Origin of the sequence: Citrobacter sp. On2M (genome assembly GCF_018035235.1) — a bacterium.
In the GTDB taxonomy this organism is placed as follows: domain Bacteria; phylum Pseudomonadota; class Gammaproteobacteria; order Enterobacterales; family Enterobacteriaceae; genus Citrobacter; species Citrobacter meridianamericanus.
This window is the reverse complement of sequence record NZ_WPCV01000002.1, coordinates 807,402-922,744: the sequence shown is the minus strand read 5'-3', so window position 1 is coordinate 922,744 and position 115,343 is coordinate 807,402. Positions and strand designations below refer to the sequence as shown.

At 48.2% G+C, this 115,343-nt stretch carries 113 protein-coding genes and 7 tRNA genes (1 of these 120 only partly in view); 53 read left to right on the top strand and 67 right to left on the bottom strand.

The genetic code is table 11. From position 1 onward, the window contains the following. The 3 genes from truA to pdxB form a co-directional block, all read right to left on the bottom strand. Positions 1-734, bottom strand: partial view of a tRNA pseudouridine(38-40) synthase TruA gene (gene truA, locus On2M_RS06550; protein ID WP_151219941.1) — the 5' portion only. The gene continues 79 nt to the left of window position 1, outside the view; the window shows 734 of its 813 coding nt (coding positions 1-734); its start codon is at positions 732-734; its stop codon lies beyond the left edge, outside the window. Further along, positions 734-1,747, bottom strand: a complete 1,014-nt coding sequence (locus On2M_RS06545) for an aspartate-semialdehyde dehydrogenase (protein ID WP_003028144.1) — start codon at positions 1,745-1,747, stop codon at positions 734-736. The genes truA and On2M_RS06545 overlap by 1 nt, the downstream gene beginning before the upstream one ends. Positions 1,748-1,815: 68 nt before the next feature. Continuing rightward, positions 1,816-2,952, bottom strand: coding sequence for a 4-phosphoerythronate dehydrogenase PdxB (gene pdxB / locus On2M_RS06540; protein ID WP_210904526.1), 1,137 nt, complete (start codon positions 2,950-2,952; stop codon positions 1,816-1,818). A gap of 108 nt (positions 2,953-3,060) precedes the next feature. Between pdxB and flk the strand changes: the two genes are divergently transcribed. After that, a complete protein-coding gene (gene flk / locus On2M_RS06535) occupies positions 3,061-4,062 on the top strand; it encodes a flagella biosynthesis regulator Flk (protein WP_210904660.1) in 1,002 nt (333 codons plus the stop codon). Here the strand turns inward: flk and On2M_RS06530 are convergent. Together On2M_RS06530 and fabB are read right to left on the bottom strand one after the other, a co-directional pair. After that, positions 4,059-5,237: an MFS transporter gene (locus On2M_RS06530; protein WP_210904525.1), complete on the bottom strand. Its 1,179-nt coding sequence runs from the start codon at positions 5,235-5,237 to the stop codon at positions 4,059-4,061. The genes flk and On2M_RS06530 overlap by 4 nt on opposite strands. A 207-nt stretch (positions 5,238-5,444) precedes the next feature. Then, complete coding sequence (gene fabB, locus On2M_RS06525; protein ID WP_210904524.1) at positions 5,445-6,665, bottom strand: beta-ketoacyl-ACP synthase I; 1,221 nt, start codon at positions 6,663-6,665, stop codon at positions 5,445-5,447. Between the two features lie 159 nt (positions 6,666-6,824). On the opposite strand from fabB, the gene mnmC reads away from it, so the two are divergent. Then, a complete protein-coding gene (gene mnmC / locus On2M_RS06520; protein WP_187258655.1) occupies positions 6,825-8,825 on the top strand; it encodes a bifunctional tRNA (5-methylaminomethyl-2-thiouridine)(34)-methyltransferase MnmD/FAD-dependent 5-carboxymethylaminomethyl-2-thiouridine(34) oxidoreductase MnmC in 2,001 nt (666 codons plus the stop codon). A gap of 110 nt (positions 8,826-8,935) precedes the next feature. Here mnmC and On2M_RS06515 read toward each other — a convergent pair whose 3' ends face one another. From On2M_RS06515 to prmB, 6 genes are read right to left on the bottom strand one after another with little or no spacing between them, the layout of a single operon-like run. Then, the gene (locus On2M_RS06515; RefSeq protein WP_151219946.1) at positions 8,936-9,214 is read right to left on the bottom strand and encodes a YfcL family protein; all 279 of its coding nucleotides are present in this window, start codon (positions 9,212-9,214) and stop codon (positions 8,936-8,938) included. 32 nt (positions 9,215-9,246) lie between these two features. Further along, positions 9,247-9,795 carry an elongation factor P hydroxylase gene (locus On2M_RS06510; protein WP_151219947.1) on the bottom strand — a complete coding sequence of 183 codons (549 nt, stop codon included), beginning with the start codon at positions 9,793-9,795 and terminating at the stop codon, positions 9,247-9,249. Next, the gene (locus On2M_RS06505) at positions 9,795-10,604 is read right to left on the bottom strand and encodes a sulfite exporter TauE/SafE family protein (protein ID WP_187253475.1); all 810 of its coding nucleotides are present in this window, start codon (positions 10,602-10,604) and stop codon (positions 9,795-9,797) included. Before On2M_RS06505 ends, On2M_RS06510 begins: the two co-directional genes overlap by 1 nt. Next, positions 10,604-11,428 carry a penicillin-insensitive murein endopeptidase gene (mepA, locus tag On2M_RS06500; RefSeq protein ID WP_151219948.1) on the bottom strand — a complete coding sequence of 275 codons (825 nt, stop codon included), beginning with the start codon at positions 11,426-11,428 and terminating at the stop codon, positions 10,604-10,606. Before mepA ends, On2M_RS06505 begins: the two co-directional genes overlap by 1 nt. Before the next feature lie 2 nt (positions 11,429-11,430). Further along, on the bottom strand, positions 11,431-12,516 hold the full coding sequence (aroC, locus tag On2M_RS06495; RefSeq protein ID WP_043017081.1) for a chorismate synthase: 1,086 nt from the start codon (positions 12,514-12,516) through the stop codon (positions 11,431-11,433). 43 nt (positions 12,517-12,559) lie between these two features. Continuing rightward, the gene (prmB, locus tag On2M_RS06490; protein ID WP_151219949.1) at positions 12,560-13,492 is read right to left on the bottom strand and encodes a 50S ribosomal protein L3 N(5)-glutamine methyltransferase; all 933 of its coding nucleotides are present in this window, start codon (positions 13,490-13,492) and stop codon (positions 12,560-12,562) included. A 166-nt stretch (positions 13,493-13,658) separates the two neighbouring features. Between prmB and smrB the strand changes: the two genes are divergently transcribed. Beyond that, entirely contained in the window at positions 13,659-14,210 is a 552-nt protein-coding gene (gene smrB / locus On2M_RS06485) for an endonuclease SmrB (RefSeq protein WP_151219950.1), read from the top strand. A gap of 83 nt (positions 14,211-14,293) precedes the next feature. Here smrB and sixA read toward each other — a convergent pair whose 3' ends face one another. The 4 genes from sixA to On2M_RS06465 all read right to left on the bottom strand — a co-directional run bounded on the left by sixA (position 14,294) and on the right by On2M_RS06465 (position 18,906). Next, a complete protein-coding gene (gene sixA, locus On2M_RS06480; RefSeq protein WP_151219951.1) occupies positions 14,294-14,779 on the bottom strand; it encodes a phosphohistidine phosphatase SixA in 486 nt (161 codons plus the stop codon). A 208-nt stretch (positions 14,780-14,987) separates the two neighbouring features. Beyond that, entirely contained in the window at positions 14,988-17,135 is a 2,148-nt protein-coding gene (gene fadJ / locus On2M_RS06475; protein WP_210904523.1) for a fatty acid oxidation complex subunit alpha FadJ, read from the bottom strand. Further along, complete coding sequence (gene fadI, locus On2M_RS06470; protein WP_151219952.1) at positions 17,135-18,445, bottom strand: acetyl-CoA C-acyltransferase FadI; 1,311 nt, start codon at positions 18,443-18,445, stop codon at positions 17,135-17,137. The genes fadJ and fadI overlap by 1 nt, the downstream gene beginning before the upstream one ends. 176 nt (positions 18,446-18,621) lie before the next feature. Next, a complete protein-coding gene (locus On2M_RS06465; RefSeq protein ID WP_003834838.1) occupies positions 18,622-18,906 on the bottom strand; it encodes a YfcZ/YiiS family protein in 285 nt (94 codons plus the stop codon). Positions 18,907-19,277: 371 nt separating this feature from the next. Here On2M_RS06465 and fadL point away from each other — a divergent pair, with 371 nt between their 5' ends. After that, positions 19,278-20,558, top strand: a complete 1,281-nt coding sequence (fadL, locus tag On2M_RS06460; protein ID WP_151219953.1) for a long-chain fatty acid transporter FadL — start codon at positions 19,278-19,280, stop codon at positions 20,556-20,558. Positions 20,559-20,617: 59 nt separating this feature from the next. On the opposite strand, the gene mlaA is transcribed toward fadL, so the two are convergent. Further along, entirely contained in the window at positions 20,618-21,373 is a 756-nt protein-coding gene (mlaA, locus tag On2M_RS06455) for a phospholipid-binding lipoprotein MlaA (protein WP_151219954.1), read from the bottom strand. 288 nt (positions 21,374-21,661) lie between these two features. On the opposite strand from mlaA, the gene On2M_RS06450 reads away from it, so the two are divergent. Beyond that, entirely contained in the window at positions 21,662-22,603 is a 942-nt protein-coding gene (locus On2M_RS06450) for a formate/nitrite transporter family protein (RefSeq protein ID WP_151219955.1), read from the top strand. 75 nt (positions 22,604-22,678) lie between these two features. Then, a tRNA-Arg gene (locus tag On2M_RS06445) sits at positions 22,679-22,750 on the top strand. Between the two features lie 44 nt (positions 22,751-22,794). Here the strand turns inward: On2M_RS06445 and On2M_RS06440 are convergent. From On2M_RS06440 to On2M_RS06335, 22 genes are all read right to left on the bottom strand, one after another. Then, a complete protein-coding gene (locus On2M_RS06440) occupies positions 22,795-23,244 on the bottom strand; it encodes a transglycosylase SLT domain-containing protein (protein ID WP_187253582.1) in 450 nt (149 codons plus the stop codon). 189 nt (positions 23,245-23,433) lie between these two features. Beyond that, the gene (locus On2M_RS06435) at positions 23,434-24,132 is read right to left on the bottom strand and encodes a CZB domain-containing protein (RefSeq protein ID WP_187258651.1); all 699 of its coding nucleotides are present in this window, start codon (positions 24,130-24,132) and stop codon (positions 23,434-23,436) included. Between the two features lie 195 nt (positions 24,133-24,327). Further along, positions 24,328-25,065 carry a CZB domain-containing protein gene (locus On2M_RS06430; RefSeq protein WP_187253479.1) on the bottom strand — a complete coding sequence of 246 codons (738 nt, stop codon included), beginning with the start codon at positions 25,063-25,065 and terminating at the stop codon, positions 24,328-24,330. Positions 25,066-25,208: 143 nt separating this feature from the next. Next, positions 25,209-27,047: a pilus assembly protein gene (locus On2M_RS06425; protein WP_210904522.1), complete on the bottom strand. Its 1,839-nt coding sequence runs from the start codon at positions 27,045-27,047 to the stop codon at positions 25,209-25,211. A gap of 17 nt (positions 27,048-27,064) precedes the next feature. After that, the gene (gene tadF / locus On2M_RS06420) at positions 27,065-27,694 is read right to left on the bottom strand and encodes a tight adherence pilus pseudopilin TadF (protein WP_187253481.1); all 630 of its coding nucleotides are present in this window, start codon (positions 27,692-27,694) and stop codon (positions 27,065-27,067) included. Then, positions 27,669-28,151: a TadE/TadG family type IV pilus assembly protein gene (locus tag On2M_RS06415; RefSeq protein WP_187253482.1), complete on the bottom strand. Its 483-nt coding sequence runs from the start codon at positions 28,149-28,151 to the stop codon at positions 27,669-27,671. Before On2M_RS06415 ends, tadF begins: the two co-directional genes overlap by 26 nt. Positions 28,152-28,161: 10 nt before the next feature. Beyond that, on the bottom strand, positions 28,162-28,587 hold the full coding sequence (locus On2M_RS06410; RefSeq protein ID WP_151219962.1) for a prepilin peptidase: 426 nt from the start codon (positions 28,585-28,587) through the stop codon (positions 28,162-28,164). Further along, positions 28,584-29,042, bottom strand: a complete 459-nt coding sequence (locus On2M_RS06405; RefSeq protein WP_151219963.1) for a hypothetical protein — start codon at positions 29,040-29,042, stop codon at positions 28,584-28,586. Before On2M_RS06405 ends, On2M_RS06410 begins: the two co-directional genes overlap by 4 nt. 22 nt (positions 29,043-29,064) lie before the next feature. Then, on the bottom strand, positions 29,065-29,616 hold the full coding sequence (locus tag On2M_RS06400; protein ID WP_151224781.1) for a hypothetical protein: 552 nt from the start codon (positions 29,614-29,616) through the stop codon (positions 29,065-29,067). 2 nt (positions 29,617-29,618) lie between these two features. Continuing rightward, positions 29,619-30,158, bottom strand: coding sequence for an ATP/GTP-binding protein (locus On2M_RS06395; protein WP_151224782.1), 540 nt, complete (start codon positions 30,156-30,158; stop codon positions 29,619-29,621). Between the two features lie 37 nt (positions 30,159-30,195). Then, positions 30,196-30,558, bottom strand: a complete 363-nt coding sequence (locus tag On2M_RS06390; protein WP_151217495.1) for a hypothetical protein — start codon at positions 30,556-30,558, stop codon at positions 30,196-30,198. Positions 30,559-30,598: 40 nt separating this feature from the next. Further along, positions 30,599-31,810, bottom strand: coding sequence for a hypothetical protein (locus On2M_RS06385; RefSeq protein WP_210904521.1), 1,212 nt, complete (start codon positions 31,808-31,810; stop codon positions 30,599-30,601). Continuing rightward, the gene (locus On2M_RS06380) at positions 31,798-32,640 is read right to left on the bottom strand and encodes a type II secretion system F family protein (protein ID WP_210904520.1); all 843 of its coding nucleotides are present in this window, start codon (positions 32,638-32,640) and stop codon (positions 31,798-31,800) included. Before On2M_RS06380 ends, On2M_RS06385 begins: the two co-directional genes overlap by 13 nt. 19 nt (positions 32,641-32,659) lie before the next feature. Continuing rightward, positions 32,660-33,565 carry a type II secretion system F family protein gene (locus On2M_RS06375; RefSeq protein WP_210904519.1) on the bottom strand — a complete coding sequence of 302 codons (906 nt, stop codon included), beginning with the start codon at positions 33,563-33,565 and terminating at the stop codon, positions 32,660-32,662. After that, the gene (locus tag On2M_RS06370) at positions 33,562-34,851 is read right to left on the bottom strand and encodes a CpaF family protein (RefSeq protein ID WP_151224787.1); all 1,290 of its coding nucleotides are present in this window, start codon (positions 34,849-34,851) and stop codon (positions 33,562-33,564) included. Before On2M_RS06370 ends, On2M_RS06375 begins: the two co-directional genes overlap by 4 nt. Before the next feature lie 16 nt (positions 34,852-34,867). After that, complete coding sequence (locus On2M_RS06365; protein ID WP_210904518.1) at positions 34,868-36,016, bottom strand: hypothetical protein; 1,149 nt, start codon at positions 36,014-36,016, stop codon at positions 34,868-34,870. An 11-nt stretch (positions 36,017-36,027) separates the two neighbouring features. Then, the gene (locus On2M_RS06360) at positions 36,028-37,458 is read right to left on the bottom strand and encodes a pilus assembly protein N-terminal domain-containing protein (protein ID WP_210904517.1); all 1,431 of its coding nucleotides are present in this window, start codon (positions 37,456-37,458) and stop codon (positions 36,028-36,030) included. A 47-nt stretch (positions 37,459-37,505) separates the two neighbouring features. After that, positions 37,506-38,390, bottom strand: coding sequence for a hypothetical protein (locus On2M_RS06355; RefSeq protein ID WP_210904516.1), 885 nt, complete (start codon positions 38,388-38,390; stop codon positions 37,506-37,508). A 96-nt stretch (positions 38,391-38,486) separates the two neighbouring features. Next, entirely contained in the window at positions 38,487-38,738 is a 252-nt protein-coding gene (locus tag On2M_RS06350) for a Flp family type IVb pilin (RefSeq protein WP_151217512.1), read from the bottom strand. Between the two features lie 421 nt (positions 38,739-39,159). After that, entirely contained in the window at positions 39,160-39,456 is a 297-nt protein-coding gene (locus On2M_RS06345) for a PapB/FocB family fimbrial expression transcriptional regulator (RefSeq protein ID WP_187253491.1), read from the bottom strand. A 56-nt stretch (positions 39,457-39,512) separates the two neighbouring features. Beyond that, on the bottom strand, positions 39,513-40,274 hold the full coding sequence (locus tag On2M_RS06340) for a response regulator transcription factor (RefSeq protein ID WP_151217515.1): 762 nt from the start codon (positions 40,272-40,274) through the stop codon (positions 39,513-39,515). A 909-nt stretch (positions 40,275-41,183) separates the two neighbouring features. Continuing rightward, positions 41,184-41,813 carry a DNA-binding protein gene (locus tag On2M_RS06335; protein ID WP_187258641.1) on the bottom strand — a complete coding sequence of 210 codons (630 nt, stop codon included), beginning with the start codon at positions 41,811-41,813 and terminating at the stop codon, positions 41,184-41,186. A 138-nt stretch (positions 41,814-41,951) separates the two neighbouring features. Between On2M_RS06335 and On2M_RS06330 the strand changes: the two genes are divergently transcribed. Then, positions 41,952-42,392: a DUF1062 domain-containing protein gene (locus On2M_RS06330; RefSeq protein ID WP_247604924.1), complete on the top strand. Its 441-nt coding sequence runs from the start codon at positions 41,952-41,954 to the stop codon at positions 42,390-42,392. 76 nt (positions 42,393-42,468) lie between these two features. Here the strand turns inward: On2M_RS06330 and On2M_RS06325 are convergent, their stop codons facing one another. Continuing rightward, positions 42,469-44,367 carry a methyl-accepting chemotaxis protein gene (locus tag On2M_RS06325; protein WP_210904515.1) on the bottom strand — a complete coding sequence of 633 codons (1,899 nt, stop codon included), beginning with the start codon at positions 44,365-44,367 and terminating at the stop codon, positions 42,469-42,471. Positions 44,368-44,886: 519 nt separating this feature from the next. On the opposite strand from On2M_RS06325, the gene On2M_RS06320 reads away from it, so the two are divergent. From On2M_RS06320 to On2M_RS06295, 6 genes are all read left to right on the top strand, one after another. Continuing rightward, positions 44,887-45,141, top strand: a complete 255-nt coding sequence (locus On2M_RS06320; RefSeq protein WP_151217521.1) for a DUF1471 domain-containing protein — start codon at positions 44,887-44,889, stop codon at positions 45,139-45,141. Between the two features lie 123 nt (positions 45,142-45,264). After that, positions 45,265-45,858, top strand: coding sequence for a Slp family lipoprotein (locus tag On2M_RS06315; protein WP_151217523.1), 594 nt, complete (start codon positions 45,265-45,267; stop codon positions 45,856-45,858). 530 nt (positions 45,859-46,388) lie between these two features. Further along, positions 46,389-46,919, top strand: a complete 531-nt coding sequence (locus tag On2M_RS06310) for a LuxR family transcriptional regulator (protein ID WP_187253495.1) — start codon at positions 46,389-46,391, stop codon at positions 46,917-46,919. Positions 46,920-46,967: 48 nt separating this feature from the next. Further along, positions 46,968-47,357, top strand: a complete 390-nt coding sequence (crcB, locus tag On2M_RS06305) for a fluoride efflux transporter CrcB (protein ID WP_088903225.1) — start codon at positions 46,968-46,970, stop codon at positions 47,355-47,357. Between the two features lie 36 nt (positions 47,358-47,393). After that, complete coding sequence (locus On2M_RS06300; protein ID WP_080975634.1) at positions 47,394-48,548, top strand: efflux RND transporter periplasmic adaptor subunit; 1,155 nt, start codon at positions 47,394-47,396, stop codon at positions 48,546-48,548. Positions 48,549-48,572: 24 nt separating this feature from the next. Next, positions 48,573-51,692, top strand: a complete 3,120-nt coding sequence (locus On2M_RS06295; RefSeq protein WP_210904514.1) for an efflux RND transporter permease subunit — start codon at positions 48,573-48,575, stop codon at positions 51,690-51,692. Positions 51,693-51,907: 215 nt separating this feature from the next. Here On2M_RS06295 and On2M_RS06290 read toward each other — a convergent pair whose 3' ends face one another. After that, positions 51,908-52,477, bottom strand: coding sequence for an HdeD family acid-resistance protein (locus On2M_RS06290; protein ID WP_187253498.1), 570 nt, complete (start codon positions 52,475-52,477; stop codon positions 51,908-51,910). 262 nt (positions 52,478-52,739) lie between these two features. Between On2M_RS06290 and hdeA the strand changes: the two genes are divergently transcribed. The 14 genes from hdeA (at position 52,740) to On2M_RS06215 (ending at position 64,260) form a co-directional block, all read left to right on the top strand. Beyond that, on the top strand, positions 52,740-53,054 hold the full coding sequence (gene hdeA, locus On2M_RS06285) for an acid-activated periplasmic chaperone HdeA (RefSeq protein ID WP_057102354.1): 315 nt from the start codon (positions 52,740-52,742) through the stop codon (positions 53,052-53,054). Between the two features lie 97 nt (positions 53,055-53,151). Continuing rightward, on the top strand, positions 53,152-53,454 hold the full coding sequence (gene hdeB / locus On2M_RS06280) for an acid-activated periplasmic chaperone HdeB (protein ID WP_210904513.1): 303 nt from the start codon (positions 53,152-53,154) through the stop codon (positions 53,452-53,454). A 95-nt stretch (positions 53,455-53,549) separates the two neighbouring features. Further along, entirely contained in the window at positions 53,550-54,809 is a 1,260-nt protein-coding gene (locus On2M_RS06275; RefSeq protein ID WP_151217531.1) for an ammonium transporter, read from the top strand. Positions 54,810-54,812: 3 nt separating this feature from the next. Beyond that, complete coding sequence (locus On2M_RS06270) at positions 54,813-55,115, top strand: urease subunit gamma (protein ID WP_151217532.1); 303 nt, start codon at positions 54,813-54,815, stop codon at positions 55,113-55,115. A gap of 18 nt (positions 55,116-55,133) precedes the next feature. Further along, positions 55,134-55,562 carry an urease subunit beta gene (locus tag On2M_RS06265; protein ID WP_151224796.1) on the top strand — a complete coding sequence of 143 codons (429 nt, stop codon included), beginning with the start codon at positions 55,134-55,136 and terminating at the stop codon, positions 55,560-55,562. 9 nt (positions 55,563-55,571) lie between these two features. Further along, positions 55,572-57,290, top strand: a complete 1,719-nt coding sequence (locus On2M_RS06260; RefSeq protein WP_187253500.1) for an urease subunit alpha — start codon at positions 55,572-55,574, stop codon at positions 57,288-57,290. A gap of 13 nt (positions 57,291-57,303) precedes the next feature. Continuing rightward, positions 57,304-57,867, top strand: a complete 564-nt coding sequence (gene ureE / locus On2M_RS06255) for an urease accessory protein UreE (protein WP_151217538.1) — start codon at positions 57,304-57,306, stop codon at positions 57,865-57,867. Positions 57,868-57,886: 19 nt separating this feature from the next. Next, positions 57,887-58,588, top strand: coding sequence for an urease accessory protein UreF (locus On2M_RS06250; protein WP_210904512.1), 702 nt, complete (start codon positions 57,887-57,889; stop codon positions 58,586-58,588). Positions 58,589-58,600: 12 nt separating this feature from the next. After that, positions 58,601-59,260, top strand: coding sequence for an urease accessory protein UreG (gene ureG / locus On2M_RS06245; protein ID WP_151217540.1), 660 nt, complete (start codon positions 58,601-58,603; stop codon positions 59,258-59,260). Continuing rightward, positions 59,235-60,185, top strand: a complete 951-nt coding sequence (locus tag On2M_RS06240) for an urease accessory protein UreD (protein WP_210904511.1) — start codon at positions 59,235-59,237, stop codon at positions 60,183-60,185. The genes ureG and On2M_RS06240 overlap by 26 nt, the downstream gene beginning before the upstream one ends. A gap of 34 nt (positions 60,186-60,219) precedes the next feature. Continuing rightward, on the top strand, positions 60,220-61,212 hold the full coding sequence (gene yut / locus On2M_RS06235) for an urea transporter (RefSeq protein WP_151217698.1): 993 nt from the start codon (positions 60,220-60,222) through the stop codon (positions 61,210-61,212). 18 nt (positions 61,213-61,230) lie between these two features. After that, positions 61,231-61,881 (top strand): MgtC/SapB family protein, encoded by a 651-nt coding sequence (locus On2M_RS06230; protein WP_151217543.1) that lies wholly within the window; start codon positions 61,231-61,233, stop codon positions 61,879-61,881. A gap of 835 nt (positions 61,882-62,716) precedes the next feature. Beyond that, the gene (locus tag On2M_RS06220; RefSeq protein WP_187253505.1) at positions 62,717-63,607 is read left to right on the top strand and encodes an AraC family transcriptional regulator; all 891 of its coding nucleotides are present in this window, start codon (positions 62,717-62,719) and stop codon (positions 63,605-63,607) included. 113 nt (positions 63,608-63,720) lie between these two features. Further along, positions 63,721-64,260 (top strand): DUF2058 domain-containing protein, encoded by a 540-nt coding sequence (locus tag On2M_RS06215; RefSeq protein ID WP_187253506.1) that lies wholly within the window; start codon positions 63,721-63,723, stop codon positions 64,258-64,260. Positions 64,261-64,350: 90 nt separating this feature from the next. On the opposite strand, the gene pgtA is transcribed toward On2M_RS06215, so the two are convergent. Genes pgtA through pgtC form a run of 3 tightly spaced genes read right to left on the bottom strand, consistent with a single transcriptional unit; the run spans position 64,351 to position 68,793 of the window. Next, positions 64,351-65,598 (bottom strand): two-component system response regulator PgtA, encoded by a 1,248-nt coding sequence (gene pgtA, locus On2M_RS06210; RefSeq protein ID WP_151224058.1) that lies wholly within the window; start codon positions 65,596-65,598, stop codon positions 64,351-64,353. Then, entirely contained in the window at positions 65,588-67,582 is a 1,995-nt protein-coding gene (pgtB, locus tag On2M_RS06205; protein WP_210904659.1) for an ATP-binding protein, read from the bottom strand. The genes pgtA and pgtB overlap by 11 nt, the downstream gene beginning before the upstream one ends. A gap of 11 nt (positions 67,583-67,593) precedes the next feature. Then, the gene (pgtC, locus tag On2M_RS06200; protein ID WP_187253507.1) at positions 67,594-68,793 is read right to left on the bottom strand and encodes a phosphoglycerate transport regulator PgtC; all 1,200 of its coding nucleotides are present in this window, start codon (positions 68,791-68,793) and stop codon (positions 67,594-67,596) included. Positions 68,794-69,206: 413 nt separating this feature from the next. Here pgtC and pgtP point away from each other — a divergent pair, with 413 nt between their 5' ends. Then, positions 69,207-70,598, top strand: coding sequence for a phosphoglycerate transporter PgtP (gene pgtP, locus On2M_RS06195; protein ID WP_187253508.1), 1,392 nt, complete (start codon positions 69,207-69,209; stop codon positions 70,596-70,598). 108 nt (positions 70,599-70,706) lie between these two features. Here pgtP and On2M_RS06190 read toward each other — a convergent pair whose 3' ends face one another. Beyond that, positions 70,707-70,949, bottom strand: a complete 243-nt coding sequence (locus On2M_RS06190; RefSeq protein WP_187258636.1) for a DUF2545 family protein — start codon at positions 70,947-70,949, stop codon at positions 70,707-70,709. 437 nt (positions 70,950-71,386) lie between these two features. Here On2M_RS06190 and lpxP point away from each other — a divergent pair, with 437 nt between their 5' ends. Beyond that, complete coding sequence (gene lpxP, locus On2M_RS06185) at positions 71,387-72,307, top strand: kdo(2)-lipid IV(A) palmitoleoyltransferase (protein ID WP_187253509.1); 921 nt, start codon at positions 71,387-71,389, stop codon at positions 72,305-72,307. Between the two features lie 41 nt (positions 72,308-72,348). Here the strand turns inward: lpxP and On2M_RS06180 are convergent, their stop codons facing one another. Continuing rightward, on the bottom strand, positions 72,349-72,966 hold the full coding sequence (locus tag On2M_RS06180; RefSeq protein ID WP_151217558.1) for a lysozyme inhibitor LprI family protein: 618 nt from the start codon (positions 72,964-72,966) through the stop codon (positions 72,349-72,351). A 343-nt stretch (positions 72,967-73,309) separates the two neighbouring features. Between On2M_RS06180 and ypdK the strand changes: the two genes are divergently transcribed. Continuing rightward, entirely contained in the window at positions 73,310-73,381 is a 72-nt protein-coding gene (gene ypdK, locus On2M_RS06175) for a membrane protein YpdK (RefSeq protein ID WP_010723117.1), read from the top strand. Between the two features lie 65 nt (positions 73,382-73,446). Here the strand turns inward: ypdK and alaC are convergent, their stop codons facing one another. Continuing rightward, positions 73,447-74,685 (bottom strand): alanine transaminase, encoded by a 1,239-nt coding sequence (gene alaC, locus On2M_RS06170; protein WP_151217560.1) that lies wholly within the window; start codon positions 74,683-74,685, stop codon positions 73,447-73,449. Positions 74,686-75,072: 387 nt separating this feature from the next. On the opposite strand from alaC, the gene On2M_RS06165 reads away from it, so the two are divergent. Genes On2M_RS06165 through On2M_RS06150 form a run of 4 tightly spaced genes read left to right on the top strand, consistent with a single transcriptional unit; the run spans position 75,073 to position 78,637 of the window. Next, complete coding sequence (locus On2M_RS06165; RefSeq protein ID WP_210904510.1) at positions 75,073-76,770, top strand: sensor histidine kinase; 1,698 nt, start codon at positions 75,073-75,075, stop codon at positions 76,768-76,770. Between the two features lie 14 nt (positions 76,771-76,784). Continuing rightward, entirely contained in the window at positions 76,785-77,519 is a 735-nt protein-coding gene (gene ypdB, locus On2M_RS06160; RefSeq protein ID WP_210904509.1) for a LytTR family DNA-binding domain-containing protein, read from the top strand. Between the two features lie 15 nt (positions 77,520-77,534). Next, a complete protein-coding gene (locus tag On2M_RS06155; RefSeq protein ID WP_187253512.1) occupies positions 77,535-78,398 on the top strand; it encodes an AraC family transcriptional regulator in 864 nt (287 codons plus the stop codon). 59 nt (positions 78,399-78,457) lie between these two features. Next, a complete protein-coding gene (locus tag On2M_RS06150) occupies positions 78,458-78,637 on the top strand; it encodes a hypothetical protein (protein ID WP_151217566.1) in 180 nt (59 codons plus the stop codon). 43 nt (positions 78,638-78,680) lie between these two features. Here the strand turns inward: On2M_RS06150 and ptsP are convergent, their stop codons facing one another. The 6 genes from ptsP to glk form a co-directional block, all read right to left on the bottom strand. Then, positions 78,681-81,176, bottom strand: a complete 2,496-nt coding sequence (gene ptsP / locus On2M_RS06145) for a phosphoenolpyruvate--protein phosphotransferase (RefSeq protein ID WP_210904508.1) — start codon at positions 81,174-81,176, stop codon at positions 78,681-78,683. A gap of 23 nt (positions 81,177-81,199) precedes the next feature. Continuing rightward, entirely contained in the window at positions 81,200-82,240 is a 1,041-nt protein-coding gene (ypdE, locus tag On2M_RS06140; protein WP_151224060.1) for an aminopeptidase, read from the bottom strand. Beyond that, a complete protein-coding gene (ypdF, locus tag On2M_RS06135; protein ID WP_210904507.1) occupies positions 82,240-83,325 on the bottom strand; it encodes an aminopeptidase in 1,086 nt (361 codons plus the stop codon). The genes ypdE and ypdF overlap by 1 nt, the downstream gene beginning before the upstream one ends. Positions 83,326-83,342: 17 nt before the next feature. Beyond that, positions 83,343-84,590, bottom strand: coding sequence for a PTS fructose transporter subunit IIC (locus On2M_RS06130; protein WP_151217572.1), 1,248 nt, complete (start codon positions 84,588-84,590; stop codon positions 83,343-83,345). A 20-nt stretch (positions 84,591-84,610) separates the two neighbouring features. Then, on the bottom strand, positions 84,611-84,937 hold the full coding sequence (locus On2M_RS06125; RefSeq protein WP_003028254.1) for a fructose PTS transporter subunit IIB: 327 nt from the start codon (positions 84,935-84,937) through the stop codon (positions 84,611-84,613). A 191-nt stretch (positions 84,938-85,128) separates the two neighbouring features. Next, positions 85,129-86,094, bottom strand: coding sequence for a glucokinase (glk, locus tag On2M_RS06120; RefSeq protein ID WP_151217573.1), 966 nt, complete (start codon positions 86,092-86,094; stop codon positions 85,129-85,131). A gap of 204 nt (positions 86,095-86,298) precedes the next feature. Here glk and On2M_RS06115 point away from each other — a divergent pair, with 204 nt between their 5' ends. Then, on the top strand, positions 86,299-87,534 hold the full coding sequence (locus On2M_RS06115) for an ion channel protein (RefSeq protein WP_210904506.1): 1,236 nt from the start codon (positions 86,299-86,301) through the stop codon (positions 87,532-87,534). Here On2M_RS06115 and On2M_RS06110 read toward each other — a convergent pair whose 3' ends face one another. Then, positions 87,535-89,187, bottom strand: coding sequence for a thiamine pyrophosphate-binding protein (locus On2M_RS06110; protein ID WP_210904505.1), 1,653 nt, complete (start codon positions 89,185-89,187; stop codon positions 87,535-87,537). 181 nt (positions 89,188-89,368) lie between these two features. Between On2M_RS06110 and mgrA the strand changes: the two genes are divergently transcribed. Both mgrA and ypeC read left to right on the top strand, forming a co-directional pair. After that, positions 89,369-90,358, top strand: a complete 990-nt coding sequence (gene mgrA / locus On2M_RS06105; RefSeq protein WP_210904504.1) for an L-glyceraldehyde 3-phosphate reductase — start codon at positions 89,369-89,371, stop codon at positions 90,356-90,358. Between the two features lie 137 nt (positions 90,359-90,495). After that, positions 90,496-90,822 (top strand): DUF2502 domain-containing protein YpeC, encoded by a 327-nt coding sequence (ypeC, locus tag On2M_RS06100; RefSeq protein ID WP_137384261.1) that lies wholly within the window; start codon positions 90,496-90,498, stop codon positions 90,820-90,822. 32 nt (positions 90,823-90,854) lie between these two features. Here ypeC and On2M_RS06095 read toward each other — a convergent pair whose 3' ends face one another. Beyond that, positions 90,855-92,165, bottom strand: a complete 1,311-nt coding sequence (locus On2M_RS06095) for an Nramp family divalent metal transporter (RefSeq protein ID WP_255587896.1) — start codon at positions 92,163-92,165, stop codon at positions 90,855-90,857. A gap of 272 nt (positions 92,166-92,437) precedes the next feature. Between On2M_RS06095 and nupC the strand changes: the two genes are divergently transcribed. Continuing rightward, positions 92,438-93,640: a nucleoside permease NupC gene (nupC, locus tag On2M_RS06090; RefSeq protein WP_151217579.1), complete on the top strand. Its 1,203-nt coding sequence runs from the start codon at positions 92,438-92,440 to the stop codon at positions 93,638-93,640. A gap of 143 nt (positions 93,641-93,783) precedes the next feature. Here nupC and On2M_RS06085 read toward each other — a convergent pair. After that, positions 93,784-93,859 (bottom strand) — tRNA-Ala (locus On2M_RS06085). A 42-nt stretch (positions 93,860-93,901) separates the two neighbouring features. Next, positions 93,902-93,977: transfer RNA gene (locus On2M_RS06080), tRNA-Ala, on the bottom strand. A 221-nt stretch (positions 93,978-94,198) separates the two neighbouring features. Here On2M_RS06080 and On2M_RS06075 point away from each other — a divergent pair. Continuing rightward, the gene (locus On2M_RS06075) at positions 94,199-94,561 is read left to right on the top strand and encodes a YfeC-like transcriptional regulator (protein ID WP_006683575.1); all 363 of its coding nucleotides are present in this window, start codon (positions 94,199-94,201) and stop codon (positions 94,559-94,561) included. Position 94,562: 1 nt separating this feature from the next. Next, on the top strand, positions 94,563-94,955 hold the full coding sequence (locus On2M_RS06070; RefSeq protein WP_151217581.1) for a YfeC-like transcriptional regulator: 393 nt from the start codon (positions 94,563-94,565) through the stop codon (positions 94,953-94,955). A gap of 58 nt (positions 94,956-95,013) precedes the next feature. Here On2M_RS06070 and gltX read toward each other — a convergent pair whose 3' ends face one another. Beyond that, the gene (gene gltX / locus On2M_RS06065; RefSeq protein WP_187253517.1) at positions 95,014-96,429 is read right to left on the bottom strand and encodes a glutamate--tRNA ligase; all 1,416 of its coding nucleotides are present in this window, start codon (positions 96,427-96,429) and stop codon (positions 95,014-95,016) included. A 258-nt stretch (positions 96,430-96,687) separates the two neighbouring features. Between gltX and On2M_RS06060 the strand changes: the two genes are divergently transcribed. The 4 genes from On2M_RS06060 (at position 96,688) to On2M_RS06045 (ending at position 97,088) form a co-directional block, all read left to right on the top strand. Further along, positions 96,688-96,763, top strand: a tRNA-Val gene (locus On2M_RS06060). Between the two features lie 46 nt (positions 96,764-96,809). Continuing rightward, positions 96,810-96,885: transfer RNA gene (locus On2M_RS06055), tRNA-Val, on the top strand. Positions 96,886-96,932: 47 nt separating this feature from the next. Further along, positions 96,933-97,008, top strand: a tRNA-Val gene (locus tag On2M_RS06050). Positions 97,009-97,012: 4 nt separating this feature from the next. Then, positions 97,013-97,088: transfer RNA gene (locus On2M_RS06045), tRNA-Lys, on the top strand. A 149-nt stretch (positions 97,089-97,237) separates the two neighbouring features. Here the strand turns inward: On2M_RS06045 and On2M_RS06040 are convergent. From On2M_RS06040 to xapA, 4 genes are read right to left on the bottom strand one after another with little or no spacing between them, the layout of a single operon-like run. Continuing rightward, complete coding sequence (locus tag On2M_RS06040; RefSeq protein ID WP_187258863.1) at positions 97,238-98,122, bottom strand: LysR family transcriptional regulator; 885 nt, start codon at positions 98,120-98,122, stop codon at positions 97,238-97,240. 51 nt (positions 98,123-98,173) lie between these two features. Beyond that, complete coding sequence (locus On2M_RS06035; RefSeq protein ID WP_003847305.1) at positions 98,174-98,332, bottom strand: DUF1427 family protein; 159 nt, start codon at positions 98,330-98,332, stop codon at positions 98,174-98,176. Between the two features lie 57 nt (positions 98,333-98,389). Next, positions 98,390-99,646, bottom strand: a complete 1,257-nt coding sequence (locus On2M_RS06030) for a nucleoside permease (protein ID WP_151217586.1) — start codon at positions 99,644-99,646, stop codon at positions 98,390-98,392. A 56-nt stretch (positions 99,647-99,702) separates the two neighbouring features. After that, complete coding sequence (gene xapA, locus On2M_RS06025) at positions 99,703-100,536, bottom strand: xanthosine phosphorylase (protein ID WP_210904503.1); 834 nt, start codon at positions 100,534-100,536, stop codon at positions 99,703-99,705. A gap of 253 nt (positions 100,537-100,789) precedes the next feature. Between xapA and On2M_RS06020 the strand changes: the two genes are divergently transcribed. Continuing rightward, entirely contained in the window at positions 100,790-101,551 is a 762-nt protein-coding gene (locus On2M_RS06020) for an outer membrane protein OmpK (protein WP_003847297.1), read from the top strand. A gap of 25 nt (positions 101,552-101,576) precedes the next feature. Here On2M_RS06020 and On2M_RS06015 read toward each other — a convergent pair whose 3' ends face one another. Further along, entirely contained in the window at positions 101,577-102,503 is a 927-nt protein-coding gene (locus tag On2M_RS06015) for a LysR family transcriptional regulator (RefSeq protein ID WP_151217589.1), read from the bottom strand. An 89-nt stretch (positions 102,504-102,592) separates the two neighbouring features. Here On2M_RS06015 and On2M_RS06010 point away from each other — a divergent pair, with 89 nt between their 5' ends. After that, complete coding sequence (locus On2M_RS06010) at positions 102,593-103,591, top strand: bile acid:sodium symporter family protein (protein WP_210904502.1); 999 nt, start codon at positions 102,593-102,595, stop codon at positions 103,589-103,591. Here On2M_RS06010 and On2M_RS06005 read toward each other — a convergent pair. The 3 genes from On2M_RS06005 to zipA all read right to left on the bottom strand — a co-directional run bounded on the left by On2M_RS06005 (position 103,588) and on the right by zipA (position 106,893). Then, positions 103,588-103,806: a DUF3820 family protein gene (locus On2M_RS06005; protein WP_003038102.1), complete on the bottom strand. Its 219-nt coding sequence runs from the start codon at positions 103,804-103,806 to the stop codon at positions 103,588-103,590. The genes On2M_RS06010 and On2M_RS06005 overlap by 4 nt on opposite strands. Position 103,807: 1 nt before the next feature. Continuing rightward, positions 103,808-105,823, bottom strand: a complete 2,016-nt coding sequence (gene ligA / locus On2M_RS06000; RefSeq protein WP_187253520.1) for an NAD-dependent DNA ligase LigA — start codon at positions 105,821-105,823, stop codon at positions 103,808-103,810. A gap of 71 nt (positions 105,824-105,894) precedes the next feature. After that, positions 105,895-106,893, bottom strand: coding sequence for a cell division protein ZipA (gene zipA / locus On2M_RS05995; protein ID WP_151217595.1), 999 nt, complete (start codon positions 106,891-106,893; stop codon positions 105,895-105,897). 230 nt (positions 106,894-107,123) lie between these two features. Between zipA and cysZ the strand changes: the two genes are divergently transcribed. The 5 genes from cysZ (at position 107,124) to crr (ending at position 111,984) form a co-directional block, all read left to right on the top strand. Then, positions 107,124-107,885 carry a sulfate transporter CysZ gene (gene cysZ / locus On2M_RS05990; RefSeq protein ID WP_187253521.1) on the top strand — a complete coding sequence of 254 codons (762 nt, stop codon included), beginning with the start codon at positions 107,124-107,126 and terminating at the stop codon, positions 107,883-107,885. 163 nt (positions 107,886-108,048) lie between these two features. Continuing rightward, positions 108,049-109,020 (top strand): cysteine synthase A, encoded by a 972-nt coding sequence (cysK, locus tag On2M_RS05985; RefSeq protein WP_151217599.1) that lies wholly within the window; start codon positions 108,049-108,051, stop codon positions 109,018-109,020. A gap of 383 nt (positions 109,021-109,403) precedes the next feature. After that, positions 109,404-109,661 (top strand): phosphocarrier protein Hpr, encoded by a 258-nt coding sequence (gene ptsH / locus On2M_RS05980; protein ID WP_210904501.1) that lies wholly within the window; start codon positions 109,404-109,406, stop codon positions 109,659-109,661. 45 nt (positions 109,662-109,706) lie between these two features. Next, entirely contained in the window at positions 109,707-111,434 is a 1,728-nt protein-coding gene (gene ptsI / locus On2M_RS05975) for a phosphoenolpyruvate-protein phosphotransferase PtsI (protein ID WP_003038080.1), read from the top strand. A 40-nt stretch (positions 111,435-111,474) separates the two neighbouring features. Then, positions 111,475-111,984: a PTS glucose transporter subunit IIA gene (gene crr, locus On2M_RS05970; protein ID WP_135723469.1), complete on the top strand. Its 510-nt coding sequence runs from the start codon at positions 111,475-111,477 to the stop codon at positions 111,982-111,984. A 61-nt stretch (positions 111,985-112,045) separates the two neighbouring features. Here the strand turns inward: crr and On2M_RS05965 are convergent, their stop codons facing one another. Then, positions 112,046-112,285 (bottom strand): cytoplasmic protein, encoded by a 240-nt coding sequence (locus tag On2M_RS05965; protein WP_151217601.1) that lies wholly within the window; start codon positions 112,283-112,285, stop codon positions 112,046-112,048. Then, positions 112,282-113,148 carry a pyridoxine/pyridoxal/pyridoxamine kinase gene (gene pdxK, locus On2M_RS05960; RefSeq protein WP_210904500.1) on the bottom strand — a complete coding sequence of 289 codons (867 nt, stop codon included), beginning with the start codon at positions 113,146-113,148 and terminating at the stop codon, positions 112,282-112,284. Before pdxK ends, On2M_RS05965 begins: the two co-directional genes overlap by 4 nt. 82 nt (positions 113,149-113,230) lie before the next feature. Here pdxK and ptsJ point away from each other — a divergent pair, with 82 nt between their 5' ends. After that, positions 113,231-114,523, top strand: a complete 1,293-nt coding sequence (ptsJ, locus tag On2M_RS05955) for a transcriptional regulator PtsJ (RefSeq protein WP_210904499.1) — start codon at positions 113,231-113,233, stop codon at positions 114,521-114,523. Positions 114,524-114,536: 13 nt separating this feature from the next. Continuing rightward, positions 114,537-115,271: a type 1 glutamine amidotransferase gene (locus On2M_RS05950; RefSeq protein WP_210904498.1), complete on the top strand. Its 735-nt coding sequence runs from the start codon at positions 114,537-114,539 to the stop codon at positions 115,269-115,271. Positions 115,272-115,343 lie beyond the last annotated feature (72 nt).

The following is a 115,343-nucleotide window of genomic DNA, read 5'->3' as shown; positions in this document are numbered from 1 at the left end:
AGTCCTTCCGCTTTCGCCGTTGCCGCTGCCAGCGTTCTGTCCTTCGCCGCTAACAGTTCTGCTATCCAGCTCTCCGGCTGGTTGTGGGCACCTACTTCCATCAGGCTGCCGACAATATTCCTGACCATATGATGTACAAAGGCATTCGCTTTAATATCCACCACCACATATGCACCGAAACGTTCGACGTTAATGTGCATCACGTTACGCCACGGTGTGCGCGACTGGCACTGTACCGCACGGAACGAGGTAAAATCATTTTCGCCAATCAGACACTGGGCTGCACGATGCATACGCTCAGCGTCCAGCGGTTCATAATAATGGGTTACCCCTTTACCCAAAACCGCAGGGCGCAACCGATGATTGTAGATGATGTAGCGATAACGGCGAGCCGTAGCGCTAAATCTGGCATGAAAATCATCAGGTACAGCTTTCACCCAGCGCACGGCGATGTCACCAGGTAAATTCGCATTTACCCCCAGTGTCCAGGCCGCATCTTTACGCTGAGCAGTGGTTTCAAAATGCACGACCTGCCCAGTGCCATGAACGCCCGCATCCGTGCGACCTGCACAAAAAACATTAATACGTTCATTCGCCACCTGAGAGAGCGCTTTTTCCAGTTTTTCCTGAACACTACGCACTTCGTTCTGGCGCTGCCAGCCATAATATTTGCTGCCGTCGTACTCAATGCCCAGCGCAATTTTATGGGTTGACGGCTGTTGCAGGTCAGACATTAGTACAGGTACTCCTGCACCAGTTTTTCCGCAATTTTCACCGCCATCAACGCACCGCCAAAGCGTACGTTGTCTGCCACAGACCAAAACTGAACCTGCTCCGGCATGCCGTAATCGTTATGCACGCAACCAATGGAAAGGTGCGGAGTACCTGACGCGTCGCCAACCTGAGTCGGGAAGTCGGTCTCTTCCGACAACACCACATCTTCGCCGCGTGAAAACGCATCACGTGCTTCTTCCGCCGCCAACGGGCGCAGGGCTTCAAAATTCACCATCTGCGCATGGCCATAAAACACCGGGGACTGCACGATGCTGGCTGAGATAAGCAGACCGTCATCCTGCATAATTTTGCGCACTTCATCAACGATACGACGCTCTTCCCGCACGCTGCCTTCGCGATCGGGCAGCAGCGGCAGCATATTGAACGCCAGCTGGCGACCAAAGAAATCATCTTCGTCAATCGGGATGCCGTTAAGCAATTTCGCGCTTTGTCCGGCCAGTGCGTCTACGGCTTTTTTGCCGTGAGCGGAAGCCGAAATAATATTGGTCACCGTAATCCGTGACAGCCCGCCGTCATCAATCAATGGTTTCAGCGCTGACAGCAACTGGCTTGTCAGGCTGTTTGGTACCGCAATCACATTGCGGTTACGGTAATCCGCCAGCACGAACGGGTTAACGTCCGGAACCACCAGCGGAACGTCTGGCTCAAGCGCGAACAGACCGCTGCTGTCAATCACCAGGCAACCCGCATTTGTTGCTTCTTCTACCCATGCGGCGGTGGCTTCAGTGCCCGCAACAAAAAATGCCAACTGTGCCTGCGTCCAGTCAAAGTCGGCAACATCCTGAACAATGACCGATTTACCGTTAAAACGCAGATGCTCACCGGCGCTTTCATTACGCGCCAGCGCATAAATTTCACCGACCGGGAACTGGCGTTCAGCCAGCGTATCGAGCAGGGCTTCGCCTACGGCGCCCGTTGCGCCCAGAATGGCAATATTCCAGCCTTCAGACATGGTGATTTACTCCAAGAAATACGTAAGCGTCCCTGTCGCATTATTCGACAGGGAGCATTAAGAAGACATTAATGTGCCGGATGATGAACAGCGTTAAAACCCAGCTTACACAATAAGGCAGCAGCCGTTGCGTCGTCACACATCACATATAAAGACGACCACTCACGACGCTCAAGGTAATTTTTACGCAGTTTATCAAACTCACCCGGAATTCCAGCGACTTTACGCAGCGGCGCATCATCGCGGCGCACATCATACACTAAATGCACCAGCCTTTTCAGCGTTGGCTGATCTAACGGACCATGCAGGGTGATACGACCAAACTCCGGCGCAGGTAACAGGGTATTAAGCGCAATGTGCTGTTCGTGTCCAATAAACTTGCTATAGGCCTCAAAGACCTGCGTGGTGCCTCGCGCTTTTCCTTCCAGGGTATATCCGGCAATGTGCGCGGTGCCGATATCAGCTTTTTCAAGCAATGCCACGTTGAGATCCGGCTCCCCTTCCCAAACATCAAGCACGACACTTAACAACTGCCCGGCATTCAATCGGTTCAGCAATGCCGTATTGTCGATCACCGGCCCACGACAGGCATTGATCAGGATGGTACCCGGCTTCAGTCGGCTAATCAGTGCGTCATCAGCGAGATGCAGCGTTTTGTAGGGTCCGTCTTTGAACAGCGGCGTATGGAAAGTCAGCACATCGGCCTGCTCTACCAGTTCGTCCAGCGAGCGGAAATCGCCCTCGTCACCGCGATCGGCCCGCGGCGGATCGCACAGCAACGTGCGGATCCCCAGCGCTTCCAGGCGCGCCTGCAAACGCCCGCCCACGTTGCCCACACCCACAATACCCACGGTACGATCGCGTAACACGAAGCCGTCGCGCTCCGCCAGCATCAGCAACGCTGAAAAAACATATTCTACGACCGCTATCGCGTTACAACCGGGCGCGGCGGAAAAACCGATCCCAGCCTGCGCAAGCCAGGCGTCATCCACATGATCTGTGCCTGCGGTTGCTGTGCCGACAAATTTAATCGGTTTTCCGCTAAGCAGTGATTCATTTACTTTCGTCACCGAGCGCACCATTAAGGCATCCGCATCATCCAGTTCGGCAACGGGAATCGGACGGCCAGGAACCGCTTTGACCTCCCCCAAACGACTGAACAGTTCGCGGGCATAGGGCATATTTTCATCAACGAGAATTTTCACGTCTTTCGCACCTGTTTGAGAACGAGAGTTAACCGGGCAAGTGTGCCATAATCTCGCCGCCAGGCATACTGCGAGACCTGGTCAGGACAGATTTAAGGAACAGAGATGATGCAGCCCATTTCAGGTACGCCCGCCCGTCCTCCCGGCGAAGGTCAAAATGCCCCTTCCGCTGCGGGTGAACAACCGTTATCCACGCAACAACGTACCGTGCTGGAACGATTAATCACCCGTTTGATTTCGCTCACCCAGCAGCAAAACGCCGAGGTGTGGGCCGGAATGAAGCACGATCTGGGCGTTAAAAGTGACACGCCATTGCAGTCACGCCACTTTCCTGCCGCGGAGCAAAACCTGAACCAGCGACTGGAGGTTGCTCAGCAAAATCATGCCAATCGTCAGGCGCTGTCACAGCTCACGGAATTACTTGGTCAGGGAAATAACCGCCAGGCGGTGAGTGATTTTATCCGTCAGCAGTTTGGGCAAACGGCGCTCAGCCAGCTCACGCCAGAGCAGTTAAAGAACGTGCTCACGCTATTGCAGCAGGGGCAGCTTTCAATACCGCAGCCGCAGCAGCGCCCGGCCACCGACCGACCGCTATTACCCGCAGAGCACAATACCCTGAACCAGTTGGTGACTAAACTGGCGGCGGCTACCGGGGAATCCGGCAAGATGATCTGGCAGTCGATGCTGGAGTTGTCTGGCGTAAAAAGCGGTGAGCTGATCCCCGCCAAACAATTTACGCATCTGGTGACCTGGTTACAGGCGCGCCAGACGCTCAGCCTGCAAAGTGCCCCGACGCTACAAACGCTCCAGGCGGCGCTGAAGCTGCCATTAGAGCCGAATGAGCTGACAGCAATAAAAGAGTACGCGCAGCAGACGTACCAGATCCAACCACAATCGATTCTGACCACGGTGCAGGTGCAGGACTTGCTCAATCAAATCTTCCTGCGCCGCGTGGAACGCGAACGCGAGCTCAGCGATCCGCGTTATCCGCAGCCCATTTACAGCCCGTTCGCGCCGATGATTGAAACAGTTAAATCACTGTCGGCGCGACCGGGACTGCTATTTGTTGCGCTGATGCTCGCATTAGCTATTTTCTGGCTGGTCGCTTAACTTTTGCGCAGCGTCAGCAGCGTCACCATAATCCCCACCACGGCAGATATCGCCCCGGCAAGGAATACCGAAGGATAACCGTACGCGGTAGCCAGAACCCCGGCGACCGGGCCGCTTACGCCGTAGGAGATATCCTGAAACGCGGCGTAACCGCCCAGCGCCGTACCGCGAACCTGTGCGGGCACTCGCTTCACCACCTCGACGCCCAATGCCGGGAAAATAAGCGAACATCCGGCCCCGGTTAATGCTGCTCCAAGTAGTGCAACCCCGGCTGTTGGGGCCTGCCACAGCAGAATCAGTCCTGCGGTTTCCACCAGCAAAGAGACAACGGCAACCTTCACGCCGCCGAACCGGTCCGGCATCCAACCAAACAGAATGCGCATCAGCACAAACGCCCCGCCAAACGCGGTCAGGGTAAATCCCGCCATCGTCCAGCCGTTGCTGACAAAATAGAGTGAAATAAATGTACCGATCACCGCAAAGCCCACGCCCTGCAGCGCCAGGCCCAGGCCCGGTTTCCAGATAAGCCCTACCACGCTCCATAGCGAAGGACGCTCTCCTGCATGTGCAGGGACTTTACGCACGGTGCCATTGAATGCCCATGCCAGCAGTGGTAATAGCATCGTGGTTCCTGCCAGCGCCGCAAAGCCAAAGTGGCTGTGGATCAGAAGTCCCAGCGGCGCACCTGCGGCCAACGCGCCGTAAATCGCCATCCCGTTCCAGGACATCACCTTACCCGAACGCGTTGGCCCAACCAGCCCCAGCCCCCAGGTCAGGGTTCCGGTGAGCAACTGGCTTTCGCCAAAACCCAGGATCAAGCGCCCGACAATCAACAATGCAAATTTAACGGGAACAGAGACAGGCAGGAGCGCAGCTAAAAACCACGCCGCACCTGCCAGCGCACAGGCGAACATCCCCTGTAGCGCCGAACGTTTTGCGCCATATTGATCGGCTAAGCGCCCGGCATAGCCGCGCGTTAATACCGTTGCCAGAAACTGTACGCCGACGGCGATGCCGACCATGGTATTGCCATAGCCCAGTTCCTGGTGCACAAACAGAGGAATGACGGGCAAAGGTAAACCGACCGTCATATAGGTCAGGAAAACCGCAAAAGCGATGCGAAACAGCGAAAAGTTCGCCGAAGGTGTTTTTTCTTGTTGGGTTACAGCAGTCATGCGTTACTCCAAAATGCAGAGTAAGGCGAGGAATGTCCACGCCCCCTCTACCTGACTATCAGGATTAAGGTGCGTTGGATAACGTTAAACGCTTACGCATTATCAAGAGGATAATGTTGAAGCTGGAGTCTGCCTGTAAACCAGAGCGGTTGTCAACGATATAAAAAAGGGAGCCATCAGGCTCCCCTTTTGCATAATCTTTCAGTCTTACGCTTTCAGTTTACGCATAACCAGCGTAGCGTTGGTGCCGCCAAAGCCGAAGCTGTTGGACATCACGGTGGTCAGCGCCTGCTCGGTCGGTTTGGTCACGATGTTCAGACCTGCCGCCTGCTCGTCCAGCTCTTCAATGTTGATGCTTGGCGCAATAAAGCCGTGTTCCAGCATCAGCAGAGAGTAGATAGCTTCCTGTACACCAGCCGCGCCCAGTGAGTGACCGGTCATCGCTTTGGTCGCAGAAATTGCCGGGCTGTTGTCGCCAAACACTTCACGAATTGCGCCCAGCTCTTTCACGTCGCCTACCGGAGTAGAGGTACCGTGGGAGTTCAGGTAGTCGATCGGCGTATCTACGCCGTGCATCGCCATCTGCATGCAACGTACTGCGCCTTCGCCAGACGGAGCAACCATGTCTGCGCCATCGGACGTTGCGCCGTAACCGACGATTTCCGCATAGATGTGCGCGCCACGAGCCAGAGCGTGTTCCAGCTCTTCGACCACGACCATACCGCCGCCGCCTGCAATAACGAAACCATCACGGTGTGCGTCATAGGTACGGGAAGCTTTAGATGGGGCGTCGTTATATTTGGTAGACAGCGCGCCCATTGCGTCGAATTCACACGCCATTTCCCAGCACAGCTCTTCGCCGCCGCCAGCAAAAACGATGTCCTGTTTGCCCAGCTGAATTTGTTCTACTGCGTTGCCGATGCAGTGCGCAGATGTCGCACAGGCAGAGCTGATGGAGTAGTTAACACCGTGGATTTTGAACGGTGTAGCGAGGCAGGCAGAAACGCCTGAAGCCATCGCTTTAGTGACCACATACGGGCCAACCGCTTTCAGGCCACGCGGGCTACGCATTGCGTCAGCGCCGAACACCTGGAAACGCGGGGAACCGCCGCCGGAACCTGCAATCAGGCCAACGCGCGGATTGTTCTGGTAATCTTCTGCAGCCAGGCCGGCATCAGCCACTGCCTGCTCCATTGAAAGGAATGCATAGATGGATGCGTCGCTCATGAAGCGCACTACTTTGCGGTCAATGAGGCCAGTGGTATCCAGTTTTACGTTGCCCCAAACGTGGCTACGCATGCCGGAGTCCTTCAGCTCCTGAGAGAAAGTGATCCCTGAACGTCCTTCACGCAGAGATGCCAGGACTTCCTGCTGGTTATTACCGATGCTGGAAACGATGCCCAAGCCAGTAATCACTGCACGTTTCATTCAATACCTCTGTAAGTCGCACTATTTTAAAGTTTCGAGTGGCACAATAGCGTACACTTGTACGCCGAACAAGTCCGATCAGCCATTTTATGTGGAAATTTGCGCAGCCAGGCACTCATCGCTAAGATCGGGACACAGCCTGCCAGACGAGTAACTTACGTGAAACAATACGCTATACAACCTGCCAACCTTGAATTCAACGCTGAGGGTACACCTGTTTCCCGAGATTTTGACGATGTCTATTTTTCTAATGACAACGGGCTGGAAGAGACACGTTACGTCTTTCTCGGCGGTAACCATCTCGCCCAGCGATTCCCTGTGCATTCACGTCCCCTCTTCGTGGTGGCCGAAAGCGGGTTTGGCACCGGACTTAACTTCCTCACGCTCTGGCAGGCATTTGCCGAATTCCGTGATACCCACCCTGACGCTACCCTGGAAAGATTACATTTCATCAGTTTTGAAAAATTTCCGCTGACCCGTGAAGATCTCACCACAGCCCACCAGCACTGGCCAGAACTTGCCCCATGGGCCACGGCGCTGCAAGAACAATGGCCGCTACCGCTGGCGGGGTGTCATCGTCTGCTACTTGATGATGGGCGCGTCACGCTGGATCTGTGGTTTGGCGATATTAACGAATTAACCAGCAAGCTGGATGACTCTCTGAATCAAAAAGTGGACGCCTGGTTTCTGGACGGTTTCGCACCGGCAAAAAATCCGGATATGTGGACGCCGACGCTGTTTAACGCGATGGCCCGACTGGCGCGTCCCGGCGGCACGCTGGCGACTTTCACCTCGGCAGGATTCGTACGTCGCGGGTTACAGGAAGCCGGATTTACGATGCAAAAATGCAAAGGTTTTGGTCGCAAACGTGAAATGCTTTGTGGCGTAATGGAACAAACTCAGGCGCGGCCTTCTTCAGCCCCCTGGTTTGCACGTACGGGAACAGAGAAGCGCGAAGCCGCCATTATTGGCGGAGGAATAGCCAGTGCATTGCTGTCGCTGGCCTTATTGCGTCGCGGTTGGCAGGTCACGCTCTATTGCGCGGACGATAAACCTGCCGGGGGCGCATCCGGTAATCGCCAGGGCGCACTCTATCCGTTACTCAGCAAGCAAGACGCGGCTATTAATCTCTTTTTCCCCACCGCGTTTACCTTCGCCCGTCGACTGTATGACACCCTTCCCGTTGAGTTTGCGCATGACTGGTGCGGCGTAACGCAACTCGCATGGGATGAGAAAAGTCAGCAAAAAATCGCTCAGATGCTGTCCCTTGAACTGCCCGAACCGCTCGCCGTCGGCGTGAACGCGAAGCAGGTGTTGCAAACTACGGGCGTGGAAACCGAATGCGGTGGGATTCAGTATCCAGCCGGAGGATGGCTGTGCCCGGCGCAGTTGACCACCGCCGTACTGGACTACGCTTCAACTCTGGGATTACGCGCCCGTTATCAACACACGTTGACCTCTCTGACACGCCAGACGTCAGGCTGGCAACTACAGTTTTCTAACGGTGAAATCACCACTCACGCAGCGGTCGTTCTGGCTAACGGTCACCGCATTAACAGCGTTGAGCAGACGCAAGCTCTACCCGTGTACTCCGTAGGCGGTCAGGTGAGTCATATTCCCACCACGCCAGCACTTTCAGCGCTACGCCAGGTGTTGTGCTATGACGGCTACCTCACGCCGCACAACCCGCAAAACCAGCAGCACTGCATTGGCGCCAGCTATCATCGAGGAAGTGAAGAGACAGCCTTTCGCGAGGACGATCAGCAGCAAAACCGTCAACGCTTAGTCGACTGCTTCCCCAACGCTGCGTGGGCAAAAGAGGTAAACGTTAGTGATAATGCCGCCCGCTGTGGGGTGCGCTGCGCCACGCGCGATCACATACCGATGGTCGGCAACGTCGCGGACTATAACGCCACGCTCAGCCAGTACGCCACGCTTGCTGAAGATAAAGAGCATGCCGTAAGCGCACCGGTGTATTCCGATTTATTTATGCTGGGCGCGCTGGGCTCGCGCGGACTGTGTTCTGCGCCGTTGTGTGCGGAAATTCTGGCTTCGCAAATGAGCGATGAACCTATTCCCATGGATGCCAGCACCCTGGCGGCGCTGAATCCTAATCGTCTGTGGGTCAGGAAGTTATTGAAGGGAAAAGCGGTGAAATAAAACTCACTATTGCCTGATTGCGCTACGCTTATCAGGCCTAAAGACTATGCTTCACTCTGCCAGGCCGGATAAGACGCCTGAGCGTCGCCATCCGGCACACGCAACTGCAATTATTGTTTTGTCGCTTTCTGGAACAGAGTGTCCCACATTTCTTTCACTAACGCCTGGTCACGCGGCGAGAGTTCACCTGCGCTGATGGCTTTTTCCAGGCTGCTGGTCACATTGGCGTACAATGCCTCAGCGGAATGGTCCTCGCCAGCGTCCAGTTCGGCCACGGCCAGCGTCAGGTGTCCACGCAAATAACCACTGGCAAACAACTCATCATCGCTGGCGTGCTCTACCATATCGTCGATTAATACCAGAATGCGTGATTCAAACTCCGCGATCATCTTCTTTCCTCATTGTAAACGTGGCAGCGGCTTCAGTTTAGCGCTTCGGGCCACGGGAATTGTTCCGCCTTAAGTTCAGGCGTGTGATAATAATTCTGTAACGCGTTGATGAAGCGCGCCGGGCGTTCAGGGATCCCCTTCTCCAGGTACTCCATCACCTGAGCATGAACACGGCGCTGGAACAGGACGCGATCCGGTTCAAAGTCCCCTTCCAGGTTGTCGCAACTGACGTTAAACGGGTAGCCCGCCGCCACGCAAAACAACCAGTCAAACGCCTGCGGCTTCACTTCCACATCTTCAAACTGACATTGCGTCTTCGCGTCGCGTCCGTCAGGGCAGTACCAGTAACCGAAGTCAACCAGCTCACGACGCGCCTTTCCCGCGATGCACCAGTGTGAAATTTCGTGTAACGCACTGGCATAATAACCATGCGCAAAAACGATACGGTGATACGGCAATTCCGCATCCGCAGGAAGATAGATCGGTTCATCGTCGCCTTTAATCAGACGGGTATTAAATTCATCGGCAAAGCAGCCGTTAAAAATCTCAATTAACTGTTCGTAGTGATGGGTATTATTCATTAGTTCATCCCCAGCCAGTGGAGAATCTCCTGTCCATGATTATCATAAAGTAGCTTGGCGCTCATCACGGCGGAGACAATGACGATCATCGGCCGAATGAGTTTTTGTCCTTTGCTGAGCACCAGTCGTGAGCCCATCCGTGCGCCAATAAACTGGCCAATAAGCATCACAAAGCCCGTCGCCCAAATCACTTTGCCGCCCAGGGCAAATAACAGCAGCCCACCGATATTCGAGGTGGCATTTAATACTTTGGCGTGGGCCGTCGATTTCGCAAGGTTGTAGCCGCACAGCATGACAAAGGCCAGCGCGTAGAACGACCCCGCCGCCGGACCAAAAAAGCCATCGTAAAAACCGACACAACCTCCGGCCACCAGCGCGAAAGGCAAACCATGCAATCGACGCTGTCGGTCCTCTTCCCCCACTTTCGGCATTAACAGAAAATAGAGGCCAATACAGATAACCAGAACCGGCAGGATCTGGCGCAGAATATCTGACTGCACGTGCTGAACCAATAGCGCGCCGCTCATTGATCCGACAAACGTCATGAAGATATTGAGTTTCTGATCCGCCAGGTTAACCACACCCCGGCGAATAAAATAAAGGGAAGAAGAGATAGACCCGCCACAGGCCTGCAATTTGTTGGTGGCCAGAGCTTGCGCGGGCGGCATCCCGGCCGCCATCAATGCCGGAATGGTGAGTAAACCACCGCCTCCGGCCAGAGAATCAATAAAACCTGCCAACATCGCCACAAAAAAAAGCACACCTAACAGCAGTGGCGACACCATAAACAGAGAGACAAAATGATCCATTAGAGTACATGCTCGTCCAGTAGCGCCTGGCAGGAAGGCGGCAACGGCGGCGGTGTCTTCTTCTCAGGCTTGGTGGTTCCAGGTTTCGGAGGTTCGAACCAGCTTTGCAGCTCCGCGCCGCAGCCGTCACCCGGTGGCGGTAACGGTTGATCTTCGCACTCAAGACTGTCGGCAGGACAACGTAACCGGACGTGCATATGCGCACGGTGCTGGAACCACGGTCGCACTTTACGCAACCAGTCCCTGTCGGTCCCTGCATCCAGACAAAGTTGCTGCTTAATCGCCGGATTCACGAAAATACGCGTAACTTCATTATCTCTTGCAGCCAGCCTGATCAGGCTGAAAATCTCCGGCTTCCACAGGGACGGCACAACGCGTTTACCATCCTGCGAGACCAGATCTAACGCCTGAGGCCGCAGCAGCTGTGACTGGGTCCAGCGCGTTTTCGGCAGTTGCAGGAAAATATCCACATCCAGTCCCGTCTGGTGGCTGGCGTGACCGCCATTGAATCGCCCACCGGCCGGCATGCCCATATCACCGATTAACACCGTGCCCAGCCCCAGATTATTGGCCTGATTACTCAAACGCTGGATAAACATCACCAGATCCGGATGACCAAAGTAACGGCGCTGATCGGTGCGCATCACCTGATAGTGTTCTGACTGTACAGGCAGCGTATCTGCGCCAACAATACAGCCATTGGAAAACGCGCCGATCGACTGCGCGCTGCCTGCAATCGGATGGGTAATTTTCTGCCAGGGCGTTGCCGCCAGACAGGCGGTACTGACAAACAGAGCCAGCGCCGCAAGTGCCGTTTTTTTCATTTTTACCAGCGTGGAATATCGGTCTTCACATCCGCATTTTGCGCCCTCTGACGCAACAAGTGATCCATCAACACGATCGCCAGCATTGCTTCAGCGATCGGCACTGCGCGGATCCCAACACACGGATCGTGACGACCTTTAGTGATCATGTCGACTTCTTCACCAAAGCGATTAATGGTGCGTCCAGGAACGGTAATACTGGACGTCGGTTTCAGTGCCATATGAGCAATGATTTGTTGCCCACTGCTGATCCCGCCCAGAATGCCGCCCGCATGGTTGCTCTGGAAACCCTCTTTGGTGATTTCATCGCGGTTCTGACTGCCGCGCAGTGCAACAACGTCAAATCCGTCGCCAATCTCAACGCCCTTAACGGCGTTAATACTCATCAGCGCATGGGCGATGTCCGCATCCAGACGGTCGAATACAGGTTCGCCAAGACCCGCTGGTACGCCGCTTGCAACAACGGTCACTTTCGCACCGATGGAGTCGCCCTCTTTCTTCAGTCCGCGCATCAGTTCGTCCAGCGCGTCGAGTTTATCCGGGTCCGGACAAAAGAACGGGTTAAGTTCCACCTGAGACCAGTCTTTGATCTCCAGCGGAATATCGCCCATCTGCGTCAGACAGCCGCGAATTTCAACGCCGAATTTTTCTGCCAGATACTTTTTGGCAATCGCTCCGGCCGCCACGCGCATCGCCGTTTCACGTGCGGATGAACGCCCACCACCACGGTAGTCGCGCAAACCATATTTCTGTTCATAGGTATAGTCGGCATGACCCGGACGGAAAACATCTTTGATCGCGCCGTAATCCTGTGAACGTTGATCGGTATTTTCAATCAGCAAGCCAATGCTGGTGCCGGTGGTAACGCCCTCGAACACGCCGGAGAGGATTTTCACCTGATCCGGCTCACGGCGCTGCGTAGTGTAACGCGAAGTACCTGGACGACGTCTGTCGAGATCGTGCTGCAGGTCAGCTTCTGTCAGAGAAATGCCCGGCGGAACACCATCGACAATACAACCGAGCGCCAGCCCGTGTGATTCGCCGAAGGTGGTTACGCGAAAGAGTTGCCCAATTGTGTTTCCTGCCATCACGGCTCCGTTATGCGTGTTGTGTATGTGCGTGCGCGTGTAATTAGTCTTTATAAATGCTGAAGTGCTCACGAGCAGCAACTAACTGCTCTTTGGTCAGCATGAATACGCCGTCACCGCCGTTGTCGAACTCCAGCCAGGTGAACGGTACATCCGGATATTGCTCTATCAGATGTACCATGCTGTTTCCGACTTCACAAATCAGAATACCGTTATCTGACAGGTAGTCCGGGGCGTTACCCAGAATGCGGCGGGTAAGTTTCAGCCCATCGCTACCGGACGCCAGTCCCAATTCAGGCTCATGGCGGTATTCGTTTGGCAGATCGGACATATCTTCTGCATCGACATACGGTGGATTGGTCACTATCAGGTCATACTGAACCTTCAGCAGATCGCGGAACAGATCGGAACGGATCGGCGTTACGTGATGGATCAGGCCGTGCTCTTCAATATTTTGCTCAGTCACCGCCAGCGCATCAGTGGAAATGTCCACGGCATCGACTTCGGCTTCCGGGAAGGCATAGGCGCAGGCAATGGCAATACAGCCGCTGCCGGTACACATATCGAGGATATGCTGGGGCTGCTCATTAATCAGGCCAGCAAAGCGGTTATTGATAAGCTCGCCGATCGGTGAACGTGGAACCAGCACACGTTCATCAACATAAAATTCATGCCCGCAGAACCAGGCTTTGTTGGTGAGATAAGCCACCGGAATGCGCTCGTTGACGCGGCGAATCACGCGCTCAACAATACGATGGCGCTCGCTGGAGGTCAGACGCGCAGTGCGCATATCTTCTGGAATATCCAGCGGCAAATAAAGCGACGGCAGCACCAGCTGTACGGCCTCGTCCCATGGGTTATCCGTGCCATGGCCATACCAGATATTCGCCGCGCTAAAACGGCTGACCGCCCAACGCAACATGTCCTGAATGGTATGCAGTTCACTCACGGCTTCATCGACGAAAATTTTATCCACGTATTTCTCCAGGGCATGCTCGTATTAATTTCGGCGGCTAGTTTGCCACGAAGGCGGCGATAAATCAGCATTCACGCGGAGCCTGAGCGCGAAAATTGCGTTTTAAGCGATCGGATGCCTGCCGAGTCGGGTTAAACTAAGGGAAAATAAAAGATGAGATGCTCGAATGAAAAAGAAAACATCGCTCAGCGAGGAGGATCAGACGCTGTTTCGCCAGCTGATGACCGGCACGCGTAAAATTAAACAGGACACCATTGTTCACCGGCCTCCACGTAAAAAAATGACCGAGGTTCCGGTTAAAAAGCTGCTGCAGGAGCAGGCGGATGCCAGCCACTATTTCTCAGACGAGTTTCAGCCACTGTTGAATACGGACGGCCCGGTAAGATATCTGCGTGCCGACGTCAGCCATTTCGAACTGAAGAAAATGCGCCGTGGCGATTACTCCCCGGAGCTGTTTCTCGATCTGCACGGGCTGACCCAGCAGCAGGCGAAACAGGAGTTAGGCGCGCTGATTGCCGCCTGCCGTCGTGAGCATGTGTTTTGCGCCTGCGTGATGCACGGCCACGGAAAGCATATTCTTAAGCAGCAAACGCCGCTCTGGCTGGCACAGCATCCGCATGTGATGGCCTTTCATCAGGCGCCAAAAGAGTACGGTGGTGATGCCGCGCTGTTGGTGCTGATTGAAGTGGAAGAGTGGCTGCCGCCCGAACTTCCCTGATGCAGGCAAACATAAAGAGCCGCGTTTGCGGCTCTTTAATTTTCCGGATAGCGGCTGTGCGCCTTGTCAGAATCCAATCTTTATTAAATTGCTTTTGCCATTTTCAGGTTACACGGGCTCATCTGCCAGTTGAATGTCCCCTTCCCGCTCTCGTCAAGCGTAACGCTGGCAATCGCTGATGTGGTAAACATCGGTGGAGTTTCGCCAGGGCACAGCTCAGACACCAGGTACCCCACTAAAGGCAAGTGAGAGATAACCAGCGCCGTGGCGATACCCTCATTGGCCAGAGCCTGTAAATAGGCGCTGACCAGACCGACATCGCCGCACGGAGTCAGCTCCGGCAAAACATCCACACCGGTTGGAAGGTTCATACATTCCCCCACCACATCCAGCGTTTGTTCGGCTCGCAGGAACGGGCTCACCAGAACACGTTCGATATCCACTTTTTGACCTTTCAGCCAGTTCGCCATCAGGCGAGATTCGTCACAACCACTGGAAGTTAAGGGACGAACCGAATCACTGGCGGCATCGAGGGCCGCGTCGCCGTGACGCATGATAAAAACTTGCATATTGCACCGCTTTTGTTAACCAGAATCACCAACACCTTTAATCACAGCCCCTATTGGCGGTGGTAACGATGTGGTGGCCGGCATTGTGCCTTATCCATTCACCGAATGAAACGCTGTTTTTTACCTCAACGGCGTAAGTATAGTCAATCTCTGTTTACATTTTGAGCTCAACCCTTACACTCAGTGCGGATTCATCCTACTTTTGACCTCATGAATTCAGGTCAGTTTCCCTAACGCTCCAGAATTTTTCACCACGTTCCGCCATCAGCAATAACTGCTCACAAGGTGTAAACCGCGAGCCGTACTGCGTGGTCAGTCGTTGCAGCGCCGCAACCACTTCACCCGCGCCCAGAGAATCCATATACCGGAACGGGCCACCGAGGAATGGCGGAAAACCAATGCCAAATACAGCGCCGATGTCGCCATCACGCGCGCTGCGAACAATTTTCTCGTCGAAACAGCGTGCTGCTTCGTTAAGCATTAACATGACGCACCGCTCTGCAATCTGCACGGCGGTCAGTCGGCCCTGGCTCTGGACGCCAATAAGCGTATAAATTGCAGGGTCGACCTGTTTTTTGCTTTTACGCCCTTTCGCACCATAAAGATAGAAACCTCGACCATTTTTTCTACCTTTGCGATCGTCATTCAAAATTGAAGCAACAACATTTGCAGGCGCGCTAAAGCGTTCTCCATAGGCGGCTTCAAGCACTGGTATAATTTTAGTGCCCGTATCAATTCCGACCTCATCCAAAAGTTGGATTGGCCCGACCGGAAAACCAAACTTAACCAGCGCGGCGTCGATGGTTTCAACCCGCTCACCTTCGGTCAACAGGCGAATCGCTTCGTTAATGTAAGGCGCTAAAATGCGGTTAACATAAAACCCGGCTTTATCTCTGACCACTATCGGCGTTTTACCCTGTTTTTTCGCCAATTTAACGGTGGTTGCAATCGTCTGATCAGACGTTGTGGCATGTGGGATCACCTCGACCAACGGCATTTTTTCCACTGGACTAAAAAAATGCAAACCAATCACTTGTTCAGGTCTGGCAGCGTTCGCCGCAATATCACCAATTGGTAAAGACGAGGTGTTAGACGCAAAAATGGTGTGAGACGCGCAATTTTGCTCAACTTCCGCCACCATCTGTTGTTTTAACGCCAGATCTTCAAACACGGCTTCAATAACCAGGTCACGATGCGCAAAGCCGCGGTAGACGGTCGATCCCGAAATCAGTGCCAGTTGTTTATCACGCTCGCTAGCTTTGATATGACGGCGACGAACCTTCGTTTCAAGCTGATCCCAGCTGTACTTCAGTGCGTGGTTGATTCCCTTAGCGTTTATATCTTTAATACGTACTGGCAAGCCCCCTTTACAGGCCGTCACATAGGCAATACCGCCCCCCATCAGACCGCCGCCCAAAATGCCAACGCTGTTCAGCGGACCAGGCTTCGCATCGCTTCCCGGATCCTTTTTCACGTCAGTGTTGGCAAAAAAGATGTGCCGCAATGCCTGCGACTGAGATGTCATCGCCAGTTCGCCAAATGCACGAGCTTCTGCGTCATAGCCGCTACTGCTACCTTGCGCCAAACCGGTTTCAATCACCTCAAGGATTCGCTCCGTCGCTGGGTAGTTGCCATGCGTTTTTTGCGCCGTCTTTTTACTGACCATACGGAACAAAAGCGCGCGCCCCAGCGGGCCCGCTAACACACGCTCACGCACTGGCAACGCTCGATGTGCGGGACTGTCTTTTTTGGCCAGTTCTACAGCCGCTTCCAGTAAAATAGTCTGCGGCACAACTTCGTCCACCAGCCCTACTTTCAGCGCCTGTTTAGCGCGTAATTGCTTTCCTGTGAGGATCATATCCAACGCGGTACTGACGCCAATCAGGCGCGGTAACCGCTGCGTACCACCGGAACCGGGTAGCAGACCAAGCTGTACTTCCGGTAACCCCAGAACGGTTTTAGTATCATCGGTACAAATACGGCTGTGGCACGCCAGCGCCATCTCCAGGCCACCGCCCAGGCAGGCTCCGTGAATAGCGGCGATAACCGGGATCGGCAACGCATTAATTTCCGCCATAATCTGCTGTCCCTGACGCGCCAGGGTTTCAGCTTCCTGCGCACTGCGGCAGTTGCCGATCATGTTAATATCCGCCCCGGCGATAAAATTATCCGGTTTCGCCGAAATAAACACCACGCCGCGCAATGCTTTGTTATCACGAATTTGTTTCAGAATAGCCCGCACCTGAGAGGCAAACTCCGCCTTCAGGGTATTCATCTTCTCGCCGGGTACATCAATGGTGACAACAGCAACGTTATCCAGACGTACGTTTAGTGTAAAAGCCGATGTCATTTCCATTATTCCGCCTCCAGAACCATTGCCGCGCCCAGACCACCTGCCGCACAGGCAGTCACTAAACCGAAACCACCGCCACGACGTCGTAACTCATGAAGGGTTTGGGTGATCATGCGCGCCCCGGTGGCGGCAAAGGGGTGTCCATAGGCAATAGAGCCGCCCAACACGTTAAATTTGCTGTCATCGACCTCGCCAGTGGCGTGCGCTCTGCCCAGCACTTCGCGGGCAAAACGTTCGCTGCCCAGCAGTTGAAGATTCGCCAGCGTTTGTGCGGCAAAGGCTTCATGCATATCGATCAGAGTTAAATCGGCCATCGTCAGACCCGCTCTCTCCAGGGCAAGCGGCGTTGACCACGCCGGTCCCAGCAGCATGTCCTGCCAGACATCGATGGCGGTGAAGGCAAAACTACGCAGGTATCCCAGCGGCACCAGCCCCAGTTCTTTCGCGCGTGACTCTGTCATCATAATCACGGCGGCGGCGCCATCCGTTAGTGGGGTGCTGTTCGCCGCAGTAACGGTGCCGTGTTTTCGGTCAAATGCCGGACGCAGTTTGGCGTAATCAGCCAACGTAGAGTTACCACGAATATTGTTATCTTCTGAAAAAGGATCTTTGAAAGGTGGCGCGTAGGTGGTCATCACCTCATCTGTCAGTTTACCTTCAGCCCATGCCTGAGCGGCGCGCTGATGAGAACGGTGCGCGAGGGCATCCTGTTGCTCTCGCGTAATACCATAAGTTTTGGCCATTTGCTCGGCCGTATCCCCCATGCGTAAACCGGTGGAATATTCGGCGACAGCTGGCGGTACGGGCATCAGGTCACGTAAGCGCAGTCGGGAGAAAAGTTTAAGACGCTGACCGGTAGTGCGCGCTTTATTGACATCCACCAGCACCCGCGCCAGCTTTTTACTGACACCAATAGGCAGAACTGACGAGGAGTCCGCACCACCGGCAATTCCTGCGCGAATAGTTCCTGCCATCAGGCTTTCCGCAACATTCGCCACCGCCTGGAAACTTGTAGCACAGGCCCGGCTTACACTGTAGGCATCCGTGTGCACATTCATCCCGGTTCCCAGTACGATTTCACGAGCGATATTCGGCGCTTCAGGCATTTGCACCACCTGACCAAAAACCAGTTGCTCAATCACATCTGCAGGAATTTCGCTACGCGCCAGCAGTTCGCCAACGACCATTTTCCCCAAATCTACGGCGGGAATGCCATGAAACGCAGTTGCCTGGCGGGCAAACGGCGTACGCAATCCGCTTACAATGGCGATGCGATCGCCCTGGCGGGTAACCAGCGGTAAAGCCTGACTCATAACACTCCCCTGTAAAAATAAAAAATAAGTGGTCTGACCTGATCACAGTCTTAACCAATTTTTTACATTTAGCCAAGCAGGGAGAAAAGAAAGTGGGAGCTAAGACACAGTGAATAATCACTGACAGTGACAAAAAAGCCCTTGCTACCGGGTAGCAAGGGCTTTTACAGAAGGGATTAACGCAGGCCCAGCTGGAAGATCAATGTTTCAGCTTCACAGGCAAAAACAAAGTCGATATCCAGACGCACACCTTCTGATTCTTCAGTAAAGGTCGAGGTGATTTGGCAAGGCTCAGATTCCACGCCACGTGCCTTCTCAGTCAGAGCGGCCAGCGTTTCTTCTGCCTCTGCGCGATTCGCGAACACACGGCTGTATGACGCGGTGCAATCGGAGTTGTCCATGATGGTACCAACATCCATACAGCAGCAAACCGGGGTTTCATCAGCACTGCATTTACTCATTGTAGATTTCCTCTGTATTCGCACCTGAGGTGCCAGATAAACGATGGGGATATTTTACGCTCCCATTATTCGCCTCTCCAGTCGTTAATTGTATGAAATGCGATAAGTGACCGAAATCACACTTAAAAATGATCTAAAACAAAAATCACCCAAACAGGTGAGTGCGTATACCCGCAATTTTGCCAGCTGGATCGCGTTTCAGAGATCAGAATTGAAAATATTTATAAACATACTTGCAACATTTCAGCTGGTCAGACCTATACTCTCGGCACTGGTCTGATTTCTAAGTCGTACCTCAGACCCTACACTTCGCGCTCCTGTTACGGTATGTAACATTGTTTGTATAAAAATAAATCTATGAGGTTATGGTCATGAGCCAGAAAACCCTGTTTACAAAGTCTGCTCTCGCAGTCGCAGTGGCAATTATCTCCACACAGGCCTGGTCTGCAGGCTTTCAGTTAAACGAATTTTCTTCCTCTGGCCTTGGCCGGGCATATTCGGGTGAAGGCGCTATTGCAGATGATGCAGGCAACGCCAGTCGCAACCCGGCGCTGATTATGATGTTCGATCGCCCTACTTTTTCTGCGGGTGCGGTGTATATCGATCCAGACGTTAATATTTCCGGTAAATCGCCATACACCGGACGCAGCACCGATGCGGACAACATCGCGCCTACGGCGTGGGTTCCCAATGCTCACTTCGTGATGCCTATCAACGAACAGTTTGGTTGGGGGGCGTCTGTCACGTCAAACTATGGCCTGGCAACTGAATTTAACGATAGTTACATCGTCGGCGAATACGGCGGGAAGACCGATCTTAAAACGGTCAACCTGAACCTGAGTGGTGCTTACCGTCTGAATGATAGCTGGAGCTTCGGTGTCGGTTTTAATGCCGTCTATGCCGATGCAAAAATTGAGCGTTATTCCGGCGAACAAACGGCTGCATTGCCGAAAGTCAGCCAGAAAATCGCCAGCCTGAAAGGTGATGAATGGGGTTATGGCTGGAACGCCGGTATTTTGTACGAGCTGGATAAAAATAACCGCTACGGTTTAACGTATCGTTCCGAAGTCAAAATCGACTTCGATGGCGATTACAAGAGCGGCATCCGCACCCAGGCAAACGTGTTACCTGGTGCAGGCACGGCGTTCCCTTGGGGAACAACCAATGCCACCGTCCCGGGTTCTTTGACGCTTAACCTGCCGGAAATGTGGGAACTGTCGGGTTACAACCGCATCGCTCCACAGTGGGCTATTCACTACAGCATGGCTTACACCAGCTGGAGTCAGTTCCAGGAGCTGAAAGCAACCGGCACCAACGGGAAGACGCTGTTCTATAAAGAAGAAGGCTTCAAAGATTCTTACCGCATCGCGCTGGGTACCACTTACTACATGGATAAAAGCTGGACCTTCCGTACCGGTATTGCCTATGACGATAGCCCGGTTCCTGCAAGCAAGCGTTCCATATCCATTCCGGACCAGGATCGTCTGTGGCTGAGTGCGGGTACGACTTACGCATTCAATGATGACGCGTCTATTGACGTTGGCGTTTCTTATATGCACGGCCAGAAAGTGACCGTAAAAGAAGGCCCATATACTTTCGATTCTGAAGGTAAAGCCTGGCTGTTCGGTACCAACTTCAACTACGCATTCTGATTTTCTTCAGATATAAAAAAGGTGAGCTTTTTAGCTCACCTTTTTCTTTTCATCTTTCCTTACTCGGAATCGATCTCTTTTAATTCATCCTGAATTGCTTGCGCGTTCGGATTTTCTTCTGGTTTGAGTTTCCCGCCGTTCGCAATAAAGTCATGACGCTGGAAGTAAGCTTCACGCACCATAATGTAAGGATCGGAAGACTGACGCAGCAGACCGTCGGAATCAAGCAACTGCGCGCGGGTTTCAATACCTTCAACCGTCCACTTACCTATCGACAACGGCCAGGTGAGCCAGGAGAGTACTGGATACAGCGTATCCACCATATCACCACCATCATCACGTAGCGTAAAGCTGCCGTAGAACGGAAGCTGCATATACGGTCCGTAACCCACGTCATAGTGGCCTAACGTACTACCAAAACGGTGTGGCTCAACGCGTTGCAACTTCGGATTTGCCATACCCGCCACATCGATAAATCCGCCCATACCTAACAGGGTGTTGAGGAAGAAACGGGTAAAATGGACCATCCCTTGATAAGGGTCACCTTGCAGGAAGTAGTTGACCATCACGGCCGGTTCTTCAAGGTTGCCAGTAAAGTTGCTCAAACCGTTACGTGCCGGCTGCGGAACATAATCACGCCATGCTACTGCTACCGGTCGAACAACATAGGGATCCAATACATTAAAGTTGAAGTTGTACATGGTGCGGTTGAACCCTTCAAATGGGTCCGAACGCCCTTGTTGTTCATTACCGGAGCTCGCACACCCCACCAACAGTGTGGTTCCCAGCGCAAGCGCCGACAGGCGAAGCTTCATAAGTGTCTCCCTGTGTATTATGGCTATCGCTGATTGCCATCCATGACGGAACAATGACGTATCCGCCTGTTTAGATGTGAGCGATTGTAACAGCACGTCAAACGATGTCTATATACCCGGTCTTACTGATTTGATCATAGCCTGGTAATGCACACCGCGCGGTGTTGCTATTTTAACTAAGCCGATAAAAACAAACGTTACCATTTTTGCTATCTCAGACTTTCTCCCGCTGATTTTCGCATAAAAGCCGCTACGCTTTAGCAATACGTGCTAATTCAGGATTCGGTTATGAATGACATTGAAAAAGAAAAAATTGATCGACACAGCGACGAACTTCAGGTCGAAAGTGATGAAAAGTTAGAAGGTAAAAAGATTGAGGTCGATGAGGACCGACTCCCCTCCCGCGCCATGGCGATCCATGAACATATCCGTCAGGATGGGGAGAAAGAGATGGAACGCGACGCAATGGCTCTACTGTGGTCAGCCATCGCTGCCGGACTGTCAATGGGAGCCTCGCTACTGGCTAAGGGGATTTTTCATGTGCAGCTTGAAGGTGTGCCTGGAGGATTTTTACTGGAAAATCTTGGTTATACCTTCGGCTTTATTATTGTCATCATGGCCCGCCAACAGCTCTTTACCGAAAATACCGTCACCGCCGTGCTCCCGGTTATGCAAAACCCTACCCTTGGAAATTTTGGTCTGTTGATGCGCCTGTGGAGCGTGGTGCTGCTGGGTAATATCATTGGCACCGGGGTCGCTGCATGGGCGTTTGAACATATGCCGATTTTTGATGAAGAGACTCGCGATGCTTTTGTCAAAATCGGCATGGATGTGATGAAAAATACGCCGATGGAGATGTTTTCCAACGCCATCATTTCTGGCTGGTTGATTGCCACGATGGTATGGATGTTTCCCGCCGCCGGTGCAGCAAAAATTGTGGTTATTATTCTAATGACCTGGCTGATTGCGCTGGGGGACACCACGCACATCGTCGTCGGCTCAGTGGAAATTCTCTATCTGGTCTTTAACGGCACGCTGCACTGGAGTGATTTCCTCTGGCCCTTTGCGCTACCCACACTCGCAGGGAATATCTGCGGCGGGACGTTTATCTTCGCGCTGATGAGCCACGCACAGATCCGTAATGATATGAGCAACAAGCGCAAGGAAGAAGCCAGATTGCAAGCAAAGCGGGATGAGCAAGAGCAGAAAAACCCAAAAAAACAGGCCTGAATGGTGACTGTTTGAGCAGTTGGGCGGCCCGAGGCTTACCGTCGTGGGTAAAAAACGCTATACTCGTGCCGCTTCGTCCCCTTAGTTAAATGGATATAACGAGCCCCTCCTAAGGGCTAGTTGCAGGTTCGATTCCTGCAGGGGACACTTATCACTAACTTGTCGGTTTCTATGACACAGCAAAGTATCCCTTAATGACGTCTTTGCTTAAGCTTTTTGTATATACTTTGCACGCTTAAAGCGTATTGTTTTCTCTTTAAGTTTTGTTGCTCATTAATTTTGAAGCCAGCATTATAAGCGCCTACAGCCTGCCATGAGTATCCCCAGCGTTTGAAAGCTATGGAAAGATAGTAAGCACCCGTATAAATATTTAAACAACTGTTATGATAGAGTTTTTGAGGTGTAATACCAAACGTTGCTAAATGAGAGAAATTTTGTGAGTGAATTTGCATCATTCCTACCGCATACTCGGTTGATGATACAATATTCATGGCTTTGCCCCGCCAGGAGGACTCCCTGAAAGCAATAGCACGTAATAAATCGGGATCTATTCGATAATACCTACCAGCACGATCAAAACAATCCCGAGACAAAGCAGGGAGAGAAATCAGCAGCGAACCTATAAAAAAAGTTATTATCATCCCTGAAAAACCACGGCTCATTTTTACTCCTTTTTACTAGCAAATTGACTTAGATTATAGCTGCTAAGCACGATAACTCCTTGAACATATTGACGTTACATATTGGGGGTCATAATAATTTATAATCGAACTCTGCGGTAAATTTATTAAACTCAGTTCAATTGGCCGAAAGTTAACGTAAGGCAAACGTTATGGCTGTGGATACAATAAACTTGTGCATTCATCAAGGCGATCCAGCGCAGTAATGAGTTGTTGGCTAGCCTCTTCTACATCATGCAATACTCGTTTCAGTTCTTCAGGGGTAAAAGTTTTAAGCTTGCGTCTGAAAAGATTATTACTGGTCTCATGAACAAGGTGATGACAGGCGTCGAGTTCCCGAAAACCAGGCAACGTACGAAAACGACGGAGACCTTCGCCATGTATCCATAGCCCTAAGGTGCACTCTCGCTCATCAGAAACAATATTATTATGTTGCTCTGTCAACAAAGCGATATACAACCTGTCACGCCATTGATAGTGCTGTACTTTAAGAAGTGCAAATAATAACTTGTCCGCCGCAAGAGCCAACCCCGACGCAACACGACTTAGATTCTCCTGAGTAAAACCCGTTTGTTGGTACTGCTCACGTGCCAGCTTTAATAACTGGCTATGTTCAGTTTTGTAATTATCTTGCTGGGTATCTTTAGCAAGATGATTAACAAGGCGATACTGACGGTTTAGGACAAGAGTAAGCGATTGAGACTCTTCCCTGCAGTGCGATGCCGAATGCAACATACTTTCACGTAAGCGAAAACTCTTCTCTGATGTATAATGTACATGGGCGAATTTTGTTACGGCACTGGAACGAATATGATCGAGGACAATGTCACGTAGTTCAGATGTAAACATGGAAAAATCCTTCATATACTTCACTGAAAGCCTTTTCACTACCAGAAACTGGATAATAAATCCCTTTAAAAAATTACAATAAATTTATTTGTATAGCATGTATCATGCCAGTAACAAATCGGAAGTTAAAATCTGATTACCATTTCAAAGAAATAACAGGCGCTGCGAACAACGCCCTTTACTCAATCAACAGTATTAAATACTGTCAAAGAAATGGACGATTTGTTCCTGTACAAGTGCAGACCTCTTCTGGAAATTCCCGGTCAACTCGCATTTCGCAGCGTCAACACCTTCTGCGATATACATATCAACAACTTCCTGCACACAACGATGGAAATCATGATGCAATTTCATTAGTTCCTGAAATTCAGACATACTGCCATATTGGTTTTGACCAACTGTATGCAGCCACTGTCCTAACTCACACCTATCATCCATCCCAAGTTCATTAAGATTGGTAACAGTATCAGTGCCATTGATTATTGCAATTAACTTATCACGCCAGCGACAATGCGCATCCAATGCCGACTTAACATTAAAACCGTGATTTTGAATGTCGCCATCTGTATACATTATGGAGATTAAGTTAGCCTCAACATCAGAGATATTACGTTTAAGCAAAGCAAGATTTGCACGCTCACGGCTTGCTACCAGGTAAATGAAGATATCTTTCATCCCTCGGCAAGGATACAACAGTTGATATTCGTCATCAGTCGTAATGAGTATATCCAGCACATCATCGTTAACTTCTAATAGTTTAATTGTCTTAAGCTCTGCTCGCATCACCCGTATAGAACAGTCGATAAGCGCATCACCATCTTTTAATAAACCGACAGAAGCCAGTTTCATCCCACTATTCATATCAACAAATGCAACATAACTAACTGAACTATCAGGGCGCAATTGTTCTAAAACATTGTCAAATTTGTTCATAAATTCAGGCTCCTTTATAACACTTTTTGATGATGCAATTTCTTGTTTGATAAATATTCGACTCAAAAATTTTAAAATCATTATAATTGCCGTAAGCAGCCCTCAATTTATATACCCATAAACAAAAGATGCCGCTTAAATTATTAAGGCACGATCATGTCTGATTTATTGATGAATTTTAAACCACCCGGTTCATTACTAAATATACTGGTTATCGCATCCTTAAGAGCAGAGTAGTCAGTAGCAACAAAGGCGCCATCTTCTCCAACACAGTTGTTCTTCCAATCCATTATTATTGAATTAGTTAGATAATTATTTACAATTGAGACAAAATAGATTTTAACTTCTTTAGTATTTTTTGAGTTGTTTTTTACACCATCCATAATTTTTTGGCATACTGCAGGCGTTCGAAATTTATAAGCAACATCTCGCTGCTCACCATATTCCTCACCATCTGTCACAACAATTATAATTTTCCGTGGATTTTCTCCCTTAGCCACCTCTCGGGCAGAATAAAGTAGTCCAGCAACTATATCTGTACCAGCACCATCCATTGGCCACATTGACTGAAACTTATCAATCTCTGATTTATCAGATGATAACCCTATAACATATGCATTTTGTCTCACTTCACTTAAGTATCTAGAATAATAATTATCCGGACGCCCATAGGGGTACCCTTGTGGGATACTTTTTTTTGGTCCCTCTGAAGGAATTACGCTTGCAAAATTAAATCCCGTCAAACATATTTGTTTAAAAGGATTACCCATGTCAAAACTGGCAAAAGGTCTCTCAAATTTATTATCCTTTTTCTCATCGAATAAAAAAGACTCATCTACAGTACCAGCGTAATCAATAGTTGTATCATTGGCAAAAGATTGACTATTCATATCATTTATCAAAGGATAGAAATAGTCTTGCATTATCTGACTATAATTTTGTATTTCAATATAATTAGATGATGAGACAGCACTTACTTCTTTAATAGCTTCACAAGATAATGGATTAGAGTGTAGGCTCCCTGAGGATAAAGAACTATCATATGATGTGTTAGATGTGCAAAATTTTTCGTAATTGACTCCTGCTGCATTGATATAATTAGAATAATAATCATAACGTTTAAGATCAAGATAGCTTCTGATAACGTCTTCTCGATCTGGACCAGATGTATTATTCCCAGAAGAAGTCCAGTCTATTTTTTTATTAGCCCAGAAAGCATGATCAATATCGTACTTATTTTTAAACTTATAGGGGGTAGCACATCCTATACGATCACCGCCAGCCTCATTTTTTTCTTCAAGTTTAACCGGTATCCCAATATCAAAGGGAACAATAGCAATTTTTGATTTTGACTTTTCATTAGCAATTTGGGATGACAAATCATTAACTACGTCCCGTAAAACCTGAATTCGTAACTTTCCATCGGGTGTCCGCTCAAGCATAGAGCCAGAAAAATCGACTGCGAAAGCGATATCGCTCTCAATATTTACCTCACCGATTGTTTTACGCACAATGCCATTGTTTTCATCAGCAATGATAGGTACATCTTTATTAAATCCAGGCAATGCCCTGCTGATTCCATCAATGATGGGGTGTGCAATTATTTTTGCAGTAGCCACATATTCAATAGAGTTAACTTTTGTTGAATCATCTGGATCAACATCAATATTAGCTGAGACAGCAAGCGTTGATTCGTCAAGTTCTTTGCTCGGAATATAATAATTAATATAACTTTTCACCAATTCTTTACCTTCAATTTTTTCAGGTTCAGTGGTGAGGTTGGAATTTGTGGAAGCTACCGCAAAACTTCCCTGAGATAAGGCATCTGCAAGACGTGCTCTTTTAATCAAAAAGCGTGAACCATCAATGCCTAAGGAAAAAGTTGCAATCAGCACAGGAAGAATGATAGCAAACATTATGGAGACACCTGCGTTACCACCCCGGATAAAGCGGCGAATATGAAACTTATTATACATTTTCATCACTATCACCTGTATGCTTATCTTGGAATAACAATGTTACTAACTGAAATAGTGTCTGCAATAATGCCAGTACTGGACAACGCATTCAAAAACAGACTATTTCTTCCTTTTGTACATAATGTGACCTGATATAGCGGGGCCCACTTTCCTTTATCTTCAGTTTCCTGCATCCACGGTGACATCTTGTAAACCTCAGCACTATTAATATCAAATGCCCCTTTACAATTTTGTTGCGCCACCGCGCCACTATTGGCAGCCTCATAAATATCTCTCGACTTCGTGGCATCTAAAATTTTGCCCGTTTTTGTGGAGGTATCAGAGAAATGAACCGTTTGCACCCTGACGTTGACAGTGCCCTTTAAAGCATCGGAACCAAGTAATAAGTCCACCGTTTTTTGAATATTTTTCACATCTTCAGACTCAACAACAAGGTTATTGGCATATAACGTACTGCGTTCTCTCAACATGGATGACATAGAATTACTTAATCTGGCAAGTTTACTTTCAGCTGAGAAATGAAAAGTAAAATCAATCAGCATAAGGCCCAGTAAAACGATGATGGGAAATACAAAAGCAAACTCAACCGTGGCGCTTGCCTGGCTCTTCTGCCAAAAAAAACGCTTATACTCTGTTGGGCTCTTGTACATAAACTATATTCCGTTCAAATATTGATGAAAAAAAACCAGTGCCAAAAAAAAAGAAAACGGGATGATAATTATATTTAAATGAATATACTGACAAAAAATGGTCTGTAGTAGTCGCCCCCGTAATACAACTATCACTTAACAAGTCAGGTATATTTTTACAATGCTTAACGGTTACGGATATTTCGCTCCCACTGTAGAGCAAAGGCCAATTGCGTGCACTTGTTTTTATGTTTTGTTCGAATGCTTCTGAATGATCAGTTACAGTACTATCCAACGAGATATATCGTCCAGATTCAGCAAGCACTACATCTAAAGCCGATGTCAAATACATAACACGACACAACTCTATGATAAATAATATAGACACAAGGAATGGAATAATGACTAATGACAGCTCAACGGCGATCGCGCCGTCTTCACCTTTAATTTTTTTTATCATGCGCATTAAGGTGTGCAATCAAGCCTCCTTAAAAGGTTAATAAGTTCATGAAGTAGCCACAACCTATTGCTATGCCATAAGGTAGCGTTTTATATTTTCCGTACAAGCGCGGAGTAATTAGCATCAGGATAGCCATCACTCCACCAATAACAGAGGTCAATAAGAGGAATGCAGGTAAATTCACCCCGGGAATTGATAGTGATAAAGCAAAACATAGTTTTGCATCACCTGCCCCCCATATATTAAACACACTTAAGACAAATCCAACTATCAGAATTAGAGATGCTGATACATAAGATACATTAATATCTGAAAACACATTCAAAAATAGACTAACAGCAATGATAATCAACGGCACGCTGTTATATATTTTCCTGACCTTGATATCAGTATAAATACCATACAGTATTGTGCATATAATGATTGAATATCCAATGCCTGTAATCACCATCATTTCCTACCTTTACGGGGAAATCTTTTAACATTTTTTCTCCCCATAACTTTTGGCTTTTCCATAATAATAGATACAGATTTTTCAGGAAGTTCATCAAACGAGGTCGACATCGGTATATTGAGTATATTCATGTATTTTATAACAGACTCAACAATCATAGTCATACGATCGCAAAGAACAGGCGAATGACCAATAAAGTTTGATGCAATATCAGACTTTACTAATAAAAATGCAAACTCAATCAATTGGTCAGTTTGTGCTGTAGTATATCCCTTTTGAGTTCCTATTTTCTGCCATGTGCTTAGATTATCAGAAACTAAAGAAATATAAGTCTGTATTTGGTCCTGAATTAATTCATTACGATTATCAAGCACAGGTTTTAACGGAATATATTCGGAGATAATATCTGCGGCGACTAATTCCATTGAGAGCCTGAAAACTAATACACTATTCATTTATTAAATCCTTAACTATCCGTTATTGAATCAACTCTTTAACTTCATCAACTAATTTTTGCATCATCCAAAGAGCCTGGCCCAAAGAATCAATCTCACCTGAAACGGCCATCAGAACAACATCCAGTTGATTACCAGAGATAAGATAGATAAATACTGAGCGTTTACCATTATTCAGATATAGATACTGATATCCTGGGGCACCAATCTCTCTTAATATTGCTGAACCTATAGATTGCAGAGAACTCGACATAGCTGAGACTTTTCGAATAATCTCTTCACCGCCCTGATCAAGCACAGAAGATATTTCAAAACCATCTACTGTTGAAAGCACGAGGTTCTGTATATCTGGGAATTTACTTACATAATTATTCAATGTCTTATCAATCTGTTCTTTAAGAGCAGAATCTACAAAACTTTTGTCGTTATCACTTATCTTCTCTTGCTTTTCATCAAGAGGTTGAAGAACGACCTCAGGCTCTATTATTTGCTCAGGATGGCCTTCTACACTTGCACTTTTATCCTTATCTGAGCTAACTGTAAACTTCAATGGAAAAGGAAGTCCATTCTTCATAACTACCTCCTGATTTGCTTTAATAACACACTTAATACTGATACAACGGCATCTTTATTTCTGGCATCTATCCAGAGTATTGGGGACAAAATATTTTCCTTTTGGATAGCCTCTTTTAATTTCGATAATGCCTCAAGATTCAGCAAATCACTTTTTACAACAGCAATAACTGTAGGAAGCATAATCCGCTCACAGTCAGAACTCGTAGCGGTTGTATAATAATGAATATCCTCAATAGCGAATTTATCAGTTGCATCTATCATTAAAATAAGACCAGAGCAACCTTGCTGTAGAATTTCCCATGAAAAGGAGAATCTGGATTGCCCAGGAACACCATATAAACGCAATCGGCACTGACCAGCACGATCTTCCACAAGTAGATCCCCATAATCCAGGCCCACTGTCGTTTCTTTTTTTTCGTCAGAGGCCATAAATGACATGGCCACATCCGTTGAAACGACATTAATCTGGCTTGCAGAATTTATGGCCGTTGTTTTTGCCGAACCACTACGGCCTATAAATAAAACTTTATAATCATCCATATCTTTTATATTCAGTATAGGGTACGTGAAGCGAGTATTAAATTGATTCTACAGAAGATTCAACATCCATAACCTTACGACGTGCTAATGCCAGGTTACTTTCGCGTTTGTCTAACACAAGATAAATAAATACAGATTCAACTTTCTGTAAAGGACGCAAAATGTGGTATTGTTTTTCCAGCGTAATAAGAATATCCTCAATCGTTTCATTCAAACCAAGGAGTTTGATTGTTTTGAGCTTCGCCTTCAACACATCGGTATTGCCTGCTGCTGCGATCTCAATATCAATACCTGTGCCCACATGACCTAAGATCATTCCATTACGCGTATCAACTACGGCAGCGCAAACTGCGCCATCAAGTTCCATTAGATTTTCAAGTGAATCACTTAACTTACTCATAAACAACTCCTACTTTGGTTTAACTACGCCTCAATAAGGCTTAGAAAATAATATCTAATACTAATCGATTACTAGATATGGATGATTTTGGTGAAATATAAGCCCTAACCTGTTTCACGACGCGCTTGGCATTAAATGTCAGATATAAGTCGTCACCGCGCTGCTGTATTGAAACATCATTTAATGACTTAGTGTATTTTTTAATATTACGAGTTAAATCGGCCATTTTTTTGTTTGTTCTTATATTTTTCAAAACAAACTCAACATGATTATCACGCCCACCAGTTACTTTCTCTCCCTTAATAAAGGAAGATGAAATAAACACCAGACGAACAAATTTACCATGTTCACCTATCACAATATTCTCCACCTGACCAGGGCCATCTGGTGATACGGCAACTTCTCGTGGAGCAATATTTTTATTTTCAGTTAGCGCCTTAGTGTTATCTTCGCTCGCATTCAACAAACTTGAATTATTCTTTTTTGGTTGTTCGATAACACCTTGAGCTGAAACTTTCACACCGACGTCTGGCGACTTGCGTTCAGGAATCGTAGTCATAATACCATCAAGATCGGCAATTAAGCGTTGAGATGAGCCCTCCAGATTATTTTGCCGGATTAGCATATCTGCTGTGCTATAGTCGTTAAGCTTAACAAGTGTAAAAATCAGATTATGAACAATTTTTGGCGAATTATAACCTCTGGAATATAGGGGCATTAAATAAGATCTCGCGAGATTGTAATCCTTTTCTACAATAGCGATCATTGCCAGGTTATTATTTACAATATCCTCAGCAACAAACAAATTTCTTGCTTTTTCAAAACTTTCCTTCGCGTTTTCTAAATCGCCTAAATGTGCAAGGATTACACCTTTGAGGTTATAAGCCTCTCCCATTTTAGGATTTATTTTTATCGCTTCATCTATTTGCCTTAATGCGATCTCATCATGGCCAAGAGTGCTATTATTTTGTGCCGACAATAGCAAAGACTCATCCGTAGGAGAAGAACTTACCAACTCTTTAAGACAATTCTGCGAGGATTCATAATCTTCAATTTTGTTATAAACTTCACAGAGTTTAAGTCGAACTTCAGGTGTGTCATTCTTGCTAAGCTGTTCGCGATAAAATGCGATAAGTCCTTTGTAGTTATTAACTTTTGTTAAGATAAATTCTCGTTCTTTATTATCAAGGTTGGTTTGTGAACTACACCCTACAAGTAACAAAGAAATTACTAAAGCGCTTAACTTCCCCATATTGCCATCATCCTGATAAATCCGGGACCTGCTACGATCGCAAGTATCGGAAACATAATAAATAAAATCATCGGAGCCGCCATTTTAGCGGATAAACTAGCAACCTTTTCTTCAACGGATAAAAGCTGCATCTCTCGCATCTCCTTAGATAACTCAACAAGCACGGTACTGATTGATGCCCCATAAGTGATACTTTGTTGCAACGTGGTACAAAACATTCGTACCTCGGCGCTGGGAACTTCCTCATACAATTGGTCAAGCGCACTAACTATGCCACTCACCTCAATTTTAATAGCAGTTCTTTCTAATAAACTTGCGATATCGCTATTAATAAATTGGATGTTTTTCGAAATGTAAATTAAAGCATTCTCTATGGTCATTCCAGATTGAACACAGATAGACATAATATCTATAACATAAGGTAAATCGACATTTATTTTCTTTGTCTTTTTTTTCATTACATAATTCTTTATTCTTGGAGGAATAAGAATCACTAATACTAATGCCACACCAATAATTATAGCCTGTGTTTGTTTATCATATTTAAGTATACCAAGCGCACCGAGAATAAAAATAAGTAACGAAAAAGCAATCACTATACCGAATTTCAAAAAAATATTAGAATCTAAAAAATCAAAAAAAGTCACTGTCTTACTTGTTTTACGATAAATTTTTTCAATATTTGAAACTAATTCTTCATTTTTGGCGACGATATTACCCTGTCTTCCCAGTACAGAGGAAATTTTCTTTGTTTTTTTGTTTTTAGTCAACAAATACAAAAAAGCAAAAAATAAAGATACCACAAAAAAATACAGGACATATAAGGACATTTGTTATGTCTCCATAGTTTTAAACAGCTTTATTCATCATATTCCATATGATCGCAAGTCCAAGACAAACGCTTCCAACAGCATAATACAAAATATATTTCCCTGACTCATGATTTATTAATATATCAAAATTCTCAGGACTTAAAAAATTCAGGACAAAGATAAAACCGACAGGGATCATAGCCAATACTTTTACTGACATTCTGGCTTCAGACGTCATCGTCAGCTTCTTGCGGTCGGTAATTTTTGCATCCGATATCTGTTTAGCTAAACGAGTCATTACTTCCCTGACCTGGCCTCCCCCATTAATGTTTATCATTACAGCGAGAATGAAGAAATAATACTCACGATAGGGTAAACGTTCATATGAATCCATTAACACAGTATTGACATCCTCACCAATACTAAGTCTGCGAGATACAATCTTAAGCTCAGGGCCGACTACTTCACCACTTAACTTATTACCACACTGGGTAATCCCTACCACTATTGAATTTCCAGAGCTAATAGAGCTATTGATGATATTCAGCGCCTCCGAAAATTCAATTTCAAATAATGCCCTTTGTTTTTTTTGACTTGATTTGTAATGAACATAATTCAGCATTATGAGTAAGAGTAAGGACGCGATGATGATATTAAACTTTAAATAAACAAAGTTAATATAAACACCTGCCAAAAACAACCCGATAAACAAGAAAGCATCTTTTGGCTTCATGTTACGGTACGTTGATTTCACGCTTCTGACGTCCCCCGTTATAGCTTGCTTTAAGCGTTCAAACAGCTGGCTATTCCAGCTATTTTTTTTGGTGGTAATATGGAAACGTTGTTGACCGCCATCCAGTTTTTTTACTTTTTTGTAATAAATGAGCACCGCCAGAAAATTCACAGTACCAAGAACTACAAGTATAATAAAAAAAAGTGTCATTGAATCTGACTCCCAAATAATTCGTTCAAGGCATCAGTCATACCATAGATAACACCCTGACGGTAAACGACAGATCGTTTCAAAAGACCATTAAACTTATAAACCCCCTGAATCCTACCGTTCGCATCTCTTTGAGATGAAGCTTCGAATGTGAATATATCCTGGATAATAATATTTTCCCCCTCCATCCCCATTACCTCAGATATATTCATAACCTTTCGCGAGCCATCCGGCATACGTGAAACCTGAATAATCAGATGTATCGCCGATGAAATATTTCTCCTGATAGCCATCAACGGCAAGGACGCACTTGCCATCATCACCATACTTTCCAGACGTGCTATGGCATCGCGCGGCGAGTTGGCGTGTAGAGTTGACATTGAACCATCGTGACCGGTGTTCATCGCCTGCAGCATCTCGAATGCCTCCTCACCACGACATTCGCCGACAATAATACGGTCGGGCCGCATACGGAGCGAGTTTATAACCAGTGAACGCATTGGGATCATCCCCTGCTGCTCCGCGCCGGCCATACGCGTTTCCATACGTACCACATGTGGTTTAATCAGACGGAGTTCAGCCGCATCTTCCAGAGTGATGATACGTTCTGTTTCACCAATATATTGCGATAATGCGTTCAGCAACGTTGTTTTTCCGGAACCGGTACCGCCGGATATAATAATATTGACTTTGCAACTGGCAGCAATAACCAGGAAGTTGGCCATCATTTCATCCATACTTCCATAGTTAATTAAGTCACCTAAAGTTTTTTTGCCTTTACCAAATTTACGAATTGAAATCGATGTGCCATCAAGAGTAATTGGCGCAATAACAACGTTTAAACGACTACCATCAGGTAAACGGGCATCAACCAGTGGCTGCGAGTCATCAACGCGACGCCCAACCTTAGAAACCAGGCGCCGGGCAATCTCTGTCAACTGCTGGTTACTGAGAAAAAACGTACCAACCTTTTCCAGTCGCCCGCTGCGTTCGACAAATATCTGTTCTGGTCCATTAACGAGAATATCGCTAACGGAATCATCTTCCATTAAATCTCGTAATGGTCCATAGCCAGAAATTTCATCAGCCACGAGTTTAATGAGTTCCAGCCGAAGTTGAGTAGATAAATATTGACCTATCTCAGCAGATACCCGCTGTAAAATATCACTTATCTCTGTTTCCAGTGCTGTTCTATCATCCTTTATCGCATCAATACGATCCAGGTCCAGTTTCTTAAGAATATTTTCCCTAAATATTCTTAATGATGATAGTTCATTAGGTCCCATTTAGCCTCTACAACCTCTATTTTTTACTAAATCGATTGATAATACTGGACAAATTAAATGTTTTTTTATTTTGTTTAATTTCTATTTTTTCACGTCCCAGGATCGCTGCCGATAATTGAAGCGCACGCTGCGAGAAAATATCATTCTCTTTCCGACTTTGATAATAGGGGAGTATTGTACAAATCTCTTTACCCAAATAATCCACAATATCTTCATTAGAGAATTTTTGCTTGTTATCAGCAACATTATACTCATTAATGCTAATGATGATTTTTCGTTTTATAACATCATTCTTTTGTCGCTCAAACCTTGCATACTCATCCAGCACTCTTTTGGCTGTTCTGAAAGATGAAAAATTTCGGCCAAGAACTAAAACGATAGTATTCGAATTTTTAAATATTAACTCTAAATTTTCTGCGGAAATTGCACAAGCGTTATGGTCAAACAAAGCGATATTAAAGTGATTAAATACTGGGTCGCTATAATTTAATGCCTCATTTACTGATTCCATTTTTATCGAGCGATTATCAGAGATTTTTTGCACTTTACTATCTGAAGCATCAATTTCATTACCTGAGATTAAGTCGAAATCTTTACTACCAGTAGCCCCCTGAATCAAAAGACAAGGCGCAGTTGTGAAATTATTAAGTGACATCAAAACTTCGTTGCTGATAGTAGAGGTACCGCATCCCCCTTTACATCCCAGAATACTTATACGTAGCGTCGACTTATCGGCGCTTTGTACCTGCGATTTTAAGATAACATTTGGTAATTCATTAACTTGCGTATTGATGTAAAGATATTTACTGCCACTTTTTTCTAAGGTTTTGGCAAATGCAATGGAATCAGTATTACCGATCAGTACATAATAAACATCATAAGGAACAATCAAAGACGTTACTTCATTAATCACATTAATGTCGTTTTCATCTTCAATATCCAGGATCATCCAACCTGCATCTTTGGTATCCTGATCGTCAAGATATTCATTAACTGCAACTTCCTTTTGCACAATGCTGCTTATATTGTGCATCATCAGCACATTTTTAACATCGAGCTGGATCTTTTGATTCCGTGAAACTAAAACCACCTTACTTCTGTCAAGAACTACCCGATTACTGTCTTCTTTAGTTTCTGTATCCGTTGTTGTGCTAAACAGTCTCATATTAAATCCCCTTATTTAGCAAAGCCAACTTGATCAAGAAACTGAGCGGTATCCGTATTTAATCGATCGCTGCGCGTTTTTTCATCAACACCAGTGTTAAAGAACAATCTGGTTGATGACGTTTTATTAAACTTAGGTAAAGCTATTTTTTCACCAGATGACATAGGCTTCACCAAATTAACCGTTGCGAATACGACTAATTCTGTCTTGCTGCGCTCACTTCCAGCACGACGACCTAATGCACCCAAAACCGGGATGTCACCAATGAAAGGTACTTTGGTTAAAGTTTCAAGATCGGATTCATTCAACAAACCACCAATTGCAAAACTATCACCGTCACCTAATTCAATCGTTGAATTCGATTTACGCGTTTTCAGCGTTGGAATTTGGTAGGTATTGTAAGCATATGTACCCGTTACGCTACTAACTTCGTTAGAGATAAAAAGTTTAATTTTATTTTTTCTCTCAACCTTAGCAGCAATGTTAAGACGAATACCGTATTCTTTGTAAGTGACTGTTGTTGCATCACGATCCTGCATCAGGATTGGAATTTCCCCACCGACGAGAAAGTTAGCTGATTCTCCTGATAATACAGTCAGGTTTGGTTGTGCAAGTACTCTGGCAATTTTATCATTATGCACTGCATTAATAAGAGTACTGATATTTCTGGCATCAAACCCGTTTTTGAAACCTAACAGATTGAACGTTCCTGCTGAGTTTGCCGTCGTCCCCCCGCCCATCATGCTGTCGAGAGTTAAACTACTCCATTCGATTCCCAGGTTATCGGTAAATTCTTTTGTCACCTCTACCACAGTCAATTTTACGTTGACCTGATTCGATGATGGCAGTTCGATACGATTAATAATATTGTCATAGGTTTTGTAGCTGGCAAAAGGAATCTTGTCACTTTTAACCATCATATTACTGCCACCAACACCGTTGCTACTGGTATCGTCTGCCTCAATTTTTTTCTCTTCTGCAGATGTCCCGACTAAACTTCCAACCAGTTGATATACACCATCTTTGATTTCTTCACTTGGTGCAGTACCTGATAAGATATAAGAAGCCTTGCCACCATTATCGTTAAAACGCTTAATGATAACATTACTACCCGGATATTCCTGTCTGATACGTTGGGAAAGCTCCGGTAATAACGGATCAACACCGAGACTGACGTTATAAATAACCTTGGAATTAGCGCCGTATACCGATATTTCAGCGGTACCTACCTTTTTACCATACAACACCACAGCCTTATTACTGATAACCTTATAGTCAGCAATCTCGGGCGATGAAATAAAAACAGTTTTAATAGGCTCACTGGTTTTAATCTGCTTTGACATGCCCGGCTTTATATACATTTGTTCTGCAAGGCTTATTGAACTTATAAAGACAGTTGAGAAAAGTACACTTACTTGCCATAAAAAAGTGGTCAGACGCATTAGATTATCCTTTTTCAATTTACAGAACTATCACATCGATTAAGCGCTTATCCGCGTAATTCAGTTACACCATCTCGGGCAGGACCATCGCTCAGGCCCGGTGCAGGATAATTGCCTTCAGGTAAGTAAGGAGCATCATCAGCCCAATTACTTTCTTGTAACAGCAACAAATTATCCAGTGTCAGTTCTTGTTGATCTTTATCACTCGCCGGGAATAAGACTAATTTAGTTCCTGTTTCTAACCCTTTCAGGATCTTCACATCATCGTTGTTCAGCTCAACGATTACCTGACTACCTTCGGCAATTGTATAAATGCCGTCTTTCTCTTTGCGTTTTGCTTTATTAATAGCAAGGACTCGTTTATTAGAAATAACTTTTTTTAAGCTACGACCAGTAACGGACGTGGGAGGTGAAACGATACTTTCCTTCATATCCCGACTAATTTCTCGACCATATATCAAATAGATATCTACGCCAGTTCCGGTTTTCACATTGTCGAGAAGATAATTTTCATTACTCTGTAAGGTAAATGTATAGACAACATTTCCAGGCAACAAGAAAAGCTCAAAGTATTCTGTCGTACCGGGTTTGGCAACATCATTAAGCGTAATCATCGTATCTTTACTGAGATCCGACTTCAACGCCCAACCAGTGATATTTTCCAGTCCTTCGATCGCTTTTTTCTCTGCAGCGGTGACTTCGCTTTCCTTTTTCCTTATCGCGTTAATGCGATAATCGTCAGTGGTTAAAATTTTACCACGAGTTAAATCTTTAATAACCTCGACGCGTTTAACTTCAATCGTTGGCTCTTCTGGCTTAGCTTGAGTTAATGGCTGGACCTCCGTGTCCGGCGCATTATTACTGAAAATAAAAATACCGACAATACCGACTAAAATCATCAAAATATAGATAATGACGAGTTTCCGCTTCATTCTAATCCCTTAATACTTAAATAATTAAAACCTTTCTAAAAAAGAAAGTTTAGTCAAATATTCTCAGTGTTCTTAAAATCTACTTATGCAAAAATTTTACGGAGTTGCTCCGCCACCATTTATCATTGATGTAATTTTTGTCTGAAGTGTAGTAAACGTAGTGTTTAACATCTCCCGCACAGGTCCACTTGAACCGAAGATAAACAGCACCACTGCAGCTACACCTGCCACCACAATTGCATACTCAACAGCGGTTACGCCTTCTTCTTTTTTGAAAAAGTCTTTTACGCTATTTTTTATGTATACTTCGGCACCACAATATGCCTTAAGTAAGGTATTATTTAACATATTTTTCTTCCTTTGAAAGAAATTTAAAAAACCAGTAAGAGCTTGCCCTTCTGACGTTTACTGTAATCAGTCTCAGGCAACTGAGACTCTTTCCTACATTACCGCTTTCCCCTACAACCTTTTTTTAACAACGAAGCGATTTGCCATCTGCTTTTGATTGATATTGGGTTAAGAAGTATCCTTTGCTCACTATTGCCGTGTAAGTTACCTGCTGAATTTTTATAACATTTTTTCTTTTCATAGCTACCGCACGGATTTTGTATTTCACAGAATCCAATAACTTACTTTCTGAATAAAAGGTACAATCGCCCCTGGCAAAAATGCCTTTTAAATACACTTAATAACTGAGGCTAAATAAAAATTTAACTTTACTAACAGTTTTAATACAGCCATCCCTATCAAATTAATGACTTCTGTCCTGTTATCCCGAACTGCATTCGAGTTCATCCTGTACATACGGGTAAATTCGTAACACAATCTGGTTTACGTCCTGCAGCCTGCGGTATTTCACCGACAAATGACTCTGAGATACACCGTTGCGTTCACATGCTTCCCGCCGCGACAGCCCATTAACCAGTACTTCTTCCAGCGCCAGCACCATTCGTGGATTACTGATGCTGCACAACACCATCAGCAATCGCAAATGACGAATATCCACCATCCCTGGCTGTAAATTACCTGGAATGGAATAACGCCTCTGATAATATTCATTACGCATCAGCATCCCCATAATCTTCTAACCCTGCTTCCCATTCTTTGATGAATTACTGGTGACTACGCGACAACTCTCATCTGGCATGTCATCGGGCGGTCTGAAGGTACCGGCCCCTCTTTCAAAGATAATGAGGCGATAAAGTCCCGCGGATGACCGGAAATTCTCAGTTCTTGTATAATACGACTGCGATAGTGATATACCAATTTGTCGCTGCGGTTCAGACGCTTCCCCACCTCTTGTGCGGAGATCCCTCGTGACAACCATTCAGTTGCAACCTGCGCGCAGAGCCCTGAACCAATTCTTTCTGTCAGACGCCCGCACAACCATCGTTCCACGTGATTAAGGAGTATTGCATCACTCATTCGTCCCGGACATTCTGTCGAACAGGCCGCGGAGCTATATGTGCCCGCAAATTGCAGATCTGTCATGCAAGAACCGATCAACGCCCCCGGATATCCCGCCAATAGGCTGTCGTATTCACGTAGCCAAATATTGCCAAACCAAGAGGCTACCGCCCGGTCAGAGAATAATATTCGTGACTGTGTGATAACCACCGGCAATGCCGGATGCAAGCGACGAATATGGCATAGCAGACCGACATAATCCCTGGCAGGGATATCCAGAACAATAATATCGGGAACTTCAGTGCTTTTCGTACTTAAACGAGAAAATAAAGTTCTAAGATCTCCTGTAGTCTCTACATAAATTTCTTTTCCGCAAGCAGAATGCCCGCACAAATATTTCAATGCGATTGTTTTTGCCCACTCCGTGGAATAAACAATTGCACGTTGCAGAGCTTTTGATGTTTTCTCAGCACACATCCCAGGCAACCTCCTGTTGTCATGTACAAAAATACTGACAGGCCAGTTCTTTGTTACAAATATTCTTAAACAAATACTTAATGGGTAAAAATCAATAAAATCGATCGATAAGATCTTGAAAACTAATCAATACTACAAAACATTAGTCATACACTCAAATACAAAACTTTAAATAAGTGATGTTTCTATTTTTTTGTTTTTTGTCAAAAGCCATACAATTCATGTAATTAAGAATAATAATTACAATTTTTATATAATTTATATAAAATAAATAAAAAACCATTATTACAGCAAGTTAAATTATGTACTTCCCCTTCCTGTAAATCGAAGCTTAAGATATTACGCTTAGGATTAATTAATCAAACTTATGTATTAGCAATCGCATACATTTCGTTAATGTCTTAACTTTGACTTTTTTCAGACAATTTCAAACAGCATGGCCGTTCAATGAAGTGAGATTTCATCCAGGTCATCCGATGAGATACTTAAAATTAAGGAAAAAATTGTTACAAGCTAGAGAAAATTGCAGAGATCCCTGCAAGGTTTGAGTTGATAGCGGACTCAGTACACTATAGATGTCGCCTGTTCGCACACCTCGACTCTTACATAGCGTGTAGCCAACCAACATCAGGGTGGGACGGTTTGATGAATTACGACATCGCCTATTACTATGTCCAAAAAGTAAAACGGTGCGTCATCGCAGGGTTAGCAGTAGTGCGTAGATCCAGTAAAGCAAGGCAATTTTGCCCTCAGATCACAATGACACTCATAGCCTGCATACATTAATATCATTATTTATCATATATTTAATATGCTTTTGAGATGAGCCATAACTTTTAATGTCTATACCTAAGTACTCTGCAGCCCCCCTGGAAAGGGTCTGTCAGACAAGTCGCTCATGTTCATTCATTAATTAGCCAGGCGATAAAACGGCACGTTTCTCACGGTTGCAGTCAGGTTATCGGACACACTCTTCTGTCCTGTAGCTATCCGCATCCCTGCTTTTCTTAGCCTCAGTACATCAGCAGCAATACGTTGGCTGCCAAACCAGAAGAGTCCATCCAGAGCAGTGACATCAAGACCCGATTCCAGCGCCAGCTTCAGACGTTCACGCGGTGCTTTCACTACTTTAGCAATCTGCTGATACGGCGCTTCGTTTAAGCCTGTGGGATCAATGCGCCGGATACGATGCGAGAGACGGTATTGGAATTCATCCGGTATTCCGCCAAGGCTCGCTTTCAGACTGTATACGCAGCCAAAGCGTTTGCCGTTAAAGAGGACGTTTTTCTGGCTAAGCTGTAGCTCATCACGCACGCTGGCGATCAGTTGCGGGGTGCGGAGTAGCAACAAGCGAAAGGGCAGCTCAAAGCTGGTCACATAGTCCACATTCAATAAAGCAATACGCAGACGCTCTTCTGAACCCGCCTTGATTTCCCGACATTCAGCAATAACATCAGCCCACTGACCGGTAAGACGAGAACTCTCAGCAGCCTCAGTAAAGCTGTACTTTTCAGTCTGATAATCAATACGTTCGGTCACACGGAATTCCTTTCTGGTCAAATATCGGTAAGGGTTGCTCACTTTACCAGCGACAGAATGCAACCGGAAGCCTGCTGGTAGAAGTCACCAGAGTGCCCGGCATCCGCAGTGACTTCAACCGTGACAACATAATGAATATTGATTGAACTCATATACTTAAAGGCTGCCACACTGGTAATCTCTCAAGATTCATTGTTTCATCGATTTATCACCAACGATGCCAGTACGGTTCACTATTTTGCCAATGATAAAGCGACCCTGAGCCGTAACAAGGCTGAACTTGCAGGTAAACCTGATTTTCGTATTCAGGAACAGTGGCAGGTCAGCATCAAAACCGGCCAGAAAGTCACCGTAACCATCAGACTTTCCCACTCTTTTCAGATTAGTGTGCTATCGATCTTGAAGCGCCAGCTTTTACTCAGCACCGCGGAGATAAAGAAACTGATAGATGAAGGCCATATTAGTGGTATTACGATGAAAGAACTCAAATCCCGAAAACGAATGACAGGATATTTGGATTTTCAGCTGTCAGCAGTCACATTATATGCTCGGCGAAAAGTTGTTCTGGGCCAACGTTAACAGTATGAAGCTCACAATAAGATTGTGAGATTTAACCGGCCCGGGATGTTGTCTGGGTCGGTTAAACGGTGTCATGTCAAACCACAAAACGGTTAACTAAATCCTTCATAGTCACCGACAGATTGTCCAGGCGCTGGCTGTCGCTCGCGGCCTGAGAAACCAACGCCGCGTTTTGCTGCGTGACCTGCTCCATAGGCCGTAATGCCAGGTTTATCTGGGATACTCCTTGCGACTGTTCCGTCGCCACGCGAGCAATATCCGCAATATATTGCTTCATACTGGTGGTATTGTCTGCAGCAGCTTCCAGTGCGGTAGCAGATGCCGTAACCCGCTCAACGCCCTCACTGATTTTGACCATATTTTGCGCAACGAGCTCGCGGATCTGGTTAGCTTCTTTGGCGCAACGCTGCGAAAGATTCCGCACCTCACTGGCCACGACCGCAAATCCCCTCCCCATCTCTCCTGCGCGAGCAGCTTCCACTGCGGCATTCAGCGCCAGCAAGTTAGTCTGAAACGAAATATCGTCAATTGACGTCACAATATTCGAGATTTTCTCACTGGAAGCGCGAATATCTCCCATACTTTGATTTGCCGCGCTGGCGACGTAACTGGCCTGCCGAACCTCTTTTTCCAACCTGACTGTCAGATACTCTGCGTCCCGGGCATTATCCGCCGTTTGCGTTATCGAGGTAGATAGTTGTTCCATGCTGGCTACAGCCTGTACGATTGATGCAGCCTGTTCATCTGTACGTTGGGCAAGATCCTGATTACCCGCCGTAATACTGCTGCTGGCATCAGACAAAACTACGGAGCCTTGTTTAATCTCCTGGACTATATGCTGAATACTTTCCAGCATCGTGTTGTAGGCACGATTAAGTGACGAAAGCTCATCTTTCCCCGGGGTCGACAGTCGTTGAGTCAGATCGCCGTTCATGCCCGCAATCTTGCGTAGCGTTTCACTGAATTGACGATGCATATTGATTGCGATTGCCCCAGCGAACGTCAGTGATGCCAGTAATGCTAACATGCTGACAACCATATACGTTTGCCAGTTTTTTCGTGCGTCCTGTGCAAGTTTTTCCGCATTCGCCAACAGAAGATTCGCCGTGACATTTTCTATCTGCCGCATCACTTCAATACGCTGGGTTTGTACCTTAAACCAGACGGTAGGATCGACATCAAATCCACCATTCACTGCATGGTTAAACGCGGTTTCGCGCAATGAGAGCGCTTTTGACGCTTCTGGTGACTGCAGGCGGCTTTGCAACATGGCCGCCTGTTCAGGTGTGCTCAGGCGTAACGATTGTGCCAACCAGACATTCTGTTTACTGACGACATCACTGAGTTGATGTAACTGCCCTACGGCAAAATGACCGGAAGAAAAGATATTTGACAACAACGCGCGTTCAATACCTGCTTGTTCTTTTAAATTCAGCAAGTTGTAGTAGGCGGCAAATGCGTTCGCCATCTCGCCTGAATCCGTCAACTGCCCCAGTCGGCCCACAAAACTCAACACATCAGCAATGACATTAGTATAAAACGTAACCACATCGGATGCCGGAAGACCTAATTGCGTGACGTTTTCCCGGATGGTGGCAAGGGATAGAATGTTTTTCTTAAACGTGGCAACAGAAGCAGCGACATCCCCTTCAGGCAAAGCAGTATCGGACAGTGTACGCACAAAGACCTCGATCTCGCGATCGGTTAAAGCCCGCTGTACGTTTAATTCATCTTTAAACGTCTTCCCTTTAGCCCCCAGAAATCCGACGCTCATTCCGCGTTCTTTTTGCAATTCATGCACCACATTTCCAGCACTTCGTGCAAGCGCTGTTAGCTGGGCAATATTCTCCATCTGTCGTTCTGTTTCTATACGCGCCAATATTCCCGAACCTGCAAACCAACATAACGCCAATAACAGTGGTTGTAGCGCGATAATTAACTTCATTTTCATCGGCATTCGATAAACCCACCACATGTCACATCCCTCCATTAACCATATTTTCATCATGGTTATCGGCATCAAACAGCCTCTCTTTAAAATTCCCTATGAGGCAAGTGATTGTTTTTAGGCCTAATATTCACTAACATACCTCTATTGGACTATATTGATCAGAATTAATGTTTGATTTATGTGGATAATGCAAAATTATATATCAGCATTGAGTGTAATATAGATTATTATTTTATTCTTGTTGCGCGGTTATCCTTTCGATACAGGCACAGACATCCGGTTTATCTCGTGTTCCCTTAACCAATGATCAAAAGAGCAGTAATTTAATTGATGCAATACACAATACACTTTGCAAAGTGCTATTATCATTCTGCATTAAGATTATTATATTAAATATTCAACAAGAGAAAAATACATTCAAATCAACTAATTATTAGCATAATGAATTACTATTGGCAAATCCGAACAACATTTATATTGAATTAAAAAATAAGTTATCTAACATAATTATTGCTTATCACTAATCTATAAGAGAATAAACTTATGAAAAAACTCAGTATTATTGCATTGTTAGGTTCAGCATTAGCATTTTCAGCATATGCCGCTGAACAAATCTCACCAGAGCAAGCCAGCAAATATACAAAAATAGGAGAACTTAGCGTAACTGAAGACGGCTTTACAATGACAGATGACGGGCTCAGCAAAAAGGTGGATGAAAAGGGTGGCAAATACTATGTAATTACCTCAATTGAAGGGCAATCGGAACACAAAACGATCAATGCTGATATTTATAAATAAACCATAATAGAAATAAGTCATTACCAATTTGCACCGCCATGATTACTTGACCCTCCCTAAACAGGAGAGTCAAGTAATTGCATGTAATTATTGTTTTTCGTTGAATTTATTTAAGGAGATAATATGCCCAGAATTTATATCTCTGGAAAACTGACGTATATCGCCTTCTGCGCGATGACACTCTTGCTATCAGGCTGTACCTCCATTCCTTCATCAATTAAAGGTAATGGCCAACCAGACCTGCAGAAAGATTTTCTAAAACTGAAGCAAACTCCCAATCTCTATGTAGGACAGCAAGCGCGACTGGGTGGACTGGTTATCAATGTCGTTAACCAACCGCATGAAACGTTGCTCGAAATAGCGGTACTACCGCTTAATTATAATGCGAAACCAGAAATCGGGACACCATATCAAGGACGATTATTAGCCCGGAGTTCAACTTTTCTCGACCCTGTTAATTTCCGCAATCACTATGTTACCGTTTTGGGTAACCTGACCGGGAGCCGTTCTGGTCGGGTCGGTAATTCCAGTTACCCATTTGTTACAATGAATATTCTTGGGTATCAGGTATGGCAGGAAGAAACACGTATTATGCCAGCACCGGGTTTTGATTACGGTATTGGACCCGTTTGGCCTGCCGACTGGAATGGTATGATGTATCCTGGCTGGGGATGGTACGATCCGCCGCTGCAAGTGGAAAAGACGCTATCTCCTTAAGTTTCGGTACCTCCCCCTTCATAACCTCGTCTCCATTCAATGCCTGGATGGCCCACGTTTCCGGGCATTATCAGTAATCATCCGTTAATTATCTTGTTAAAGATGAATAAAAAAAGCTGGCGAATCCATCGCCAGCAAAAGTCTGTAAAGGAGTCTCGAGTTTGTCACCAATACAAGTGACATAGTAATCCTAATACTCTGGCAGATACACAACAAGTTACTCTTATATAAATTAATCCTGGATAAGATAAAACATAATATCTCATAGTAATACCTAAGGAGTATTTGTAACACCAGGATTATTCTTATACTAAAAACAAAAAACTATATATTTTTCAGGATTAAGAATTTTACTTAGGATTATTATATAGGTACATCTCTGGATAAATCATAAAAATAGATTATGTTTATATTATTATCTAAGCATAACACGGGATAATTACCCCTACACATCAAACTCGATCACCAATGTTAAAACTCTGTTTTCTACAAACATTATAACTAGACATCTGCACCAAAGGAGCATTTTTATGATTTTCATTATCACAAAGGATTTTTTCCTTTTCCAGGGTGTTTTTAACCTACAGGAAAAGGAAAAAACCATCAAAATCAATCAACTTTCAGACATTAACTTTAATGATCTGGATCACGATGTAAAAATCATTATTGACACTTATCATAATAATATTATTGATGAAACTACGGTCAAGCTACTCAATGACATCAATGTTGAAAGGATCATCATCCTGGCCCCCTTTCACATTAGCAAATTAAAAAGCCAGTCGCCTTTACTGTTCGTAAGCAGAAAAGAGCAGATATTAAATTTACTCTCCCTCATCATAGATGAAAAAATTTCATATCAAAAACCTAACGTGGCACTCTCGCACAACCAACTTAAACTTGTCAACTCCATAATTAACCAACATAACATACATGAAATCACTCAGTCCCTGAACATTTCAGAGCAAACAATGCGCATTCAAAAATTTAATATCATGCTCAAGCTAAAACTTAGAAGAATAAGCGATCTTGTTACCCTGAAGATATCACCTTATTTTTAGCATACAAGTGATTGACATTCAAAAACATCCATTAGAAAAGAAGGTTTTATGCTCGCATCTTTAATTGCCATTATGGTTGGTGGTGGTGTCGGTAGTGCTTTACGTTGGGGCATTTCCCAGCGATTGAATGCACTATTCCCTTTATTACCCCCCGGAACGCTCGTTTCAAATATAATTGCCGGATTCATTATTGGATTTGCTACAGTTTTTTTTACCCGACTAACATCATTTTCTCCGGCAGTGAAGCTGATGGTCACCACAGGGCTATGTGGTGGTTTATCGACATTCTCTACTTTTTCAGAGGAGGTATTTTCGCATTTGCAAAATGAAGATTACATTTGGGCCGGTACTGAAATTGCGGTTCACGTGCTGTTCTCCTTACTCGCCGTGTATACCGGCTTCTTAATTGCGTCATTTATTACCTATTGGTACCGATGAACCGTAAACCTTCGTAACGTATATGTGAGGGATATAATGCAGATAAAAAGAAAATTTGCGGTAATTGGCCTGGTTAATATTCTATTCGTTGTGGGGTGTGATGATAGTAAGAATGCCCCGCCACATACCGTAATACCGGATGTCGGTATTATTACGCTTAAAGAAGAATCCGTGAATATCACCAGTAAATTACCCGGGCGAATTGTACCTTATGAAGTTGCTGAGATACGTCCGCAGGTTGGGGGGATTATTCTCAGCCGTCAGTTTAAAGAAGGCAGCACGGTTAATGCCGGAGAACCGCTGTACCAGATTGACCCTGCCCCTTTACTGGTAGAACTGGATCGGGCGAAGGGAAGTCTGGCTAAGGCTCAATCAGCAGCAGATAACAGCCGCTTAACGTTGAATCGTTTTACGTCACTGCTTAAATCACATTATGTCAGCCAACAAGACTACGACGAGGCCCAGACTAACGCGAAGGAAGCGCAGGCAAACCTGCAAGTGGCGAAAGCGGCGGTTGAAAGTGCCAGAATCAACCTGAACTATGCCAGCGTCACCTCGCCGCTGAGTGGATTAAGCGGCAAATCAACTGTCACCATCGGCGCACTTGTCACCGCCAATCAGGGGCAAGCACTGGTCACAGTTCAACGTCTTGATCCTATATACGTGGATGTTACCCAGTCCGCCAATGATTTTCTCCGGCTAAAAACAGACATGGAGCAAGGCATAATAGAGCAAAGCCAGGGCCAGGCAACGGCCATATTAGAGTTTGATAACGGTAAGCAATATGCTCACACAGGGAAATTACAGTTTTCCGACCTCACAGTGGATGAAACAACGGGGTCTGTTACGCTCAGAGCAATTTTTCCTAATCCAGATAACACGCTATTACCTGGCATGTACGTCACTGCCGTGCTCAGTGAGGGTATCCAGCGCAATGTATTGTTGGTTCCACAAGAAGCGGTAACTCGCAATGCCAGCGGCAAAGCCACAACGCTTATTCTTGATCCGGAAAACATCGTCCAGTCGCGTGAAATTATTGCCACTAAAGCAATAGGAGATAAGTGGCTGGTAACTTCCGGTTTGCACCCTGGCGATAGGGTCATTATTTCTGGGCTCCAACAGATTCGGCCTGGCATTAAAGCTCATGCTCTCCCCTCCCCTTTAGATTCAAATCCCCCTTTACCTCAGTAAGGCCGGGTAACAGGAGTTTTTTCTATGGCTAATTTTTTTATTGAGCGCCCGGTCTTCGCCTGGGTTCTTGCTATTATCATGATGTTAAGCGGCGTCATTGCTATTACTCAGTTGCCCATTGCTCAATACCCCAACATTGCCCCACCAGCGGTAACTATCAGCGCATCATACCCAGGAGCCGATGCACAGACTGTACAAAACTCGGTGACGCAGATTATTGAACAGAATATGAATGGTCTGGATGGATTAATGTATATGTCCTCAACCAGCGACGCCTCTGGCAATGCCGCCCTGACCCTCACGTTCGAGTCGGGGACCAACCCGGATATCGCTCAGGTACAGGTGCAGAATAAATTACAGTTGGCGATGCCGTCATTACCGCAGCAAGTACAACAGCAAGGCATTAGTGTTGATAAAGCCAGCAGCAATATTTTACTGGTTGCCGCATTTATTTCAGAGGATGGGGCGCTTAACCAGTACGATATTGCCGACTATGTTGCGTCCAATATCAAAGATCCGCTTAGCAGAATCGCAGGGGTGGGCAGCATTCAACTATTTGGTTCACAGCATGCCATGCGAATTTGGCTTGATCCGGTCAAACTCAACCAATATCAGCTTGTCCCTCAGGATGTCATTCAGAAAGTCAAAATACAGAATAATCAAATATCGGGAGGACAGTTAGGCGGCGCACCGCAGGCAAATAACCAGCAGTTGAATGCTTCAATTATCGTCCAGACCCGATTACAAAATACACAGGAGTTTGGAAATATTCTACTGAAAGTTCAACAAGATGGCTCACACGTTACATTGAACGACGTTGCTCACATTGAACTGGGTGCTGAAAGTTATGGCACTGTAGCAAAATACAATGGGAACCCTGCAGCAGGGATTGCGATTAAGTTGGCCACAGGTGCCAATGCCCTGGATACCGCAAAGTTAGTCAAAGAGGAAATAGCCCGGCTTTCGCCCTGGTTCCCGCCAGGTCTCAAAACCGTCTATCCCTATGACACAACGCCCTTCATTAAGATATCCATACAAGAAGTCGTTAAAACGCTGGTTGAGGCCATTGTTTTAGTTTTCATTGTTATGTATTTATTCTTACAAAATTTTCGGGCAACACTTATTCCAACAATAGCAGTCCCGGTTGTCATACTAGGCACATTTGCCGTTCTCTCCGTTGCTGGCTTTACCATCAATACTCTGACAATGTTTGGCCTTGTCCTGGCCATTGGTCTGCTCGTTGATGATGCTATTGTGGTGGTGGAAAATGTTGAGCGCGTGATTGCAGAGGAACACCTTTCCCCCAAAGAAGCTACGCATAAATCAATGTCACAAATACAAGGGGCGCTGTTGGGGATTGTGCTGGTCCTGTCGGCTGTATTTGTACCGATGGCGCTACTCGGCGGTTCTACCGGAGAGATATACCGGCAATTCTCAGTAACGATTGTCGCCGCCATGGCGCTTTCTTTATTAACCGCATTATCGTTAACGCCCGCATTATGTGCCACGCTGCTCAAACCAGCGCATCATGATACCTCCCATTCTGCACCTCGTTTTTTCACACTGTTTAACCAGCACTTTGAGCGTTTTACCCAGCATTACAGCGACAGTACGCGCAAGATTCTGCGAGTCACTTCTCGATATATGATTCTGTATTTACTGATCATTATTGCTATGGTGCTACTGTTTCTACGCATTCCGACCTCATTTTTACCTGAGGAGGATCAGGGCGTTTTGCTGACCATGGCCCAACTGCCGCCGGGTGCTACGCTGGTTAAAACTAATAAAGTACTTGAAGACGTCAGCCACTATTACCTGACACAAGAAAAAAGTAATGTGGAATCAGTCTTTACTGTCAGCGGTTTTGGATTTAGCGGGCAAGGTCAGAACAACGGGTTGGCCTTTGTAAGCCTGAAACCCTGGTCTGAACGCACGGCAAGTGCCGATGGTATTAATGCGATCATTCAACGTGCCACCAGAGGTCTGGCTACAATAAATCAGGCTATTGTTTATCCCTTCAATTTACCCGCCGTCCCGGAACTTGGCACGGCCTCAGGTTTTGATCTGGAACTTATAGATAAAGCCAACTTGGGTCACCAAAAGCTCACTCAGGCAAGAAATCAGCTCCTCGGTATGGCAAAACAGCATCCCGAACAGGTGGTCGGCGTTCGCCCCAATGGACTGGAAGATACGCCCATGTTTCGGGTGCATGTCAATGCGGCAAAAGCAGAATCTATGGGCGTATCTCTCAACGATATAAATCAGACGATCTCAACCGCTTTTGGTAGCAGCTACGTTAACGACTTCCTGGATAATGGACGCGTCAAAAAGGTCTTCGTACAGGCAGCCATTCCTTATCGCATGCTTCCGGAAAGTATTGATAGCTGGTATGTCCGTAACGCTTCTGGGGACATGGTACCGTTTAGCGCATTTGCCTATACAGATTGGACTTATGGTTCACCGCGTCTTGAACGCTATAACGGCTCTCCTTCAATGGAGATTCTTGGCGAAGCCGCACCGGGAAAAAGCACCGGAGATGCCATGGCATTTATGGTCTCACTCATCGAAAAACTGCCAGCTGGCATCGGATATGACTGGACAGGAATGTCGTACCAGGAGCGTTTATCCACCGACCAGGCCCCTATGCTGTACCTTATTTCAATCGTCGTTGTTTTTCTGTGTCTGGCAGCGCTCTATGAAAGCTGGTCAATTCCCTTTGCCGTAATGCTGGTTGTTCCACTTGGCGTTGTTGGCGCCTTATCAGCGACCTGGTTGCGTGGGTTATCCAACGATGTCTATTTTCAGGTCGGTCTACTGACAACAATTGGGTTATCGGCTAAAAACGCGATTTTGATTGTAGAATTTGCCGTTGAAATTATGCAAAAACAGGGTAAAAGCGATATTGAAGCGACATTAGACGCAGCCAGAATGCGCTTAAGACCGATTCTGATGACCTCTTTGGCATTCATTCTTGGTGTGCTTCCATTAGTCATTAGCAACGGCGCGGGTTCAGGCGCACAAAACGCAGTAGGCACAGGCGTGATGGGCGGAATGATTGCCGCAACGGTCCTGGCGATATTCTTTGTTCCCGTATTCTTTATTGTTGTACATCGCTTTTTTACAAAAATAGCGATAAGAAAATAAACAATGTTAGTTAGGATTTATTTATTAAAAATACGTACTGGAGGTTTTGCAACATATCGCAAGAGTGTTTACGATAATCCCGGTATCAGTGCAGACTGATCCCCTGAGAAAACATTTGGTATGCTTCCGATTTTAACTGCCCGCAAGGGCAGTTTTTTTTATGTAATGACCCCACTACCAGTGGCCAGATAATAGTAACAGCTAACTACTCAGTTTCAGGTTTTACGAAATTGATTAGCAATATATGCGCAACTAATACCGCTCAGCATAAGTTCAATTCCCGTCACCATTGATACCATATAAATTGATGCCTGTGGAGTGGCAGTAATAAAACACCATGCGATAAAGAGATCCAATATACCGATAACTCCCTGTAACCATACCTTTTTCTCTTTTCTGTGCTTAAAAAAGGTAGTCAGTCGGATAACCCCACCAAAACAAAATAAACATGCCAAAAAAGTTGCAATTGCAAAAACACCTAATTCGGGTGCAGTAATAAAAAAATACCCCATCAAAAAATATGCAATACTGACGACTACCCCAGAAACAACTGGCCAAAAATTATGCACCCTGTTTTTAAACATACCCACTGCTAACGCTACACCACTGCACATCAAAATCCCGCCGACAATGATACTGAGCACACCTCCAGACACATAAGGGAAAAGGATAAAAAGCACCCCACCCAAGAACATCAGGCATGCCAAGAACTTAAGAAACCGCCGCTGTTTGACCAGCACATCATCGTCAAGCTTAGATAGAATATCTCGTGTTACATTTAACATTTGCTTCTCCTGTAAGTCAGAGTACTACTGACAACATTAATTTATTCTAAATATCATCAATAAATACTACGTCATTAATAATATAGTCCGATGATTTCTTCTTAAACGCCTTACAACTATCTAATAACAAAAGAAAATATTGAACATATTAAAAACCCCATTCGATTCAAAATATGACATCCAGGCTGTTCCAGGATATATATTTAATGTCGCAATCAGACTTTTCACCCATAGATATTAATTGATACACGAGGTACGTTAGATGAATAAAACATTAAGCATGATCGTTGGGTCCCTACTCATGATCCCTGCTCTGGGTCAGGCGGCAGAAAATCACAAACCCGTCAGTCAATGGACGTGTGAAGATTTTCTTGCCACAGATACCACATTCCAACCCACAGTGGTTGGCTTTGCCGAAGCGTTGAATAAAAAGGACAAACCAGAAGACGCGGTATTGGATGTTAAAGGGGTTGAAACAGTGACCCCTGCACTGGTGCAGGCATGTATGCAGGATAAAAAAGCCAATTTTAAGAAAAAAGCTGACAGTGAGTGGGACAAAATCAAAAAAGATCTGTAATTAAACCAACACCAGTAATTTTTTTATTGATATCACTGAAGCGAGAACTGTACCCCAGCAGTTCCCGCTTCAGTAAATTAATTGTATTAAAGACACCATGAGGTTATATATGAAACGCGCACTTATCACACTTACTCCCCTGTTATCCTTATTTATGCTAAACGTCCCTATTACGCATGCGGCAGACAACAGTCCTGATAAAATGACCTGTCAGGAGTTTATCAATCTGAATCCTAAGGCCATGCTTCCAGTTGCATGGTGGATGCTCAATGAAGAAACGGTTTATAAGGGTGGTGATTCTGTTTCTCTGAATGAAACAGACCTTACCAGCATCCCGCAAGTCATTGAATATTGTAAACACAACCCACAATCAAAATTATATTCATTCAAAGACAAGTAATTATCCATTAATAAATTAAGTAGTAATTTATCTTTTGTATGGAAAATAGCCAAGTCACATCTTTTTATAAACCTTAAGCAAGGGGCACAGGGTATATGGGAATATTACCTGTACAATTTCAAATACTGGATCCAGCGAATACAGCATTTATGCTGTTATGCACCAGTCTGGTCATGTTAATGACACCGGGGCTTGCTTTTTTTTACGGTGGTTTAGTCCAGCGTAAAGGCATACTTACCATTATGTTTCAGAGTTTTGTCTCTATGAGCTGGGTAGCCATATTATGGTTTGCCGTGGGTTATTCCCTGGCCTTCGGTCCCAGCCTCAATGGCATTATTGGCAATCCGCTTCACTATGCGTTTTTACAAAATATCAATGCGAACACGCTGTTCACCGGCAATGATGCAGGGATCCCCATCCTGGTACATTTTGTTTACCAAATGATGTTTGCCATTATCACTCCGGCGCTAATCACTGGCGCATTTGTCGGACGGGTGAAATTCAAGGCGTACCTGATTTTTATTACCCTTTGGACATTATTCGTTTACTGCCCGTTTGTGCATATGGTCTGGAGTCCGCAGGGCGTGATGGCTAAATGGGGAGTGGTTGATTTTGCCGGTGGTATTGTCGTCCACGCGACAGCAGGTTTCGCTGCGCTTGCTTCCGCTTTATACGTCGGGCGTCGAGTCATTCAGCCTGATGGTAGCCACAACATTCCTTATATTGCTCTGGGTGCGGGGTTACTGTGGTTTGGCTGGTATGGCTTTAACGCAGGCTCTGAATTACAGGTTAACACAATTACTGTCTCTGCGTTTGTTACCACCGACATTGCTGCTGCTTTTGCCGGTGCGACATGGCTATTCATTGAGAAAATGCATACCGGTAAACCAAAGTTTGTTGGCTTCCTGACAGGAGCCGTCGCAGGCCTCGCCACCATAACTCCTGCTGCAGGGTATGTTTCAATTCAATCAGCCGCATTAATTGGTGTTGTTGCCGGTTTTGTCTGCTACTACTGCGCACTGTTCGTTAAAAAGTATGTCGATGATGCGTTGGACGTTTTTGGCGTACATGGTATGGGAGGAATTACTGGCTCAATCCTGCTTGGTGTTTTCGCATCACAGGCATGGAATAGCAAAGGACCTTCAGGTTTGCTTGAAGGTGGTGGCATTTTGCAAGTTGCAAAACAACTCGCCGCTGTACTTATTACCAGCATATGGTCTTTTATTTTTACCCTTCTGATTTTATGGATAATTAACAAATTTACCCCGGTACGAATTTCAACCAATGACGCCCGCCAATCTCCTGATTATTCAGCATTTGGCGAAGATGCCTATACCCCTTCAGGTAAGGAGTAATTTATGAAACTTAGCCCCAGAGAAATAGAGAAAATAATGATTTACTCACTTGCCAGCGTGGCTCAAAGTCGGAAAGAAAAAGGAATTAAACTTAATTATCCGGAAGCCGTTTCTATTATTGCGTCAACGGCCATGGAATGTGCCAGAGAAGGTAATGATCTGGAAACGGTCATGAATAAATCTAGAGATGTTTTGACTAAAGATGACGTCATGGAGGGCGTCGCTGACCTTATCCCACAAATACAGGTTGAAGCTATTTTCACCGATGGCAGCAGACTGGTAACCGTGCACGATCCTATTCGTTAAGAGCAGGAGAAATAGACTATGTCGCAGAACAAAGAAACAGAAAATGTACCCTATGGTGGCTACCTTTTAGATGCCTCCCCTATTTCATTTAATACAGAAAAACCTGTAACCAAAGTACGTGTCAAAAATACAGGGGATCGGCCGGTGCAGGTAGGATCACACTTCCATTTCTTCGAAGTTAATAAAGAACTGGAGTTTGATCGTGAAAGCGCACTGGGTAAACGCTTAAATATTACTGCCACAACAGCGATACGCTTTGAACCCGGTGATGAGATAGAAATAGAACTTATTCCCTATAGCGGTGATAACGATATTTTTGGTTTTAATAACCTTGTTGACATGACCGGTAAACAACTCGCTGAAGTGATCAACGATCCAATAAAGTTAAAAGCACTCATTGATAACGCCCGGCAAGCCGGTTTCAAAATGTCTAACAATCCTAGCTGAGGACCTTTTATGCCAACAATATCCAGAAAGGAATATGCCAGTCTGTTTGGTCCAACGACCGGTGATAAAATTCGTTTAGGTGAAACTGATTTATATATTGAAATCGAACAAGATCTACGTGGTTATGGTGATGAAGCGGTATATGGCGGTGGAAAATCGTTACGCGATGGTATGGGGGCTAATAATCAGTGTTCCCGCGACCAGGGCGTTCTCGATCTGGTCATTACCAATGTCACGATAGTGGATGCCAAACTTGGGGTTATTAAAGCAGATGTTGGTATTAAGGATGGATTAATATCGGGTATTGGTAAAAGCGGTAACCCTGCAATCATGTCTGGTATCACGCCAGGGATGACGGTCGGGCTTAGTACCGATGCCATTTCAGGTGAGCATTTGATTCTGACTGCGGCAGGTATCGACTCCCATATTCATCTGATCTCTCCCCAGCAAGCTTATGCCGCATTGTCTAACGGTATCACCACCTTTTTCGGCGGAGGAATTGGACCGACTGATGGCACTAATGGCACTACAGTGACCGCTGGGCCTAAGAATATGCGCGCCATGCTACGGGCATGGGAAGGTATTCCAGTCAATATTGGCCTGCTGGGCAAAGGCAATGCCTACAGTAAAGCCCCACTCGAAGAGCAAATTATTGCCGGTGCCGTTGGGCTAAAAGTGCATGAGGACTGGGGTGCCACGCCTAACTCGCTCCGCCACGCCTTGCGCACCGCAGATGATATGGATATTCAGGTCTCCGTACACACTGACAGCCTCAATGAAGCCGGATATGTTGAGAATACGATTGCAGCCTTTGAAGGAAGGACAATTCACACCTTTCATACAGAAGGCGCTGGCGGTGGTCATGCCCCGGATATTATCAAGGTCGCAAGCCAACCAAACGTCCTGCCGAGCTCGACCAATCCAACATTACCGTTTGGCATTAACAGCCAGGCAGAACTGTTCGATATGATTATGGTATGCCATAACCTGAATCCTAACGTTGCTGCCGATGTTTCATTTGCAGAAAGCCGTGTTCGTCCTGAGACGATTGCAGCAGAAAACATTCTTCATGATATGGGCGTTATATCCATGTTCTCCAGCGATTCTCAGGCAATGGGTCGCGTGGGAGAAAACTGGTTGCGCCTGGTGCAAACTGCGCATGCGATGAAAGTCGCACGCGGGAAATTACCGGAAGACAATCCGAACAATGACAATTTCCGCGTTCTACGATACGTTGCCAAAATTACGATTAACCCAGCTATTACACAAGGTGTTAGCCATATTCTTGGTTCTGTTGAAGTGGGTAAAATGGCTGACCTTGTACTCTGGGAACCTCAATTTTTTGGGGCCAAGCCGAAACTTATTATTAAAGGGGGAATGATTAACTGGTCTTTAATGGGTGATCCTAACGCTTCTCTGCCTACTCCTCAGCCCGTTTTTTATCGTCCAATGTTTGGTGCCATGGGAAAAACGTTGCAGGATACTTGCATTACCTTCGTATCGCAGGCTGCCCTTGAGGATGGCGTTAAAGAAAAGGCCGGACTTGAGAGACAGGTGGTTGCAGTTAATAACTGTCGTAGCATTAGCAAACATGACCTTATCAGAAATAATGCAACCCCACATATTGATGTGAACCCAGAAACATTTGCCGTAAAAGTTGATGGTGTGCATGCAACCTGCCAGCCTATTCAAACTGCCGTTATGAATCAAAAATATTTCTTTGGTTAAAAGGAAAGCTGTTATGTATTTAATCGAAAAAACCCTCGGAAATATAAATTCCTGCGGCGAACCTGATCTATCCACTGAAGGTATCAACCATGATGTGCTGATACTGGAGCAATGGGAAGCACAAAAAAGCCGTTGCCGTAAAAAAAGTCAACTCGGCTACGATATTGGTTTATCGCTTGATCGTCATATCCGTCTTAATGATGGTGATATTCTTTTATATGATAAAACCAATCGATATTTACTTACGGTAAAAATACAGCTACGACGCGTGATGGTTGTCGATCTTGGATTATTTGGCGTGGAGAAAATCACCGACCTTCTGACTCGAGCGTTTGAACTAGGTCACGCCTTAGGAAATCAGCACTGGAAAGCTGTTATAAAAGGATACTGTGTTTTTATTCCTATTGTTGTAGCCGACAAAATGTTGGCTTCAGTCATGAAATCTCATGGTTACATTGAAGGGCAATACTATTTTACGGAAGGTGAAAAAGTCATCCCGCTCTTAACGCCGTCTGAATCCCGACTTCTTTTTGGTGGCGCGGAAGAAGCACATACGCATGTACACATTGACCACTAACGTAATGAGGTTGCCGATCATGCAAGAGAGTTCACATAGGTTACCTAATATCGCTCGGATACTGCAATTTGGCGATTCAGTTCTTCCTGTTGGGGCATTTACCTTTTCCTGTGGAGTTGAATCTGCCATTTCTTGCGGTATTGTCTACGATCGGCAAACCCTCAAACAATATGTTTGTACCGCCTTATTGCAGGCCGCTAAGTGCGATGCTGTCGCGCAAATACAAACCCTGCGCGCCTGCCGCAGTAACAGGTTAAATGACCTTATCTCAATTGATAAGGATGTGATCAGTAGAAAACTATCACCAGAATCCCGAGTGATGACCCAAAGAATGGGGAAAAAATTAACTGAGCTTTCGACAGCTATTTACCATGATCCGGTATTTAACTGGTGGCTTGAGCAAATTCGCCAAGGAACGGTTATTGGCACCTACCCTGTTTCCCATGGGCTACTCATGAGCCATTTGGATCTTGATGAAGATGCGATGCTGGCCATGCATTTTTATGGCGTAGCAATGACTATTCTCAGTGCCGCGCAAAGACTGATGCGGATCACGCATCTGGATAGCCAAAAAATTCTGGCCGAAGTCACGTCACTTTTTCCTGATTACGCTGAAATGGCGCTCAACACCCGACCGGAAGAAATGTCTTCTTTTTCTCCGGTGATCGACATTCTGGCTGCTGTTCATGTCGATGCCCATGTACGTTTATTTATGAATTAACTGAGGTTAGAAATGAAAAAAATTACCCGAATTGGCATTGGTGGTCCCGTAGGTTCAGGAAAAACGGCCATTATTGAGGTTATTACTCCTGTTCTTATTCGTCGGGGATATAAACCTCTGATTGTGACCAATGATGTTGTCACAACGGAGGATGCAAAGCAGGTTAAAAGAACACTAAAAGGAATATTAGCAGAAGAAAAAATCATTGGCGTTGAAACTGGGGCATGTCCACACACTGCTGTGCGCGAAGATCCCAGTATGAATATTGCTGCTGTGGAAGAAATGGAAGATAAATTCCCGGATAGCGATTTAATTATGATTGAAAGCGGTGGCGATAACCTTACCCTCACTTTCAGTCCTGCATTGGCTGATTTTTATATTTATGTCATTGACGTAGCTGAAGGTGAAAAAATCCCACGTAAAAATGGCCCAGGTCTGGTTCAGGCTGATATTTTAATCATCAATAAAATTGATCTAGCGCCCTATGTAGGTGCCAGTCTGGAAGTAATGGAAGCGGATACCCGTTATGTCAGAAACAATCGCCCTTATATTTTAACTAACTGTAAAACAGGCGAAGGTATTGAGCAGCTTGTGGACATGATTGAACGCGATTTTTTATTTGGTCACACTATTGAAGGAAAACAAGATGACGCATTCACAGAATATAAATGACCAGGTAGAGAAGAGCCGGAAACGTTGGGACACGCAAATCCCCATAGAGTATCGTCAGGAGCCGGAGCAAATGCCCAGTGGGGCAATCGGTAAAGATGGTTTTTTGTACCTGGGTTTTACGCGTACCGGGAGAAAAAGCATTCTTCATCGTATGGAAAAGCGAACCCCATTATTTGCGCAAAAGGCATTGTATCATGATGAGGCACTGCCGGATCTTCCCTGCGTGACCATGATATCAACTTCAGGCTGTGTGCTGCAGGGGGATCGCATGGTGTTATCCATCAACGTGGGTGAAAATGCTTTCGCCAGCGTAAACACTCAATCAGCAACCAAAGTACACTCGATGGATAAAAACTATGGAGCGCAGATTCAATTCATCCAACTACACGATAATTCCTATCTGGAATACCTACCCGATCCTTTAATCCTACATCACAATGCAAGATTTGTTAACGATACCGTCATCGATTATAAAAGAAACGCAACACTTATTTATTCCGAAGTCATTATACCGGGACGTCGTTACCATCATGAAAATGAGCTAAATGGTTTTGATTATTATTCCTCAACAGTATCTGCAAAAGATGAGTCTGGAAATATTGTTTTCAAAGAACAGATTGTGCTGAAACCCAAGGAGCATCCCATGACTGAACTCGGGGTAATGGGAGGTTTTCAAATTATCGGCACTATTTTTATATTAACTCCAGTAGAAAACATATCATCCATTCAGGCGGCCTTCAAAGCTTATTATGGCAAAGATTGTTGCTACGGAATGTCAACACTTCCCGCCGAATCCGGCCTTATATTTAAGATATTAGCTAATGACAGTAGTATTATTAAAAAACATATCCGTAAAGTGTGGGCCATGACCAGAAAAGTCGTTCTGAATGCAGAGTTACCGCCCCCATTTATCTGGAAACAATAATACCTCCTTATTACTTTTACGCTGGTAAATAATGATGATAACACACTCAATCCCAGTATTATGGAAAAATAATATTGATAAGCACTACATTCTCAAAATTATTGATATATCATTACGTGGTTGTGCTCAGGTAATGTTTCAAAACAATCCCATCACTGGGTTATTGTTTTTTATTGCTATATTTATCGCTGCTTATAGCAATAATAATCCATTGGCTGCATGGGGGTGCGTAATTGGAACTGTCCTGGCTTCAATTACGGGAGCCATAACTCATGATGTAAAAGGTTGGCGGGATGGCCTCTATAGTTATAATGGCTGTCTGGTCGGCATTGCTATTCCTGTGTTTATCACTGCAACGCCGTTAATGTGGTTCTGCCTGATCGTTGGTAGTGTCGTATCAGTTATTGCTACGGTTTGCATCGCCGATATTTTAAAAACGTGGAAAGTTGCTGCGTTAACAGCGCCGTTTGTGCTAACAACATGGGTCATTCTACTGGCCAGCTATGCATTTCATAATATCTATGGTTCGGGTTTACCCTCCCCAGAGTTATCCCAACATTATATCCCAACAACGCCTGGCGATTACTCTCTTAGCTTTTTTATCGACGGCACCCTACATGGGATATCACAGGTATTTTTGTTTCCAGGGATTCTTGCTAGTTTATTCTTCATTGCAGGTCTGGCAGTAGAATCTGTTGTATGCGCCTGCTATGCCATCGTCGGCTCTCTAATCGCGACACTGCTTGCGTATTATCTGGGTGCTAATGCTCATGACATTTCTACAGGACTGTATGCCTTTAGTGCCGTGTTGACATCAGTTGCCCTAGGTACAGTATTTAATCAACCTGGCTGGCGAGTATTTATTTATACTATCTCAGGTATCATTTTTACAGTTTTTATTCAGGCTGCCATGAATGTGCTTTTAATGCCTTTTGGTATACCAACATTAACCATGCCATTTGTTATTTCATCATGGTTATTCCTGGTGCCGAATAAAGAATTTATGCCAGAGCATCGTCACTCCTGAATCAATGAGAGAATCATTATGACTGAAGAATTTCTTTTCCGACTTATATTAGCCAGTCTGCTCGGCGGCGTAATTGGTCTGGAGCGTCAAATTCGCGCTAAAGAAGCAGGTGTACGCACACATATCTTGATTGGTATTGGCAGTGCCATGTTCATGATCGTTTCTAAATACGGTTTCTATGATGTTATTGAACATACCCATATAGGATTAGATCCCAGCAGAATCGCAGCTCAGGTTGTCACTGGCGTAGGATTTCTCGGTGCGGGGAATATTCTGGTACAAAAACAAACCATCAGAGGATTAACAACAGCTGCGGATGTGTGGGTCACCGCAGCAATAGGTTTGGTTATCGGCAGTGGAATGTATGAAGTTGGCATCATAGGTACGATTATGGCGCTCATTGTGCTGGAGTTTTTCCGTCAGCTTACCTACCGCTTTTTAAATCGCCATCTACAACTACGTATGCGTATTGCAGCCGGGACTGCGCAAGTTGTTCTGACCTCGCTTAATGAACAGGGATATCGCATCCAACTGCGTTCACTGGCTAATGATACATCCGACTCTCATGTTCTCACGGCAAACATTGAGTATACGGACGCAACCTCGGTGAATCAGATTCTTTCTTCACTTAAAGAAAACCCTGCTATTAAAGAGGTTTCTGTCGTATAGCTACTATTCAGATATTAATTATATTAAATGCGATAGTAACATTATTTATCATTAATTATTTCTACATCGAAAATAGGATTTAACTATTAAACTAAGAGCTACATATTTTGAAGACTGTGTTATATAATATTTGCCCTCCTCTGCACTTTAACAACTTAATTCTGGTCTAGAACAATGACCTACGATACCTTTTCACAATAGATAACATGAAATCTTATGTCGTACTAAGTCACTCATTTTTCTGAGTTTAAGCAACAACATTATATTATACTTATGGCAATTATAGGTCTTCAATGAGATGTGCATTCGCTCAGCAATTGAAGAACATGACTTTTGCTGCAGAATATAAGTAAGAATCTGATGCTGTCGGCGAGAAAGCGATAATTCCGGAGTGATAGCATTATTTTCATTGCAATTTAGCAAAGTAATGAAGCCACTCAGCGAAACGTTTCGATTAACAAAAAAAACGGGGATATCACCGAAGCACCGTTTGATTCTAAACGGTGAAAGTATATAAATTTTTGAAGGCTTAATTTTCTCTAATTGATACGCTAATCGAGTATGGAAAATATTGTTATTTAATGTATCAATGATCACTTTCGCATTATGATTTTCTAAAGCGCATAGCTCATGTGCATGCTGGACATGAATGATCACATCATTTTTAAAAAGATGGTAAATAGCCTGTAACAACATAATATCTTTGGTAAAGATCAAAAACACTATCCTCTCCTGCAATGTGTATTTTAATTAACAAATATTATAGTCACCAATGGCAACTATCTATACGCCATCGTTTCAAAATCAGTCTATTAATGACAATATTGGGGAAAACATGAATACTTCTGGCTGGCTTCTTAAGGGTGGAGAAGCAAAAACATCCGTCTTCCACCTCGGCAGGTATTGTAGCGAATGGAAAGCATCAACATACTCCTATGGTGAACCGAGTTTTCATATCGTCCTGAGCGGGGAGTGCTGGCTGGATTTACTTAACCAACAACCACGTATCAAACTGGAAAAGGGAGATATTCTCTTCTTTTTTAATAATTTTCCTTTTTTTCTGGCCTCATCTCCTGATACAAGTCTTGATGATTTACCACGTAAACAGATGAGTAAGATTGAAGAATCATCTTCAGAATCCACCGATCTGCTTTGTGGTTTCATCCAACCCAGATCTATCGCTAGCCAATTGCTATTTGCCTTACTTCCGGACATTTTTGTGATCAAACAAAAAGACGACGTCAGCAATAAAATACACACTCTCTTTGAGTTACTACTGACTGAAGTAAACGCATCTGCCGATGAAAATAATTGCATTATTGCGCACCTGACCGATGCTATATTGCATTATGTCATTAGCGAATCCTCTTCCTTATATGATATTGACGTAAACCTCTTGAATGCGGCAAATGATGAAGCCTTAGCCAAATTAATCATTGCAATAATAGACAACCCACAGTATTCATGGTCGCTGGATGATATGGCTCGCTTCACCTATATGTCGCGTTCGACATTTATTCGCCGTATATTGAAAGCGACAAGCTACACACCGAACCAGGTATTAAGCAAATTAAGGATTTATGTATCATTAAACCTGCTCAGAAGAGGTATAAAAAATGAGGTCATTTACAGCAGAGTAGGATATGAATCATTATCTGGATTCTATCAGGCATTTAAACGTGTTATGGGGACAGCACCAGGAGACTATCTCTCATCTGGTAAATAAACTACCCACGGAGTGAATCCGTGGGCTATCTTGAGAACGCTTCCCCATTCTGGCATCCCGTCGAACGTTAAGGTTATAATCCTTACAACGATTTTATTGGATTAGAAGCGACAATGACAAAACTTACCCTACAAGAACAGATGCTTAAAGCAGGTCTGGTCAGCAGCAAAAAAATGGCCAAAGTGCAAAGAACGGCGAAGAAGTCACGCGTTCAGGCTCGTGAAGCCAGAGAAGCGGTTGAAGAGAATAAAAAAGCGCAAATTGAGCGCGACAAACAGCTCAGTGAGCAGCAGAAGCAAGCCGTTCAATCTAAAGAGTATAAAGCGCAGATCAAGCAACTGATTGAGATGAACAAAATCACCATTACCAGTGGCGATATTGGGTACAACTTCACTGATAATAATCTGATCAAAAAAGTCTATGTTGATAAAGTGACGCAGTCTCAGCTGATTAAAGGCCGTCTGGCCATAGCCCGACTGACGGCGGAAAACGGCAGCGAGAGCGAATACGCCATCATTCCGGCTGTCGTTGCCGACAAGATTGCACAGCGTGACGCAAGCTATATTGTTTTAAATTGCGAGCTGAGTCAGGAAGCGAAGGACGAAGACGATCCATATGCTGATTTCGTCATCCCTGATGATTTAATGTGGTAAGAAAAAAACAGATATTCGTTATGTATTTCGGTGAACGCCAACGCCGCCACCGAAATACTATCGACGTCACTTATCCCCTGACACTGTCGACTAAAACTTGTAGTGCTCTTTGCTCAGCCCGTATTTTCTCATGCGTAAATACAGTTTTTTACGCGGGATTTGTAAATACTCCGCTACTTCATTAATTCGCCCCTGGTGAATATTCAGCGCTTCAGTAATGATCTGTCGCTCGTACTCTTCAACCCGACGATCGAGCGGTGTCGGTTCCAGCAAATGCAATTGCGGATTCGCGGTTTCAGCCAGCGGAAGTAGCCCAACGGCAAAAAGTTCAGCGGCATTCGCCAGTTCCCGGACATTACTTAACCACACGCGACGCCGCATGCCTTTCAATAAATCGCCTTCAACGTCGGGCACGGGATGGTTCAGGCGCAGACAGGCTTTCTGCAGATAGTGACGAAACAGCGGCTCAATATCATCCGGTCGCTGAGACAGCGGCAGGCAACCAATCTGTGTCATCGCGAAACAGTAATAAAGTTCAGCCGCAATTTGATTGGTTGCTGCCAGTTCCACCAACGATGCGCCGCCAATGCCTATCAGACGAAACGGGCGCCGCTCCAGGCTTTGCAAGTGCACCAGATGGTGCTGCTGTTCGCTCGTCAGGCACTCAATATGGCTGAGAACCAGCGTTCCTCCTTGCGCCTGTGCAATAAGGTCATTGAGTTGTCCCGTATTCCCGGGCGTCAGTTCACCGCGGATGAACGGTCCCTCCGCGCTACGTCCAAACTGATGCAAATAACGGGCTCCGGTCATGCGCCCCGTTCCCGGCTCGCCATAAAACCAGACGGCGATATCCGTTTCCGCCAGTTGCTGCAGGCGCCGACGATACTGATTAACCCAGTCACTGTAACCGAGCAATTCCACCTGGAGCTTTTGTTGGCAATAATGGCGACGAGCAATCACGGATTTTCTCTGACGCAGCGCATCATCAACCAGCGACAGCAGTTTGCCGGGATCGACCGGCTTTTGCAGAAAGTCCCATGCGCCTTTCTTTACGGCTTCCACCGCCATCGGAACGTCGCCATGCCCGGTAATAAGCAGGATTGGCAGCTGATTATCATCCTGATGGAACAGCGTCATCAGATCGATCCCATTGCACCCGGGCATACATACATCACTCAGAACAATCCCCGGCCAGTCAGCCTGCAGCCAGTTTCGGGCATCAAAAGGATTACTGCATGCGTAGACACGATACCCCTCCTGTTCAAGCAACAGCGTGTAAGCGTCGAGAACATCGGCATCATCATCAATCAACAGAACAGAATATTCATCACTCAACATCGTTTACATCCGTCAGATTAAATTGCAGAACGACGCAGGCATTACGCCCCAGTGTCGACGCAAGGCGCAGCTCGCCATTCATTTGCCCCATTAACGATACACAAATCGATAAGCCGATACCGAGACCCACATCCTTACTGGTAGTAAACGGCTTTAACAGCGATGGCAATAATGCCTCAGGCCAGCCGGGACCGTTATCACTGACAAAGACGCACAATCGGCTACCCTCAGCCTGCCAGTAGACCTCTATTTGTGCGGCAGTTGGGCAGGCGTCCAGCGCATTTGCCAGTACGTTTACCAGCACCTGCTGAATACGCACTTCATCACCTGTCACCCATACGCTGTGGTCGGGAAGCGTCAGCGTACCCTGCTGCGGCTTATGTCGCATGGCCAACAGTTCCCAGGCAGCGCTGAATGTTTGTCGGAGATCGACCGGATGCAAAGGTGCGCCCGGTTCGGCCCGACGAGCAAACTGACGCAGTGAGCGGATAATGGCGTCAATACGGGTAACCAGCCCCTCAGCTTTGGTTAATGTACTTCTGGCCTGAACGGATTGCCCTTGTTCAATTGCCCTTCCCGCCGTAAACAGGTACATCGACAGCGCGTTCAGCGGTTGGTTAATCTCGTGTGCCAGCGTGGTCATGGTCTGGCCAACCACCGCCAATTTTGCCGTCTGGATCAGTTCATCCTGCGTTGCCCGGAGATCGGACTCAATCTCCTTGCGCTCTGCCACCTCCAGCTCAAGCTGATTTTTCTGCGAACTCAACTGACCCAGAGTATGGCGCAGCAATCTTGCGATACGCCCCAGCTCATCGCGCCCATAAACCGGGATAGTGGCATCCGTTCTGCCAAGGCCAATTTGCACCACAGCCTGGTTGAGCGCGGTAAAACGCTTCACCAGACGTGAACGAATAAAATAGTGGTTAAGCCCCCAGGCAAGAAGTAGCGCCAGCAGCGTCGCCAGTAGAATAAGTCCCCCGCTGACACGAACAATTTGTTCCAGCCGTTGGTTAAACATCTGCATTTGCTGATGGCTGCTTCCCAACTGCGCCTCAAGCAGCGTTCGAAAGCGCCCGAGCGTTGCTTCTCGGACACGGTTGGCATCAACGAGCGCTTTTTGTGCGGCGACATAATCACGCATCGTATCGGGCATTTTATTTTTCATCATCCCGATTTCCAGCAGCTCATCAATGGTTTGCCGCAAGGTGATTGTGCTGGGCCAGTCATCGAGGGTACGGATATTTTCATCCGCCGTTTTCTTCAGATTCTCCAGATAGCGGATGTGATTCTCCACCAACATGCCGTCGTCACTACCCGACTTCAGTTCATTGAGCCTGTCGCGTAAATCATCCACGATCTGATTTTCAATTCTTGCCAGGGTGTAGACCTGTTGCTGCTCGTTTTGCACCTCTCTGGCACGCTTGAGATACAGCGCCGCATCGCCGTTTTTGGCCTCGATTTGATCCAGCAACGTTCCCTGCTGCCAGGTAAAATCCTGCACCAGCGAATTCAGCTCGGTAGTAAAATCATCGTGGAGCCAGTCGATACGCGCAGAGAGTTCGCTGACTTTTTCGCGTACGAGAAACATGTTGTAGAGCACCCGGTCCAGCTCCGCCATCAGCGCCCGACTATCTTGCAACATCACCGCCAGCTGCTGCTGTTCTGTCGACTGAAGCCCGCGGCTCAACCCTTCAATTTTGTCCAGGTGTGCAATAATTTGATTGCGCAGTTGCAATCTCACCGTCGTGTTGGGGGCTAACAGAAACTCATTCAGTTGATCCACAACCAGGTTCAGATTCCCTTCAATCAAAAAAGCAGAATGCACTCGTGGGAAGTAATCATCGAGCGAATAGCGTATCTGCGAGCTCTGCTCATGCCAGGAGTACAAACTGACGCAACTTACGCTCAGCGTCAGTAGTGCGCCCATCAGAAACGCGCCTCGCAGGCTGCTGCTGATGCTGAGCTGACGCAGGCGCTGCAGTATCGAGCCACCTTTCATTTTAACTCTTCCAGTTTGGATATCGCCTGACGCTGATTGTTAAGAAACCAGAGCTGCCACTCCATCATCTGCTGTTCGGCCACGCTTTTATTGTCAAATTGCGCCAGCCAGGCCTCATCTTCACTACTTCTGGCGTCTATCGGGACGCTGGTCAGCAGTGCTCTTATTTCAGGTAGCGGCCGTTTCAGGCGCGCTTCCGCACTGTATAGCGCCCGCCAGGCATCCTTCAGCTGTGCGAGTCGAAAACTGATGGCAGTATCAAACATCCTCTGCACCAGTTGTTGCCGCTTCAGGATCAGTCGGTAATTAAGCGCAGGCTGGTTCATCAAAATAGCCTGCTGAGCGGCACGTGGATTATCTGGCGCGAGCTGCGTGACCGGATATTTACCCGTGTTAGCATCCGCAAGGATCCGTTGTCCTTCCGGGCTTAACAGATAGCGAATAAACCGACGCGCTTCATTGCCGTGCTGGCTATTCTTAAGAACGGCAACATAGGTCGGCGACACCGCCGAGCGAGGAAAATAGGTAAAAGCCAGGTGCGGATCGTTAAGCAACAGGTTGGCATAGTTATCAATGACCGGCCCCGCAACGCCTAAACCGCTCTTAATTTTATCGGCCACGCCAAAACTGCGTGATGAAATCGTTACAAGATTACCGGCGCTGGCCAACAACGTCGCCCAGCCCTCTTCCCACCCTTTTTGCTGCAACAACGACTCAACCATCAGATGATTGGTATCGGAACGCGACGGGCTACTCATCAGCAGCGCGTTCTGATATTTAGGCTGCGTTAAATCTCCCCAGTCGGCAGGAGGCGACAGATGCCTTGCCGCCAACGCAGAACGATTTATCAACAGGCCAAAACCAGATATCGCCACAGCCACGGAGGTCGAACGAATCGAATCAGGCACCAGCCGCTGACTTTCCGGCAACACATTATCGAAAGGTGCCAGCTTCTGATGCTCCTGAAGATGCTGCAACAGCATGGGCGATGAGGTCAAAATCAGATCGACGTTTTCCGCATTCGCATTATCCAGCAGTTGTTCCAGCGAACTGCTGGTCCGGTTTAGCGTGCGAATCATCACTGACCCCGGCTCCGTTTGCCAGCGCTGGATAATCCAGGCTGTTGCCCCTGGGGAAAAGGTTGTCGCCATCACCAGCTCTTTACTCTGGCCCAGACAGCTCGCTGACAGTGACATAAAACAAAGCGAGATCGCCCAAAAATGCCCCCATCCTAAAAGTCTGTTTGTGATCCCGTTCATAAATACCAACATGTGCAAAAAATAATATTGAGACAAAATTTACCCGTTTATCACGACAAGGGAAGAATAAGGTTATTCTCAGAATAACCAAACAGAAAGTAGCAACATGCGTAAAGATTACCCGAAAATGCAGCCTGAATTTGTTAATATCCGCACACACCGATGATAAAAACGACTATAAAAGAATGATCTTTAAAATTCATTATTAAAAAAGAGTCAAAATAAGCCATGCCGTGCATAAATTGTGTCAATAGTGACACATATCATCAACTTGAGTTTCTTTGCCGTCTATTCCACTCTTCCCAGCGAAAAACCCTGATATTCACATCAATAAAAATTTAGGTGATGATATGTTATCAATATTTAAGGCAGGGACAGCGGCAAATAAAGTCCCGGCGGAGAAAGTCCAGGAAACTTATGGCCGATACCGCATTCAGGCATTACTCAGCGTATTTCTTGGCTATCTTGCGTACTATATTGTGCGCAATAACTTTACCCTCTCGACTCCGTACCTGAAGGAACATCTGGATCTCAGCGCCACGCAGATCGGTTTACTCAGCAGCTGTATGCTGATTGCCTATGGGATCAGTAAAGGTGTTATGAGCAGTCTGGCGGACAAGGCCAGCCCGAAAGTGTTCATGGCATGCGGCCTGATACTGTGTGCTATCGTCAACGTAGGCCTGGGATTCAGTACCGGGTTCTGGATTTTTGCCGCCCTAGTCGTTTTCAACGGTTTGTTCCAGGGGATGGGCGTTGGCCCCTCATTTATTACCATCGCTAACTGGTTTCCACGTAAAGAGCGTGGACGTGTCGGCGCATTCTGGAATATCTCACACAACGTTGGCGGTGGTATTGTCGCCCCGATTGTGGGTGCTGCCTTTGCCATTTTAGGGAGTGAACACTGGCAAAGTGCCAGCTATATTGTCCCGGCCGGTGTTGCCGTACTGTTTGCTTTTATTGTGCTGATGCTGGGGAAAGGTTCACCGCGCCAGGAAGGCTTACCGGCTCTGGAACAAATGATGCCAGAAGAAAAAGTCGTATTAAATTCCCGACACGCTGACCAGGCGCCAGAAAATATGAGCGCCTTCCAGATCTTCTGTACTTATGTATTGCGGAATAAAAATGCCTGGTATGTTTCACTGGTAGACGTCTTTGTCTATATGGTGCGTTTTGGCATGATTAGCTGGCTGCCAATTTATTTATTAACCGAAAAACATTTCTCCAAAGAGCAAATGAGCATAGCGTTTCTGTTTTTCGAATGGGCGGCAATTCCTTCCACATTACTGGCGGGCTGGCTCACCGATAAACTGTTTAAAGGCCGTCGCATGCCGCTGGCTATGATTTGTATGGCGCTGATTTTTGTCTGCCTGATCGGCTACTGGAAAAGCGAGTCGCTGCTGATGGTCACAATTTTTGCCGCCATCGTGGGTTGCCTGATTTATGTTCCGCAGTTCCTCGCTTCCGTTCAGACGATGGAAATCGTGCCCAGCTTCGCAGTAGGTTCTGCGGTAGGACTACGCGGATTTATGAGCTACATTTTTGGCGCATCGCTGGGGACCAGCCTGTTTGGTGTCATGGTCGACAAAATGGGATGGCATGGTGGCTTCTATCTGCTGATGGGTGGGATTGTCTGCTGCATCCTGTTCTGCTACCTCTCTCATCGTGGCGCTCTGGAGCTCGAACAACAACGAAAAAATGCTCAGCAAGAGGAAGCATCACTGCAGTTGGCCGATGCCCGCTAATCAATTTCAGTCTCGCAAAAAAGTGCCAGCGATGCTGGCACTTCAATAAATTCAGATAAAGAATAAATATCTCAACGTGATATTTATTGCTAATCGTAACATTCAAAATTATTGCTTACCGTAACCCACCATGAAGCGAATAATCAAACCGCATGCAGGAGCAATAAAAAGAAATAATCCGGTTACCATTTCGTTACCATTGGTCAACCGCATAGTTAAAATGTAAATTAATGCCGCAAGGATGGCCATGCCGAAGAAAGCGCTGATCGACGCCGCAGCGCCCATAACCTGCCAGATATAACAACTGACGCCCAAAATGCTTAGTACAAGAAAGATCCAGAAATAGAGCATAGCGATACCTCCTGTCTGCCGTAAACTTAACGTAAGTCCTTACGCTTCCTTAACTTTATATTCTAAGACAAGTCCCATTTCTGCGCAATTTAAGCAACATCTTAGTTACAAAATCATTGACCTGCGCACTATTCAACTGTCTGAAAGATTTTTTTATCTGCATAAAAACAACGAATTATAAATAGGTTAATTTTTACGCTTAATCGCCGTAAAAACATTTACGAATCTTGAGTAATTATTTCTGGCTGACATTAATCTTCGGGTGTACATTGTGCGTCCGATCATTCATGCCCCCTCGTGGTTTTGTCCTGACTCAGTTTTACACTCTTTACAGGAACCAATGTCGTTCATGGCGGCCTAACGATCAGTATCAGAGAGTAACGCTGTAGACAAAGAATCTTCGCGATACATTTATTCCGTATCAACAACAGGTGCTTATGTTCCCCCAATGTAAATTTTCACGCGCGTTTTTGCATCCGCGCTATTGGCTCACGTGGTTTGGTGTCGGCGTGCTCTGGTTACTGGTGCAACTTCCTTATCCAATATTATGTTTTCTTGGTACTCGTACAGGAACGCTGGCGCGACCATTTTTAAAACGTCGCGAATCTATTGCCCATAAAAATCTTGAGCTCTGCTTTCCCAATTTGTCGCAGGAAGAGAGAGACAAACTGGTTGACGAAAATTTTCGCTCACTCGGCATGGCGCTTCTTGAAACGGGTATGGCCTGGTTCTGGTCAGACCGCAGGGTTCGCAAATGGTTTGATGTAGAAGGATTAGACAACCTGAAACGTGCGCAGAGGCACAACCGTGGCGTGATGGTGGTCGGCGTACACTTTATGTCGCTCGAGCTGGGCGGTCGTGTTATGGGGCTTTGCCAACCGATGATGGCAACCTATCGCCCGCACAACAATAAGTTGATGGAGTGGATCCAAACCCGCGGTCGTATGCGCTCGAACAAGGCCATGATCGGCAGAAATAATCTGCGCGGTATTGTCGGTGCATTGAAAAAAGGAGAAGCCGTATGGTTTGCTCCCGATCAGGACTACGGCCGTAAAGGAAGCTCATTTGCTCCCTTCTTTGCCGTCAAAGATGTGGCAACCACCAACGGTACCTACGTGCTGTCGCGTTTGTCGGGTGCAGCGATGCTGACCGTAACCATGGTGAGAAAAGCAGATAACTCTGGTTATCGCCTGTTCATCACGCCTGAAATGGAAGGTTACCCGGCTGATGAGTGCCAGGCAGCGGCCTATATGAACAAAATTATCGAAAAAGAGATCATGCGCGCCCCCGAACAGTATCTCTGGATCCACCGTCGCTTCAAAACGCGCCCGATGGGTGAAGCCTCGTTGTATATCTGAAAAGAAAGGCCGCAAGGCCTTTCTTTTTTTCTCCAGCTGAATTACTTCACGCCCCACTTATTGTGGAGTTCAGTCATTCGTTCGTTATAGCTTCGGGCAATGCAGGCTGGCTCATTATCCTTCTCCTTCCAGCACTCGTTGCGTCCTTTGATCCAACCGCGCTGCTCTGCTTTTAACATCGGATCATTGTTCGATTTAGCCAGTGCCTGTTTAAAAATTTCGTTCAATTTCAGGTCCATTGCAGAGAGCGATGGGCTCTGGCAAATAATATCTTCCGCACTTCCCTTTTGAACAGCAGAGCAGGAGTAAGACGGACCAGCGTTGGTCGATTTTTTCGCTGGAGAATAATCAATATTGTCCTCCGGCAGGCAAACCCCGTGCTGACGATTAGGTCCAGTCCATGATACATCCGGATTTCCGTCATCGTTGCGGGAGATAGAAACGGTATTCTTACCACTTGTCGCCTCCCAATAGTTTTCATTGAAAGCCTTCACCGTCGCCTTCGCGCCATCAATCCAGACATTACCTTTACCATCACTATTCACACCACCAATACTTGCGCAGCTGAAATTGAACGCCAGCGGCGAGGCCGCCATCGACGTCAACGGCGTAAGAGCAAGTGCTAACATCATTAACCTGGTCATTTTTAACCTTTTCATTATTAAATTCCGCGAAAAATTAACCGCATTAACATCATGGCGATATGAGAATTATCCGAGTAAGCATTCCGTCGCTCAATAGCAATTTATTACCGAAAGAAATTAAACTGTCGCCGAATCACGACACTTGTAAGTTATTAAAATTAAATAAAAAAATGCCTCTTGTCTCACCTCATTTTTAGGCGTACATTAGCGCCGTCTGGAGCATTAAAGCTCAGAATTCTGAGGTGATGCAGCCAAGCAAACGAGGGGAATTCTTCATTTCGTTTATGCGTGCATCAGCTCTCTGTCAGGTAAGCATATGTTCATTCAGACGTACCTCAGGTACGCGGAGAGATGAAAAGTGAAATATTTCTTTATGGGCATTTCTTTTATGGTCATCGTTTGGGCCGGTACTTTCGCCCTGATGATCTAAATATAAAGACGCAGCAAAAAAACAGGAGCCCTCAGGCTCCTGTTTGCTTTTGGAGAAACGTGTTGTTAGTCCGTACTTTCGGTGGTCGATTTCGCACTGGCAGGCAGCAAACCATCCGCGCGAAACATTGCTTTGATGCCACGAATGGCCTGGCGAGTACGGTCGCGGTTCTCAATAAGCGCAAAACGTACATGTGTATCGCCATAGTCACCAAACCCAATCCCCGGCGAAACGCATACCTTCGCTTCATTCAGCAGTTTCTTGGCAAATTCAAGTGACCCCATCCCGGCGTATTGCTCAGGAATTTTCGCCCACACGTACATTGAGGCCTTGGGCATCTCAACCATCCAGCCCGCTTCATGCAGCCCTTTGACCAGGACATCACGACGACGTTTATATTGCTCTGCAATATCTCGCACGCACTGCTGATCGCCTTCCAGCGCGGCGATGGCCGCAACTTGCAACGGTGTAAAGGTTCCGTAATCGTGATAGCTCTTAATTCGCGCCAGCGCGTTTACCAGCGTTTTGTTACCTACCATAAATCCGATACGCCAGCCCGCCATATTGTAGCTTTTCGACAGGGTAAAAAATTCAACAGCGACATCGCGAGCCCCCGGTACCTGCATAATTGAGGGTGCTTTCCAGCCGTCGTAGACGATATCGGCATAGGCCAGATCATGAACCACCAGCACGTCATAGCGTTTAGCCAGAGCCACAACTTTTTCGAAGAATTCCAGCTCGACGCACTGCGCAGTCGGGTTCGACGGGAAACCTAAGATCATCATCTTCGGTTTCGGATAGCTTTCGCGAATCGCGCGCTCCAGCTCATTAAAGAAATCGACGCCTTCGACCAGCGGCACAGATCGTACCTGCGCGCCAGCAATCACCGCGCCATAAATATGGATCGGATAGCTCGGGTTCGGGACAAGAACAGTATCGCCGTGATCCAGCGTGGCCAGCATCAGGTGCGCCAGCCCTTCTTTGGAACCAATCGTCACAATTGCTTCAGATTCAGGATCAATCTCAACGTCATAGCGTTCATGATACCAGCGGGAAATCGCCCGACGCAGACGCGGTATGCCTCGCGAGGTGGAATAACCGTGCGTATCCGGGCGCTGCGCCACGGTACAGAGTTTTTCGACAATGTGAGGAGGCGTGGCCCCATCCGGGTTCCCCATGCTGAAATCGATAATATCTTCGCCGCGCCGACGCGCAGCCATCTTCAGTTCAGCAGTAATGTTAAAAACGTAAGGGGGAAGGCGATCAATACGCGTAAAGCGACGTTCAGGGCGGGTGTCAGCCATAATATCCTCAGATTAACGTTAGCGCCCGGACCGTCCGAGCGACGCTGCCACAATGGTGGCACGTTTAGAAAATAGCCTGAATAATTTCCTTCTGTCGAGAGGCAAACCAAAATATTTTTAATTGACACAAAAGAGGAACAATCAGTAAAAATGAGGAAATAACCATTTTCACACCTCGCTTAAAATTACCTTCATTTAACATTTTGTTGTTAATTACATTACTTTGAGCGCAGCACTGACAGGACAGGTATTGTAAATACAACAATCACGCAACAATCCCCTTTTAATATTATGGTTTTTCCTCATTAGATACATGCTGCGTGGACGCTGGTCATCCTGGCCCAGGTTACCTATCATAGAGGTTTAACCCTTGCGCAAGAGTCATCCGTGCACGAAATATTCAATATGCTGCTGGCGGTATTTGACCGGGCAGCACTGATGCTGTTTTGTCTGTTTTTCCTGATTCGTATCCGCCTGTTTCGCGAACTGTTGCACAAATCAGCCCACTCTCCGAAAGAGCTACTCGCTGTTACCGCGATTTTCTCAATGTTTGCCCTGTTCAGTACCTGGTCCGGCGTACCGGTTGAAGGCTCGCTGGTTAACGTGCGTATTATCGCGGTCATGTCAGGGGGAATTCTGTTTGGTCCATGGGTCGGTATCATTACGGGCCTCATCGCGGGCACTCACCGCTACCTGATCGACATCGGCGGCGTCACCGCCCTGCCCTGTTTTATCACCAGTATTCTGGCTGGCTGTATTGCAGGGTGGATCAACCGTAAGATCCCCAAAACGCAGCACTGGCGCGCGGGCATTTTAGGCGGAATGCTGTGCGAATCCCTGACGATGATCCTCGTCGTCGCCTGGGCCCCCTCTACAGCACTGGGACTGGATATTGTCTCGAAAATCGGCATCCCAATGATCCTGGGCAGCGTCTGCATTGGCTTTATCGTCATGCTGGTGCAAAGCGTGGAAGGTGAGAAAGAAGCCAGCGCCGCGAAGCAGGCCAAACTGGCGTTGGATATTGCCAACAAAACCTTACCGCTTTTTCGGCAGGTTAACAGCGAGTCGCTCCGCCAGGTGTGCGAAATTATTCGCCATGACATCCATGCGGACGCCGTCGCAATTACCAATACCCAGCACGTTCTGGCCTACGTTGGCGTGGGGGAACTTAACTACCGCGATAACGATGATTTCGTCAGTCCGACCACGCAGCAGGCGATCAATTACGGAAAAATCATCATTAAAAACAATGATGAAGCGCATCGCACGCCGGAAATACACTCCATGCTGGTTATCCCGCTTTGGGAGAAAGGTGTTGTCACCGGTACGCTAAAAATCTACTACTGTCACGCCCACCAGATAACCTCCTCGCTGCAGGAAATGGCCATCGGCCTGTCGCAAATTATCTCGACGCAGCTTGAAGTTTCCCGGGCGGAACAGCTACGCGAAATGGCAAATAAGGCAGAGCTACGCGCACTACAAAGTAAAATAAATCCCCATTTCCTGTTTAACGCCCTGAACGCGATTTCATCCTCGGTACGGCTTAACCCAGACACCGCACGCCAGCTCATTTTTAATTTGTCGCGTTATCTTCGCTACAATATCGAATTAAAAGACGATGAGCAGATCGACATCAAAAAAGAGCTGTATCAAATCAAGGATTACATCGCCATCGAACAGGCACGTTTTGGCGACAAACTCACGGTTATTTATGATATCGATGAAGAGGTAAGCTGTTATATTCCCAGCCTGCTGATTCAGCCGCTGGTAGAAAACGCTATCGTCCATGGGATTCAGCCCTGCAAAGGGAAAGGCGTGGTTACCATCAGCGTTGCAGAGTGCGGCAATCGGGTTCGTATTGCTGTGCGGGATACCGGCCACGGTATCGATCCAAAAGTGATTGAACGGGTCGAATCCAATGAAATGCCGGGCAATAAAATTGGTCTGCTGAATGTGCATCATCGCGTTAAGCTACTCTACGGTGAAGGCTTACATATCCGCCGTCTGGAACCAGGCACTGAGATTGCCTTTTATGTGCCGAATCAGCATTCGCCCATAGCCGCACCGGCTACATTATTGCTTTAACCAGGAGTGAAGTCGTGAAAGTCATCATTGTCGAAGATGAATTCCTGGCCCAACAGGAACTGAGCTGGCTGATAAAAGAGCACAGCCAGATGGAGATTGTCGGCACATTTGACGACGGTCTGGACGTGCTGAAATATCTCCAGCACAACCGCGTGGACGCCATTTTTCTGGATATCAATATTCCCTCGCTGGATGGCGTACTGTTGGCGCAAAATATCAGTCAGTTCGCGCACAAGCCTTTTATTGTCTTTATTACCGCGTGGAAAGAGCACGCCGTCGAAGCCTTTGAACTGGAAGCCTTCGACTACATTCTGAAGCCGTATCAGGAATCACGCATCGTCGGGATGTTGCAAAAACTGCAAGCCGCCTGGCAGCAACAGCAAACGGGAACCTTGCCCGCCAGTCCGGTGGCCCGCGAGAACGACACGATCAATCTCATCAAAGATGAGCGGATCATCGTCACTCCGATCAACGACATCTACTACGCAGAAGCCCATGAAAAGATGACGTTTGTCTACTCCCGACGTGAATCATACGTAATGCCGATGAACATCACCGAATTTTGCAGTAAATTGCCCGCCTCGCATTTCTTTCGCTGCCACCGCTCGTTTTGCGTGAATCTGAATAAAATCCGCGAGATTGAACCCTGGTTTAACAACACCTACATTTTGCGCTTAAAAGATCTGGAATTTGAAATCCCGGTTAGTCGGAGTAAAGTTAAAGAGTTCAGACAGTTAATGCATTTATAGCGCAGAGAAAGAGCGATGAAAGAGCCAGGCCTACCCGCAGACCAACAGTTTTTCGCCGATCTGTTCAGTGGCCTGGTATTAAACCCGCAGCGCCTGGGGCGCGTATGGTTCGCGACCCATCCCACTACGCTACCAGGTGGTAGTTTATGTATTGATCTTCCGCGCCTCGATATCGTTTTACGTGGCGAATACAGCAACCGACTGGAAAAAAAGCAATACAGTCTGCCAGAAGGCGACATGCTGTTTATCCCGGCGAAAGCGGCGAATCAGCCTGGCAGCGATAAGCCCGTGATGCTGCTGAGCCTGGTTTTTTCTCCGGCCTGGCTGGGGCTCTCATTTTACGATAACCGAACCGCATCGCTGTTGCGCCCGCTACGCCGGATTGAGTTACCGCATCCGCAGCGCGGTGAAGGCGAGGCGATGCTAACTGCATTAACCCATTTAAGCCGCTCTCCTCAGGCTCAGGATATCATTCAACCGCTGGTGCTTAGCCTGCTGCATCTGTGTCGTAGCGTGGTGAATACGCGCCCTGAAACTGAGCGTCCACGCACTGAATTTCTCTATCACAGTATGTGTAATTGGGTACAGGATAACTACGCCCAACCGCTGACCCGGGAAAGTGTGGCCCAATTTTTCAATATCACTCCCAATCACCTGTCAAAAGTGTTTGCCCAGCACGGCACTATGGGATTTGTCGAGTATCTGCGGTGGGTCAGAATGGCGAAGGCACGCATCATATTACAGAAATACCATCTGTCGATTAGCGAAGTCGCACAACGGTGTGGATATCAGGACAGTGATTATTTCTGCCGCCTGTTCCGGCGTCAGTTTGGTCTGACGCCGGGTGAGTATGGCGCACGTTTTAAATCTGCACGTTGATTGAGACAGCATCAACGGGTTTAATACCCCGCAGACTTAATCAATAAAGTGAATATGCAATGAAAAACAGACGTGCACTCTCCCTGATGTGTTATCAGATGCTGGAATCAGGTACGGATCGTCGGACCGTGAAAAGAGCTCTCACCTCTCATCGTGTAAAGGGTCGCGAAGCGGTAGTGCTGCTCTGCAAACAAGAGATGACGTTGCTGAGGGCCGGGAAACTACCGTTCTCTGATTGATAATTTCCCTTTCTGACCCTCTTATCCACTCTTGCTGTCAAACTTAAAACGTCAGTTCCGCCTCCAGCAGCGCCAGAATACTGTCAGCATTTTCAGCGGCAAACAGCGACTGGCGGAACTGCTTGTTCACAAGCTTGCGCGCCAACTGTGAGAAGACCTTCACGTGATTAATGCCTTCATCGGCACCCAGCGTCAGCATGATCACCAGTTCCACGTCACCCATCTCAGACTGCCAGTCAACGGGTTGCAAAAGCCGGGCAATGCTGATGCTGGAGTGGCGGATCCACTGAGATTTTGTGTGCGGGATAGCCACGCCAAAACCGACGGCGGTGGTGACGATCTCTTCGCGCTGCCAGACATCCTCTTCCAGCTCAAACGGATGTTCAGTTCGCCCATTAACGCCAAGATTGCCGCACAGAAACTGAATCACCTGCTCTTTGTTGGTCAGTGGCTCACCAACGAAAATATTCTCCAGCGCCAGCAGCGGACGCACATCTTTCTGCGGTGCAAACTGGTTGAGCAGATCTTCTATCTCCTGAGCGCTACGGCGCTCACAGGCCTGCATGGCGAGTTCACGGCATGCGTGGCTGTCCAGTTGACGAAGCTGGCTTTTCACCGCCGGAATGCGTGGACTGCTCATGCTCAGCTCGTCGAGCCCTAAGCCCAGCAGCAGGGGTAAATAGCGTCCTTCCCCGCCCAGTTCCCCACAAATACCCACCCATTTACCGCGCTCGTGCGCCACGCGGATAATCTGCTGTAACATACGCAGGAACGAGGGCGTAATCGGGTTGTACAGCGGCGAAACGCGCGGGTTATTACGATCGACAGCGTACAGGTACTGGGTCATATCGTTTGAACCAATACTGAAGAAATCCACCTCATCGCAGAAATGGTCGATGATGTAACACACCGATGGCACTTCAACCATAATCCCCAGCGGGATGGTTGAGGCATGGCGTAAACCGTCGGTTTTCAGCTCAACCATCGCTTTCTGCAGTTCGTTTTTTACCCATAAAATCTGGTCGAGACTGTGTACCATCGGGATCATCAGTTGTGCATTACCGAAGGTCGCCGCACGTAAAATAGCGCGTAACTGCGTGCGAAACAGTCCAGCAAACTCCGGATAAATCCGCACCGCACGGTAGCCCAGGAACGGATTCTCTTCTTGCGGAATATTGAGATAGCGAATGTTCTTATCACCGCCAATATCCATGGTGCGAAAGATAACCGGCTTGTCGCCCGCGGCCAATAAGACCTGCTGGTAGGCTTCAAACTGTTCCTGCTCATCAGGCGCGCTGTCGCGGTCCATAAACAGCATTTCAGTCCGAAACAGACCAATCCCTTCCGCGCCATTGGCAAACGCTCCCGGCGCTTCCAACGCGGTACCAATATTCGCCGCAACGTCAATACGCTGATTATCTTTGGTCAGCGCGGATTGGGCAGCATCAAGCGCCTGGCGTCGCTGGCATTCATCAGCGAGCCTCTGCGCAATCGCGTAATAGCCGCGAACCGCCTCGTCCGGATTGATGGACATCACCCCACAACGCGCATCCAGTACTGCCTGCTGTCCTGCATAGCGGCTGATAGCCTCCAGCGGCAAGCCGCTAAGCACTGGAATAGCCGACGCACGGGCGAGGATCAGGGTATGCGAGGTGCGCCCTGTTTTCTCGAGGATCATGCCAGAAAGATGTTGCAAATCAAGGCTTAAAAACTGGCTGGGCGTCAAATCCTCAGCAACCAGAATTGTCGGTTTATTTAGCACCAGCGCATTACGCGGTCGTCTTTCAGGCCAGGTGATGTGCAGCAACTGTTCGCTGATATCACGGATATCGCTGACGCGCTCGCGCAGATAATCGCTACCGGAGGCCGACAGCCTGGCGCATACCTGCTCCATATTGACGATAATCGCCGCGCCTAGCCCCAGATGCTGCTCCAGCATTAAGCGGCGAATGTTCCCGGCAAACTCGTCGTCCTGAATCAGCGACAGATGCGCGCTAAGGATGGTTTTACTCTCACCATCGCGCTCGCGCAGCTGCTGATTGAGCTGTTCGGCTAGCGTCGCCAGACTGTGCTCAAGTCGGGTATTGTCTTCAGCACTCGCCGCTATCACGCGATAGCTTTCCAGATTATTGCTCTGCCAAAGCGTGAGCGTCCCCGCCCCCACGCCCCCTGCCAGCACGGTACCATAAAGAAGGTCTGGATTTAGGCGAATCAACGAACGCGGCAACGGATGCGCCGCCAGTTCCGCCTGCGTCGGCTGAACGCTGTCGCTGTCAATAAACCGATGCTGGAGATACTCCTCCAGCGCTCGCCGGGCCTGTTCTTCATCGCGACCAGTGATGGCCAGGCTACAGCTGTCGTTAAACAGCGTCCCGGTGCCAATCAGCGCCAGCGAACTTTTCGCATCCGCCCTCACATTCTGGCGATGGTTAATAAATATCACCTCACTTTGCCACTGGTTGCACTGCTCTTTCAGCTCCCATGCAGGGCGCGCATGCAGGCCGTTGGGTAACGGGCAAAGAAATTGAATCGTAAGCATAACAACTCCTGATTAGCGCGAAATCAGCATCTGAAATCCGTCAGATGAGCCACGGTTTCGCACGTAAGATGTGAAATAAGAGCCGATAACAATTGCTGCGTCTGAATGATGTCATGACAGTCGGCAATCGATGCAGCGCAGTGCCCATGCCGCGTGGCGGGTCCCATAACAACCGTTGGGATCCCCGTGCCGCTGACGTGCACCGCCCCGCCGTCAGTACCGCCGTTACTGAACATATCGATCTGCAGGGAAATGCCCGCGTCAGCGGCCACGCTTTCAACCCAAGCCGTCAGTTTTGGCGGTGCAATCAGCGATTTATCGCTTAACACCAGCATCGGACCTTTGCCGAGCTGCCGATGGTTGGCCGTACCATAATCAAAGTTTTTGCCCCAGCAGGCGGTATCCAACACGATCGCCACATCCGGTGCGACCGCGCGTGCTGCCGTTTGTCCGCCGCGCAATCCCACTTCTTCACTGGAACTGGCTACCAGCCAAACCTCACAAGGGAGAGTGGCGTGATGCCATTCACGCAGTAGCGCCACCAGCAAATAGCACCCAAGCCGGTCATCAAAGGCTTTGCCCATCACTCGTTGGTGCGGCAAAACCTGAAAGGTGGTGTCAAAGGTGACACGATCGCCCGGGCGGACGCCGGCCTGAAGCACCTCTTCATAAGAGTGCGCGCCAATGTCCACCCGCAGCGCGCTCACATCATTGCCGCTACGCTCGCCGTCAAGCAGACCGGGGATTTTGCTCTCTTCGCGGGTGGTGATCCGCACCGGCTGCAGTTGTCTGGCCGCCATGCGCACATTTCCCACCGGTAAGACATCAATCGCCCCTTCGCTGGAAATACTGCGCACGATAAATCCCACTTCATCCATGTGCGCGCAGATCATTACCTTCGGCCCCGCTGATTCATTCAGACGGATCAGTACCGATCCCAGACCATCAAAGCGCACTTCTTTGTGCAGGCGATCCGCCTCCTCAAGCAAGATCTGTCGCACTTCCTGTTCTGAAGAAGCGATCGCATCCGCCTCGCTCAGCGCTTTCAGTAGCGATAAGTCCATTACGCCTCTCCCGTGTGTAACAATGTTTTCGCCATGGTGTAGAGCGCCTCACCGCCGTCTGGCGTCACCAGCACGACATCCTCAATACGCACACCTCCCTGCCCCGGCAGATAAATACCCGGTTCAACTGTGAGCAGCATGCCAGCCGCCAGAGGGGTCATGTCAGAGGGAGAAAAGCGCGGGTTTTCATGCACCTCAATGCCGATAGCGTGTCCGGTATTGTGGCCGAAATTATCGCCGTAGCCTGCCTGAGCAATCACCTGACGGGCAGCTTCGTCCACTTCATGACAGCGCCGACCCGGTCGAATTGCCGCCACCGCCGCACGATGCGCCGCCAGTACAATCTGATAGACGGAAAACAAAGGACTCTCTTCCGCTGGCTGGCTGGCATCTGGGATGCGAAAGGTTCGCGTCATATCCGAACAATAGCCCTGACACTGCGCACCAAAATCCAGCGTGATGAACTCACCTGCCTCGACACGCTTATCACTGGCTTTACCGTGCGGCAGTGCGCCGCGCCAGCCGCTGGCAACAATGGTGTCAAAAGAGGCTTTATCTGCGCCGAGCGTACGCATATACCACTCCAGTTCAGCGGCGATTTCACGTTCGCTGAGACCGGGTTGAATAAAGCGGCGAATATGTTCAACGCTAAGATCTGCAATTCGGCAGGCCTCGCGAATGCTGGCTATCTCCTGCGCCGTTTTTATCTGCCGAAGCACATCCGGTACGGCGCTCACCAGTCGGGCGTGCAGTTTACCCGACCACGCGCTCGCCGTTTCCCAGCTTACCTGCTCACCTTCGAACCCCACCGTCTGCAGCTTTTCGTCCGCAATGATGTGATTCACCCGCGAATACAGCGTGTGCGTTCCATCGAGTAGATGGATCTGATAGCCCTGAGTACGCGTAGCGACATCAGTGTAGTAACGGGCATCGACCAGAATATGCGCGCTTTTATGGCTGATAAACACAAACCCAGAACTGCTGGAGATCCCTATATGCGGCTGTTTATTCTGCCGAGAGGACAGCAGCATCGCGTCGAGATGTTGCGCCGTTAGCCAGTCACGCAGTGAGGCAAGTAAGCTCATGGTCACAATCCTTTTAATCAGAGGCTTTCAATCAGCAATTTGCCTTTGCGATACATCATGTTACGCAGGAACACCACCATCAATGCCGTAATCACCGCGCCTAACAGGATCCCCGCCATATAGACGCCGAGGTTAGTCACCAGCGGCCATGCCCAGATAGCCGATTCCGGGAACCACTGCACCGCCCCCAGCCAGACGGCTGTCGTCGATCCGACAATAGCACCCACCATATAGGAAGGAATTGCCGTGATGGGGCTTTCCAACGCAAACGGGATCGCCCCTTCGCTGATACCCATAAACGCGAGGAACATCGCCGTTTTTCCCTGCGGGTAGAGCTGTGCGCTGAACAAACGTTTACCGGTTAAGCGACGGTCAATAAGCGTGGCCAGCCCGAGACCAATTGGAGGGATCACAATCGCAATAGAACGCGCGGTTACCGGCAGAACGTGATCGGTGGTAAAGCTAAAAGCGACGAATCCTGCAGCCTTATTGATAGGACCGCCGAGGTCAATCGCCGTTGCTGCGGAAATCCCCATTGCATACATCAGCGTGCCTCTCTCTCCGGCCGCCGTCAGCAGAGTACGAATTCCGCCGTTGATCCAGCCGCCAAACGGCGTTATCACGTAATACATCGCCAGCATGACGAAAATGGCGGAAAGAATGGGCAGTAAAAAGGTGGTTTTGAACGCCAGCAGGAAATCAGGCAACTGGATTTTTTGGTTCATCCACTTCACCAGATACCCGGCAACAATCGAGATAATCAGCGCGCCAATAAAAGTTGACGGAACAGGAGCACTGGTTGCCCATTGCAGCGTCGCTGGGTCAAAATTCAGTACTTGCGTGGGCTGGGTGGACATCAGACCACCGATGAACCCCGCGGGAAATGCCAGCTTGCCACCGATTGAGTTGGCGACGAACGCGGCAAACATTGGGATAGCAAAGCCAAACAGCACGCCGCCAAAAGATTGCGACAGCCAGGCAAATTTCAGTAATGCGAGATTGAAACCGGTGAATTTTCCGCTGTTCAACGCATCCATGATGCCAGTGTCAGCAGGTATATCGAGCCAGCTATAGGCGATCAGCTGTGAGAAGGCGAGAATGACCCCGCCCATAATTAACGTCGGCACCATGCGTGAAATACCCGACATCACATGTTGCGGAAGTTCGCCCCAGAAGCTATTGCGGGAGGCCGGTGGATTTTTTATTGCCGCTGCGGCACCAGATGCGCCAGGCACAACGGTTGCACTGCGTTTTTTAATGGCCATACGTGATTCCCTGTCGATAATTATTGTTGTTCAGCGGCAACCATCTCTTCGATCTCTTTAATGATGCCGGCTGCATTTTTTATCGCGTCCTGTAACGTAATTTCATAGACGTCACGCGACTCAAAACGCTCGTTGTCTTCAGGGGTGACGGCGACGGAGTGAATGATTAACGTCGCCTCTGCGATATCCTGCGCCGTCAAACGGTTTTGAATTCCATCCGCGCCCTGGGTTTCAATTTTTACTTCATAACCCGCTTCAACCGCCGCTTCTTCCAGCGCCTGAGCCGCCATAAAGGTATGGGCCAGCCCCATCGGGCATGCACAAACAGCAATCAATTTTTTGCTCATATTCATTTCCTCGTAATAGTTAACGAGTGAAATTATGGTCCGGGAAAAGGAACGATCGTTACCAGAGAAATAATGCTTTTACTGGACAAATAATCCCGCAATCAGGAAGTGTGACGAAGGTCGGAAAGGCGGGCGGCAGGCATAAAAAAGCCGCGTAAATAACGCGGCTTTGCAGGTTTTTTGCGAAGCAATTATAAAATATGTCCCAGTGCCTGGCGCAGATGTGCGCCGGAACCCAGCAGGCCCGGGTTATCATGCACAATCAGATATACTGGGATGTCCTGGACGTAGGCTTTAAAACGGCCTTTATCTTCAAAACCACCGCGGAAGCCTGAAGCCTTAAAGAAGTCGAGGAAGCGCGGGACGATACCGCCAGCGATGTATACGCCGCCAAATGTCCCCAGCGTTAACGCCAAATCGCCGCCAAAACGCCCCATGATGACGCAAAACAGTGACAGCGCCCGACGACAGTCGATACAGGAGTCAGCCAGCGCACGTTCAGTGATATCCTTCGGCTGCAGATTTTCCGGCAGCCGCCCGTCAGACTTAACGATAGCGCGATACAGATTCACCAAACCCGGTCCGGACAACACGCGTTCCGCGGAAACATGACCAATTTCGGCGCGCAGAACTTCAAGGATAATCCCTTCTTCTTCGCTGTTAGGCGCAAAATCTACATGACCGCCTTCGCCGGGCAGGCTCACCCAACGTTTATCCACGTGCACCAGATGCGCCACGCCGAGTCCGGTTCCGGCACCATAGACCGCAATCGGTTTACCTTCGACAGGTTCCGCGCCGCCAAATTGGATCAAATGCTCTTTTTTCAGCATCGGAATCGCCATCGATACAGCGGTGAAATCATTGATAATTTCCAGATGGCTGAAGCCCAGATTTTTTTTCATCTCAGCAATAGAGAATGCCCAGGTATGATTGGTCATTGCCACCCAGTCGCCGGTGATCGGACAGGCAATAGCAATGCAGCCATCTTCAACGCTGACGCTATGCTCATCCAGGTACACGCGCACCACGGCCTCAAGGCTTGGGTAATCCAGCCCGGAATAGGTTTTTGCCTGCGAAATCTCGCCGCTGGCAATATCGCACAGAGCAAGACGCGCGTTGGTGCCACCAACGTCACCTACTAAAGCATATTTTGTCATTCTTCTACTGCTCCGCTAAAGTCAAAATAAATCTTTGCCACACTGTAAATTCATGGGGGCATAACAACAACGGTCTAAAAGCTGATGCCCGTGGAAAATCGATCCAGATCACACAATTACTTTATCGTTTCAGCACCATTTGCAGCGATGCCGTCAGGCTGGCTGTGCAAACTATGTCTATGACTCTGTTTTAAGGAATAGAAAATGCTCCATCCGCGAGCCAGAACGATGCTGTTACTATCAACTCCGGCGCTCATCATTGGCATAGCGTCCAGTCTGGTGTTGATCGTTGTGATGAAAGTGGCTTCTGTTTTACAGCTTTTTTTATGGGAGCGTTTGCCCGCTGGAATCGGAATCGCCCATGACTCTCCGCTGTGGATTATCGGAATGCTCACGCTGATCGGATTGATGGTTGGCGTTGTCATCCGCTACAGCCACGGCCATGCAGGTCCGGATCCGGCTTGTGAATCATTAATTGGTATGCCGGTCCCAACGTCAGCAATACCGGGTCTGCTGGCCGCGCTCATCCTTGGCCTCGCGGGTGGCGTCAGTCTGGGACCGGAACACCCCATCATGACGGTGAATATCGCACTGGCAGTGGCGCTCGGCAGCCGCATGTTTCCCCGCATTGCGAAACTGGACTGGACCATTCTCGCCTCTGCCGGCACCATCGGGGCGCTATTTGGCACCCCCGTGGCCGCCGCGCTGGTGTTTTCACAAACGCTGAATAGCTCGAACGATGTTCCCTTGTGGGATCGCCTGTTTGCGCCGTTAATGGCCGCGGCGGCGGGCTCGCTGACCACCAGCCTGTTTTTTCACCCTCATTTTTCACTGCCCATCGCGCACTACACGCAGATGCACTTGATCGACATTCTCAGCGGTGCGGTCGTGGCCGCCATCGCTATTGCTGCCGGAATGGTAGCCGTCTGGTGTCTGCCGCGTTTGCATCATGTAATGCATCGATTAAAGCACCCGGTGCTGATCCTTGGGGTTGGCGGCTTTATCCTCGGTATTTTGGGCGTTATCGGTGGGCCGCTTACCTTATTTAAGGGGCTGGATGAAATGCAGCAAATGGCGTTTAGTCAGACGCTGGGCACATCGGATTATTTCATGCTCGCCATCATTAAGCTGGCGGCGTTGGTGGTGGCTGCAGCGAGTGGTTTTCGCGGCGGGCGAATTTTCCCGGCAGTGTTCGTTGGCGTCGCGCTGGGGCTGATGCTGCACGCCCACGTTGAAGCGGTACCGGCGGCTATCACGGTTTCCTGCGCGATTCTCGGGCTCGTGCTGGTCGTCACCCGTGACGCCTGGCTCAGCCTGTTTATGGCAGCAGTGGTCGTGCCAGACACGACCCTGCTACCGCTGCTGTGCATTGTCATGCTGCCCGCCTGGCTGCTGCTGGCGGGCAAGCCGATGATGATAGCCAGCCGTCCTGATCAATAGCTATCCCCCGTTACGCGTTTCCAGCGCACGGGTCACCGTGCGCAATAACTCAGGAAGATCGGCTTTCGGAAGCACCACCTCAATTAACGACAATCGTTGCGGGCGCCACAACCGGGCCAGCACTTCTTCCAGTTGTACAGCCTGCGTCACTCGCCAGCATTCCGCCTGACATTCACGACTAAACGCCTGCGGCACCTGCGTCCAGCTCCAGGCGGCGATATCGTTATAACGCTGAGTTGCCCCATGTATGGCCCGCTCCACGGTGTAACCATCATTATTAAGCAGCAAAATAACGGGAGACTGCCCATCTCTTAGCATAGAACCCAGTTCCTGAATGGTGAGCTGCGCCGCGCCGTCGCCAATAATCAGGACCACTCGGCGCTCCGGACAGGCGGTTTGCGCGCCGAATGCAGCCGGGAGCGCATAGCCGATCGATCCCCACAAAGGCTGAACGAGCACCTCCGCGCCGCCGGGTAGCGAGAGCGCAGCCGCGCCAAAGGCTGCGGTTCCCTGGTCAACAAGGATAATGTCATTAGGCGCCAGATACTGCTGCACCGTATGCCAGAAGTTTTCCTGCGTCAGAGGTCCCTTCTCAACCAGAGTGCGCGTAACTGGCGGACGTTCTGGCGGCAGTGAAAACGACATTTCCAGACACAGCTCCCGCAATGTGGTGACCGCCTGCTCCATCGGGATGTTAAACCAGCTGGTTCCAATCCGTGAGGCATGAGGCTGAACCTCAATGGTGCGCTCCTGCGGTAGCTGTTGCGTAAACCCGGCGGTCAGGGTGTCGACAAATTGTGTGCCGACACAAAATATCGTGTCGGCATCCTCGATAGCCAGACGAACATAATCGCTACTGGCACCAGCACTGTACGTGCCAACAAACGCCGGATGACGTTCATCGAACAGCCCTTTGCCCATCAACAGCGTGGCATGGGCCATCGGCGTCTCCGCCATCCAGCGTTGTAAAACCGGCTGCAGCCCAAAACGTAGCGCGAGAAAGTCCGCGAGCAGCGCGACACGCGGGCTGTCCAGCAATCGTTCACGGGCATGGTAGCGAAACGCCTCTGCCACGCTGCTTTCCGGTTCGCTCAAAGGAACAGTCAGAATGTCATCCGGCGGCGTCGCGGGCTGTTTTGCCACATCAGCAGGTAACATCAGATAGCCCGGTCTGCGTTCGATAAGCATTGTTCGCAGCACGCGGTCAATTTCATAGCAGGCGTTTTGTTCATCCAGTACCGCGCTCGCCGTCGTCACCGCCTGTTGCATACGATAAAAATGTTGAAAGTCACCATCACCCAGCGTGTGATGCATCAGCTCCCCGCGGCGCTGTGCGCCGCGACAGGGTGCCCCAACAATATGCAAAACAGGAACATATTCCGCATAACTTCCTGCGATACCGTTAATCGCACTTAACTCGCCCACGCCAAACGTGGTGAGCAGCGCCCCCACCCCAGACACCCGCGCATAGCCATCCGCAGCATAAGCCGCATTCAACTCATTCGCACACCCGACCCAACGTACGCTGGGATGTTCAATCACATGGTCAAGAAACTGCAAATTATAATCGCCAGGCACACCAAAGAGATGGCCGACGCCACAGCCTGCCAGTCTGTCCAGCAGGTAATCAGCAACGGAATACGGGGTTTGCATGACAGCTATCCTTCTGACGGTAACCTCATGTTGAGTATCGAAGAACTGGGTTAGCTGTCCAGGAAAGTCGCGGTGAAGGGGGTGGAAAGCAGGATGTACAGTTTTCACCCAAAATTTCATTGCGACACGCCTGGTGTAAACGTATACATTGATTCTCTTATGTTATCCGACAGGAGGCTACATGGCTTATCAGGCTGATGAAAATCGTTACCAGACAATGGAGTACCGCCGTTGCGGGCACAGCGGCCTTAAACTGCCGATTGTCTCGCTGGGTTTGTGGCACAATTTTGGTGATACCACGCAGGTCGAGAATAGCCGGGCGTTGTTACAGCGCGCATTCGACCTTGGGATCAGCCATTTTGATCTGGCAAATAACTATGGTCCGCCGCCGGGTTCAGCGGAACGAAATTTTGGCCGCATCCTGCAGGAAGATTTTTTACCATGGCGAGATGAGCTAATCATCTCCACCAAAGCGGGCTACACCATGTGGGAAGGGCCTTACGGGGACTGGGGTTCACGCAAATACCTGATAGCCAGCCTCGACCAAAGCCTGAAGCGACTGGGACTGGAATATGTCGATATCTTTTACCACCATCGCCCCGCCCCTGAAACGCCGCTCCGGGAAACCATGCGTGCGCTGGATCATATCGTTCGTCAGGGTAAAGCGTTGTACGTCGGGTTGTCTAATTACCCGGCAGACCTTGCCAGGCAGGCGATTGAAATACTCGACGATTTAGGTACGCCATGTCTTATCCATCAGCCCAAATACTCCATGTTTGAACGTTGGGTCGAAGATGGCCTGCTGTCGTTGTTGCAGGAAAAAGGCGTCGGCAGTATCGCCTTTTCACCGCTGGCAGGCGGGCAGTTAACCGACCGCTACCTGAACGGTATTCCTGCTGATTCTCGTGCGGCAAGCGGCAGTCGTTTCCTGAACCCGGATCAGATTACGCCAGAGAAACTGGAGAAGGTGCGGGCGCTGAATGTGATTGCAGAGCGACGCGGACAAAAGCTGTCTCAGATGGCGCTCGCGTGGGTGCTACGGGATGACAACGTCACATCTGTGCTGATTGGTGCCAGTAAACCGGCGCAAATTGAAGATGCTGTCGGTATGCTGGCCAATCGTCACTTTACGCCCGAAGAGTGCACGGAGATTGATGCCATCCTGAGTTGATTGAAATAAAGACACATTTATTAACAAAAAGTGCTCTCACTTACGATTTAGGAGTTAAGCCGATGAAACGGGGCTTTACTGCCCCGTAATATTGTATTAACAGGCCGGCTACGGCTCGATCGTGAAGGAGAGAAAACATGTTCAGGTCACTGATTCTGGCGGCAGTCTTATTGGCTTTTACACCGCTGGCCGCGAACGCTGGCGAAATCACCCTGCTGCCATCGATCAAATTACAAATTGGCGATCGCGATAATTATGGTAACTACTGGGATGGCGGACGCTGGCGCGACCGGGATTACTGGCACCATAACTATGAGTGGCGCAAAAATCGCTGGTGGCGTCATGACAATGGCTATCATCGCGGTTGGGATAAACGCAAAGCTTATGAGCGCGGCTATCGTGAAGGCTGGAACGATCGCGATGACCATCGTGGGCGTGGACGCGGTCACGGGCACCGACATTAATGTAACAAAAGGGCCTGCAGGCCCTTTTGTTTTTACAAACCGAGCGCGGTTCCCACCAGCAGCCAGATATTGAGTGCCACCACCAGTACCACAATCACCCAGCCCAGCTGTTTCACCCACCGGCGGTTAACTAAATCGCCCATCAGTTGACTGTCGCTGGTAAAGATCAACAGTGGCACCAGCGCCAGCGCAATACCGAAACTGAGCAATACCTGGCTCATTACCAGAATACGCGTCGGATCCAATCCCATCAGAATCACAATAAATGATGGCATCATGGTAACAGTCCGGCGAACCCATAACGGAATGTGAAAGCGGATAAACCCTTGCATCACTACCTGCCCCGCCAGCGTACCGACCACAGTGGAAGAGAGCCCTGCGGCCACCAGACTTAAACCGAACACCGTCGCCGCAGCGTGACTTAACAGCGGTTCAAGGGTCAGATACGCCTGATCCAGGTCGGCAATACCGGTATGTCCACTAAAGTGAAACGCGGCTGCAGCCGTCGCCATCATCGCCAGGTTGACAAATCCAGCAATCGTCATGGCGATGGCCACATCCCATTTTGTGGCTGCATAGCGCTGTTGTCGCGTTCCACCGTGCAGATGCTGTGTTAAGGAAGAGTGCAGATAAATAACGTGCGGCATAATTGTCGCGCCTAGCACGCCAGCGGCGAGGAATACCGCCTCAGAATTAGGCAGACTGGGAATAATCATCCCTTTACTAAGCTGCGCAAAGTTCGGTTGGGAAAAAACCAGCTCCACAATATAAGCAGCAGCCACAAACAGCAGTAGGCCGCCAATCACTTTTTCCAGCGGCTTCTGTCCGCGACGCTGCAGCATCAGAATTAAGAACGTCGCGATACCGGTGAGCACGGCCCCTTGCAATAACGAAACGCCGAGGATCAGCTTGAAGCCAATTGCCGCGCCAATAAATTCAGCAAGGTCTGTCGCCATGGCGATAATTTCAGCCTGCACCCAGTAGAACCACACCACCGGGCGGGGATAGTGATCGCGAATTTGCTCCGCCAGGTTTTTACCCGTGGCAATACCCAGTTTTGCCGACAGCACCTGAATCAGCATCGCCATCAGGTTTGCCCATACCACTACCCACAGCAGTTTATAACCAAAGCTGGCCCCAGCCTGGATATTGGTAGCAAAGTTACCTGGATCGATATAGCCGATCGCCGCGATGAACGCAGGTCCCATTAATGCGAGCTTCAACTTGCGCGTAGCCCGTCCACTGCTACTCTCAACGCGATCGTTAGTCATTTTTAATGCCTCAGAAACATAGCCTTTGCTATATTTCAAGCTACGCCTATTGAGAATGATTATCAAATTCATTTTAATGGGTGAAGTTGATTTCTCTGATAGTGTTGGTCTATGGATCGATAAGGATTCTGGAAAAAACGGCAAGATGTTTAATTATTGTTATAGATTAGCACAATGACATAACTTTTCACTTAGATACCAAGCATAACGGAAGTGTATCACCGATCACTAATTTTGAATCTCGTCACAGGTCCTTACTATAGTGTGTGTTTGATCTCGTTTTCTTTATGGTTGTTACATAGAATGTGCACGAAAACTAAACCTGCCTCATATTTGGAGCAAATATGGACCGCGTCCTTCATTTTGTATTGGCATTGGCCGTTGTTGCGATCCTTGCGCTGCTGGTAAGCAGTGACCGTAAAAAGATTCGCATTCGTTATGTTATTCAACTGCTTGTTATTGAAGTGTTACTGGCGTGGTTCTTCCTGAACTCCAACGTCGGCCTGGGCTTCGTAAAAGGCTTCTCCGAAATGTTCGAAAAACTGCTCGGTTTTGCCAACGAGGGGACGAACTTCGTCTTCGGTAGCATGAATGATCAAGGCCTGGCATTCTTCTTCCTGAAAGTACTGTGCCCTATCGTCTTTATCTCCGCCCTGATCGGTATCCTTCAGCATATCCGTGTGCTGCCGGTTATCATCCGCGCAATTGGTTACCTGCTTTCCAAAGTGAACGGTATGGGCAAGCTGGAATCCTTCAACGCCGTCAGCTCTCTGATCCTGGGTCAGTCTGAGAACTTTATCGCCTATAAAGATATTCTCGGCAAAATGTCTCGCAACCGTATGTACACCATGGCTGCAACGGCGATGTCTACCGTTTCCATGTCTATCGTCGGCGCGTACATGACCATGCTGGAGCCGAAGTACGTTGTTGCGGCGCTGGTACTGAACATGTTCAGCACCTTTATCGTGTTGTCGCTGATCAACCCTTACCGTGTTGATGCCAGCGAAGAAAACATCCAGATGTCTAACCTGCACGAAGGTCAGAGCTTCTTCGAAATGCTGGGTGAATACATTCTGGCGGGTTTCAAAGTGGCAATTATCGTTGCGGCGATGCTGATTGGTTTCATCGCGCTGATCGCTGCCCTGAATGCCCTGTTTGCCACCGTAACCGGCTGGTTTGGCTACAGCATATCCTTCCAGGGCATCCTGGGTTACATCTTCTATCCGGTTGCATGGGTAATGGGTGTGCCGTCCAGCGAAGCGCTGCAGGTAGGTAGTATCATGGCGACAAAACTGGTTTCTAACGAATTCGTTGCAATGATGGATCTGCAGAAAATCGCCGCTACGCTCTCTCCACGCGCTGAAGGCATCATCTCTGTGTTCCTGGTTTCCTTCGCTAACTTCTCTTCTATCGGTATTATCGCCGGTGCGATTAAAGGTCTGAACGAAGAGCAAGGTAACGTGGTTTCCCGCTTTGGTCTGAAGCTGGTATACGGTTCTACGCTGGTGAGCGTACTGTCTGCATCTATCGCAGCACTGGTGCTGTAAGCGTAAGACAACGTCGTAGTGATAAGGCCGGGGAATTTCCTCGGCTTTTTTATGCCTGCTATTCAGCAAACCGGAGATACCAGGTAAAAACCGACAGGATACAGAAACAAAAAACCCCCGCTTTTCAGCGAGGGTTTAAATTTTGGTGGAGCTAAGCGGGATCGAACCGCTGACCTCTTGCATGCCATGCAAGCGCTCTCCCAGCTGAGCTATAGCCCCACGATGCTTTTACGTATATGCCAAATTTATTGGGATAAAATTTGGTGGAGCTAAGCGGGATCGAACCGCTGACCTCTTGCATGCCATGCAAGCGCTCTCCCAGCTGAGCTATAGCCCCATTACGTAAAGCTTGTCGAGTTGACGGGCGGCATCATATGAATTCCCTTCGCGTGTGTCAACGGCAAAATTAACTCATAGAATTCAATCGCTGAAAAAGCAGTCAAATGAAGAACATTGCGTAACAACTCGCATTCAGTAGTTAAACGCGTCACGGTTTCTACTAAAATGGTGCTATAAAATGAGCCACTAATTAACCCCACGACTATTCAGGGAATCGTTATGTTCAAGGAACGGATGACGCCAGAAGAGCTAGCTAATCTGACCGGATACAGCCGACAAACCATCAATAAATGGGTGCGCAAGGAAGGCTGGGCTACATCACCTAAACCTGGCGTTCAGGGCGGTAAAGCCCGACTGGTTCACGTCACCGAACAAGTTCGCGAATACATTCGCAGCGCTGAGCGTTCAGCCGAAGGCTTATCAGACAATTTATCGTTATCCGGTGATACCTCTATTGAGGCGCTACTGATTAGGCTCGCCAAAGAAATGACGCCGTCAGAACAGAAAATGTTTACGTCACTGATCCTGCGTGAAGGCATTACGGGTTTACTACAACGCTTAGGGATCCGCGAAAACAAATAATATGAAAAATTTACGCAGCAAAATGACGACCGAAGAACTGGCTGAATGTCTCGGGGTTGCCAAACAAACCGTCAATCGCTGGATCAGAGAACAAAACTGGACCACCGAAAAGTTTCCCGGCGTTAAAGGTGGTCGTGCAAGACTGATTCATATCGACTCCAACGTCCGCACGTTTCTTCTCAATATTCCGGCTTTTCGCAAAGTACCTGACGTTTATCAGGCTGAAGAACCGCTGGCAGAATACACTCACGTTATGCGTAGTCACGCCTGTCGGCAGATAATCAGCGCACTGGACAACATGTCGCCAACGGAACAAGAAAAGTTATGGCAGTTTATCTCACGTGAAGGTATTCGCAATTTTCTTGCCCGATTAGGGATTGATGAGTCTGAATAACAGGCAAAAAAAACGGCAGGATGCGCTCCTGCCGTTGTGTTTCATCGTTCAGTCGGTCTTACTGCTGGCTTTCACGCTCAGCAATAAACGCCAGCGCTTTATTAATGCGCTCAATACTGCGGGATTTACCAATCGCATGCACCGTGACGTCTAACGCCGGGGACTGACCCGCACCGGTAACGGCTACGCGCAGCGGCATCCCGACTTTACCCATCCCCACTTCCAGCTCATCAGCGGTTGCCTGAATCGCGTGGTGCACGTTTTCTGCCGTCCACTCGCTAATCGCAGCCAGCTTGTCGCGAACCACTTCCAGCGGCTGACGCGCTACCGGACGCAGGTGCTTCTTCGCAGCATCAGCATCAAACTCAGCAAAGTCTTCGTAGAAATAGCGGCAACTCTGTGCCATCTCTTTCAGCGTTTTGCAGCGCTCACCGAGCAGTTTAACCAGCTCTGACAGCTGCGGCCCCACGCGAGTATCAATATTTTCCTGCTCAATGTGCCATTGTAGATGTGTCGCCACATATTCTGGCGCCAGCGCATTAATATAGTGATGGTTCAACCACTGCAGTTTTTCGGTATTGAACGCGCTCGCAGATTTGCTCACCGCCCCCAGGGAGAACAGTTTGATCATCTCTTCACGGGTGAAGATTTCCTGATCGCCGCTGGACCAGCCCAGACGCACCAGATAGTTCAGCAGCGCTTCCGGCAGATAACCGTCGTCGCGATACTGCATGACGCTGACTGCACCGTGACGTTTGGATAGTTTTTTACCGTCGTCGCCGTTAATCATCGACACGTGTGCGTAAACCGGCACCGGTGCGTTCAGCGCTTTCAGGATGTTAATCTGACGCGGGGTGTTGTTGATATGGTCTTCACCACGAATAACGTGGGTGATTTCCATATCCCAGTCGTCAACCACCACGCAGAAGTTGTAGGTCGGGGAACCGTCGGTACGGCGGATGATCAGATCGTCCAGCTCCTGGTTGCTGAATTCGATCGGCCCACGGATCTGGTCGTCAAAAATAACGGAACCATCCTGCGGGTTGGCAAAACGCACCACGCAAGGCTCATCCGCGTCGTGATGTTCATGCCCATGACGGCAGCGGCCGTCGTAACGCGGTTTCTCGCCATTCGCCATCTGCTCTTCACGCAGCGCGTCCAGGCGTTCTTTGGAGCAGTAGCATTTATACGCGGTACCCGCTTCCAGCATCTCATCAATAACCGCGTTGTAACGATCAAAACGTTTGGTCTGGAAGTATGGGCCTTCATCCCATTCCAGATTCAGCCAGTTCATGCCATCCATAATGGCTTCAATAGCTTCCGGAGTGGAGCGTTCGAGATCGGTGTCTTCAATACGCAGCACAAACTCACCGCCATGGTTGCGTGCAAAAAGCCAGGAATAAAGAGCAGTACGCGCACCGCCGACGTGCAGGTAGCCTGTCGGGCTTGGCGCGAAGCGAGTTTTGATTTTCATGAAATGGCCTTACGTTTATAAAGATGCCGACAACCGGCAAATCCAGGGAAGATTATCAGGCTCGTATTCTATCACCGTGGTCTGATTCCTCAATGTTGTTCAGGTTGGAACATCACGCTTTGCCATTTTCGTATACAAATCATGCGACATGGATTGTTTTGCGATCGTTTTGTTTAAATTTACGACGAACGAACAATTTCTTTAGAAAATGCGTTGACTCATTTTCAACTCTCCCTATAATGCGACTCCACACAGCGGGGGTGATTAGCTCAGCTGGGAGAGCACCTCCCTTACAAGGAGGGGGTCGGCGGTTCGAACCCGTCATCACCCACCAACTACTTTATGTAGTCTCCGCCGTGTAGAGTAAGAAATTGAGAAGTGGGTGATTAGCTCAGCTGGGAGAGCACCTCCCTTACAAGGAGGGGGTCGGCGGTTCGATCCCGTCATCACCCACCACTTTCTCGCCAGCTGGATTTCTTACGATAAAATTGAAGTACCGAAGTGGGTGATTAGCTCAGCTGGGAGAGCACCTCCCTTACAAGGAGGGGGTCGGCGGTTCGATCCCGTCATCACCCACCACTTCGGGTCGTTAGCTCAGTTGGTAGAGCAGTTGACTTTTAATCAATTGGTCGCAGGTTCGAATCCTGCACGACCCACCAATGTAAAAAGGCGCCCTAAAGGCGCCTTTTTGCTATCTGCGATTTTTAACATTCGAACCTGCAGCAGGTTCGGTGTTGAGCGCAGCGAAACAACGGAGCCGTTTACGGTGACGGCCCGAAGGGCGAGCAAGCGAGTCATCCTGCAATGCTTACCCGACCAAAGCATCAATCAACTTCGTTAACGCTGGCGTGGCCTGATGCTGTTCATAGACAATATACAAATCCGCCGGAATACGTTCCTCTAATGGCCGGAATACCACGCCAGGCCAGCTCATTTGTGCATAACCATCAGCCATTAACGTAATCCCGATTCCCATACTGATCATTGCCAGCACTGTCTGGGGCTCAACAACCTCACGAATAATCATTGGCGAGAAGCCTGCCTGCTGACATACACGTTGCAAAAATCCCCAATCGGAATGTACGGACGGCAGCGTGACAAAATATTCGTTGCGCAGCGCCGCCAGAGGAACAGAATCCCTGGAGGCCAGAATGTGATCTTCCGGTACTGCAACCATGAATGAAGATTCATGCAGACGTAAGCTGGTAAAACCAACCGTTGGTTCAATTGCCATACGCCATATCCCTGCATCGAGCTCCCGACGCTCTAATAACGCCATTTGCATACCTGGCGATTTTTCGCGAAACAGTACTTCAACATTGGGATTTGCTTTCAAAAAATAGTGCATTGCGGGACGCATTCTTCCCCACAGTGCCGTACCAACCACACCCAATTCAATACGCCCCGCTTCGCCGCGACCAATCTGCTCCACTCTCGCCATAGCCTGATTTGCATTGGCTAACAAACGACGCGACTCCTCCATCAGAATTTTTCCGGCATGAGTTAACGCAACGCTGCGAGAATGTCGAATAAATAACAAGGTACCAAGTTGCTGTTCAAGTTCTTTGATATGAATACTCAGAGGGGGTTGTGACATATTTAACCGGGCAGCAGCCCGGCCAAAATGCAACTCTTCTGCAACAGCGAGAAAATAACGCAATAACTTCAGATCGATTCGGTGAGCTCGTTCCATCACTGTTACACTCCAGGAATAAGGGATAACGTCTGGAATCTACCACATTGCTTAGTAAAAAATAGATTTAACGACAAGATACCCAATATACATAAACACAATAGATAAAACCCCGGGTAAAACATTTGGTGCAGGAATAGGTATTCGGCATAAAGTAAATAATGCCCCAATGCCAAACCCAATGCCTGAGGATAGAATGATTTCTTTCACATGAAATCCTTGTTTGTGAAATGAGCTGGCGAGCATCCCCTCGCCAGTTAAATAATTTTAATGAGCCAATGATTTAGTCGACAATTTTTCTGGATGATGTTGATATTTAAAGAACAACGCAAAAACAATTGCCAGTGCCAAAGCATAAGCAGCAAACACCAACCAGATTGTTTGCCAATCCTTGACGCCATCGACAGAAAAATAGTCCACCGCCATCCCGCTCAGGATTGAACCCACCCACGCGCCAATGCCATTTACCATCGTCATAAACAGCCCCTGGGCGCTGGCGCGAATCCTTGAATCAACTTCCTGCTCGACAAATACCGAGCCGGAGATGTTGAAGAAATCAAACGCACAACCGTAAACGATCATCGACATTAGCAGCAGCACAAAGCCAAACGGAGACGGATCGCCAAAGGCAAAGAAGCCAAAGCGCAGCGTCCACGCCAGCATACTCATCAGCATCACTGTTTTAATGCCAAAGCGTTTCAGGAAGAATGGAATAGTGAGGATAAAACCCACTTCCGCCATCTGCGAAACTGACAGCAAAATGGAGGGATATTTCACCACAAAGCTGTTGGCAAACTCAGGGTTACGGGCAAAATCATGCAGGAACGGATTGCCAAAGACGTTGGTGATTTGCAGCACCGCCCCCAGCATCATGGCAAACAAAAAGAAAATTGCCATGCGCGGATTTTTAAACAGCACAAACGCATCCAGCCCCAGTTTACTGGCAAGCGTGGCGGACGCTTTTTTCTCCGCAACCGGTATTTTTGGCAACGTCAGCGCATACAGAGCCAGCAGCAGCGATGCGCCTGAAGCGATATACAGCTGCGCGCTGCTCAACTCCAGTCCCATTAAGCTGACCGTCCACATCGCAACAATAAAACCTATCGTGCCAAACACACGAATTGGCGGGAACGCAGTGACCGGATCCTGACCCGATTGTGCAAGGCATGAATATGAGACGCTGTTCGATAGCGCAATTGTCGGCATATACGCCATCGCATTAACCAACATTACCCAGAACATGGTCTGTGGATCGGTAACGGTTGTGGCGTACAGCAACACGCCAGCACACACCAGGTGGCACAGCATATAAGCGCGCTCGGCACGCAGCCACTTATCGGCGATGATCCCCATAATTCCCGGCATAATAATCGCGGCAAGCCCTTTCGAGCTGTAGACCATACCCACATTCGCGCCGGTAAAATCCAGGGTGTTAATCATGTAAGAACCCAGGGTAACCAGCCAGCTACCCCAGATAAAATATTGCAAAAACGACATGATTTTTAAGCGGGACGTAATACCCATTTTTTATTCCTTGCCGTGAGGTAAGGCTCCCAAAAGGAGCCTTTGTTATTGTGTGTTTAGGCTAATTTGCGTAAAAAACCGCAAATCAGATTAATAAAGTTCTGACGGGACAGCTCAGCCGCAGCCAGCGTCTGAGCATGGGACAGTTTTACATCTCCTAACCCTTCCGCCAGATTGGTGATCGCAGAGACGGCAACGACCTTGAGACCACAATGACGTGCAGTAATAACTTCCGGCACCACTGACATTCCGACCACATCGCCGCCAATAATCTGCATCATGCGTATTTCTGCCGCAGTTTCGAAGTTCGGACCCGGATAAGAAACAAATACGCCTTCGGTGAGGGGGAATCCCTCCTCTGCCGCAACGACCTGAAGAATGGCGCGGTAATCTGCATCGTAAGCATTTGCCAGCGAGAAAAAGCGATCGCCAAAACGCTCATCATTCGCTCCAACCATCGGCGTACCCGGCATAGTGTTAATGTGATCGCACAACGCCACCAGACTTCCTGGGCCAACTTCAGGACGCAGTGATCCTGCCGCATTTGTACAGAACAATACTTCACAACCCAGCAATTTCAGGGTGCGAATGGCGTCAGTCATAACCGTCATACCCCGACCTTCATAAAAATGCCCACGCCCTTTCATACAAGCAACAGGAACACCCGCCAGATGACCGAGTACCAGTTCTCCAGCATGACCGTGAACGGTACTCACAGGAAAACCGGGAAGTTTTTCATAGGAGATGGCGACCGCATTCTCAATTTGCTCCGCCAGCGCACCCAGGCCAGAACCCAAAATAAACGCGATTCGCGGGGTAAATTCCGTTGCATATGCACGAATAATATCAACACAATACTCAGGATTATGAGAAAAAAGAGCGTGAGACATAAGTATCCTTGTTCTATCGGTTTAAATTTGACTCCTTTTTATAACGACCTTCGACCTGTGCTGACCAATACACTTTTCACGTGCTATCAATAGTCATTTGATATCGATGGATTTAGATCGCTTCTGTATTAATAAAGAGGCAAAACAGTATTGGTAGTTATCTACTCTTTATCTTAACAATATGCTGTTTATATTTTTATAAATCACTTTTTTAATTAACCTGTTAATAACTATTGGCATAGGGAAATATGCTATGAAAAAATTCTTTACTCTGACACTCTCATCTTTACTCATTATTCCCGCACTATCCCATGCGGAATATAAAAGTGGATTTGCCGATATCGGCCTGCATTATCTCGACTGGACATCAGAGACTACAGAAAAAACCAGTAAAAAATCACACAAAGATGACTTTGGGTATCTGGAGCTTGAAGGCGGAGCGAACTTTAGCTGGGGAGAAATGTACGGCTTCTTCGATTGGGAGAATTTCTACAATGGCCGTCACGCTAAACCCGGCAGCGAACAGCGTTACACTTTCAAAAATACCAACCGTATCTATCTTGGTGATACAGGGTTAAACCTCTATCTCCATGCTTACGGAACTTATGGTTCGCCGAATCGTGCTAACTTCCATGATGATATGTTTCTCTATGGGTTAGGTTATAATTTCACAGGCAATGGGTATTGGTTTAAGCCCTTCTTTGCCAAACGTTATACCGATCAGACATATTATACTGGGGATAATGGTTATGTAATGGGCTGGGTGGCCGGATATAGCTTCTCGCTCGGCAGCGAGAAATTCAGCGTAACGAACTGGAACGAATACGAATTTGACCGCAATGAAACCTACGCGGCAGGTAATGGCGGTAAGGACGGAATCAACGGCGCAGTCGCTTTCTGGTGGAATGCGACGCCGCATCTTACCGCAGGTATTCAGTATCGTTACGCAGATAATAAACTGGGAGAATCATTCCTGCAGGATGGTATTATTTATTCTCTTAAATACTTGTTCTAACACATTAACCCAGTCGGACAGATAATTAAATCTGATACAGCGGATCGCGGGCACGACCGGCGGTTAATGCACTTGCCTGCATACGCACCACATCCCACAGCGCCTGAGCCGCGGTTGATAAAGAGCGGTTTTTACGTCGAGCCAGCATCAGCTGCCGTTCAACAACCGGCGTCAGGCGCTTAACCTGCAGATGACTCCCCTGCGGTAAGGGGAGCGCCAGCGCGGGCAGAACGCTGATGCCAATCCCCGCTTCAACCATTGGGAACAGCGTGGCGGGATGACCAATCTCCTGAACAATATTGGCATCAATGGAGAAATGGGCCAGCGCCGCATCGATCAGCGGTCGACTGCCGGAAGCGTAATCCTGTAACACCAGACGTTCGTGGTACAAATCCTGCCAGTTTACCCACTCACGTTGGGCCAACGGATGATCCTGGCGACACAGCAGCAGGAACGGTTCGGACAGTACGGCTTCACATTGCAGATCGGTCACTGCCCCGGGATCAATCACAATACCAAAATCTACTTCTCCCTGGCGAATACTCTCCAGTACCCACTGCTGTGGCCGGTCATGCAGCACAAAATCGATTGCCGGATAAAGCTGATTGCTCTGGGCAATACACTGCGGAATAAGGTGAGCAGAGATTGTCTGGCTGGCGGCAACCCGTACTGTACCGGTTAACTGCGTTCCCACCTGACCGGCTTCGCGCAGCGTGCTGTGCAGCTCATCCAGAATACGTTCCAGCCGCGTCGCCAGCTGGTGTCCGGCTTCCGTCAGCACCACTTCCCGCGTTGTTCTGTCCAATAAGCGCACCCCCGTCTGAGCTTCAAGCTCTTTAACGCTATGGCTGACCGCCGACTGGCTTAAGCCAATAATATCCCCCGCCCGGCTAAAACTTTTGGCCTGGGCGACGGTGACAAAGATACGCAACTGACGCAGAGAGTAATTCATCTATTCGATTCATATATGGATGCAATAAATCAATTTTATTTCTCAAACGGAAAAACGCAAAATGTTGCTACCGAATTTCAGGAGTCTTTATGAAACTTTTTCGTATTCTTGATCCGTTCACGATAACGCTGATTACCGTCGTTTTGCTGGCGTCGTTTTTCCCGGCCGAAGGTGGCTTTGTGCCTTTCTTTGAAGGCTTGACCACCGCCGCCATTGCCCTGCTGTTTTTTATGCACGGGGCCAAGCTCTCTCGTGACGCAATTATTGCCGGCGGTAGCCACTGGCGCTTGCATCTGTGGGTAATGTGCAGCACGTTTGTTGTTTTCCCGGTGCTGGGCGTTCTGTTCGCCTGGTGGGCCCCCGTCAACGTTGATCCGATGCTGTACACCGGATTCCTGTATCTGTGTATTTTGCCAGCCACGGTGCAATCGGCTATCGCCTTTACCTCAATGGCAGGTGGTAACGTTGCCGCCGCCGTGTGTTCAGCTTCGGCCTCCAGCTTACTGGGTATTTTTCTTTCGCCACTGCTGGTAGGCCTGGTCATGAATATGCATGGCGCAGAAGGCAGCCTGGAACAGGTGGGGAAAATCATGCTGCAGCTGCTGCTGCCGTTCGTGCTGGGTCATCTCTCGCGACCGTGGATTGGCAACTGGGTGTCACAGCATAAAAAATGGATTGCAAAAACGGATCAATCTTCCATTTTACTGGTGGTTTACTCCGCCTTCAGTGAAGCCGTGGTTAATGGGATCTGGCACAAAGTGGGGGTAGGTTCACTGCTGTTTATCGTGGTTGTCAGCATCATATTGCTGGCCATCGTGATTGCTATCAACGTCTTTGTTGCGCGCAAATGCGGTTTCAGCAAAGCCGATGAAATCACGATTGTATTCTGTGGATCGAAGAAAAGTCTGGCGAATGGGATCCCCATGGCAAACATCCTGTTCCCGACGTCGGTGATCGGTATGATGGTATTGCCATTGATGATTTTCCACCAAATTCAGCTGATGGTGTGCGCCGTGCTGGCGCGTCGCTACAAACAACAGACGGACGCGCTGCAGGCGCAGCAGAAGAGCCGCGCCGCGAAGGCCTAAAGTGGGCGTTTCAGGGGCTGAACCAGCTGCGTCAGCCCCTCAGTTTTAATCAGCAGCGTGATTTGCATCAGCTCCCCAAGTTTGCCCGGCGGAAATTCATCCTTGCGGGCAAACCACAGCAGATACTCTTCCGGGACATCAATCAGCCGACGCCCTTTATATTTGCCAAAGGGCATGACGGTATTGGCGATCTCTACCAGCTGCTCTTTTTCCATCTCAAGCACCCAGCAAGCGGATCATTTCAGCTTCGTCGATCACTGCAATGCCCAACTCCTGCGCTTTTGCCAGCTTCGAACCCGCCGCTTCCCCAGCAATCACCAGATCGGTTTTCTTCGACACGCTCCCCGCCACTTTTGCGCCCAGCTCGGTGAGTCGAGCTTTGGCATCATCGCGCGACATAAGGCTCAGGCTCCCGGTCAGCACAATCGTTTTGCCGGCAAACGGGCTGTCGATTTCTTCAGCGTTGATAACCACCGGCGCAGGCCAGTGGATCCCTTGCGCCAGAAGTTGCACGATCACCTCACGGTTGCTTTCTTCGGCGAAGAAATTAAACACGTGCGTCGCTACCACGATGCCGACATCCGGCACTTTTTGCAGCTCTTCAATAGAGGCCGCTTCCAACGCCTCAAGCGTGCCGAAATATGCCGCCAGACCTGCAGCTGTAGCTTCGCCGACTTCACGAATACCCAGCGCATAGAGGAAACGAGCAAATGTGGTCTCTTTCGCTTTTTCCAGCGCATTCACTACGTTTTGCGCCGACTTCGGCCCCATTCGATCAAGACCGGTCAGCTTACCGGCGGTCAACGTGAAGAGATCCGCAGGCGTGTGGACATACTCTTTCTCGACCAGTTGATCGATAATTTTGTCGCCCATGCCGTCAACGTCCAACGCCCGGCGAGAAACGAAGTGTTTCAACGATTCCTTACGCTGCGCCCCGCAGATTAAACCTCCGGTACAACGAGTAACTGCTTCGCCTTCCACCCGTTCAACATCAGAGTGACAAACCGGACAATGGGTTGGAAACTCGATTTCGCGCGTATCTTCCGGACGCTCGGAAAGTACGACATTCACCACCTGCGGGATGACATCGCCCGCACGGCGAATAACGACTTTGTCGCCAATACGCAAACCCAGCCGTTCTATTTCGTCAGCGTTATGCAACGTTGCGTTACTGACCAGCACCCCGGCCACCTGCACTGGCTCAAGGCGGGCAACGGGCGTAATTGCCCCTGTACGTCCAACCTGAAACTCAACATCGCGGACAAAGGTCATCTGCTCCTGAGCCGGGAACTTAAAGGCCACCGCCCAGCGCGGCGCGCGGGCAACAAAACCCAGTTGTTCCTGCAAGGCCATGGAGTTGACTTTGATCACCACGCCGTCAATATCGAATCCCAGCGTCGGTCGGTCTTCTTCAACCTTATGATAGTAAGCAAGTACTTCCTCCGGAGAGTCGCAAAGCGCCACTCTGTCGCTCACCGGCAGTCCCCACGCTTTAAATTGCAGCAGACGACCCAGATGGGTATCAGGCAGCTCACCGCCTTCCAGTACGCCAACGCCATAGCAGAAGAAAGTAAGCGGTCGCTTCGCTGTAATACGTGGATCGAGCTGACGCAGTGACCCAGCCGCCGCGTTACGTGGGTTAGCAAACACTTTGTTACCAGTGCGGCGGGCTTCGTCGTTAATTTTTTCAAATCCGGCTTGCGGCAGGAACACCTCACCGCGCACTTCCAGACGTGTCGGAATGTTATCGCCGTGCAGTTTTAACGGGATCGCGCGGATGGTACGCACGTTTGAGGTGATGTCTTCCCCGGTGGTGCCATCGCCGCGCGTTGCGGCGCTAACCAGTACGCCGTTTTCGTAGAGAATACTCACCGCCAGCCCGTCAAGCTTCAGCTCACAGCACCAGGTCAGCTTATCCGTACGCTTTAGCCGATCCTGTACGCGCTTGTTAAAGGCGAGAAAACTCTCTTCATCAAATACGTTATCCAGCGACAGCATGGGCACTTCATGGCGAATCTGGCTGAACGCCGTTAACGGAGCGGCACCAACGCGTTGTGTTGGCGAGTCGGGTGTAATAAGGTCCGGATGCTGCGCTTCCAGCTCGCGGAGTTCGCGCAGCAGACGATCGTATTCCGCATCGGGAATTTCCGGCGCGTCCATCACATGGTAGAGATACTCATGATGGCGAAGCGTGGTTCGCAGTTCAGTCAGTTGTTGTTCGATTGATTCCATATCGCACCATCAATGATAAAAAACCCCCGACAGGCGGGGGTTTAGCAAGGAGATGTCACGCCAGAGGAAAATCAGGCGCGAGATTCTTTAACTTCGCGGATGCGGTCCTGATACTCGCGCAGTTTCTGCGGCGTCATCATGCGACGTTGATCGTCGAGCACCACACCGCCAACTTCATCGGCAATGTGCTGTGCTGACTGCAGCATCAGCTTAAAGTTTTGCAGCTCGTCCCCATAGGACGGAACCTGCATAAAAATAGTTACGCCAGGAGTACTGAAGTCGCCTGTCATTTCGGGGTCAAATGTCCCCGGGTTAACCATATTAGCAAGGCTAAACAGCGACGGACCGCTGCCATCCGGGCTCAAATGACGATGAAAAATATTCATATCGCCAAATTTAAAACCGGCCTGCTGAATGCTATTGAGCAGTACTTCTCCGTTGAGTTCGCTGCCATGATGAGCCGCAACGTTCATAATGATGACCGTCTCTTTAGGCTGCGGTTTTTCAGCAACAGGCGCTTCTTCAACGACCGGCTCAGGCTGCGGCTGATGTTCAACGACAGGCTCTGCTGGCTGGAAGGTCTGCGGCGCTGGCTGCACGGACTGCTGGACCTGAGGCGCAACGGGCTGATGCTGCATCGGCTGCTGGACAGGTTGCTGCGGAACAGGCTGATGTTGCACCGGCTGCTGCGGTTGCACAGGCTGCGGCTGTTGAACATGCGGCGGCGGTACCGGCGCTTGCGCAGGCTGCTGCGCGGGTTGACGCGGCTGAGCAGACGCATAAGGCGGCTGGTACTGGTGTTGCGGCGACTGAGGAGGAACACCATGTTCCTGCGCATTACCGGGAGCATGATTCACACGATGAACGCGAACTTCGCCCACGCCTTCGTCTTCCTCGACGTTGTCGTCGAACGAATCCTCGTCTTCACGTTTAGACTTCATGCGTTTCAGTGGGCGATCGCGGAATATAGAAGACCGCTCTTTACGGCTAGTCCAAAAACCATGTACCAGTAAAGCGATTATGGCGATCGCGCCAACAATGATTAATATCAGACGCAAATCCTGCATCATTATATTCTCTGTTGTTCTAACACCTTGCCACCACGGCAAACATTTACTCACTAAGAGTATTTGTCGATTACGCCAAGTGCAAGTGTACTCTTGGCTTTCACAGCATAAAGATGAACAAAATTGTGCTTTTTGCTGTTTTTTCGAACATTTCCGAACAGCTTAACGCTCAACAACCCGGTAAGATACGCAAAGTTTACCAGAGCTTTTATAACAAGGAGTATGTCCTGACCATGGTTTCATCATCTGCAGTTGTACCTCGCAGCGGCCTTTATTACTTTTCCCAGGGATGGAAGCTCATCACCCAACCGGGTATTCGTCGTTTTGTTATTCTGCCTTTACTGGTGAATATCCTGCTGATGGGCGGCGCATTCTGGTGGTTATTTACTCAACTCGGTAGCTGGATCCCCGCGCTGATGAGCCACGTCCCTGACTGGCTACAGTGGCTCAGCTATTTACTGTGGCCGATTGTAACCCTCTCCGTACTGTTGGTGTTCGGTTACCTGTTCTCCACCCTTGCCAACTGGATTGCTGCGCCGTTTAACGGCCTGCTGGCGGAACAGCTGGAAGCGCGCTTGACGGGCGCAACTCCTCCCGATACAGGCGTTCTCGGCATCATGAAAGACCTTCCGCGCATTATGAAACGTGAATGGCAAAAGCTGGCATGGTATCTCCCGCGCGCTTTCGTGTTGCTGATCCTCTATTTTATTCCGGGCATTGGGCAGACCGTCGCCCCGGTACTGTGGTTCCTGTTCAGCGCATGGATGCTGGCTATTCAATACTGCGATTATCCATTTGATAACCACAAAGTTCCTTTTAAGGAAATGCGCGTCGCGCTGCGCACGCGTAAGGTGACCAATATGCAGTTTGGTGCGTTGACCAGCCTGTTCACCATGATTCCGGTACTCAATCTGTTCATCATGCCGGTGGCAGTTTGTGGTGCCACGGCGATGTGGGTAGACTGCTATCGTGATAAGCATGCGTTATGGAAGTAATGCAAAAATGTGCAAAAGCGGGCTGGCTTATGCCCGCTCTTATTCCATACTGCAAAGCATTATTTCTCATCAGCATATAGATATGCGAATTCCTTACTTCCCCATACATTCTCAACAGGTATGCTGAAGCGGTATCCCAATTTCATACAGTTAAGGACAGGCCATGAGTAAGATTTTTGAAGATAACTCGCTGACTATCGGTCATACGCCGCTGGTTCGACTGAACCGTATCGGTAACGGACGCATTCTGGCGAAGGTGGAATCACGTAACCCCAGCTTTAGCGTCAAATGCCGTATCGGTGCCAATATGATTTGGGATGCCGAAAAACGTGGTGTACTGAAACCTGGCGTTGAACTGGTAGAGCCAACCAGCGGCAACACAGGGATAGCACTGGCCTACGTTGCTGCCGCCCGTGGCTACAAACTGACCTTGACCATGCCGGAAACAATGAGCATTGAGCGCCGCAAGCTGTTGAAGGCTTTGGGTGCGAATCTGGTCCTGACTGAAGGCGCAAAAGGGATGAAGGGCGCAATCCAGAAAGCTGAAGAAATTGTCGCCAGCGATCCGGAAAAATTCCTGCTGCTGCAGCAGTTCAGCAACCCGGCGAACCCGGAAATCCACGAAAAAACCACCGGCCCGGAAATCTGGGAAGATACCGATGGTCAGGTTGATGTCTTTATTTCCGGTGTAGGTACCGGTGGTACGCTGACTGGCGTAAGCCGTTACATTAAAGGCACCAAAGGTAAAACGGATCTGATCACCGTCGCGGTAGAGCCGACCGACTCCCCGGTTATCGCCCAGGCGCTGGCGGGTGAGGAGCTGAAACCGGGTCCACATAAAATCCAGGGAATTGGCGCGGGCTTCATTCCAGGCAACCTCGATCTGAAGCTTATCGATAAAGTCGTCGCCATCACCAATGATGAGGCAATCTCTACTGCGCGTCGCCTGATGGAAGAAGAAGGTATTTTGGCGGGCATCTCTTCTGGTGCAGCCGTTGCGGCCGCGCTTAAGCTGCAGGAAGATGAAACCTTTACCAATAAGAATATAGTGGTTATTCTACCGTCATCGGGTGAGCGTTATCTGAGCACTGCACTGTTTGCCGATCTCTTCACAGAGAAAGAACTGCAACAGTAATGCCAGCATGTTAAAAACGCGTAAAAAAGCACCCTTTTGGGTGCTTTTTTGTGGTCTGCTTCAAAGTTTCAACTCGCCTGGCATTGATTCAACCCTCCAGAACTGGTATTTAACCAAGCTAATTATTTTGATGCGCGAAATTAATCGTTACAGGAAAAGCGCTAGCTGAATCGATTTTATGATTTGGTTCAACTCTTCCTTTCGCGGCATAATGTTTAATGACGAACGAAACGTCAGCGGCAAGAAGTTGCCAGCAACGGATTGCACCGAACTCCTTTTGTGTCGCGTCCAGTTTACGCCGATGCTAACAATACAGGCTAAAGTTGAACCGCCAGGCTAGACTTTAGTTCCACAACACTAAACCTATAAGTTGGGGAAATATAATGTTCCAGCAAGAAGTTACCATTACCGCTCCGAACGGTCTGCATACTCGCCCTGCTGCTCAGTTTGTTAAAGAAGCAAAAGGCTTTTCTTCTGATATTACTGTGACTTCCAACGGCAAAAGCGCTAGCGCCAAAAGCCTGTTTAAACTGCAGACTCTGGGCCTGACTCAGGGTACCGTTGTTACCCTGTCCGCAGAAGGTGAAGACGAGCAGAAAGCAGTTGAGCATCTGGTTAAACTGATGGCTGAACTCGAGTAAGTTCAACGAGTTCTTTTAAATATCAGTCACAAGTAAGGTAGGGTTATGATTTCAGGCATTTTAGCATCCCCGGGTATCGCTTTCGGTAAAGCATTGCTGCTGAAAGAAGACGAGATCGTCATTGACCGGAAAAAAATTTCTGCCGACAAGGTTGATCAGGAAGTTGAACGTTTTCTGAGCGGTCGTGCCAAGGCATCTGCGCAACTGGAAGCGATCAAAACCAAAGCTGGTGAAACGTTCGGTGAAGAAAAAGAAGCCATCTTTGAAGGGCATATCATGCTGCTCGAAGATGAGGAGCTGGAGCAGGAAATCATAGCCCTGATTAAAGATAAGCACATGACGGCTGATGCAGCTGCGCATGAAGTTATCGAAGGACAGGCCACTGCCCTGGAAGAGCTGGATGATGAATACCTGAAAGAACGTGCGGCCGACGTACGTGACATCGGTAAACGCCTGCTGCGTAACATTCTGGGTCTGGCAATTATCGACCTCAGCGCTATTCAGGAAGAAGTCATCCTGGTAGCCGCAGACCTGACCCCGTCAGAAACTGCACAGCTGAACCTGAACAAGGTGCTGGGTTTCATTACTGACGCGGGCGGACGGACTTCCCATACCTCTATCATGGCGCGTTCTCTGGAACTGCCTGCCATCGTCGGTACGGGTAGCGTCACCTCTCAGGTTAAAAACGACGACTATCTGATTCTGGATGCCGTAAACAACCAGGTTTACGTCAATCCGACCAACGACGTTATTGAACAACTGCGCGCCGTTCAGGAGCAGGTTGCGACCGAGAAAGCGGAACTCGCTAAGCTGAAAGATCTCCCCGCTATCACGCTGGACGGACATCAGGTTGAAGTCTGCGCCAACATCGGTACCGTTCGTGACGTTGAAGGCGCTGAGCGTAATGGTGCCGAAGGTGTGGGTCTGTACCGCACCGAATTCCTGTTCATGGACCGTGAATCGCTGCCGACTGAAGAAGAACAGTTTGCTGCGTATAAAGCCGTAGCTGAAGCCTGTGGCTCTCAGGCGGTCATCGTCCGTACCATGGACATCGGCGGTGATAAAGAGCTGCCGTATATGAACTTCCCGAAAGAAGAGAACCCGTTCCTGGGCTGGCGTGCCGTACGTATCGCCATGGATCGTAAAGAGATCCTGCGTGACCAGGTTCGCGCTATCTTGCGCGCCTCTGCTTTCGGCAAACTGCGCATCATGTTCCCTATGATCATCTCTGTTGAAGAAGTGCGCGCACTGCGCAAAGAGATCGAAATCTACAAACAGGAACTGCGCGACGAAGGTAAAGCATTTGACGAAAGCATTGAGATTGGCGTGATGGTGGAAACACCGGCTGCGGCAACAATTGCACGTCATTTAGCCAAAGAAGTTGATTTCTTTAGTATCGGCACCAATGATTTAACGCAGTACACCCTGGCAGTTGACCGTGGTAATGATATGATTTCACACCTTTACCAACCGATGTCGCCATCTGTGCTGACGCTGATCAAGCAAGTTATTGATGCTTCTCATGCTGAAGGCAAATGGACTGGCATGTGTGGTGAGCTTGCAGGCGACGAACGTGCTACACTTCTGTTGCTGGGGATGGGTCTGGACGAATTCTCTATGAGCGCCATTTCTATCCCGCGCATTAAGAAGATTATCCGTAACACGAACTTCGAAGATGCGAAGGTGTTAGCAGAGCAGGCTCTTGCTCAACCGACAACGGACGAGTTAATGACGCTGGTTAACAAGTTCATTGAAGAAAAAACAATCTGCTAATCCACGAGATGCGGCCCAATTTACTGCTTAGGAGAAGATCATGGGTTTGTTCGATAAACTGAAATCTCTGGTTTCTGATGATAAGAAAGACACCGGAACTATTGAGATTGTTGCTCCGCTCTCTGGCGAGATCGTCAACATCGAAGACGTGCCGGATGTAGTTTTTGCTGAAAAAATCGTTGGTGATGGCATTGCTATCAAACCAACCGGTAACAAAATGGTTGCCCCTGTAGACGGCACCATCGGCAAAATCTTTGAAACCAACCACGCTTTCTCTATCGAATCCGACAGCGGCATTGAGCTGTTTGTTCACTTCGGTATTGATACCGTTGAACTGAAAGGCGAAGGCTTTAAGCGTATCGCTGAAGAAGGTCAGCGCGTGAAAGTGGGCGACCCGGTTATTGAATTCGATCTGCCGCTGCTGGAAGATAAAGCCAAGTCTACCCTGACTCCGGTTGTTATCTCCAACATGGACGAAATCAAAGAACTGATCAAACTGTCCGGTAGCGTGACCGTGGGTGAAACTCCGGTTATCCGCATCAAGAAATAATTCTTGCCGCAGAGAAGAATGGCGCCGATTGGCGCCATTTTTTTATACACCTCATCCGCCATTAAATGTGTGTGGTCATCGGTCGATAATACGCCTCACGCATCAGGATTTTCATGCCCTCCGGCCCGCTCTCCAGCATCCGTCGTTCCGAATCCGCCACTAACAGCTCACAGTCGTAACCACCCGCAATACCGAACATAGCCCGCGCCACGCAGATATCTTCCAGCGCCGTTATCCCGCTGGTATCAAAATGTCCAACCATACGCCCATTCTGGCGAACCACCAGCCGGTAACTCTTCATCGCGCCTCCCCTGACGGTGGCAAAATTAACTCATCACAACCGCACTGGTGCGTCCACGTCATCACGTCCAGCACACGCTGTGCAGCATCGTGCGTCGCAGTTGTCAGCCTTTTACCCAATACAATACCGCTCACCAGCTCAGCACAAAACAGATCGCCAGTCCCCTTCAGATCTGTTTTCACCCGCGGATGTGCGAGCACCTCAACCGTTTCAGCCGTTACCACCGCAACGTTGATAATCTCTTCGGTATTCCCCGGCGCACTGGTAATCACTACCCATTTCAGCGTTTCGGTAAGCAGAGATTGCGCCGCCGTTATGGCTTCATCAAGCGTACTACATGGTTTTCCACTCAGTATTTGCAGCTCAAACACATTCGGCGTCAACCCCTGAGCCAGCGGCAGCAGGTGCTGACGGTAGGCCTGCGGAATTTCGGCTTTTACGTACATGCCGCTGTCCGTATCGCCCATCACCGGGTCGACCAATACGCACAGTCCTGGATGCGTAATCTGTAACGTTTTCAGCCACTTTGCTAACAGAGCGATTTGCTCTGCGCTACCCATATAGCCCGTGGTCACCGCCTTCAGCTCGCGTAAGGCATCGCGCTCATTTAAGGCGCGGAGATACCCGCTAAACCAGTCGGTCGGAATAATACCGCCGTAAAAGGTTTCATAATGCGGGGTATTGCTGAACAGCACCGTTGGGACTGCCGTCACGCGTAATCCCTGCGCTTTAATGGCCGGAACGGCGATGCTGTTGCCTACGCTGCCATACACCACCTGTGACTGGACGGCGACGATATCGGTCTGTAGCGCCCGATGCTTGTCGTCGAAGAGCACTGACTGAATATCACTCCCCTGCTCCATAAATCTCTCCTCTCGCTGGACAGCGGGCTTACGCCTCACTATTATCGTCATATGCTAAAATTCATTTTGTCATAGGTCAATAATGATCGACGGAAAAACCGCTAACGAAATTTTTGACAGTATTCGTCAACATGTCGCTACAGGCACGTTGGCAGCAGGAGAAACATTGCCGCCAGTGCGTGAACTGGCAACAGCATTGAACGTTAACCGTAATACTGTCGCGGCGGCTTATAAACGCCTTGTCACCTCCGGACTGGCGCAGAGCCTTGGACGCAATGGCACGGTGATCAAAGAAATTTCTACCCCCGTTGCGCTGGAAGGTGGCAATCCGGATACCGCGCTTGTCGATCTTTCCGGCAGTAATCCAGCGCCTTCGCGTCTTCCAGACCTTAGCCGTTATTTCGTGAAAATAAATAAGAATCCGCGTTTATACGGCGATGCCGCCGTATCCCCCGATCTTAAGGCGTGGGCCACGCAATGGATGCAGGAAGCAGTCCCAGGCAAGGGAGAAATCGATATCACCAGCGGCGCTATTGACGCCATTGAACGTCTGCTGTGCGCACATTTACTGCCTGGTGATAGCGTTGTCGTAGAAGATCCATGCTTTTTGAGCAGCATTAACATGCTGCGTTATGCCGGATTCTCAGCAAACCCTGTCAACGTTGACCACGAAGGCATGCAACCAGACATGCTGGAAACTGCGCTACAGAAAGGCGCACGGGCGGTGATTCTGACGCCGCGCGCTCATAACCCGACGGGATGCAGCCTGAGCGCATCCCGCGCGGCGCAATTGCAGGAAATCCTGGCCCGTTATCCGCAGACGCTGGTAATCGTCGACGACCACTTTGCGCTGCTGTCCGCTTGCCGTTGGTATCCAGTGATTGCGAAAGAAACCACCCACTGGGCTGTTGTCCGTTCGATGTCTAAAACGTTAGGCCCGGATTTACGTCTGGCCATTGTGGCCAGCGATCCGCTCACTTCCGGGAAACTGCGTTTGAGGCTCAACTCCGGCAGTCAGTGGGTCAGCCATTTGCTTCAGGATTTAGTCTGCGCTTGTCTTAGTGACAAGGATTACCAGCATACGCTGGCACAAACCCAGCAATTTTACGCCGCCCAGCTGCAAAAGCTGACGGCCGCCCTACTGCAACATGGCATTGCGCTGCCGGTCGGGGATGGTCTCAATCTGTGGCTGCCGCTGGAAGATAACAGCCAGGCGACCGCTTTTGCGCTGGCAAAATCCGGTTGGCTGGTACGCGAAGGCGAAGTATTTGGCGTTAATACCCCTGCGCACGGCCTGCGCATTACGCTGTCAACATTATCAGACAGCGACATTGATAAGCTGGCGAGTGATATCCATCAGGCGCTAAAGCGCTAACAGGAGAGAAAAAGTGCGAGTTCATTTTGTTATTCATGAGTCTTTTGAATCTGCTGGCGCGTATCTGCCGTGGGCCGAATCACGCGGCTATACCATCACCTGGTCGCACGTTTACGCCGGAGAAACGGTTCCCGCCAACGCCGATGGCTTCGATATGCTGGTGGTATTTGGCGGTCCGCAGTCACCCCGGACCACGCTTGCAGAGTGTCCATACTTTGACGCTCAGGCCGAGCAGCATCTGATCAACCAGGCGATTGCGGCACGTAAAATCGTGGTGGGGATCTGTTTGGGGTCGCAGTTAATCGGCGAAGCGCTGGGCGCGAAAGTATGCCAGAGCCCGGAAAAAGAGATTGGTCACTACCCGATCGCCCTGACCGAAGCAGGCCAACAGCATCCGTTGTTCAGCCATTTTGGTTCACCGCTTACCGTCGGTCACTGGCACAACGATATGCCGGGATTAACCGACCAGGCGACAATTCTCGCCACAAGCGTTGGCTGCCCGCGACAAATCGTACAATACGGTAATTTCGTCTATGGTTTTCAGTGTCATATGGAATTTACCGCCGAAGCGGTCGAAGGATTAATTCAGCACTCAGAGCAGGAGCTGGCCGAAGCCAAAGGGAAGCGTTTCATCCGCTCTGCTGAAGAGATGCGCGCATGGGATTACCAACAGATGAATGAGAAGCTGTGGCAATTCCTTGATAAGCTTGTGGAAAAACGTAACGATGGATCATCTCAGGCTGGATAAAACACGCAACAGCTTATCCAGCCATCGTGCCAGGCGGTTGCCTGATGGCGCTACGCTTATCAGGCCTACCAG

Excerpts from the sequence above, each read along its gene's own strand:
- nupC (WP_151217579.1), top strand. The coding sequence starts at position 92,438 with ATGGACCGCGTCCTTCATTTTGTATTGGCATTGGCCGTTGTTGCGATC.
- On2M_RS06355 (WP_210904516.1), bottom strand. The coding sequence starts at position 38,390 with ATGAAGCGGAAACTCGTCATTATCTATATTTTGATGATTTTAGTCGGT.
- On2M_RS06115 (WP_210904506.1), top strand. The coding sequence starts at position 86,299 with ATGCTCCATCCGCGAGCCAGAACGATGCTGTTACTATCAACTCCGGCG.
- ureE (WP_151217538.1), top strand. The coding sequence starts at position 57,304 with ATGTATTTAATCGAAAAAACCCTCGGAAATATAAATTCCTGCGGCGAA.
- On2M_RS06180 (WP_151217558.1), bottom strand. The coding sequence starts at position 72,966 with ATGAAAAGGTTAAAAATGACCAGGTTAATGATGTTAGCACTTGCTCTT.
- On2M_RS06545 (WP_003028144.1), bottom strand. The coding sequence starts at position 1,747 with ATGTCTGAAGGCTGGAATATTGCCATTCTGGGCGCAACGGGCGCCGTA.
- mgrA (WP_210904504.1), top strand. The coding sequence starts at position 89,369 with ATGGCTTATCAGGCTGATGAAAATCGTTACCAGACAATGGAGTACCGC.
- On2M_RS06300 (WP_080975634.1), top strand. The coding sequence starts at position 47,394 with ATGCAGATAAAAAGAAAATTTGCGGTAATTGGCCTGGTTAATATTCTA.
- On2M_RS06405 (WP_151219963.1), bottom strand. The coding sequence starts at position 29,042 with ATGAATAGTGTATTAGTTTTCAGGCTCTCAATGGAATTAGTCGCCGCA.
- On2M_RS06260 (WP_187253500.1), top strand. The coding sequence starts at position 55,572 with ATGCCAACAATATCCAGAAAGGAATATGCCAGTCTGTTTGGTCCAACG.
- On2M_RS06130 (WP_151217572.1), bottom strand. The coding sequence starts at position 84,590 with ATGGCCATTAAAAAACGCAGTGCAACCGTTGTGCCTGGCGCATCTGGT.
- On2M_RS06425 (WP_210904522.1), bottom strand. The coding sequence starts at position 27,047 with ATGAAAATGTATAATAAGTTTCATATTCGCCGCTTTATCCGGGGTGGT.
- On2M_RS06375 (WP_210904519.1), bottom strand. The coding sequence starts at position 33,565 with ATGACACTTTTTTTTATTATACTTGTAGTTCTTGGTACTGTGAATTTT.
- On2M_RS06465 (WP_003834838.1), bottom strand. The coding sequence starts at position 18,906 with ATGAGTAAATGCAGTGCTGATGAAACCCCGGTTTGCTGCTGTATGGAT.
- On2M_RS06070 (WP_151217581.1), top strand. The coding sequence starts at position 94,563 with ATGAAAAATTTACGCAGCAAAATGACGACCGAAGAACTGGCTGAATGT.
- On2M_RS06440 (WP_187253582.1), bottom strand. The coding sequence starts at position 23,244 with ATGATAATAACTTTTTTTATAGGTTCGCTGCTGATTTCTCTCCCTGCT.
- On2M_RS05965 (WP_151217601.1), bottom strand. The coding sequence starts at position 112,285 with ATGAAGAGTTACCGGCTGGTGGTTCGCCAGAATGGGCGTATGGTTGGA.
- cysZ (WP_187253521.1), top strand. The coding sequence starts at position 107,124 with ATGGTTTCATCATCTGCAGTTGTACCTCGCAGCGGCCTTTATTACTTT.
- On2M_RS06340 (WP_151217515.1), bottom strand. The coding sequence starts at position 40,274 with ATGTGTGCTGAGAAAACATCAAAAGCTCTGCAACGTGCAATTGTTTAT.
- xapA (WP_210904503.1), bottom strand. The coding sequence starts at position 100,536 with ATGTCTCACGCTCTTTTTTCTCATAATCCTGAGTATTGTGTTGATATT.
- hdeA (WP_057102354.1), top strand. The coding sequence starts at position 52,740 with ATGAATAAAACATTAAGCATGATCGTTGGGTCCCTACTCATGATCCCT.
- On2M_RS06190 (WP_187258636.1), bottom strand. The coding sequence starts at position 70,949 with ATGCTCTATTTCTGGATCTTTCTTGTACTAAGCATTTTGGGCGTCAGT.
- ptsJ (WP_210904499.1), top strand. The coding sequence starts at position 113,231 with ATGATCGACGGAAAAACCGCTAACGAAATTTTTGACAGTATTCGTCAA.
- pdxK (WP_210904500.1), bottom strand. The coding sequence starts at position 113,148 with ATGGAGCAGGGGAGTGATATTCAGTCAGTGCTCTTCGACGACAAGCAT.
- ypeC (WP_137384261.1), top strand. The coding sequence starts at position 90,496 with ATGTTCAGGTCACTGATTCTGGCGGCAGTCTTATTGGCTTTTACACCG.
- zipA (WP_151217595.1), bottom strand. The coding sequence starts at position 106,893 with ATGATGCAGGATTTGCGTCTGATATTAATCATTGTTGGCGCGATCGCC.
- On2M_RS06350 (WP_151217512.1), bottom strand. The coding sequence starts at position 38,738 with ATGTTAAATAATACCTTACTTAAGGCATATTGTGGTGCCGAAGTATAC.
- On2M_RS06150 (WP_151217566.1), top strand. The coding sequence starts at position 78,458 with ATGAAAAACAGACGTGCACTCTCCCTGATGTGTTATCAGATGCTGGAA.
- fadL (WP_151219953.1), top strand. The coding sequence starts at position 19,278 with ATGAGCCAGAAAACCCTGTTTACAAAGTCTGCTCTCGCAGTCGCAGTG.
- On2M_RS06290 (WP_187253498.1), bottom strand. The coding sequence starts at position 52,477 with ATGTTAAATGTAACACGAGATATTCTATCTAAGCTTGACGATGATGTG.
- On2M_RS06320 (WP_151217521.1), top strand. The coding sequence starts at position 44,887 with ATGAAAAAACTCAGTATTATTGCATTGTTAGGTTCAGCATTAGCATTT.
- On2M_RS06040 (WP_187258863.1), bottom strand. The coding sequence starts at position 98,122 with ATGGAACGAGCTCACCGAATCGATCTGAAGTTATTGCGTTATTTTCTC.
- crr (WP_135723469.1), top strand. The coding sequence starts at position 111,475 with ATGGGTTTGTTCGATAAACTGAAATCTCTGGTTTCTGATGATAAGAAA.
- glk (WP_151217573.1), bottom strand. The coding sequence starts at position 86,094 with ATGACAAAATATGCTTTAGTAGGTGACGTTGGTGGCACCAACGCGCGT.
- cysK (WP_151217599.1), top strand. The coding sequence starts at position 108,049 with ATGAGTAAGATTTTTGAAGATAACTCGCTGACTATCGGTCATACGCCG.
- On2M_RS06095 (WP_255587896.1), bottom strand. The coding sequence starts at position 92,165 with ATGAATTTGATAATCATTCTCAATAGGCGTAGCTTGAAATATAGCAAA.
- On2M_RS06360 (WP_210904517.1), bottom strand. The coding sequence starts at position 37,458 with ATGCGTCTGACCACTTTTTTATGGCAAGTAAGTGTACTTTTCTCAACT.
- On2M_RS06515 (WP_151219946.1), bottom strand. The coding sequence starts at position 9,214 with ATGATCGCGGAGTTTGAATCACGCATTCTGGTATTAATCGACGATATG.
- yut (WP_151217698.1), top strand. The coding sequence starts at position 60,220 with ATGATAACACACTCAATCCCAGTATTATGGAAAAATAATATTGATAAG.
- lpxP (WP_187253509.1), top strand. The coding sequence starts at position 71,387 with ATGTTCCCCCAATGTAAATTTTCACGCGCGTTTTTGCATCCGCGCTAT.
- On2M_RS06395 (WP_151224782.1), bottom strand. The coding sequence starts at position 30,158 with ATGGATGATTATAAAGTTTTATTTATAGGCCGTAGTGGTTCGGCAAAA.
- On2M_RS06230 (WP_151217543.1), top strand. The coding sequence starts at position 61,231 with ATGACTGAAGAATTTCTTTTCCGACTTATATTAGCCAGTCTGCTCGGC.
- On2M_RS06430 (WP_187253479.1), bottom strand. The coding sequence starts at position 25,065 with ATGAACAAATTTGACAATGTTTTAGAACAATTGCGCCCTGATAGTTCA.
- On2M_RS06410 (WP_151219962.1), bottom strand. The coding sequence starts at position 28,587 with ATGATGGTGATTACAGGCATTGGATATTCAATCATTATATGCACAATA.
- On2M_RS06005 (WP_003038102.1), bottom strand. The coding sequence starts at position 103,806 with ATGGAAAAAGAGCAGCTGGTAGAGATCGCCAATACCGTCATGCCCTTT.
- On2M_RS06220 (WP_187253505.1), top strand. The coding sequence starts at position 62,717 with ATGAATACTTCTGGCTGGCTTCTTAAGGGTGGAGAAGCAAAAACATCC.
- On2M_RS06010 (WP_210904502.1), top strand. The coding sequence starts at position 102,593 with ATGAAACTTTTTCGTATTCTTGATCCGTTCACGATAACGCTGATTACC.
- fadI (WP_151219952.1), bottom strand. The coding sequence starts at position 18,445 with ATGAGTCAGGCTTTACCGCTGGTTACCCGCCAGGGCGATCGCATCGCC.
- ptsP (WP_210904508.1), bottom strand. The coding sequence starts at position 81,176 with ATGCTTACGATTCAATTTCTTTGCCCGTTACCCAACGGCCTGCATGCG.
- sixA (WP_151219951.1), bottom strand. The coding sequence starts at position 14,779 with ATGCAAGTTTTTATCATGCGTCACGGCGACGCGGCCCTCGATGCCGCC.
- ypdF (WP_210904507.1), bottom strand. The coding sequence starts at position 83,325 with ATGAGCTTACTTGCCTCACTGCGTGACTGGCTAACGGCGCAACATCTC.
- On2M_RS06315 (WP_151217523.1), top strand. The coding sequence starts at position 45,265 with ATGCCCAGAATTTATATCTCTGGAAAACTGACGTATATCGCCTTCTGC.
- On2M_RS06365 (WP_210904518.1), bottom strand. The coding sequence starts at position 36,016 with ATGAGACTGTTTAGCACAACAACGGATACAGAAACTAAAGAAGACAGT.
- ligA (WP_187253520.1), bottom strand. The coding sequence starts at position 105,823 with ATGGAATCAATCGAACAACAACTGACTGAACTGCGAACCACGCTTCGC.
- On2M_RS06265 (WP_151224796.1), top strand. The coding sequence starts at position 55,134 with ATGTCGCAGAACAAAGAAACAGAAAATGTACCCTATGGTGGCTACCTT.
- On2M_RS06270 (WP_151217532.1), top strand. The coding sequence starts at position 54,813 with ATGAAACTTAGCCCCAGAGAAATAGAGAAAATAATGATTTACTCACTT.
- ypdE (WP_151224060.1), bottom strand. The coding sequence starts at position 82,240 with ATGGACTTATCGCTACTGAAAGCGCTGAGCGAGGCGGATGCGATCGCT.
- On2M_RS06345 (WP_187253491.1), bottom strand. The coding sequence starts at position 39,456 with ATGCGTAATGAATATTATCAGAGGCGTTATTCCATTCCAGGTAATTTA.
- On2M_RS06510 (WP_151219947.1), bottom strand. The coding sequence starts at position 9,795 with ATGAATAATACCCATCACTACGAACAGTTAATTGAGATTTTTAACGGC.
- On2M_RS06400 (WP_151224781.1), bottom strand. The coding sequence starts at position 29,616 with ATGAAGAATGGACTTCCTTTTCCATTGAAGTTTACAGTTAGCTCAGAT.
- pgtP (WP_187253508.1), top strand. The coding sequence starts at position 69,207 with ATGTTATCAATATTTAAGGCAGGGACAGCGGCAAATAAAGTCCCGGCG.
- ureG (WP_151217540.1), top strand. The coding sequence starts at position 58,601 with ATGAAAAAAATTACCCGAATTGGCATTGGTGGTCCCGTAGGTTCAGGA.
- On2M_RS06325 (WP_210904515.1), bottom strand. The coding sequence starts at position 44,367 with ATGTGGTGGGTTTATCGAATGCCGATGAAAATGAAGTTAATTATCGCG.
- On2M_RS06295 (WP_210904514.1), top strand. The coding sequence starts at position 48,573 with ATGGCTAATTTTTTTATTGAGCGCCCGGTCTTCGCCTGGGTTCTTGCT.
- hdeB (WP_210904513.1), top strand. The coding sequence starts at position 53,152 with ATGAGGTTATATATGAAACGCGCACTTATCACACTTACTCCCCTGTTA.
- On2M_RS06385 (WP_210904521.1), bottom strand. The coding sequence starts at position 31,810 with ATGGGGAAGTTAAGCGCTTTAGTAATTTCTTTGTTACTTGTAGGGTGT.
- pgtC (WP_187253507.1), bottom strand. The coding sequence starts at position 68,793 with ATGTCACTGTCAGCGAGCTGTCTGGGCCAGAGTAAAGAGCTGGTGATG.
- pgtA (WP_151224058.1), bottom strand. The coding sequence starts at position 65,598 with ATGTTGAGTGATGAATATTCTGTTCTGTTGATTGATGATGATGCCGAT.
- flk (WP_210904660.1), top strand. The coding sequence starts at position 3,061 with ATGCAGCCCATTTCAGGTACGCCCGCCCGTCCTCCCGGCGAAGGTCAA.
- On2M_RS06030 (WP_151217586.1), bottom strand. The coding sequence starts at position 99,646 with ATGGGTATTACGTCCCGCTTAAAAATCATGTCGTTTTTGCAATATTTT.
- On2M_RS06125 (WP_003028254.1), bottom strand. The coding sequence starts at position 84,937 with ATGAGCAAAAAATTGATTGCTGTTTGTGCATGCCCGATGGGGCTGGCC.
- On2M_RS06275 (WP_151217531.1), top strand. The coding sequence starts at position 53,550 with ATGGGAATATTACCTGTACAATTTCAAATACTGGATCCAGCGAATACA.
- On2M_RS06020 (WP_003847297.1), top strand. The coding sequence starts at position 100,790 with ATGAAAAAATTCTTTACTCTGACACTCTCATCTTTACTCATTATTCCC.
- gltX (WP_187253517.1), bottom strand. The coding sequence starts at position 96,429 with ATGAAAATCAAAACTCGCTTCGCGCCAAGCCCGACAGGCTACCTGCAC.
- mlaA (WP_151219954.1), bottom strand. The coding sequence starts at position 21,373 with ATGAAGCTTCGCCTGTCGGCGCTTGCGCTGGGAACCACACTGTTGGTG.
- On2M_RS06015 (WP_151217589.1), bottom strand. The coding sequence starts at position 102,503 with ATGAATTACTCTCTGCGTCAGTTGCGTATCTTTGTCACCGTCGCCCAG.
- aroC (WP_043017081.1), bottom strand. The coding sequence starts at position 12,516 with ATGGCAGGAAACACAATTGGGCAACTCTTTCGCGTAACCACCTTCGGC.
- On2M_RS06435 (WP_187258651.1), bottom strand. The coding sequence starts at position 24,132 with ATGTTTACATCTGAACTACGTGACATTGTCCTCGATCATATTCGTTCC.
- On2M_RS06155 (WP_187253512.1), top strand. The coding sequence starts at position 77,535 with ATGAAAGAGCCAGGCCTACCCGCAGACCAACAGTTTTTCGCCGATCTG.
- tadF (WP_187253481.1), bottom strand. The coding sequence starts at position 27,694 with ATGTACAAGAGCCCAACAGAGTATAAGCGTTTTTTTTGGCAGAAGAGC.
- mepA (WP_151219948.1), bottom strand. The coding sequence starts at position 11,428 with ATGAAAAAAACGGCACTTGCGGCGCTGGCTCTGTTTGTCAGTACCGCC.
- On2M_RS06075 (WP_006683575.1), top strand. The coding sequence starts at position 94,199 with ATGTTCAAGGAACGGATGACGCCAGAAGAGCTAGCTAATCTGACCGGA.
- smrB (WP_151219950.1), top strand. The coding sequence starts at position 13,659 with ATGAAAAAGAAAACATCGCTCAGCGAGGAGGATCAGACGCTGTTTCGC.
- On2M_RS06380 (WP_210904520.1), bottom strand. The coding sequence starts at position 32,640 with ATGTCCTTATATGTCCTGTATTTTTTTGTGGTATCTTTATTTTTTGCT.
- crcB (WP_088903225.1), top strand. The coding sequence starts at position 46,968 with ATGCTCGCATCTTTAATTGCCATTATGGTTGGTGGTGGTGTCGGTAGT.
- On2M_RS06505 (WP_187253475.1), bottom strand. The coding sequence starts at position 10,604 with ATGGATCATTTTGTCTCTCTGTTTATGGTGTCGCCACTGCTGTTAGGT.
- fadJ (WP_210904523.1), bottom strand. The coding sequence starts at position 17,135 with ATGGAAATGACATCGGCTTTTACACTAAACGTACGTCTGGATAACGTT.
- On2M_RS06370 (WP_151224787.1), bottom strand. The coding sequence starts at position 34,851 with ATGGGACCTAATGAACTATCATCATTAAGAATATTTAGGGAAAATATT.
- On2M_RS06390 (WP_151217495.1), bottom strand. The coding sequence starts at position 30,558 with ATGAGTAAGTTAAGTGATTCACTTGAAAATCTAATGGAACTTGATGGC.
- On2M_RS06310 (WP_187253495.1), top strand. The coding sequence starts at position 46,389 with ATGATTTTCATTATCACAAAGGATTTTTTCCTTTTCCAGGGTGTTTTT.
- On2M_RS06240 (WP_210904511.1), top strand. The coding sequence starts at position 59,235 with ATGACGCATTCACAGAATATAAATGACCAGGTAGAGAAGAGCCGGAAA.
- alaC (WP_151217560.1), bottom strand. The coding sequence starts at position 74,685 with ATGGCTGACACCCGCCCTGAACGTCGCTTTACGCGTATTGATCGCCTT.
- ptsI (WP_003038080.1), top strand. The coding sequence starts at position 109,707 with ATGATTTCAGGCATTTTAGCATCCCCGGGTATCGCTTTCGGTAAAGCA.
- On2M_RS06530 (WP_210904525.1), bottom strand. The coding sequence starts at position 5,237 with ATGACTGCTGTAACCCAACAAGAAAAAACACCTTCGGCGAACTTTTCG.
- On2M_RS06450 (WP_151219955.1), top strand. The coding sequence starts at position 21,662 with ATGAATGACATTGAAAAAGAAAAAATTGATCGACACAGCGACGAACTT.
- On2M_RS06110 (WP_210904505.1), bottom strand. The coding sequence starts at position 89,187 with ATGCAAACCCCGTATTCCGTTGCTGATTACCTGCTGGACAGACTGGCA.
- On2M_RS06215 (WP_187253506.1), top strand. The coding sequence starts at position 63,721 with ATGACAAAACTTACCCTACAAGAACAGATGCTTAAAGCAGGTCTGGTC.
- On2M_RS06250 (WP_210904512.1), top strand. The coding sequence starts at position 57,887 with ATGCAAGAGAGTTCACATAGGTTACCTAATATCGCTCGGATACTGCAA.
- ptsH (WP_210904501.1), top strand. The coding sequence starts at position 109,404 with ATGTTCCAGCAAGAAGTTACCATTACCGCTCCGAACGGTCTGCATACT.
- fabB (WP_210904524.1), bottom strand. The coding sequence starts at position 6,665 with ATGAAACGTGCAGTGATTACTGGCTTGGGCATCGTTTCCAGCATCGGT.